Origin of the sequence: Klebsiella sp. H-Nf2, from assembly GCF_002806645.1 — a bacterium.
GTDB lineage: Bacteria > Pseudomonadota > Gammaproteobacteria > Enterobacterales > Enterobacteriaceae > Klebsiella > Klebsiella variicola.
Window position 1 is genome coordinate 56,423 of the sequence record NZ_PIBL01000005.1, and the last position, 111,918, is coordinate 168,340.

General features: G+C 56.2%; 119 protein-coding genes, 3 pseudogenes and 1 riboswitch (1 of these 123 running past the window's edge). Of the genes and pseudogenes, 47 read left to right on the forward strand and 75 right to left on the reverse strand.

The features are described from left to right. The 4 genes from CWM58_RS14160 to CWM58_RS14175 all read right to left on the reverse strand — a co-directional run. Positions 1-387: the beginning of a transglutaminase family protein gene (locus CWM58_RS14160; RefSeq protein WP_100681149.1), read on the reverse strand. Its footprint begins 429 nt before the window's first position; only the first 387 of its 816 coding nucleotides appear in the window; the start codon lies at positions 385-387; its stop codon lies off the left edge, out of view. Continuing rightward, positions 384-1,313, reverse strand: coding sequence for an alpha-E domain-containing protein (locus tag CWM58_RS14165; RefSeq protein ID WP_002910835.1), 930 nt, complete (start codon positions 1,311-1,313; stop codon positions 384-386). The genes CWM58_RS14160 and CWM58_RS14165 overlap by 4 nt, the downstream gene beginning before the upstream one ends. After that, positions 1,307-2,746 (reverse strand): circularly permuted type 2 ATP-grasp protein, encoded by a 1,440-nt coding sequence (locus CWM58_RS14170; protein WP_004180417.1) that lies wholly within the window; start codon positions 2,744-2,746, stop codon positions 1,307-1,309. Before CWM58_RS14170 ends, CWM58_RS14165 begins: the two co-directional genes overlap by 7 nt. 182 nt (positions 2,747-2,928) lie before the next feature. Further along, a complete protein-coding gene (locus tag CWM58_RS14175) occupies positions 2,929-3,843 on the reverse strand; it encodes an alpha/beta hydrolase (RefSeq protein ID WP_100681150.1) in 915 nt (304 codons plus the stop codon). Between the two features lie 197 nt (positions 3,844-4,040). On the opposite strand from CWM58_RS14175, the gene CWM58_RS14180 reads away from it, so the two are divergent. The 4 genes from CWM58_RS14180 to CWM58_RS14195 all read left to right on the forward strand — a co-directional run bounded on the left by CWM58_RS14180 (position 4,041) and on the right by CWM58_RS14195 (position 10,024). Next, a complete protein-coding gene (locus CWM58_RS14180; protein ID WP_100681151.1) occupies positions 4,041-5,774 on the forward strand; it encodes an alpha,alpha-trehalase in 1,734 nt (577 codons plus the stop codon). Between the two features lie 260 nt (positions 5,775-6,034). Then, the gene (locus CWM58_RS14185; protein WP_100681152.1) at positions 6,035-8,155 is read left to right on the forward strand and encodes a TonB-dependent siderophore receptor; all 2,121 of its coding nucleotides are present in this window, start codon (positions 6,035-6,037) and stop codon (positions 8,153-8,155) included. A gap of 180 nt (positions 8,156-8,335) precedes the next feature. Further along, complete coding sequence (locus CWM58_RS14190; RefSeq protein ID WP_100681153.1) at positions 8,336-9,187, forward strand: hypothetical protein; 852 nt, start codon at positions 8,336-8,338, stop codon at positions 9,185-9,187. 12 nt (positions 9,188-9,199) lie between these two features. Next, entirely contained in the window at positions 9,200-10,024 is an 825-nt protein-coding gene (locus tag CWM58_RS14195; protein WP_100681154.1) for a TIGR04222 domain-containing membrane protein, read from the forward strand. Positions 10,025-10,072: 48 nt separating this feature from the next. Here CWM58_RS14195 and emtA read toward each other — a convergent pair whose 3' ends face one another. Then, on the reverse strand, positions 10,073-10,684 hold the full coding sequence (emtA, locus tag CWM58_RS14200; protein WP_100681155.1) for a membrane-bound lytic murein transglycosylase EmtA: 612 nt from the start codon (positions 10,682-10,684) through the stop codon (positions 10,073-10,075). A 175-nt stretch (positions 10,685-10,859) separates the two neighbouring features. Here emtA and ldcA point away from each other — a divergent pair, with 175 nt between their 5' ends. The 3 genes from ldcA (at position 10,860) to CWM58_RS14215 (ending at position 14,153) form a co-directional block, all read left to right on the forward strand. Beyond that, positions 10,860-11,774, forward strand: a complete 915-nt coding sequence (gene ldcA, locus CWM58_RS14205; RefSeq protein WP_100681156.1) for a muramoyltetrapeptide carboxypeptidase — start codon at positions 10,860-10,862, stop codon at positions 11,772-11,774. Between the two features lie 92 nt (positions 11,775-11,866). Beyond that, complete coding sequence (locus tag CWM58_RS14210) at positions 11,867-13,600, forward strand: potassium/proton antiporter (RefSeq protein WP_008804311.1); 1,734 nt, start codon at positions 11,867-11,869, stop codon at positions 13,598-13,600. 166 nt (positions 13,601-13,766) lie between these two features. After that, a complete protein-coding gene (locus tag CWM58_RS14215) occupies positions 13,767-14,153 on the forward strand; it encodes a hypothetical protein (protein WP_100681157.1) in 387 nt (128 codons plus the stop codon). A 26-nt stretch (positions 14,154-14,179) separates the two neighbouring features. Here CWM58_RS14215 and CWM58_RS14220 read toward each other — a convergent pair whose 3' ends face one another. Both CWM58_RS14220 and CWM58_RS14225 read right to left on the reverse strand, forming a co-directional pair. After that, complete coding sequence (locus CWM58_RS14220; protein ID WP_100681158.1) at positions 14,180-14,428, reverse strand: ogr/Delta-like zinc finger family protein; 249 nt, start codon at positions 14,426-14,428, stop codon at positions 14,180-14,182. Between the two features lie 44 nt (positions 14,429-14,472). Further along, positions 14,473-15,627: a phage late control D family protein gene (locus tag CWM58_RS14225; protein WP_100681282.1), complete on the reverse strand. Its 1,155-nt coding sequence runs from the start codon at positions 15,625-15,627 to the stop codon at positions 14,473-14,475. A gap of 153 nt (positions 15,628-15,780) precedes the next feature. Here CWM58_RS14225 and CWM58_RS14230 point away from each other — a divergent pair, with 153 nt between their 5' ends. The 7 genes from CWM58_RS14230 to CWM58_RS14260 all read left to right on the forward strand — a co-directional run bounded on the left by CWM58_RS14230 (position 15,781) and on the right by CWM58_RS14260 (position 22,545). Then, positions 15,781-16,962 (forward strand): phage tail sheath subtilisin-like domain-containing protein, encoded by a 1,182-nt coding sequence (locus tag CWM58_RS14230; RefSeq protein WP_100681159.1) that lies wholly within the window; start codon positions 15,781-15,783, stop codon positions 16,960-16,962. Then, complete coding sequence (locus CWM58_RS14235) at positions 16,962-17,477, forward strand: phage major tail tube protein (RefSeq protein WP_023328126.1); 516 nt, start codon at positions 16,962-16,964, stop codon at positions 17,475-17,477. The genes CWM58_RS14230 and CWM58_RS14235 overlap by 1 nt, the downstream gene beginning before the upstream one ends. A 54-nt stretch (positions 17,478-17,531) precedes the next feature. Next, positions 17,532-17,831 (forward strand): phage tail protein, encoded by a 300-nt coding sequence (locus tag CWM58_RS14240; RefSeq protein ID WP_100681160.1) that lies wholly within the window; start codon positions 17,532-17,534, stop codon positions 17,829-17,831. Further along, positions 17,828-18,004, forward strand: coding sequence for a GpE family phage tail protein (locus CWM58_RS14245; protein WP_085287317.1), 177 nt, complete (start codon positions 17,828-17,830; stop codon positions 18,002-18,004). Before CWM58_RS14240 ends, CWM58_RS14245 begins: the two co-directional genes overlap by 4 nt. Further along, the gene (locus CWM58_RS14250; protein WP_165785803.1) at positions 17,994-20,915 is read left to right on the forward strand and encodes a phage tail tape measure protein; all 2,922 of its coding nucleotides are present in this window, start codon (positions 17,994-17,996) and stop codon (positions 20,913-20,915) included. Before CWM58_RS14245 ends, CWM58_RS14250 begins: the two co-directional genes overlap by 11 nt. A 9-nt stretch (positions 20,916-20,924) precedes the next feature. Continuing rightward, positions 20,925-21,413, forward strand: coding sequence for a phage tail protein (locus CWM58_RS14255; RefSeq protein WP_100681162.1), 489 nt, complete (start codon positions 20,925-20,927; stop codon positions 21,411-21,413). Between the two features lie 274 nt (positions 21,414-21,687). Next, on the forward strand, positions 21,688-22,545 hold the full coding sequence (locus tag CWM58_RS14260; RefSeq protein ID WP_100681163.1) for a hypothetical protein: 858 nt from the start codon (positions 21,688-21,690) through the stop codon (positions 22,543-22,545). Positions 22,546-22,641: 96 nt separating this feature from the next. On the opposite strand, the gene CWM58_RS14265 is transcribed toward CWM58_RS14260, so the two are convergent. The 18 genes from CWM58_RS14265 to CWM58_RS14345 form a co-directional block, all read right to left on the reverse strand. Then, entirely contained in the window at positions 22,642-23,820 is a 1,179-nt protein-coding gene (locus CWM58_RS14265) for a phage tail protein (RefSeq protein WP_100681164.1), read from the reverse strand. A gap of 42 nt (positions 23,821-23,862) precedes the next feature. Then, positions 23,863-24,072, reverse strand: a complete 210-nt coding sequence (locus tag CWM58_RS14270; RefSeq protein WP_094309386.1) for a hypothetical protein — start codon at positions 24,070-24,072, stop codon at positions 23,863-23,865. Beyond that, positions 24,072-26,489 (reverse strand): hypothetical protein, encoded by a 2,418-nt coding sequence (locus tag CWM58_RS14275; protein WP_100681165.1) that lies wholly within the window; start codon positions 26,487-26,489, stop codon positions 24,072-24,074. The genes CWM58_RS14270 and CWM58_RS14275 overlap by 1 nt, the downstream gene beginning before the upstream one ends. Before the next feature lie 6 nt (positions 26,490-26,495). Next, on the reverse strand, positions 26,496-27,092 hold the full coding sequence (locus tag CWM58_RS14280; RefSeq protein ID WP_100681166.1) for a phage tail protein I: 597 nt from the start codon (positions 27,090-27,092) through the stop codon (positions 26,496-26,498). Beyond that, on the reverse strand, positions 27,085-27,984 hold the full coding sequence (locus CWM58_RS14285) for a baseplate J/gp47 family protein (protein WP_100681167.1): 900 nt from the start codon (positions 27,982-27,984) through the stop codon (positions 27,085-27,087). The genes CWM58_RS14280 and CWM58_RS14285 overlap by 8 nt, the downstream gene beginning before the upstream one ends. Beyond that, positions 27,971-28,339, reverse strand: a complete 369-nt coding sequence (locus CWM58_RS14290) for a GPW/gp25 family protein (protein WP_100681168.1) — start codon at positions 28,337-28,339, stop codon at positions 27,971-27,973. Before CWM58_RS14290 ends, CWM58_RS14285 begins: the two co-directional genes overlap by 14 nt. After that, positions 28,336-28,920 carry a phage baseplate assembly protein V gene (locus tag CWM58_RS14295; protein ID WP_100681169.1) on the reverse strand — a complete coding sequence of 195 codons (585 nt, stop codon included), beginning with the start codon at positions 28,918-28,920 and terminating at the stop codon, positions 28,336-28,338. Before CWM58_RS14295 ends, CWM58_RS14290 begins: the two co-directional genes overlap by 4 nt. Continuing rightward, entirely contained in the window at positions 28,920-29,561 is a 642-nt protein-coding gene (locus tag CWM58_RS14300) for a phage virion morphogenesis protein (protein WP_100681170.1), read from the reverse strand. Before CWM58_RS14300 ends, CWM58_RS14295 begins: the two co-directional genes overlap by 1 nt. Further along, positions 29,558-30,016, reverse strand: coding sequence for a phage tail protein (locus CWM58_RS14305; RefSeq protein ID WP_100681171.1), 459 nt, complete (start codon positions 30,014-30,016; stop codon positions 29,558-29,560). Before CWM58_RS14305 ends, CWM58_RS14300 begins: the two co-directional genes overlap by 4 nt. After that, positions 30,013-30,135, reverse strand: a complete 123-nt coding sequence (locus CWM58_RS29405) for a hypothetical protein (protein WP_258316646.1) — start codon at positions 30,133-30,135, stop codon at positions 30,013-30,015. Before CWM58_RS29405 ends, CWM58_RS14305 begins: the two co-directional genes overlap by 4 nt. Before the next feature lie 25 nt (positions 30,136-30,160). Continuing rightward, positions 30,161-30,556: a DUF2570 domain-containing protein gene (locus CWM58_RS29290; RefSeq protein ID WP_227520710.1), complete on the reverse strand. Its 396-nt coding sequence runs from the start codon at positions 30,554-30,556 to the stop codon at positions 30,161-30,163. Continuing rightward, positions 30,553-31,104 (reverse strand): lysozyme, encoded by a 552-nt coding sequence (locus CWM58_RS14315; RefSeq protein ID WP_100681173.1) that lies wholly within the window; start codon positions 31,102-31,104, stop codon positions 30,553-30,555. Before CWM58_RS14315 ends, CWM58_RS29290 begins: the two co-directional genes overlap by 4 nt. Further along, the gene (locus CWM58_RS14320; protein ID WP_047662774.1) at positions 31,101-31,382 is read right to left on the reverse strand and encodes a hypothetical protein; all 282 of its coding nucleotides are present in this window, start codon (positions 31,380-31,382) and stop codon (positions 31,101-31,103) included. The genes CWM58_RS14315 and CWM58_RS14320 overlap by 4 nt, the downstream gene beginning before the upstream one ends. After that, positions 31,373-31,573: a tail protein X gene (locus tag CWM58_RS14325; RefSeq protein WP_100681174.1), complete on the reverse strand. Its 201-nt coding sequence runs from the start codon at positions 31,571-31,573 to the stop codon at positions 31,373-31,375. Before CWM58_RS14325 ends, CWM58_RS14320 begins: the two co-directional genes overlap by 10 nt. Further along, positions 31,573-32,070: a head completion/stabilization protein gene (locus CWM58_RS14330; protein ID WP_100681175.1), complete on the reverse strand. Its 498-nt coding sequence runs from the start codon at positions 32,068-32,070 to the stop codon at positions 31,573-31,575. Before CWM58_RS14330 ends, CWM58_RS14325 begins: the two co-directional genes overlap by 1 nt. Before the next feature lie 102 nt (positions 32,071-32,172). Beyond that, positions 32,173-33,108: a phage terminase small subunit gene (gene gpM, locus CWM58_RS14335; protein ID WP_100681176.1), complete on the reverse strand. Its 936-nt coding sequence runs from the start codon at positions 33,106-33,108 to the stop codon at positions 32,173-32,175. Between the two features lie 47 nt (positions 33,109-33,155). Beyond that, on the reverse strand, positions 33,156-34,205 hold the full coding sequence (locus tag CWM58_RS14340) for a phage major capsid protein, P2 family (protein ID WP_100681177.1): 1,050 nt from the start codon (positions 34,203-34,205) through the stop codon (positions 33,156-33,158). Between the two features lie 24 nt (positions 34,206-34,229). Next, positions 34,230-35,063 (reverse strand): GPO family capsid scaffolding protein, encoded by an 834-nt coding sequence (locus CWM58_RS14345; protein ID WP_100681178.1) that lies wholly within the window; start codon positions 35,061-35,063, stop codon positions 34,230-34,232. Between the two features lie 157 nt (positions 35,064-35,220). Here CWM58_RS14345 and CWM58_RS14350 point away from each other — a divergent pair, with 157 nt between their 5' ends. Then, the gene (locus CWM58_RS14350) at positions 35,221-36,942 is read left to right on the forward strand and encodes a terminase large subunit domain-containing protein (RefSeq protein ID WP_100681179.1); all 1,722 of its coding nucleotides are present in this window, start codon (positions 35,221-35,223) and stop codon (positions 36,940-36,942) included. After that, positions 36,942-37,994, forward strand: a complete 1,053-nt coding sequence (locus tag CWM58_RS14355) for a phage portal protein (protein ID WP_100681180.1) — start codon at positions 36,942-36,944, stop codon at positions 37,992-37,994. Before CWM58_RS14350 ends, CWM58_RS14355 begins: the two co-directional genes overlap by 1 nt. A gap of 368 nt (positions 37,995-38,362) precedes the next feature. Here the strand turns inward: CWM58_RS14355 and CWM58_RS28170 are convergent, their stop codons facing one another. The 15 genes from CWM58_RS28170 to CWM58_RS14420 all read right to left on the reverse strand — a co-directional run bounded on the left by CWM58_RS28170 (position 38,363) and on the right by CWM58_RS14420 (position 48,176). Next, positions 38,363-39,076 (reverse strand): hypothetical protein, encoded by a 714-nt coding sequence (locus CWM58_RS28170; protein WP_133122425.1) that lies wholly within the window; start codon positions 39,074-39,076, stop codon positions 38,363-38,365. A 1-nt stretch (position 39,077) separates the two neighbouring features. Beyond that, positions 39,078-40,451 carry an AAA family ATPase gene (locus CWM58_RS14365; RefSeq protein ID WP_100681182.1) on the reverse strand — a complete coding sequence of 458 codons (1,374 nt, stop codon included), beginning with the start codon at positions 40,449-40,451 and terminating at the stop codon, positions 39,078-39,080. A gap of 347 nt (positions 40,452-40,798) precedes the next feature. Next, positions 40,799-43,231, reverse strand: coding sequence for a replication endonuclease (locus CWM58_RS14370; protein WP_100681183.1), 2,433 nt, complete (start codon positions 43,229-43,231; stop codon positions 40,799-40,801). Further along, positions 43,224-44,240, reverse strand: coding sequence for a DNA cytosine methyltransferase (locus CWM58_RS14375; RefSeq protein ID WP_100681184.1), 1,017 nt, complete (start codon positions 44,238-44,240; stop codon positions 43,224-43,226). The genes CWM58_RS14370 and CWM58_RS14375 overlap by 8 nt, the downstream gene beginning before the upstream one ends. Next, positions 44,216-44,368: a hypothetical protein gene (locus CWM58_RS28615; RefSeq protein ID WP_165785794.1), complete on the reverse strand. Its 153-nt coding sequence runs from the start codon at positions 44,366-44,368 to the stop codon at positions 44,216-44,218. The genes CWM58_RS14375 and CWM58_RS28615 overlap by 25 nt, the downstream gene beginning before the upstream one ends. 10 nt (positions 44,369-44,378) lie before the next feature. Beyond that, positions 44,379-44,552 carry a hypothetical protein gene (locus CWM58_RS28620; RefSeq protein ID WP_165785795.1) on the reverse strand — a complete coding sequence of 58 codons (174 nt, stop codon included), beginning with the start codon at positions 44,550-44,552 and terminating at the stop codon, positions 44,379-44,381. A gap of 261 nt (positions 44,553-44,813) precedes the next feature. Next, positions 44,814-45,770: a DNA adenine methylase gene (locus tag CWM58_RS14380; protein ID WP_100681185.1), complete on the reverse strand. Its 957-nt coding sequence runs from the start codon at positions 45,768-45,770 to the stop codon at positions 44,814-44,816. Beyond that, positions 45,763-45,957, reverse strand: a complete 195-nt coding sequence (locus CWM58_RS14385) for a hypothetical protein (protein WP_100681186.1) — start codon at positions 45,955-45,957, stop codon at positions 45,763-45,765. The genes CWM58_RS14380 and CWM58_RS14385 overlap by 8 nt, the downstream gene beginning before the upstream one ends. Then, on the reverse strand, positions 45,954-46,181 hold the full coding sequence (locus CWM58_RS14390; protein WP_040205000.1) for a hypothetical protein: 228 nt from the start codon (positions 46,179-46,181) through the stop codon (positions 45,954-45,956). Before CWM58_RS14390 ends, CWM58_RS14385 begins: the two co-directional genes overlap by 4 nt. 8 nt (positions 46,182-46,189) lie before the next feature. Further along, entirely contained in the window at positions 46,190-46,759 is a 570-nt protein-coding gene (locus tag CWM58_RS14395) for a 3'-5' exonuclease (RefSeq protein ID WP_227540169.1), read from the reverse strand. A gap of 8 nt (positions 46,760-46,767) precedes the next feature. Beyond that, positions 46,768-46,992, reverse strand: a complete 225-nt coding sequence (locus tag CWM58_RS14400; protein WP_100681188.1) for a hypothetical protein — start codon at positions 46,990-46,992, stop codon at positions 46,768-46,770. A 68-nt stretch (positions 46,993-47,060) separates the two neighbouring features. Next, a complete protein-coding gene (locus CWM58_RS14405) occupies positions 47,061-47,333 on the reverse strand; it encodes a hypothetical protein (RefSeq protein ID WP_048272138.1) in 273 nt (90 codons plus the stop codon). A 12-nt stretch (positions 47,334-47,345) separates the two neighbouring features. Continuing rightward, on the reverse strand, positions 47,346-47,654 hold the full coding sequence (locus CWM58_RS14410) for a DUF4754 family protein (protein WP_227520711.1): 309 nt from the start codon (positions 47,652-47,654) through the stop codon (positions 47,346-47,348). Between the two features lie 14 nt (positions 47,655-47,668). After that, entirely contained in the window at positions 47,669-47,899 is a 231-nt protein-coding gene (locus tag CWM58_RS14415; protein WP_115667036.1) for a DUF4761 family protein, read from the reverse strand. A 10-nt stretch (positions 47,900-47,909) separates the two neighbouring features. Continuing rightward, complete coding sequence (locus tag CWM58_RS14420; protein ID WP_032737939.1) at positions 47,910-48,176, reverse strand: hypothetical protein; 267 nt, start codon at positions 48,174-48,176, stop codon at positions 47,910-47,912. A gap of 81 nt (positions 48,177-48,257) precedes the next feature. Here CWM58_RS14420 and CWM58_RS14425 point away from each other — a divergent pair, with 81 nt between their 5' ends. From CWM58_RS14425 to CWM58_RS14440, 4 genes are all read left to right on the forward strand, one after another. Beyond that, positions 48,258-48,557, forward strand: coding sequence for a helix-turn-helix transcriptional regulator (locus CWM58_RS14425; protein WP_032426921.1), 300 nt, complete (start codon positions 48,258-48,260; stop codon positions 48,555-48,557). A 103-nt stretch (positions 48,558-48,660) separates the two neighbouring features. Then, the gene (locus tag CWM58_RS14430) at positions 48,661-49,590 is read left to right on the forward strand and encodes a tyrosine-type recombinase/integrase (protein ID WP_206056641.1); all 930 of its coding nucleotides are present in this window, start codon (positions 48,661-48,663) and stop codon (positions 49,588-49,590) included. Between the two features lies 1 nt (position 49,591). Further along, positions 49,592-50,089 carry a hypothetical protein gene (locus CWM58_RS29040; protein ID WP_100681190.1) on the forward strand — a complete coding sequence of 166 codons (498 nt, stop codon included), beginning with the start codon at positions 49,592-49,594 and terminating at the stop codon, positions 50,087-50,089. Then, positions 50,082-50,522 (forward strand): DUF1640 domain-containing protein, encoded by a 441-nt coding sequence (locus CWM58_RS14440; RefSeq protein WP_100681191.1) that lies wholly within the window; start codon positions 50,082-50,084, stop codon positions 50,520-50,522. Before CWM58_RS29040 ends, CWM58_RS14440 begins: the two co-directional genes overlap by 8 nt. Before the next feature lie 141 nt (positions 50,523-50,663). On the opposite strand, the gene dadX is transcribed toward CWM58_RS14440, so the two are convergent. The 3 genes and pseudogenes from dadX to CWM58_RS28630 all read right to left on the reverse strand — a co-directional run. Continuing rightward, positions 50,664-51,734, reverse strand: a complete 1,071-nt coding sequence (dadX, locus tag CWM58_RS14445) for a catabolic alanine racemase DadX (protein WP_022065918.1) — start codon at positions 51,732-51,734, stop codon at positions 50,664-50,666. A 9-nt stretch (positions 51,735-51,743) separates the two neighbouring features. Next, positions 51,744-53,042: a D-amino acid dehydrogenase gene (locus CWM58_RS14450; RefSeq protein ID WP_100681192.1), complete on the reverse strand. Its 1,299-nt coding sequence runs from the start codon at positions 53,040-53,042 to the stop codon at positions 51,744-51,746. Between the two features lie 98 nt (positions 53,043-53,140). Beyond that, positions 53,141-53,275 (reverse strand): annotated as a pseudogene (locus tag CWM58_RS28630) (hypothetical protein); the annotation flags it as partial. A gap of 88 nt (positions 53,276-53,363) precedes the next feature. Here CWM58_RS28630 and CWM58_RS14455 point away from each other — a divergent pair. Further along, positions 53,364-54,896, forward strand: coding sequence for a SpoVR family protein (locus tag CWM58_RS14455; protein WP_004203310.1), 1,533 nt, complete (start codon positions 53,364-53,366; stop codon positions 54,894-54,896). Positions 54,897-54,970: 74 nt separating this feature from the next. On the opposite strand, the gene fadR is transcribed toward CWM58_RS14455, so the two are convergent. Further along, positions 54,971-55,690 carry a fatty acid metabolism transcriptional regulator FadR gene (fadR, locus tag CWM58_RS14460; RefSeq protein ID WP_012541278.1) on the reverse strand — a complete coding sequence of 240 codons (720 nt, stop codon included), beginning with the start codon at positions 55,688-55,690 and terminating at the stop codon, positions 54,971-54,973. Between the two features lie 248 nt (positions 55,691-55,938). On the opposite strand from fadR, the gene nhaB reads away from it, so the two are divergent. Then, on the forward strand, positions 55,939-57,489 hold the full coding sequence (nhaB, locus tag CWM58_RS14465; protein WP_100681193.1) for a sodium/proton antiporter NhaB: 1,551 nt from the start codon (positions 55,939-55,941) through the stop codon (positions 57,487-57,489). A gap of 128 nt (positions 57,490-57,617) precedes the next feature. Next, positions 57,618-58,148 (forward strand): disulfide bond formation protein DsbB, encoded by a 531-nt coding sequence (gene dsbB / locus CWM58_RS14470; protein WP_061154144.1) that lies wholly within the window; start codon positions 57,618-57,620, stop codon positions 58,146-58,148. Positions 58,149-58,293: 145 nt separating this feature from the next. On the opposite strand, the gene CWM58_RS14475 is transcribed toward dsbB, so the two are convergent. The 3 genes from CWM58_RS14475 to CWM58_RS14485 all read right to left on the reverse strand — a co-directional run bounded on the left by CWM58_RS14475 (position 58,294) and on the right by CWM58_RS14485 (position 59,792). Next, positions 58,294-58,740: a YcgN family cysteine cluster protein gene (locus CWM58_RS14475; protein WP_061154143.1), complete on the reverse strand. Its 447-nt coding sequence runs from the start codon at positions 58,738-58,740 to the stop codon at positions 58,294-58,296. Positions 58,741-58,834: 94 nt separating this feature from the next. After that, the gene (locus tag CWM58_RS14480; protein ID WP_012967776.1) at positions 58,835-59,494 is read right to left on the reverse strand and encodes a fumarylacetoacetate hydrolase family protein; all 660 of its coding nucleotides are present in this window, start codon (positions 59,492-59,494) and stop codon (positions 58,835-58,837) included. 16 nt (positions 59,495-59,510) lie between these two features. Then, positions 59,511-59,792: a YcgL domain-containing protein gene (locus CWM58_RS14485; RefSeq protein WP_004203320.1), complete on the reverse strand. Its 282-nt coding sequence runs from the start codon at positions 59,790-59,792 to the stop codon at positions 59,511-59,513. Positions 59,793-59,918: 126 nt separating this feature from the next. Between CWM58_RS14485 and minC the strand changes: the two genes are divergently transcribed. Genes minC through minE form a run of 3 tightly spaced genes read left to right on the forward strand, consistent with a single transcriptional unit; the run spans position 59,919 to position 61,729 of the window. Further along, positions 59,919-60,620 carry a septum site-determining protein MinC gene (minC, locus tag CWM58_RS14490; protein WP_100681194.1) on the forward strand — a complete coding sequence of 234 codons (702 nt, stop codon included), beginning with the start codon at positions 59,919-59,921 and terminating at the stop codon, positions 60,618-60,620. A 23-nt stretch (positions 60,621-60,643) separates the two neighbouring features. Further along, positions 60,644-61,456 carry a septum site-determining protein MinD gene (gene minD, locus CWM58_RS14495; RefSeq protein ID WP_008804300.1) on the forward strand — a complete coding sequence of 271 codons (813 nt, stop codon included), beginning with the start codon at positions 60,644-60,646 and terminating at the stop codon, positions 61,454-61,456. Positions 61,457-61,459: 3 nt separating this feature from the next. Beyond that, complete coding sequence (gene minE / locus CWM58_RS14500) at positions 61,460-61,729, forward strand: cell division topological specificity factor MinE (RefSeq protein ID WP_004103270.1); 270 nt, start codon at positions 61,460-61,462, stop codon at positions 61,727-61,729. Positions 61,730-61,806: 77 nt separating this feature from the next. On the opposite strand, the gene rnd is transcribed toward minE, so the two are convergent. The 5 genes from rnd to CWM58_RS14525 form a co-directional block, all read right to left on the reverse strand. After that, on the reverse strand, positions 61,807-62,922 hold the full coding sequence (gene rnd / locus CWM58_RS14505) for a ribonuclease D (protein ID WP_165785804.1): 1,116 nt from the start codon (positions 62,920-62,922) through the stop codon (positions 61,807-61,809). 81 nt (positions 62,923-63,003) lie between these two features. Continuing rightward, positions 63,004-64,689: a long-chain-fatty-acid--CoA ligase FadD gene (gene fadD / locus CWM58_RS14510; protein WP_100681284.1), complete on the reverse strand. Its 1,686-nt coding sequence runs from the start codon at positions 64,687-64,689 to the stop codon at positions 63,004-63,006. A 205-nt stretch (positions 64,690-64,894) separates the two neighbouring features. Then, positions 64,895-65,476 (reverse strand): Slp family lipoprotein, encoded by a 582-nt coding sequence (locus tag CWM58_RS14515; RefSeq protein WP_008804297.1) that lies wholly within the window; start codon positions 65,474-65,476, stop codon positions 64,895-64,897. A 38-nt stretch (positions 65,477-65,514) separates the two neighbouring features. Next, a complete protein-coding gene (gene tsaB, locus CWM58_RS14520; protein WP_008804296.1) occupies positions 65,515-66,210 on the reverse strand; it encodes a tRNA (adenosine(37)-N6)-threonylcarbamoyltransferase complex dimerization subunit type 1 TsaB in 696 nt (231 codons plus the stop codon). 145 nt (positions 66,211-66,355) lie between these two features. Beyond that, positions 66,356-68,266 (reverse strand): ATP-dependent DNA helicase, encoded by a 1,911-nt coding sequence (locus tag CWM58_RS14525; protein WP_100681196.1) that lies wholly within the window; start codon positions 68,264-68,266, stop codon positions 66,356-66,358. A 131-nt stretch (positions 68,267-68,397) separates the two neighbouring features. Between CWM58_RS14525 and CWM58_RS14530 the strand changes: the two genes are divergently transcribed. Continuing rightward, entirely contained in the window at positions 68,398-68,742 is a 345-nt protein-coding gene (locus tag CWM58_RS14530; RefSeq protein WP_100681285.1) for a RidA family protein, read from the forward strand. A 117-nt stretch (positions 68,743-68,859) separates the two neighbouring features. Here the strand turns inward: CWM58_RS14530 and CWM58_RS14535 are convergent, their stop codons facing one another. From CWM58_RS14535 to CWM58_RS14555, 5 genes are read right to left on the reverse strand one after another with little or no spacing between them, the layout of a single operon-like run. Further along, positions 68,860-70,002, reverse strand: coding sequence for an alginate lyase family protein (locus CWM58_RS14535; RefSeq protein ID WP_100681286.1), 1,143 nt, complete (start codon positions 70,000-70,002; stop codon positions 68,860-68,862). A gap of 7 nt (positions 70,003-70,009) precedes the next feature. Next, positions 70,010-71,104, reverse strand: a complete 1,095-nt coding sequence (locus CWM58_RS14540) for an ABC transporter ATP-binding protein (protein WP_100681197.1) — start codon at positions 71,102-71,104, stop codon at positions 70,010-70,012. Positions 71,105-71,114: 10 nt separating this feature from the next. Then, entirely contained in the window at positions 71,115-71,954 is an 840-nt protein-coding gene (locus CWM58_RS14545) for a carbohydrate ABC transporter permease (RefSeq protein WP_061154137.1), read from the reverse strand. A 9-nt stretch (positions 71,955-71,963) separates the two neighbouring features. Continuing rightward, entirely contained in the window at positions 71,964-72,875 is a 912-nt protein-coding gene (locus CWM58_RS14550) for a carbohydrate ABC transporter permease (protein WP_413773490.1), read from the reverse strand. A 41-nt stretch (positions 72,876-72,916) separates the two neighbouring features. Further along, the gene (locus tag CWM58_RS14555) at positions 72,917-74,206 is read right to left on the reverse strand and encodes an ABC transporter substrate-binding protein (RefSeq protein WP_100681198.1); all 1,290 of its coding nucleotides are present in this window, start codon (positions 74,204-74,206) and stop codon (positions 72,917-72,919) included. Between the two features lie 525 nt (positions 74,207-74,731). On the opposite strand from CWM58_RS14555, the gene CWM58_RS14560 reads away from it, so the two are divergent. After that, positions 74,732-75,970, forward strand: a complete 1,239-nt coding sequence (locus CWM58_RS14560) for an alginate lyase family protein (protein WP_100681199.1) — start codon at positions 74,732-74,734, stop codon at positions 75,968-75,970. Beyond that, positions 75,970-77,976, forward strand: a complete 2,007-nt coding sequence (locus tag CWM58_RS14565; protein WP_100681200.1) for a heparinase II/III family protein — start codon at positions 75,970-75,972, stop codon at positions 77,974-77,976. The genes CWM58_RS14560 and CWM58_RS14565 overlap by 1 nt, the downstream gene beginning before the upstream one ends. A 30-nt stretch (positions 77,977-78,006) precedes the next feature. Here CWM58_RS14565 and CWM58_RS14570 read toward each other — a convergent pair whose 3' ends face one another. After that, complete coding sequence (locus CWM58_RS14570) at positions 78,007-78,204, reverse strand: YoaH family protein (RefSeq protein ID WP_061154133.1); 198 nt, start codon at positions 78,202-78,204, stop codon at positions 78,007-78,009. A gap of 88 nt (positions 78,205-78,292) precedes the next feature. On the opposite strand from CWM58_RS14570, the gene pabB reads away from it, so the two are divergent. The 4 genes from pabB (at position 78,293) to CWM58_RS14590 (ending at position 83,511) form a co-directional block, all read left to right on the forward strand. Beyond that, positions 78,293-79,648: an aminodeoxychorismate synthase component 1 gene (gene pabB, locus CWM58_RS14575; protein ID WP_100681201.1), complete on the forward strand. Its 1,356-nt coding sequence runs from the start codon at positions 78,293-78,295 to the stop codon at positions 79,646-79,648. Between the two features lie 3 nt (positions 79,649-79,651). Then, a complete protein-coding gene (locus tag CWM58_RS14580; RefSeq protein ID WP_008804292.1) occupies positions 79,652-80,230 on the forward strand; it encodes a CoA pyrophosphatase in 579 nt (192 codons plus the stop codon). 162 nt (positions 80,231-80,392) lie between these two features. Then, positions 80,393-81,757, forward strand: a complete 1,365-nt coding sequence (gene sdaA / locus CWM58_RS14585) for an L-serine ammonia-lyase (RefSeq protein WP_061154131.1) — start codon at positions 80,393-80,395, stop codon at positions 81,755-81,757. A gap of 182 nt (positions 81,758-81,939) precedes the next feature. Further along, positions 81,940-83,511, forward strand: a complete 1,572-nt coding sequence (locus tag CWM58_RS14590; protein WP_100681202.1) for an EAL domain-containing protein — start codon at positions 81,940-81,942, stop codon at positions 83,509-83,511. A gap of 33 nt (positions 83,512-83,544) precedes the next feature. Here CWM58_RS14590 and yoaE read toward each other — a convergent pair whose 3' ends face one another. Beyond that, the gene (yoaE, locus tag CWM58_RS14595; protein WP_061154129.1) at positions 83,545-85,104 is read right to left on the reverse strand and encodes a CNNM family cation transport protein YoaE; all 1,560 of its coding nucleotides are present in this window, start codon (positions 85,102-85,104) and stop codon (positions 83,545-83,547) included. Between the two features lie 446 nt (positions 85,105-85,550). Between yoaE and manX the strand changes: the two genes are divergently transcribed. The 5 genes from manX (at position 85,551) to mntP (ending at position 89,750) form a co-directional block, all read left to right on the forward strand. Further along, a complete protein-coding gene (manX, locus tag CWM58_RS14600) occupies positions 85,551-86,522 on the forward strand; it encodes a PTS mannose transporter subunit IIAB (RefSeq protein WP_061154128.1) in 972 nt (323 codons plus the stop codon). A 56-nt stretch (positions 86,523-86,578) separates the two neighbouring features. Further along, on the forward strand, positions 86,579-87,379 hold the full coding sequence (locus CWM58_RS14605) for a PTS mannose/fructose/sorbose transporter subunit IIC (protein ID WP_100681203.1): 801 nt from the start codon (positions 86,579-86,581) through the stop codon (positions 87,377-87,379). A gap of 12 nt (positions 87,380-87,391) precedes the next feature. Continuing rightward, on the forward strand, positions 87,392-88,243 hold the full coding sequence (locus CWM58_RS14610) for a PTS mannose transporter subunit IID (RefSeq protein ID WP_061154127.1): 852 nt from the start codon (positions 87,392-87,394) through the stop codon (positions 88,241-88,243). A gap of 62 nt (positions 88,244-88,305) precedes the next feature. Next, positions 88,306-88,764, forward strand: a complete 459-nt coding sequence (locus CWM58_RS14615; RefSeq protein WP_100681204.1) for a DUF986 family protein — start codon at positions 88,306-88,308, stop codon at positions 88,762-88,764. Positions 88,765-88,963: 199 nt separating this feature from the next. Next, a riboswitch (yybP-ykoY riboswitch) is annotated at positions 88,964-89,066 on the forward strand. A gap of 117 nt (positions 89,067-89,183) precedes the next feature. Next, the gene (gene mntP / locus CWM58_RS14620; RefSeq protein ID WP_061154125.1) at positions 89,184-89,750 is read left to right on the forward strand and encodes a manganese efflux pump MntP; all 567 of its coding nucleotides are present in this window, start codon (positions 89,184-89,186) and stop codon (positions 89,748-89,750) included. Between the two features lie 3 nt (positions 89,751-89,753). On the opposite strand, the gene rlmA is transcribed toward mntP, so the two are convergent. From rlmA to mgrB, 7 genes and pseudogenes are all read right to left on the reverse strand, one after another. Further along, positions 89,754-90,548: a 23S rRNA (guanine(745)-N(1))-methyltransferase gene (gene rlmA, locus CWM58_RS14625; RefSeq protein WP_100681205.1), complete on the reverse strand. Its 795-nt coding sequence runs from the start codon at positions 90,546-90,548 to the stop codon at positions 89,754-89,756. A gap of 61 nt (positions 90,549-90,609) precedes the next feature. Beyond that, positions 90,610-92,358, reverse strand: coding sequence for a peptidoglycan glycosyltransferase FtsI (ftsI, locus tag CWM58_RS14630; RefSeq protein WP_061154123.1), 1,749 nt, complete (start codon positions 92,356-92,358; stop codon positions 90,610-90,612). 185 nt (positions 92,359-92,543) lie between these two features. Further along, positions 92,544-92,753 (reverse strand): transcription antiterminator/RNA stability regulator CspE, encoded by a 210-nt coding sequence (gene cspE, locus CWM58_RS14635; protein ID WP_001062678.1) that lies wholly within the window; start codon positions 92,751-92,753, stop codon positions 92,544-92,546. A gap of 85 nt (positions 92,754-92,838) precedes the next feature. Further along, positions 92,839-92,910: pseudogene (locus CWM58_RS14640) on the reverse strand (DUF2627 domain-containing protein); the annotation flags it as partial. Positions 92,911-93,007: 97 nt separating this feature from the next. After that, positions 93,008-93,217 (reverse strand): hypothetical protein, encoded by a 210-nt coding sequence (locus CWM58_RS28640; RefSeq protein ID WP_165785796.1) that lies wholly within the window; start codon positions 93,215-93,217, stop codon positions 93,008-93,010. A gap of 284 nt (positions 93,218-93,501) precedes the next feature. After that, positions 93,502-93,792: a YebO family protein gene (locus CWM58_RS14655; RefSeq protein WP_100675394.1), complete on the reverse strand. Its 291-nt coding sequence runs from the start codon at positions 93,790-93,792 to the stop codon at positions 93,502-93,504. Positions 93,793-93,866: 74 nt separating this feature from the next. Further along, positions 93,867-94,010, reverse strand: a complete 144-nt coding sequence (gene mgrB / locus CWM58_RS14660) for a PhoP/PhoQ regulator MgrB (protein WP_002911375.1) — start codon at positions 94,008-94,010, stop codon at positions 93,867-93,869. 159 nt (positions 94,011-94,169) lie between these two features. On the opposite strand from mgrB, the gene CWM58_RS14665 reads away from it, so the two are divergent. Continuing rightward, complete coding sequence (locus CWM58_RS14665) at positions 94,170-94,409, forward strand: YobH family protein (RefSeq protein WP_008804283.1); 240 nt, start codon at positions 94,170-94,172, stop codon at positions 94,407-94,409. A gap of 58 nt (positions 94,410-94,467) precedes the next feature. On the opposite strand, the gene kdgR is transcribed toward CWM58_RS14665, so the two are convergent. Then, positions 94,468-95,259 carry a DNA-binding transcriptional regulator KdgR gene (gene kdgR, locus CWM58_RS14670; RefSeq protein ID WP_061154121.1) on the reverse strand — a complete coding sequence of 264 codons (792 nt, stop codon included), beginning with the start codon at positions 95,257-95,259 and terminating at the stop codon, positions 94,468-94,470. A gap of 177 nt (positions 95,260-95,436) precedes the next feature. Here kdgR and CWM58_RS14680 point away from each other — a divergent pair, with 177 nt between their 5' ends. Next, complete coding sequence (locus tag CWM58_RS14680) at positions 95,437-96,807, forward strand: MFS transporter (RefSeq protein ID WP_061154120.1); 1,371 nt, start codon at positions 95,437-95,439, stop codon at positions 96,805-96,807. A 69-nt stretch (positions 96,808-96,876) separates the two neighbouring features. Here CWM58_RS14680 and htpX read toward each other — a convergent pair whose 3' ends face one another. The 4 genes and pseudogenes from htpX to CWM58_RS14700 all read right to left on the reverse strand — a co-directional run bounded on the left by htpX (position 96,877) and on the right by CWM58_RS14700 (position 101,336). Further along, positions 96,877-97,761 carry a protease HtpX gene (htpX, locus tag CWM58_RS14685; RefSeq protein ID WP_008804280.1) on the reverse strand — a complete coding sequence of 295 codons (885 nt, stop codon included), beginning with the start codon at positions 97,759-97,761 and terminating at the stop codon, positions 96,877-96,879. Between the two features lie 234 nt (positions 97,762-97,995). Continuing rightward, entirely contained in the window at positions 97,996-100,044 is a 2,049-nt protein-coding gene (prc, locus tag CWM58_RS14690; protein WP_074385467.1) for a carboxy terminal-processing peptidase, read from the reverse strand. Positions 100,045-100,063: 19 nt separating this feature from the next. Continuing rightward, positions 100,064-100,741 (reverse strand): RNA chaperone ProQ, encoded by a 678-nt coding sequence (gene proQ / locus CWM58_RS14695; RefSeq protein WP_008804278.1) that lies wholly within the window; start codon positions 100,739-100,741, stop codon positions 100,064-100,066. A gap of 81 nt (positions 100,742-100,822) precedes the next feature. Further along, positions 100,823-101,336 (reverse strand): annotated as a pseudogene (locus tag CWM58_RS14700) (GAF domain-containing protein). Positions 101,337-101,468: 132 nt separating this feature from the next. Between CWM58_RS14700 and yebS the strand changes: the two are divergent. From yebS to CWM58_RS14725, 5 genes are all read left to right on the forward strand, one after another. Next, complete coding sequence (gene yebS / locus CWM58_RS14705) at positions 101,469-102,752, forward strand: membrane integrity lipid transport subunit YebS (protein ID WP_074385466.1); 1,284 nt, start codon at positions 101,469-101,471, stop codon at positions 102,750-102,752. Further along, positions 102,721-105,354 (forward strand): PqiB family protein, encoded by a 2,634-nt coding sequence (locus CWM58_RS14710; protein WP_100681207.1) that lies wholly within the window; start codon positions 102,721-102,723, stop codon positions 105,352-105,354. The genes yebS and CWM58_RS14710 overlap by 32 nt, the downstream gene beginning before the upstream one ends. A 129-nt stretch (positions 105,355-105,483) precedes the next feature. Next, the gene (gene rsmF / locus CWM58_RS14715) at positions 105,484-106,917 is read left to right on the forward strand and encodes a 16S rRNA (cytosine(1407)-C(5))-methyltransferase RsmF (protein ID WP_100681208.1); all 1,434 of its coding nucleotides are present in this window, start codon (positions 105,484-105,486) and stop codon (positions 106,915-106,917) included. Positions 106,918-107,032: 115 nt separating this feature from the next. Next, a complete protein-coding gene (locus tag CWM58_RS14720; protein WP_002911393.1) occupies positions 107,033-107,272 on the forward strand; it encodes a YebV family protein in 240 nt (79 codons plus the stop codon). A 97-nt stretch (positions 107,273-107,369) separates the two neighbouring features. Beyond that, positions 107,370-107,561, forward strand: a complete 192-nt coding sequence (locus CWM58_RS14725) for a YebW family protein (RefSeq protein WP_100681209.1) — start codon at positions 107,370-107,372, stop codon at positions 107,559-107,561. On the opposite strand, the gene pphA is transcribed toward CWM58_RS14725, so the two are convergent. After that, positions 107,558-108,211 (reverse strand): protein-serine/threonine phosphatase, encoded by a 654-nt coding sequence (pphA, locus tag CWM58_RS14730; protein WP_100681210.1) that lies wholly within the window; start codon positions 108,209-108,211, stop codon positions 107,558-107,560. The genes CWM58_RS14725 and pphA overlap by 4 nt on opposite strands. 156 nt (positions 108,212-108,367) lie before the next feature. Between pphA and CWM58_RS14735 the strand changes: the two genes are divergently transcribed. Both CWM58_RS14735 and CWM58_RS28645 read left to right on the forward strand, forming a co-directional pair. Further along, positions 108,368-109,336, forward strand: coding sequence for a VirK/YbjX family protein (locus tag CWM58_RS14735; RefSeq protein WP_061154113.1), 969 nt, complete (start codon positions 108,368-108,370; stop codon positions 109,334-109,336). 103 nt (positions 109,337-109,439) lie between these two features. After that, complete coding sequence (locus CWM58_RS28645) at positions 109,440-109,583, forward strand: Ecr family regulatory small membrane protein (RefSeq protein ID WP_142667623.1); 144 nt, start codon at positions 109,440-109,442, stop codon at positions 109,581-109,583. A gap of 641 nt (positions 109,584-110,224) precedes the next feature. On the opposite strand, the gene CWM58_RS14745 is transcribed toward CWM58_RS28645, so the two are convergent. The 3 genes from CWM58_RS14745 to yobA are packed head-to-tail and all read right to left on the reverse strand — an operon-like array spanning position 110,225 to position 111,827. Continuing rightward, the gene (locus CWM58_RS14745) at positions 110,225-110,563 is read right to left on the reverse strand and encodes a YebY family protein (protein WP_008804271.1); all 339 of its coding nucleotides are present in this window, start codon (positions 110,561-110,563) and stop codon (positions 110,225-110,227) included. A 16-nt stretch (positions 110,564-110,579) separates the two neighbouring features. Continuing rightward, positions 110,580-111,449, reverse strand: coding sequence for a copper homeostasis membrane protein CopD (gene copD / locus CWM58_RS14750; RefSeq protein WP_100681211.1), 870 nt, complete (start codon positions 111,447-111,449; stop codon positions 110,580-110,582). Between the two features lie 3 nt (positions 111,450-111,452). Beyond that, the gene (yobA, locus tag CWM58_RS14755; RefSeq protein ID WP_100681212.1) at positions 111,453-111,827 is read right to left on the reverse strand and encodes a CopC domain-containing protein YobA; all 375 of its coding nucleotides are present in this window, start codon (positions 111,825-111,827) and stop codon (positions 111,453-111,455) included. Positions 111,828-111,918: the final 91 nt, after the last annotated feature.

Consider the following 111,918-nt stretch of genomic DNA (forward strand, 5'->3'; position numbering starts at 1 on the left):
TTCTTCCGCCGCATCGGGACGATAGAGGCGCTGGGCAAACTCACGGATCGGCGTATCGGCGCGGGTTAGCGGTGTACAGCGCAGAAAAACCAGCGGCGACAACAGCTCGGCCTCTTCATCACGCGTCTCTTCTCCTTCGTCGGCGATATCGACAATCCCGCTGGCGCGGATAGTGATCTCCTTGTGCGGGTTATCCAGCGTCAGCACATGCAGCACATTGCCCCAGCCGTCGGTGGTGGTCACCGCCGCCCCGTCCGGCAGGGTCAGCGTCCAGGCGGTGATGGTCTGCCGGCCGGTACTGCGCGGCGTCAGGCGCAGATACTGGGTGGAAAACTTCACTTCTTCATCGTAGCCATAGCGGGTGAGATGATCGATGACCAGTTTCATAAGGCCTCCAGATAGGTTTGTCTGATGCTGTCGGACAGCGCGTTAATTCTCGCCAGCAGGCCGTTAAGGGTGGTCTGCAGGTCCGCCTGCGCCAGGTCGTCGCGGGTGCTGAAGCGCAGGTCAACGTTGAGCTGATGGGCCAGGCGCAGCGGTTGATAGGAGCGATCGTTGGCGATTTTCTCCAGCTCGCCGACCAGATCGGCAATGCTGGCGCGCAGCGAACGCGGAATATCGTTACGCAGGATCAGCAGCTCCATCACCGTTTCACGACTGACCGGCTGGCGATAGAGGCTGTTGTAGGCTTCGCGGGCGCTGACCGCATTGAGCAAGGTATCCAGTCGATAGTATTCCCGCACCGGATCCGGGTCGTTGGTCAGTTGTTGATCCTTAATCAGCAGCAGCTGGGTGGTGGCAAACGCACGCTCTATCAGCGTGCCGATGCCGATAAAGCTCAGCGCGTCGTTGCGCAGCAGCGTGCCAATCACCGCCCCGCGAAACAGATGCACCCGCTCTTTCACCCACTCGAAAAAGCCGTCGCTGCCGAGTTCGCCCAGCCCCTGCTGGCGCAGGGTTCGCAGCTCGATTCGGGTGGCGTTGATGCTCTCCCACACCTCGGCCGACAGACTGCCGCGCACCGCGTGCGCATTGTTCCACGCCATCTCCACGCAGCTGTAAATACTGCAGGGGTTGTTGCCATCGAGGGCAAAAAAGTTGAGCAGGTTGCTCATGGTAAAGCGGGCATGGCGCGCCTGAAACAGCTCGTGGGTCATCGACAAATTCAGCGGCAGCGCCAGATCCCGCGACTGCTGGCTGTGCCGGGGGATCATCGATAATTTCCAGGTCACGTCCAGTACCCGGGCGTAGCTTTCCGCCCGCTCAAGATAGCGGGCCATCCAGAACAGTTCACTCGCCGTACGACTTAGCATGATGCGTCATCCTCCATCACCCAGGTATCCTTGGTTCCGCCGCCCTGCGACGAGTTGACCACCAGCGACCCTTCGGTCAGCGCCACGCGGGTCAGGCCGCCAGGTACCAGCCGCATCTCCTGCCCGGACAGCACGTAGGGCCGTAAATCGATATGTCGCGGCGACAGACCTTCATCAACGAAGGTGGGACAGGTCGACAGCGCGAGGGTGTCCTGGGCGATATAGTTGGCCGGATTGGCCAGCAGGCGCTGGCGGAAGGCCTCTCGCTCCTCTTTGGTCGAACGCGGGCCAACCAGCATGCCGTAGCCCCCGGCGCCATGGACCTCCTTGACCACCATCAGCTCGAGGTTACTCAGCACATAGCGCAGGTCCTCTGCTTTCCGGCACTGCCAGGTGGGGATATTACTGAGGATCGGCTGTTCGCCGAGGTAAAAGCGGATCATCTCCGGAACGTACGGATAGATTGATTTGTCGTCGGCGACGCCGGTGCCGATGGCGTTGGCCAGCACCACGCCGCCGGCGCGATAGACTGACAACAGCCCCGGTACGCCAAGCATCGAATCGGCGCGGAAGGCCAGCGGGTCGAGCCAGGCGTCATCGATGCGGCGATAAATCACATCCACCCGCCGCGGCCCCTCGGTGGTCCGCATATACACCGCGCCGTTCTTAATGAACAGGTCGGCGCTCTCCACCAGCTCGACCCCCATCTGCTGCGCCAGAAAACTGTGCTCGAAGTAGGCGCTGTTGAAGCGCCCCGGGGTCATCACCACGACGCAGGGGTCATCCACCAACGAGCTTTCGCGCAGGGTCTGCAGGAGGTAGCTCGGGTAGCGCTCCACCGGCGCAATGTGATGCTGTTCGAACATCTCCGGATAGAGGCGCATCATCATCTTACGGTTTTCGAGCATGTAGGAGACGCCGGATGGCGTACGCAGGTTATCCTCCAGCACGTAGTATTGACCGTCGTTATTGCGCACCATATCGACGCCGGTGATATGGGCATAGGTGTTGTTTGGCAGGTTGATGCCCTGCATGCATGGCTGATACTGCTCGTTGGCCAGCACCTGCTCGGCCGGGATCAGCCCCGCGCGCAGAATATTCTGCTCATGATAGATGTCATAGAGGAAGGCGTTGAGCGCTTTCACCCGCTGGCGAATGCCGCGGTCAATGCGCTGCCACTCCCCGGCGGGTATGATCCGCGGCACGCTATCAAACGGGATCAGCCGCTCGGTTCCCTCATCCTCGCCGTACACGTTAAAGGTGATGCCGATACGGTGAAAAAGCAGTTCCGCTTGCGCTTTTTTCTGCCGGATAGAGAATTGATCAGTGTTGCGAAACCATTGCCACCAGGCATTATAGTGCGGCCGCTGTTCACCCTGCGCGGTCAGCATCTCGTCATAATAATGCCCGTCAGGTAGCGTAATTTTAATCATGGCTATCCCCTCCGGTTGTACTCACTTTGTGGTAATCCCGGTAAGAGATAAGCATTAATTATGCCAGGTCCTCTGCCGCCGCGGCGTTGTGCAAATCTGTTCTGACTCGCCGTCTGGTTGTGCAAAAAATCGCCAGAACAGCCGCCTGCGCCCGGCTACGGTTGCACCGTCGTGAGGCAGCGCTACGGTTTTTGCGCCATCGTGGACGCCAGCGCCTTCAGCCAGGCGGCATAGGCCGTGGGCCAGGCGGTCGTCGGCGTTCCCGGGCGCCCCATACCAAAGCCATGGCCACCGCGGGTATAGCGGAAAAGCTGCACCGGAACCTGATGCTGGCGGCAGGCGTCAGCCATCAACAGCGTATTGTGCGGATCGGAAACCGGATCGTCCTGTGCCTGCACCAGGAAACAGGGCGGCGTGGCCGTTGTCACCCAGGTTTGTACCGACCAGACGCGGTCGGCCTCCTCGCTCGCCTGCGGCCCTACCAGCAGACGATGGGTCGCCGTATGGCTCCAGGGTGGCAGGAGCGTGATCACCGGATAGATCAGCGCGGCGCCGTCGGCGGCGGCGGGCTGGTGGTCCAGCGCATCCACCGGCGGGTAGCTGGCGAACGCCGGCCGACAGGCGGCCATCCCCAGCAGATGCCCCCCCGCCGAAAAACCGAGCACGCTGACCTGCGATTCCCGGGCGCGGATCAGTCGCAGAGCTCGCTGCGCATCCTGCAGCGGCGCTAGTGCACCGGCCTGCCAGCCCTCCCCCGGCAAGCGGTAGCTCAGGACATAGGCGGTATAGCCGTGCGCCGTCAGCCAGTGCGCCGCAGGCCAGGCCTCACTGCCCATCTCGATCCGCTGGTATCCGCCGCCGGCCGCCACCAGCACCCCGTGGCCAGTGGCCCGGGCGGGTTGCCAGACCGTCAGCACAGGACGAGCGATATGGCTCAGCGCGCCGCGGGCGGATAACCGAGACTCTCCCCCCGGCCCGCCTCCGCCCGGCGGTTGATCCGGCCACAGCGGCAGCGTCAGCGCCGGAGCAGTGGCCGCCGCGCCCCGCGCCGCAGACAGCGCGGCGGCGCTGAACAGCAGAAATTGACGTCGATTCATGACTGGCTCCCGGGCGCGTTGGCTTGCCTGTAAGCCTAACCGCTTTGCTGGCGGTTGTATCAGAAAACCTGACAGGTAAATCCTCTGTTTTCGCGCAAAATGTTACCCCTGACACGCGCAGCGGCAGATATTCGTCTAAGGTTTTTGGATGGCCAAACGTCGTGGCCCGCAGTCGATAATGATAAGGAGAACTCCCCATGACGAGTACTGATGCACATCGTCCCGCTGCTTTGCCCTGTTCCCTGCGCCTGGCGATCGGCGGCGCCCTGCTCGCTCTGATGAGCCTGAATGTCCAGGCGGAAGACGGCAAAACCGCGCCGCCCCCCTCGCCGGATATTCTGCTGGGCCCGTTGTTCAATGATGTCCAGAGCGCGAAGCTCTTTGCCGATCAAAAAACCTTCGCCGACGCGATCCCTAACAGCGATCCGCTGATGATCCTTGCCGATTACCGGATGCAGAAAAACCAGGCCAGCTTTGACCTGCGCCACTTCGTCGAGCTGAACTTCACGCTGCCGAAAGAAAATGACACCTATGTGCCGCCCAAAGGGCAAACCCTGCGTCAACATATCGATGGCCTGTGGCCGGTCCTGACCCGCAGCACTGTCGAGGTGGAAAAATGGGACTCGCTGCTGCCGCTGCCTAAGCCCTACGTGGTCCCTGGAGGACGCTTTCGCGAAGTCTATTACTGGGACAGCTATTTCACCATGCTGGGTCTTGCCGAAAGCGGTCACTGGGATAAAGTCGAAGATATGGTCGCCAACTTCGCCGCGGAAATTGACACCTGGGGCCATATCCCCAACGGCAACCGCACCTATTACCTCAGCCGTTCGCAGCCCCCCTTCTTCTCCTTTATGGTGAGCCTGCTGGCGACGCACGATGGCGACCAGGTGCTGAAAACCTACCAGCCGCAGCTGGAGAAGGAGTATCGCTACTGGATGGCCGGGGCGGACGCGCTGGCCCCCGGCAGCGCCGACAAACGGGCGGTGCGGATGGCGGATGGCGCGCTGCTCAACCGCTACTGGGACGATAACGACACTCCGCGCCCCGAGTCCTGGCTTGACGACGTCAAAACCGCCAAAAGCAACCCGAATCGTCCGGCAACCGAGATCTATCGCGACCTGCGCTCCGCCGCCGCCTCCGGCTGGGATTTCAGCTCCCGCTGGATGGATAATCCGCAGCAGCTCGCCACCATTCGCACCACCTCGATTGTCCCGGTCGATCTCAATGCCCTGATGTTCCATCTGGAGAAAACCCTCGCCCGCGCCAGCAAGGCATCCGGGGACAGCGCCGGCGCTATGCAATACGATGCGTTGGCTAACGCCCGCCAGCAGGCCATCGAGAAATATCTGTGGAATAATAAAGAGGGATGGTACGCCGATTACGATCTGAAAACCCACAAGGTGCGCAATCAGCTGACCGCGGCGGCGCTGTTCCCGCTGTACGTCAATGCGGCGTCACGCGAGCGGGCGACGAAAGTGGCAGCCGCCGCTGAGTCGCGGCTGCTCAAACCCGGCGGGCTGACCACCACCACCGTCAACAGCGGACAGCAGTGGGACGCCCCGAACGGCTGGGCGCCGCTGCAGTGGGTGGCAGTCGAGGGCCTGCAAAACTACGACCAACAAAAGATCGCCATGGAGGTCAGCTGGCGCTTCCTGAGCAACGTTCAGCATACCTATGACAGCAAGCAAAAGCTGGTGGAGAAGTATGACGTAAGCTCGACCGGCACCGGCGGCGGCGGAGGGGAATATCCGCTACAGGATGGCTTTGGCTGGACCAACGGCGTCACCCTGAAGATGCTGGATCTGATCTGCCCGCGGGAGAAACCCTGCGATGCCCTGCCCGCCACGCGCCCGGCGGCGGCCCCTTCCGCGCAGAGCAAGCCTGCCGCCAACGACCCCGCGCCGGCGGCAGCGCAAAAGACCGGCGCCTGACGCTTTTCCGGCCAGCCTCTCCCCCTACCAAAATCAGTAGGGGGAGTTATCTCCCTGCTGACAACGGCCCCGTGCAGCCCCGCTCTGCGGCCCGTGGGAAGCACGTCACTCCCCCCATCGCCCTGAACCGGTCACCTTTCGCTTGATCACATAAATACAAACAATAATAATTCGCATTACTTTTTAACGAACAATGACAGATTCGTTTTTCACGCGGCGGCGTACAGGAGTACCAGACCGCGTTGGTTCAGGATGATCTTATGAACGTGGCTATTTCCCGAAAACGCCCGAGGCTGCTGTACGCCCTCGTGGTCACCCTTCCCCTCACCGCGCAAGCCGAAGAGACGGTGGTGGTCACTGCCAGCCCGCCGGCGTCCGCCAGCGCGCCGACTGAAGGCTACAGCGCCAGCACTTCGCTCGGGGCAACGAAAACCGACCAGCCGTTAATCACCACCGCCCAGTCGGTATCGGTTGTCACCCGCCAGCAGATGGCGGACCAGGGGGCGAATACCATCAGCCAGGCGCTGGAATATACCCCGGGGGTCTACTCCAGCTTCGGCGGCGGCGCGACCCGGTTCGACGCTATCTCCCTGCGCGGCTACCACGGCGGCGACGTCGATAACCTGTTCCTCGACGGTATGCGCCTGATGAGCGACGGCGGCAGCCATAACGTTGTGCAAATCGACCCGTGGTTTATCGAACGCGTCGATGTGATCCGCGGCCCCTCCTCCGCGCTCTACGGGCAGAGCGTGCCGGGCGGCGTGGTCAACCTGACCTCCAAACGCCCGCAGTTCAGCCAGCAGGGCCACGTCCGCCTGACCGGCGGTACGCAAAATACCAAAGGCGCGGCCTTCGATTACACCGACGCCATCAACGAGCAGTGGGCATGGCGGCTGATCGGTATGACCCGCAGCAGCGACACGCAGTATGACCATACCCGCGAAGAGCGCTACGCCATTTCACCTTCCCTGCTGTGGCAGCCGGACAGCGACACCTCGCTGCTGCTGCGCGCCTATCTGCAAAAAGATCCATCCGGCGGCTACCACGGCTCTTTGCCGCTGGACGGCACCCGCTATGCGCACAATGGTCGTAAGCTCTCCCCCAGCACCAACGAGGGCGATCCGGGAGATGGCTATCAGCGCCGCCAGCAGATCTACAGCTATGAGTTTGACCACCAGTTCACCGACGTCTGGTCGGTCTATTCCGCCGGGAGCTACACCCATACCAACGTCTCCCTCGATCAGGTCTACCAGGTCGGCTGGATAGATGACAGCGACATGCTGGCCCGCGGCTACAGCGGTTCGCGCGGTTCGCTGGACGGCTGGTCGACCGATAACCGCCTGCGCGCCGATTTCAATACTGGCGACCTGGCGCATACCCTGATCCTCGGCGCCGAATATCATCGCTTCCGCAACGATCTGTGGACCGGCGCCGGCGGTGCGGCGCCGCTAAACCCGTTTAGCGGCTATACCGCGCAGACCGGGCATACCGTCACCTACAGCGATGACAATCATCGCCGCTACTACCAGACCGGGCTGTATCTGCAGGATGAGATGGTCTGGAACCGCTGGCATGTGGATGTTTCCGCACGCTACGACCGCATCGTTTCCCAGCAGGTCAGCGATACCTTCGGCACCTCAAACCGCCGTTCAGACGACCATATCAGCGGCCGCGCCTCGCTGTTGTACGCCCTGGATAATGGCCTTTCGCCTTATCTGAGCTACAGCCAGGCGATCACCCCGGCGATGCTGCCGGGCGCGGACGGCAAACCGCTGAAACCGACCACCGCCGAGCAGGTCGAAGCCGGTCTGAAGTTCCAGCCGCCGGGCAGCCGCGACCTCTATAGCATTGCAATTTACGACCTGACGCAAAAGGATGTCGCCACCCGCGACCCGAACATCGCCACCGCCACCTATATTCCGGCGGGTAAGGTCCATTCCCAGGGCGTTGAGCTGGAAGCACACCACCAGATCACCCCGCAGCTGAGTACTATCGCCTCGTATACCTGGAATCGTCTGCGCTTCCAGGACACCAGGGACGGTACCGACAACAACACGCCGCAGCTGACCCCGGATCAGATGGCCTCCTTCTGGGCGCGCTATCAGTTCCCGGCGGGGATCTCGGTGGGCGCTGGCGTCCGCTACATCGGCAAACAGTGGGCGGATGATGCCAACACCGCGCGGCTGCCGTCGGTCACGCTGATGGATGCCATGATGCGGGCCGACCTCGGCGTCTGGTCGCCAACGCTGAAAGGCGCTTATGTGCAGGTTAACGCCAACAATATCGGCGACCGCGAGTATATTTCCGGCTGCTACGGCACCGGCAACTGCTACTGGGGAGCAGAGCGCAGCGTCATGGCCACCGTGGGCTACGACTTTTAACTGACCGCAGCAATATAAGCCTCCGGCCATGACGGCGGAGGCTTTCATGAAGACTTTCCGTCTCGCTTTTATTGCTGAAATTAACTTAAAAATGCCCCCCCATTATTTCACTTGCCCCCCGCGGATGAGAAAGCTTACTATGCTGGCGCAAACCGGTTATAGCGCTCACAAGGAATAAAAGTGAACCCCGTCATTAGCTATATTGCCAATTTACATCCGTTATCATTTATGGGTTATTATGTATTATCCACCACAGTGATATATATTCTGCTGAATATAATTATTGCGAAGACCCGCCCTGCCGGAAATACCACCGCCGTTCCGGCGCCCTATTCTATCTCCCCCTCTTTTTTAGCCTGGCTACGTCATCGCGCCACCAGCGTTATTCAGCTTGCTATGTTCCGGCTGTTAAGAAAAAACTATGTCACTCTCATCTATTCTGCAGAAAATATTCAGCTCTGCGCCAATCAGCAGTATGCCGACTGCAAAATGACCTGTGTGGAAAAAATACTGTTTGAGCATTTCGCTACGCCAAAATCCAGTCACCAGGATCTGCCGCTTTCTCTGCACGTCGCTGAACAAAACCACTGGGCTACCGATCCCCACTGCAGCGGGCTGCGGCTAAGCCCAACGCACCAAACGTGGAACATGATAGTGATTGCCGCCCCCTCCCTGCTGTTAATCGCTGTGCTCGTCTGGAAAACGCTTTTTGATCATCAGGCGATAATTCACTCCAGCGTATTGAGCTGGCTGGTGATGTTTATGGTTTCCGGACTGTGGTGGCTGTGGCTATTATGCATCACCTTAAATGCCACCCGGCTCGACCGGGAGGGGATCGCTATTAATATTCTTCACCACTATATTGATACCCTGAAAGATACGCTTATTGCTGACGCAGATACCCTGACCGATGAAAACGCCGATTATTGCGTGGCGATTGGTACAACCACCCTGCTTCCCGAAAGATTTGCTGAATATGTAAAAATCATCAACCTTATTCAGTATCCCTTTTGTCTGCAGCGCCTGGATTAACGAGGGGACAGTATGTGGAATTTTATGATGCATCTGCATCCACTGCTGTTTCTCGGCGGATTTATGTTTATCGTCCCGGGTATCTATATTGCTATCGGTACGACGATCGTCCTGACACGGCCAGCGGCTCAGCCCCAGCCGCACGTGACGGAGGTCAGTCCATGGCTGCTGGCCTGGCTGACCGGAGAAGGGACCCGGGTGATTCAGCTGGCGATGTTTAGCTTACTCAGTAAAAAGTATCTGTGGATCCCGGAGGCCGGGCAGGTTTTGGCCAACGGACGCTATGCAAACCAGGAAATGAACGTCATTGAAAGAATATTGTTTGACCATTTTGAGGTGCGAAAGCCGTGTCATGAAGATCTGCCCTGCAGCCTGAGTATTGCCGGACATAACCTCTGGCAGGAACAGATAGATAGCGCGGGCTTAGCCTTAAGTCCGCTGCGCCGCGGGTGTAATATACTGGCCATCAGCATCCCTTCGCTCGCCCTCGGCGTTATCGTTGTCAGTAAGACCTTTATCTGGCTCGACCTCACCGCTTACAGCATCTTTAGTTGCCTGCTCATGCCCACGGGTTGCGTTCTGTGGGGCGGGTTATGGATAGAAGCCATTAGCAAAACCATTCGTCTCGATATCTGCGGCATCTCACATCATGACGCCCATGCCTGCATTGACGCGTTACGAGAAGCGATAGCGCTGAAAGGCGATCAGGGGGATGACGCGACAGGCATGCTCTGCGTGGCGGTGAACGGCCCAGGATCCCTTCCCGAGCGCTACCGGGACTATAAAACGCTCATTGCGCCGATGAGCGCTATCACGTCGCTGCGTACCGAGGATTAGGCGAGTGTGAAAAGCTCACCCCGCCAGGCCTGCGGGGTGAGCGTAGGACTACATGGCGTCCAGCGCTTTCTGCAGTTTCCAGATATAGCGCGGCGCCTGCGGTGCCGGGTGTTTCTTCACCACATGCTCGAAGAACTCATCGGCGTCGAGATCGTTAATCTCATCGATGGCGTCCTGGCGGTCCGACGAGAAGGTGCGCAGCAGGGCGCCGGCACCGTTGGCATAGGAGACCACCACCGCGTAGCGCATCACCTTCGGGTCTTTGATCCCCGCCAGCGGACCGTTCTCCAGAATGCTCAGGTAGGCGGCCCCCATCGAGATATTACGTTCCGGGTTTTTCAGCTCACTGACCGACGGCTCGCCGCGCCAGCCCATCCGCCGGTAGACATCGCGTCCGGAGGTCGACGGCTTGAGCTGCATCAGCCCGACGGCGCCGGATTTACTCACCACCGCTGGATTACCACCCGACTCGATGGCGATAATCGCTGTGATCAACTGCGGATCCACGCCCCAGGCAGCGCCGGCTTTTTCACTGATCGGCATCCACTGCATCGCCCGCTTCACCGGGACCTCGGGGTTCCACGGCGGATTGGTGTAATCATGTTTCGAACTACAACCGACCAGAAAAACGACTAAAATAAGCAACCATCTCAATTTCACACATCTATCCTTATCTACCCAAACGCCATCATGCTGCAGAACGACGGCAGCGGTACGTCCCCCGCCTGCCGACAACCTGAAGGATGACGGGTGCGGACTGAAGTTAGCCACCTGGAGATGACAATCGCCATTCCAGGCGGCATCATAACCCTTTCATTCATAGCAAGGAATTATCATGTCTCAGTTTTATCTGGTCGCGCCATCGGGTTATTGCATCAACCAGCAGGCGGCAGCCCGCGGCGTCGAGCGTCTGCAGCAGGCCGGACATGAGGTGGCCCACCAGCAGGTCATTCCCCGCCGGCAGCAGCGTTTCGCCGGGACTGAACATGAACGCCTGGCTGATATTAACCAGCTTACCCAGTTGCCCGGACGCAACCGTATCGTCCTCGCGGTGCGCGGCGGCTACGGCGCCAGCCGCCTGCTGCCGCATATCGACTGGCAGGGACTGATTGCCCGCCAGCAGCGCGACCCGCTGCTGATTTGCGGCCACAGCGATTTCACCGCTATCCAGTCGGGCCTGCTGGCTACGGGCAACGTCATCACCTTCAGCGGGCCAATGCTCGCGGGCAACTTCGGCGCGGAGACCCTCGATCCGTTTACCGAGCACCATTTCTGGCAGGCGCTACGCCAGGCGGAATTTACCCTCGAATGGCCAGGCGAAGGGCCGAACTGCCAGGTGGAAGGCACCCTGTGGGGGGGAAATCTGGCGATGCTGACCTCGCTTATCGGCACGCCGTGGCTACCGGCGATCCGCGACGGCATCCTGGTGGTGGAGGATATCAACGAGCACCCGTTCCGCGTCGAGCGCATGCTGCTTCAGCTGTTGCATAGCGGCGTGCTGGCGGCCCAGAAAGCGGTGATCTTTGGCAGCTTCACCGGCAGCGCGCCAAACGACTATGACGCGGGGTACGATTTGCCGCAGGTCTTTGATTACCTGCGCCAGCAGCTCTCCCTGCCGTTGATTAGCGGACTGGAGTTTGGCCACGAGCAGCGCACGGTGACCCTGCCGCTGGGCGCCCGCGCGCGACTGGTGAATCAGGCTGCTACCACCACTCTGACGATCAGCGGCCACCCGGTGCTGACAGAATAAATTTCCCGGACGCATAGGCGGATCCCCTGCGAATTGTTAAAATAGTGTCACTTTTAGCCATTCTTTCACGCCAGTCAGGGAGTACGTGAACATTGGACGCCGCTGCGGTCATTAGTCTGTTTATTCTGGGTTCTGTTTTAGTAACCTGCAGTATCTTATTGAGCTCCTTTTCTTCGCGCCTTGGCATCCCGATTCTGGTCATCTTTCTGGCCATCGGGATGCTGGCAGGCATTGACGGCATCGGTGGCATCCCCTTCGACAACTACCCCTTCGCCTATATGGTGAGTAACCTGGCGCTGGCGGTGATCCTGCTGGACGGCGGGATGCGCACCCAGGCCAGCTCCTTTCGCGTCGCACTGTGGCCCGCGCTATCGCTGGCGACGGTCGGGGTACTGATTACCTCGGCGCTGACCGGGATGATGGCGGCCTGGCTGTTCAAGCTGGATATGATCGAAGGCCTGCTGATCGGCGCTATTGTCGGCTCCACCGACGCCGCGGCGGTCTTCTCGCTGCTCGGCGGCAAGGGGCTCAACGAGCGCGTCGGCTCAACGCTGGAAATTGAGTCAGGCAGTAACGACCCGATGGCCGTCTTCCTGACCATCACCCTGATCGAAATGATCCAGCAGCACCAAACCGGCCTCAGCTGGATGTTCGCCGTGCATATCATTCAGCAGTTTGGCCTCGGGATCGCCATCGGCCTCGGCGGCGGCTACCTGCTGCTGCAGATGATTAACCGCATCGTGCTGCCCGCCGGGCTCTATCCGCTGCTGGCGTTGAGCGGCGGGATCATGATTTTTGCCGTCACCACCACCCTCGACGGCAGCGGTATCCTTGCCGTCTATCTCTGCGGCTTTCTGCTGGGCAACCGGCCGATCCGCAACCGACACGGCATCCTGCAGAACTTCGACGGCCTGGCGTGGCTGGCGCAGATCGCCATGTTCCTGGTGCTGGGCCTGCTGGTGACGCCCTCCGACCTGCTGCCTATCGCCATCCCGGCGCTGCTGCTGTCGATGTGGATGATTTTCATTGCCCGCCCGCTGTCAGTGTTTGCCGGTCTGCTGCCGTTTCGCGGCTTTAACCTGCGCGAACGGGTGTTTATCAGCTGGGTTGGCCTGCGCGGCGCGGTGCCCATTATTCTCGCGGTATTCCCGATGATGGCCGGACTGGACAACGCCCGTCTGTTCTTCAATGTCGCCTTCTTCGTGGTGCTGGTGTCGCTGCTGCTACAGGGCACCTCGCTGTCGTGGGCGGCGAAGAAAGCCAAAGTGGTGGTGCCGCCCATCAGCTGGCCCATCTCCCGCGTCGGGCTGGATATTCACCCGGAAAACCCGTGGGAGCAGTTTGTCTATCAGCTGGGCGCCGATAAGTGGTGCATCGGCGCGGCGCTGCGCGATCTGCATATGCCGCCGGAGACGCGGATTGCGGCGCTGTTTCGCAACAATGCCCTGCTGCACCCCACCGGCAGCACCCGCCTGCGGGAAGGCGATATCCTGTGCGTCATTGGCCGGGAGCACGACCTGCCGGCGCTGGGCAAAATGTTCAGCCAGTCGCCGCCGGTGGCGCTCGATCAGCGCTTTTTCGGCGACTTTATTCTTGATGCCGAGGCCCGCTTCGCCGATGTGGCGCAAATCTACGGTCTCGACGGCGGAGAGGAGTTCCGCGAGCATCAGCAGTCGCTCGGGGAAGTGGTGCAGCAGCTGTTGGGCGCCGCGCCGGTGGTGGGCGACCAGGTGGAGTTCGCCGGGATGGTGTGGACGGTGGCAGAAAAAGAGAACGATCACGTGCTGAAGGTCGGGGTGCGGGTCGCGGAAGACGAGGCGGAGTGATCCGCCTCAAATTACCACATAACTAATTGTTTTAATTAAAATTTAAAAAAACAAAGACCACAAAAAGACCCATTCTGGTTATTGGTTTATTTAAAAGATTGCGCCTTCAACTAAGCAGCAGCAAATAGTTGAGTGTTTTGTTATCAAACTCTGGATTAATTAAACAATGAAAAAATTCTTTCTCTTACTGCTGCTAGCCTCGGCTAGCGTTACGGCTCAGACATCTAACGAATCTGTCTTGCAAAAATCTCTTAAACCTTGGCGGCCCCTCTCGATAAACGACAATGGTGGCATCATCACTATGGTCACGAACGAAGACCGTGTTACACCTCAGGTTTACGAATCCATAATTCTTATGGGGGTTTGCCTGCCTTTTCTATCACAAAATGCCCATGTCTGGTATTTAAAGAATACCAGCGAAGTGCATGTGTTGAATCGCTTTGGGCGCAATGGATTTGCATTCGAATCCCCAAGGAAATCATGTAAAGAAGCCGCAAAATCCAAAGGTGATGATGCGGGATTGGTTATATCAACCTACACTCATAATCTATAGAACCAGCCCCGCAAAGCGGGGCTTTTTCATATAGCAAAACTAAGCTGATCGTTGCCGTAATGCGATGCGGGGAATGCATCAGAAGGGATAAAGCCTGACGGCAACTTTTCGCGATGGCCACGCTTAGTGACCAGTTTTTCAACGCTGTTTAGCGTGGTGAAAGTGATGCTGCACTCAAAGTTCTGGCACTGATGATAATGCCGAACGGTGGTATTACTTAATGGACGACTGGTGCGCGTTTTGGCAACGGCACCGCAAATGGGACACTTGAACATGATGGCCTCCCGGGCGGGAGTTGAACTCACTGTTATTATGGCTGCTATGACTCCGTTTCTGCAATCCATTCAGGTATTTTCGCTTCAAGCTCAAGCTGTGTTTTAAATCCGCCGTCATCGATCGAGTGTGTAGCCTTCACAATTATCCAGTCCTGATTATTAATATCCGCTTTAAAGCCTGATACCGTGCCGTGCATCTCCGGGTACAGATCTGCGCGGCCATAAGCGAGCGTCATATTAAATTCGGCAGCACCGCGTTTAAGCTGTTGCCACTTCGCCGCAGCGGCGCGTTGAGCAGCAGTCTCGCTGCTGTAGGTTGTCCGCAGCACAAAAACGTTGCCGTCTTCGCCCGCGATATAATCCCCTTCCCGGCTGCTGCTGCGCGGCTTCTTCTCGTTTTTTTTCTTGCGGGCTTTAATAGTGACTTTTTTCTTTTTGCCAAATTCCAGATCCAGCCAGTACGCCTGCACGCCGGTGTAAGCGTCACGGTCGGCGATGCGAAAGGAATGCCGGTCGCCGCTGGATCGGGTGATCTCAAACTCCGGCAGGGCTTTGCTGTTCGCGCTGATGCCACCACCCGGTAGGATAAACAGGAGACTGCCGTTTTTGACGGTGGCGATAGCCCCCAGAAGGTCGGCCATCCTCGTTAGAAATGACATATCGCTTTCCTGGGTCTGGTCAGCGTGATCAATCTCGGCGTTCATCAGCTGCTCAGAAATCACCGGCGTCAGTTTGTAACGCCTGGCGATGGCTGACACGATGCGCTCAACCGTCACGTCATGCCATGACACTTCGCGCTTGACGTTAAATTCGTCCCGAAAATCTGCACTGCGGGCGGTGATCTCCAGCCTGTCCGGCGGCCCCGAATGGGCGACCTCGTCAACGGTGTAAACCCCTTTGTAAAACAGTGGCTCGCCCTGCCAGCCCAGCGACACCGACAGCTCAGCACCCCGCGGCGGCAGTTCGATCAGTCCGTCGCTGTCGTCGATAGCAATGGTCAGCTCGTCGGCCTCAAATCCGCGGTTGTCGGTCAGCTCCAGTGAAATAATGCGCGGATCCAGCTGCGTCAGTGCTTTGCCGCCCATCAGGATACTGAAGGCCGGTACGCGCGAAAGTTCGGACTGATAGTCCTGGAATCGCTGCGCCCCTTCGTCCAGTAGCGCTTTTGCTTTGTCGATAGTGTCTGTCGTCAGTGCCATATGCATACCCCCGCCGATGATGGTTTCATGCGCGCGCGATACTGGCGATGGCTTTTTGTTGTGACAGACCGGTCACAACCCTGAAGGCACGACAGCGGTCCACCATCCCGGCGATGATGACCGCGAACTCACTCAACATGATGGCGGTAGAGTATGACCGACAACTTTTTTCACGGGGCGCGCGTCAGGGAAAACACCGACCTCCAGACCGCGATCAATGACATTGATTCAACGGTCATTGGTCTGGTTGCGGTAGCCGAAGACGCCGATCCTCTCACTTTTCCACTTAACACCCCGGTGCTGGTGACGCGTGTTATCAGCGTACTCGGCAAAGCAGGTAAAACAGGCTCGCTCTACAAATCGCTGAAGGCCATTTCCGACCAGGTCAGCACCCGCGTTATCGTTGTGCGCGTTGCTGAGGCTAAGAGCGGGGAGGATGAGCCGACGCAGTCGCAGCTGATTATCGGCGGCACACAGGCTGACAGCAGTTACACCGGTATGTTTGCCTTTCTGACGGCGGAGCAGAAAACCGGCTATCGCCCTCGCATTCTCGGCATTCCGGAGTACGACACCGCCGAAGTGACCGCGCAGCTGCGGGTTATCGCGAAGCAGCTCCGGGCGTTCTCATACAGCTACTGCGACGGCTGCGACACCATCGCGGAGGCGAAAACCTATCGCGAGACGTTTGCGGAACGCGAGGGAATGCTGATCTGGCCGAACTTCATCGCCTATAACCCGCTGACCGGTATGAATGAAGAATTCCCCGCCGTAGCTTATGCGCTGGGTCTGCGGGCGCTTATCGACAACGAGCAGGGCTGGCATAAATCACTGTCTAATGTGCCGGTCAAAAACGTACTGGGGATTGCGAAGGACGTGTTCTGGGCTCTACAGGCGGAGGATTCCGACGCCAACGAGCTGAACGCCAACGAGATCACCACGCTGATTAAGCGCGACGGCTTCCGCTTCTGGGGCAACCGCACCACCGACACCGAAGAATTCATTTTCGAGGTGTACACGCGAACCGCGCAGATTTTGGCAGACAGTATCGCAGAAGCGCAGTTCACCACCGTGGATACCCCGCTAACTCCGGCGAATGTGAAAGACATTGTGAGCGGGATTAACGCCAAACTTCAGGCGCTGGTCACGGCGGGCAAGCTGATTGGCGCAGCCTGCTGGTATGACGTCGTTGATAACCCGGTAACGGGCATCCGTCAGGGTAAGGCCATCGTGCGCTATAACTACAGCCCGGTGCCGCCGCTGGAAGATCTGACGATGATCCAGACATTCACCGATCAGTATTACGAATCCGCGTTTGCATCGCTGGGAGGTGAATAGTGGCTATTCCTAAAAAACTCCGACTGTTCACCGTCTTTGTGGACGGCGTGAACCATATCGGCAAGGTCCCCAGCGTGACGCTGCCGAAAGTGACCCGCAAGACCGAAGATTACCAGGGCGGCGGCATGCTCGGTTCGGTGGCTGTTGATCTGGGGCTGGATTCCGGCGCACTTGACGCATCAATGATTGTCGGTGGCGTGGTCGAAGAGCTGATCCTGAAATATGGCGGCGATATCGACGAAATGCGCCTGCGCTTTGTCGGCGAGTTTTACAGCGGCGGTACCAGTTCGTTACTGGAAGTTGAAATGCGCGGACGTATCACCGAAATCGATCCCGGTGATGCGAAACAGGGTGATGATACCAACCACACTTACGCCATCAAAAACACCTACTACAAGCTGTCAGTGGACGATAAGCCGCTGCTGGAAATCGACCTGCTGAACTTTATCTACAAGCGCAACGGGGAGAATCTCTACCCGGATCGCATTATGTCGGCGCTGGGCCTCGGCAGCTGATAACCCTTTTTACTCACCTTTAAGGCGGCCTGCTGGCCGCCCGGAGAAAATGCTATGTCAGTTATTCTCAGTAAGCCGGTTAAGCGCGGCGATCAGGAAATTTTCACCATCACTATCACTGACACCATCAAACAGGCGGGATCGCTGCGTGGTCTGCGTCTGGTTGACGTGCTGAACTTCGATTTTGATGCGGTCTCCACCCTGCTGACGCGCACCACCAGTCCGCAGCTGACCAGCACCGAAATTGCCGCACTGGCAACCGGTGACTTCACCGCACTCTGTGAAGAGATCACGCCTTTTTTGACGAAACCGGCGCCGTCCGCACCGAACGCGGCGGAGACGGGGAGCGAATAAGAGAGGCGGTATTTTCTGACGTCGACGATCTGATCGCCGACATTGCAGTTATTTTTCACTGGCCGCCCTCCGAGATGTACGGCATGGAGCTGCGCGAACTGATGGCCTGGCGCGAGAAGGCGGCCATTAGAAGCGGCAACAATGAACAGGAGGATGACGACGATGGATCTTAGTATTCGCGTTGCGTTCAGTGCTATTGATAAGCTCACCCGCCCGGTCAGTGCCGCCAGTAAAGCAATTGGCGGCCTTTCGGACTCCCTCAAAAAAACGCAGTCTTCCATCAAAGACCTGGAGAAAGGCGCAGCATCTTTCGACAGGCTACGCTCTCAGGCAAACGATACGGCGCAAAAACTCAGAAGCACCCAGCGCGCCTTTGACGGCCTCAACCAGAAGCAACGCGAAGGCGGCCAGCTCACCGAGGCTCAGGCGGCGCGTCTTGAAACGCTGCGCAACAAGCTCTCACGCCTGACAGATACCTACAACAAGCAGACCACCCAGCTACGCTCGGCCGGACAGGCGGTACGCCAGCATGGTGTTAACCTCACCTCCGGTAGCGGTGCGGTGCAGTCAGCTATCCGGCGAACAGAGCAATACAGCCAGGCGCTTGAGCGTGAACGGCAGCGCCTGGCCGCAGTCACGCACGCGCAGGCAAGTTATGAGAGGGCTAAGGAAACCGGCGCGAAACTTCGCGGCGGTGGCACGATGGCAATTGCTGGCGCAGTCGCTGCCGGATATGCGGGCTGGCGCTTCCTGGCCCCTGCCGTTGGCTTTGATGAGGAAATGTCCCGCGTTCAGGCACTGACGCGACTCGATAAGGATGACACGCAGCTTGCCGCTCTGCGCGCTCAGGCGAAAAAGCTCGGCGCGGAAACGGCATTTACCACCCGCGACGCGGCAAGCGGTCAGGCGTTCCTCGCGATGGCCGGCTTCACTCCGCAATCAATCCAGGCGGCATTACCTGGCGTGCTGAATATGGCGCTGGCCGGTGGGATGGAACTGGGCGAAAGTGCCGATATTGGCTCAAATATCCTTTCTCAATTTACCCTCCCTGCCGGTGAAATGGATCGCGTCAGTGACGTGCTGACGGCTGCTTTTACCCGCACTAATACCGACCTGAGAAGTCTTGGCGACACGATGAAATACGCCGGGCCCGTGGCGTCAAAGCTGGGTATCAGCCTGGAAGAGGCCGCCGGCATGGCGGGTATTCTGGCTAACAACGGGCTTCGCGGTAGCGATGCTGGTACAGCTATGCGAGCTTCGCTGGCCCGCCTTGCATCCCCTACAACCGGAGCGGTAAAAGCATTAAAACAGCTTGGCGTATCGGTGTCGGATACCAGGGGGAAAATGCGACCAGTTGAAACTATTCTCCTCGACCTCTACAAGGCAACTAAAAAATACGGACAAGTTGATCAGGTTGGATTCTTTAAAGACATTGCCGGGGAAGAGGCTTTTGTTGGGTTGCAAACACTGGTTGCAGGCGCGGGAAGCGGAGAACTGCAAAAGCTCGTAAGGGAACTAAAAGGCGCAGGAGGTGAGGCGTCTGCTGTCGCTAAAAAAATGGCTGACAACCTGAGTGGCGATCTGAAGAACCTCGACAGCGCCTGGGAAGGATTTCGCATTCAAATTGAAGAGACCGTTGATGGCCCTCTTCGCAAATTAACGCAAGGCTTAAGTGATGCGATCACGACTGCAAGTGAATGGGCAAAAGCCAATCCGCGCCTTGCACAAACATTGTTACTGGTGGCTGGCGGGGCTCTGGCGCTTACAGTTTCTGTTGGAGCCCTCTCGCTTGCTGTCGGTATTCTGATCGGACCGCTGGCAAAACTACAGCTCGGCTTCGCGGTGCTAACCGGTGGTCGCGGCATTCTCGGCACTATTGCCGCATTCCGCACCCTGGGTACTGCCGCTGGCCCGGTGATGGCAAGCATGCGCGGTTGGCCCGTCGTTATAACTGGTATCGCATCCGGTTTTGGGAGGATCTCCGCCATCATGCCCGCGATTCGGGCTGGGTTCATGGGTGCGTTTCTGGCTCCCGGCGCTGCGTTGACCTCCCTGGGTAAAAACCTGGCCATGCTGATACTCAGGCTTACCGGCCTCCCTGCGTTGTGGGGGATGATTACCGGTGCGGTATCTGTGCTGGGTGGCGCACTGTCTTTCCTGTTAAGCCCGATCGGGCTAATTGGTGCGGCGTTTGTTGCGGCGGGGCTGCTCATCTGGCGCTATTGGGAGCCTATCAAAGCCTTTTTCTCTGGTTTCTTTACTGGTGTGTGGCAGGCGTTAACACCTGTCAGAGCTGCTTTTTCTGAACTGGCACCTGATTTCTCCGCGCTGGGTAATGGCATCAAGGTTATCTGGGAGTGGTTCAAAAACCTGCTGACCCCGATGCAGTCCAGTAAAGACACGCTGGATAAGTGCGCGTCGGCGGGTGAAACCTTTGGGCGGGTAATGGGTACCGCGCTTAGTGTTCTGTTATGGCCGCTCCAGCAGTTAATGAACGGCGTCAGCTGGTTGCTTGAAAAACTGGATCTTATTCCCGACGGTATCGAAAGAGCCAGGCAGCAAGCAGATAAGGCACAGAGTGCGCTGGAGGCATCAGCAGCCGCGCTGGCCGGTCATCAGTTGCCACTAGGACAGGCTACCGTGTCCGGAGCTGGCGGCGGCAAGCCGCCTGTTATTACTGGCGATAATGGCACGCTGAGGCGCCTGAATAACATCGCTGATAACACGAAAGCAACGGCCAACAACACGAAGAAAATCGGCCCCGGCGATATTGTCTTTAAAAACCTGCCGCGTGCGCTGGCGCTGCGCGGGCCTTACCAGGAAGCGCGAGTTATTCCTCAACCTGTACCGCGCGTGTCTGCGGCTGCGGCCGGCGGCGTTCTGTCAGTACCGACGGCGACGCAAGGGGCGACTTCTGTGCCGGTCGCTGCCGCATCGGGGGCGGCGCCGTTCTTCCAGCTGGTCTTTAACGACGTCGGCAAACGTTCGGATCAGGAGCTTGAAAAAATGGTGCGCAACGCCGTGCGCGATGCAATGGCCAGCAACCGCAAAAATAACCGTGGTTCATTCCGCGATCGGGAGTAAGGAGGTTTTATGATGATGGTATTCGGGATGTTTGTTTTTACGCTGCGCACTGTGCCGTATCAGCAGCTGCGGCACTCGCAGGAGTGGCGTCACGTTAAGAATGACCGGGTTAATCAGTCAGCGGCCTGGCAGTATATCGGGCCGGGGGACGATACGATCACCCTTGACGGTGTGCTCTATCCGGAAATCACCGGCGGGCGGTGGTCACTGTCGGCACTGGAGACAATCGGCTTTGCCGGTCGCCCCTGGCCGCTGATTGAAGGTGACGGGCTGATTTACGGGATGTACGTCATGACGCGTCTGGAGCGGGGAAAAACGGAGTTTGACCGCTACGGCAACCCCAAAAAGATTGAGTTCACTATCAGTTTGAGTCGAGCGGATGCGGATTTTCGCGAGAAGCTACAGACTTCATCAGTCAGTGATGTACTGAATAATCTGAAGATCAGCGCGACCAAAGCTGTTAACTCTGTGTCAAACTCCCTCAGTAGCCTGTTCTAATCTGCAAAAGCCCCTCCGAAGGGGCTTATCTTTTAAAACAATCACCATTTGATTATTACGTATATCTGCTATTTCCTTTCTCTAAGACAGGTAAAAAAATTGCGATCACCAATCAAAAAAGACAAATAAAATTATTTTAACAAAAATCCACGCCGCAATAAAATGAGTGCTAATTCTTATTTACTGGCTGAATGCCAGATAGTTCACCAAAAATTAATGATCACACTATCATTTCGAATCTATCTTCCCTAGACTACACATCTCTGGAGGCCGTATGAAAAAGAAAGCTGCCTTAATAACCATTCATGGAATGGGAAAAACAGACCCCACATATGCGGATTCTTTTCTAGAAAAAATAAATAGAAAACTTGGAAGCCGCTCTGAAAACCTACATACAGATAAAATTTATTATCAGGGAATATTACAAAAAAATGAGGATAAAGTTTGGGGAAGAGTGGCGGATAGCGTCAGATGGTTGGATCTGAGGCAATTTGTACTTTTCGGGTTTGGTGATGCAGCTGGACTGGAAGCAAAAAAGGATGACCCGGGAAGTGTTTATACTCAGGCTCAGGCTGAAATAGGTAAAGTACTTCTTGATACCTACAGCAAGATTGAACCTGATGCTCCCGTTTTTATCCTTGCACAATCGCTCGGTTGTCAGGTCACATCCTGTTACTTCTGGGATGCACAGGAACATCAGAAGAACAAACCTGTTAGCGCCGGGATATGGAAGAGTAACAGCGATCTGAATTTATATGTGAATAACGGAAAAGAATTAAGCCCTGCACAAATATCTTTTCTGGCAGGAGAGAGATTTAAGTATTTTTATACAACTGGCTGCAATATTCCGATCTTCGTTGCGGCGCATGCCACAAAATATATTTTACCAATAAAACCCAACGACAATTTTGTCTGGAAAAATTACTATGATAAAGATGATATTCTTGGATGGCCTCTCGAAAAACTTTCTGATGAATATGGTTCCGTAGTGAAAGACTATCCGATCAATGCCGGAGATGGCCCTTTTGGGTGGATTGGCAAAAGCTGGAATCCAATGTCCCACACCCAGTACTGGGAAGATGATGATGTATTTGAACCACTGGTTGAAAATTTAAAGAATTATCTCCCATAGCAACCAGGCCCCTGCATTCAGGGGCTTCTTTCTAACGGTAGATACCACCATTTCTGAGTGTAGTGTAGCACCGTTAATTTTGACATTACTCGATACTCACACAACCCGCGCCCAGCACATCAGCAGGATGTGTGCTTCAACAACACTAATCGCCTGACTGTTGCCAAGATTATCCGTTTTTCCGCTGATCTGGTGGCTATGAGGCGGCTCATCAACAATATGAGTGTGATCGTCAGCTTCGCTTGTGAAATTACGAGTGCGGTGACTGTCATTATCTGAACCAACAACATAATCCCCGTCCCACGCCTCACCCGGTGCCGCCATCCCGCCCTGATGTTTATGCCTGCCTGCCGCTCTGGCCGACAGTTCTCTCGCTGGTTGCTCACTAGTTTCTCCAGTAACATTAATCTGCACCGCTGGCAGGTTAACCTGCTGGAGTGTAACGGTATCGCTGCCGCCAGTGGTGCCTACGTTTGAGCCGTCCGCCTTCGCAATACGGATGGTTTTGTTTTCTCCCGTATACACCCACTCTGACCACGGCCAGTTTTCATTCGGATTAATATTCTGATTAAAAAACCTCACCGTGCCGACAGGGTTATCCAGCTCCCAGGCGGCCTGGGTCGCTGCCTTGATGGCTGCCGTCACCGCCGCTTTTACCGCCGAGGGTGTGGCAGCTTTGTCCTGATCGGCACTATCGATGCTGTTGCTTAATGTCGTAAACCCCTTCTGCGTCAGGGTAGCATCAGGATGATCGCGAGATTCGGCATGATCGCTAACCTGTTTGTCTGCATAATCCTTCGCGCTGTTTCCGATATTTATCACATCCTCAACGGTCGCCAGAACGATACCTGGATCAACCTGCAACACAATATTGTCTGTGCTTTCGACCGCAATCCAGATCCGGATAATGGTAAAACGCCCTGAGCCTTCGGCGAGCAACGGCTTATAGGTTTCCGGGACGCTGGCTACGGCCATACATACGCCATCTTCATCAAACAACGCCGCCTCACGGATGGTGAATCCTCCCACCTCCGGAGGAATTATCATTTCCGCCGCGATGACATTCTTTGCACTGTCGACGATTTTCAGGCTGTTAAGTTGAGTGCGAAAGCGCTCATTAACCAGTGTTTCCTGATCTTCTCCTGGTTGTGGGATACTGCCGTTTCCGTCACCCACCGCCATCTGTGCAAAATTAATGTGTTCGCCTGTCACGACGGCATCTGCAATTCTTTCCCGTCCTTTTCTGGTGATCAGAGATTTAAATTTTACTAGCATTATTTTCCGCCCCCGATGACTACCCGATTACGTGTCGGGAGATTAATCAGCCATAAATATCACTGAGTTTTTAGTGTTAATACCCGCATCATTTATCGCCGGCAGCGCATAGGCAGCCGCCAGCGATATGCTGTCACAGTCAAAGAAAGCCACAGCTGTGTCGGTTTTATCATCGCCTCTTCGGGTTGACGTCACCTCAAACGCAGGCTGATGCTCAACCCGCTGCCATGACTCATAAATATAAAATCGCATCAGTAGCCTCCGTTTTCAGTTTCAGTCCAGTACGACGGCGCTTTCAGTATCAGCACGCCAACACCGCCTGTTATGAGAAATCCCGGCACAAAGAAGTCAGCACCCTGCCAGTAGCCGAGTACGGTAGAGGATGGCATTGCCTGGAATTTCTCTGTCCGGTTGGCTTTTGCCTTCATAGCAATCATATCCGTCGGGTAGCCCTGCGTGATTGCCGCCAGCTTGGGTTTTACCTGGTATTTCGTCGGTATGACGTTTGTGTTTACCTCAACCTCGCTCCCAAGATAGTTTGCCATTATCGGTGTCAGATTGGCCTGTCCTGTCATCCCTTCCACGTTCACCGAGCACGAAGCCCATAGCGGATTACGTCCAGATACCACGCGGCAGCGGTTACACAGAAACAGTTGCACGGTATCCGTGGCTGCGCTCAGGGTGATTTTGATTGTGCGAATGCTGTCGTTCTGATCGGATGCAGCGCCGTACTCCACAACAGCACCACCTGTTTTAATGGCAGCGAACAGTGAGCCGGTACTCAGTGGGTCAGCAGAGGTAACCGGATTACCAACGTCAACCTCAGCGGGCTGAATGGTGGCATGAAGGAGTTTCGAGCCTGGCCCGTAGGTATTCAGATACCGCGAGCCCGGCGCTCGCTGCTGTTTCATCCTCAAATCGAATCCGGTATTGACCGGCGACCCTGCATAACAGGGGTATTCAGCGTTCGGTGCCACACCGTCAAATGCGCTGATGTGAGCGTTGAAATCAATGAACAGGCCAATCCCATATTCCGGCTTAGCCGGGTTAACCGGTGCGCTGAACATTTGCGTAATACCACGATAATCGTTCGCCCCCCGGCGAGGGTCATACTTCACCGACTCAGAAATATAGACGCTGGCTTTCGAATAGCTCGTAGGTGCTTCTTTTGACGCAATATAGCGCTGCACACCTTCAATATGGCCTGACTGGAATACAAATCGGCATGCGCTGTTCGACCCGTTGTAAAACAGGTCTTTCCCGACAAAGTCTACGCTACAGTTATACAGCGTATGCTCTCCCGCCGATTTTCCTACAAAAGCATGCCTGGCCACATTCGCGAACGTGACATTGTCATACCACATACGCTCGCCGGAGTTGCTGATACCATCGGGGATCGTTACCGCATCATAGACGCGGGAAAAATAAACATTACGCAGACCACAGATAAACGTGTTGTAGGTTCCCCAGACGAGGGGTTTGTTAAAACCAATGACAGAGACGTTTTGCACAACGACGTCACGGCAATCCAGATCGCAGGGGGCCATATTCCCGATGGAGAGCCCGGTAGTATCCAGGGTGGGGTTGCCGTCAGGATCGAAAATAGGGTCGCCATCGACAGGAGTATATTCTAATGCGTACCCCGGACCGCGAATAGTGAGCACTCCCCCCACGCAATCCAGTATCACTCGCGCCGACGCCTGGTTAAGGTATTTACGCGTAGCCCCCTGCCAGCCTGAATCAGCCTGAAACATCGCCTTGGTCAGCTTGTTGGTAAATTGGGAATTATCCCCACATACAACCGGCTGAAAATGCATCCCCTCCTTCGGCTCAATATAAACATTACCCAGCGCAGTCAGTGTAATGATGCTGGGATAAACCAGAGGGCGATCAATTTTGTAATTGGTAACAAAGCTAACGCTGGGGATCATGATTTTGCACAGAATATTATTAACCCGGCCATTCGCAGCAATCCGGTTAATAATGGAATCTCGCACCCGATCAAAACAATCTGCCAGGTTGGACAGGTCTCTTTTCAACCCTGCAAGTGCAACGTTATAGCCGTGTGTCAGGTCGGGTTTCCAGCGTGCGCCGCCCGGTGTGACAAATACAGAAAAGCCATCATCGGGAGAGAAAATATCATAGGGGTCGTGATGCAACTGGACATTGAGCAGCACCCCTTCGGCGTCGCATTTTTCGAGGATGATTGACTGCCCGCTATACGAAGGTTCGATAGTCCTGAGTGTGGAAATGTTCGGGCATTTACCTACCATTTTAAGCCCGTCAGCCATTCTCATTTCTTTTCTGACAATGGCGTCAGAGGTGTAGGCCCACTTCCCGGCCCCTACCCCTCCGGTATTTGTGGGCGTGGAGCCTGGCGGTACTTCTTTTGGGAAATCGCCCGTCCAGACAAGACGGTAGTTATCGTAGAGGATCTCGTCTCGTGGCGATTCCAGCGTGGCGCCGTCGGTAAAATTATAAATAGCAGCAACTTTTCCTTTGATATCAGCCAGCGCAAGGCTCATTTGCTCTCTCAGAAATTGCGTGCGGTTTACCAGGTGTTTTAATGGCCGGTTGGCGACGCCGTCCTGTCCGCCTGAGACACGTTCGCCGCGTTCAATGAGCCCGATCTTCTCTTCCCACGACGGAGATTCAATAAAATTAGTCATGACTGATTACCTGTAATTTACGTTTCCATCGTGAAAAACCACGCCGTTATAAAGCAGGCTGTCTTCTGCCTCGTAGCCATCCGGATAAATACTGATCACTTCGCCGCAATATAAAACAGCAGCGGTACAGGCATTACCGCTTACCTTCACTGCGATATTCATTTGTGACGGGTGACGACTGACAGGTTTTGCATCGTCAATCAGCCGGTTTAACTCACTCAGCGTCTTTTGCGTCAGTCCGACTTCATTCACATCCACTTCAAGCCGGAACGTCCCCGGCTCGTCGCCGATCTCGAACCATTCGACAAACGCCGCTGAAAATCCCATATCCTCGATCACCCGACGCACCGCCGCGCGCGTACCCTTGCGCCGGTGTAGCCAGTACGATTTTTGGATGGCGGCAATTTTTCGCTCTGCCGGCCAGTTCTTATCCCACCGGTCTACCGACAACGCCCAGGCCAGATAGGGCAGCAAATCCACCGGGCAGGCTGTCGGTGTCCACAGCGTGCGGAGCGCAACCGTTATCGCCGACAGTCTGGCCGTGCCCGCCTCGGTGTAGCGAAGCCAGGCCCCGGAAGATGGTGGCAGAAGAGAGTTACTCATCCGTCCCGCCGTTTTCCACGCTGTATCCTGTGTTGCGCGCGACCTGCGTGTTATCAATTTGCAGATCGCTTGCCGGAGAGTTGATCACCACACGCTGCACCCCCTGAACATGCAGAGCTGCCGAAATAGCGGAGCGCACCACATCGCGGCCGATTTTTTTATCGGCATTCGCCAGAAAGGTTTGCAGCGAGGCCAGGGCGGCGTTAATGATGGGTTCCGATTCCGGCCCCGGATACAGGTACAGGGTGGCATCAATCGCATATTCAATGAGTTCGGCGCCCTGCACCGTCACACGATCGCCCAACGGGCGCGTATCTTCATCGTTGACCGCCGCCTGCACCGTCGCGATCAGTTCGGCTGATGGCGTGCCGTCACCGTCACTGGACAGGATGGCGATCACCACCTCTGCCGGCGACGGACTGGTTGCGCGGACGGCGGCGACCTTACCGCTGGCGCTGCGGGCGAAATACTCATAGGCCGCCGACGGCCCGGCAACGCTCATCCCCTCAAATGCGGCCTGCGCGCGCAGGCGCAGCGCCTCATCACCTTCCATTACTGCGTCGGCGGTGTCGGTCGCCGCCGTGATGGTGAGGCGTTCTGTATCCAGATTGGCCGCGATATTGTCCAGATCATCACTGGTCGCATGACTCAGCATGCAGGCCGCCGCCCCTTCGTTGATGCGCTGGCGCAACAGCAGTTCTCGGTATGCCATAGCCTGAGCGATGATGTTTAGCGGTTCCGACTCCAGACCCAGCGCAGCGGCAACGGCTGACTGCTGATCGGCGGGAAATACCGCCACCATGACCGCTTTGACCTCGGCGAGAATGGTCTCGAAGTCGAGCTCCTCAATAATTGTCGGCTTCGGCAGCTGAGAGAGGTCAATTGTCGGCATCAGTCGTACTCCTTAATGTCACCGCGCGAGTGCTCTTTTCCATCGTTTCGGTCAGCATGCCGGACATCTCAGCGGTCACGGCACCACTGTCGGAGTACGTCACATTGATCGTATCCAGCACAATGCGCGGCTCCCACGCCGCCAGTGCGATGACAGCCGCGCTCATCAGTTGTAGTCGTGTGACGTCGTTTTTCGGGCTGTCGATAAGATCCGGACACAACGACCCGTAATTGCGGCGCATCAGGCGACTGCCGACCGGCGTCAGCAGAATGTCATTAACCGACTGCCACACATGATCCTCGTCGGTCAGGGTGCCGGTGCCTGCGGCATTCATACCGCGATAGCGTTCTGTCATTTTGTGCCCACCGTCCAGTCACCACCGCGCTCAACCTCGCCGTGATTGTGGTCATCCACCTGTACCCCATTAGAGGTGAATGCTCCGCCGCTATGGGTGATATCGCCATGCATCTCACCGCCTTCGGTGACGTTCAGATTTTTAGTGGTCAGCAGGTTGGTGCACTCCACCTTCGGCGTGTCCAGCGTGATTTTGACTGACGCCTCAACCACGGCGGATTGAATGCCCTTCACCTGCAATGCACCCGCCTCCGCGTCATAGCGGAACGTCGCACCGTCCGGTGCCGTTACCACCATCTCGTTACGCGATGCGCCTGGTGCCGGGTTGTCGGCGCTGTAAAGGCTCCCGCCGATAAACGCGACGTCGGTATTGCCGCCCAGGCACAGGAACCAGACCTGCTCGCCGACGGATGGCGGCACCCAGACTTTAAACGCCCCGGCCCGCTGCGCCGTCCAGCGCAGCCAGGTGGTATCCAGTCCCCCGCTCTGCACGCGAACGCGCCATTTTTTCTCGTCGATCTCCGTCACTGTTCCGGTACGCGCGACGTTCTCCAGCAGGCGGATCAGCCCGGCAATCTCCATCAGCGCACCCCCAGCGAGTCGATTACCCGGCGGGCTATCACCATGCGGTCTGCCTTACTCAGGCCCAGCAGCTCGCGACGGGGATAGGTCGCCATTGCGCCGCTGCTGTTGACTTTGTCACGCAGGCCGAACTGATGGACGCGGGCGATACGGGCGGCCGCGCCGGAAAAACCCACCTCTGCGCCTTCAGACGTGGCGCTGGTTTTGAGAAAGCGAGCAGTACGCAGGCGGCGAAACATCTGCTCTCGCTTTGTTGTGTTTCGGTTTGCTGGCCTGAAACTGATATCGAGGTAGCGCTCAATGTCTTCGCGATAAAACGAGCGCATATCCCCTCTGTCAATATCAAAGCCGGTCAGCATGCGCCCGTGGCGTCCGCGAGTGGCTCGCCAGTTGCGCAGCTGGCGGGTTTCCCCTTGCCAGATAAAACGCATGCCTGCCTGTGCGCGCAGTATCCGCTGCTTGCGTTGCGGGTACTTCGCCCCGTCCGGCGCCTCTTGTCTGCCGATACGCTGGCTTTGGCTCCGGCGCAACATAGTACCGACGCTGCGGGCAGTACGCTGCCGCCCTGCCGGAGACATGCCCGACAGGATGGACACAAATACCTCGTCAAGCTGGCTGAAAAGTGCGTTGTTATTACTCATACCAGCGATCCCCCGGATTCCGGATCAAAGACCATTTCCCACTCACCGCCGTTAAAGCGGGGGCGCTGCTCGGCCAGATGCTCCGCCTTCGGCCCGCCATTGCTGTTTGTTACCATGACGCGCTCCCAGACCGGTACCTTAAACAAAATGTCGGCAACGTCGTCATTGACGATATCTGCGTCAAATTCCACCTTGCGGTTATTGCCGGGATTTAGCAGCAGGTCGGGCTGCTGCTGCCAGACCCACGCCAGTAGCGGCAGCATCAGATCGTCGATCTGTCCGGGGAAATCCATTGCCAGCACCTGAATGGTGTAGTGGTACATGAACGACGCCTCGCCGGTCGCCTCGATCTGGATATGGCCCTTCTCTACCCAGACGGTGATCAGTTCCGGGTTGGCCTTGCACCAGGTGTTACCGGCGATAAGCGCAGCGCGCAGCAGTTCGGCTTTTTTCACTTTATCCCCCTGGCGATACGCCTTAGTTCCAGCTCACGGATCCCCGCCTTATCGGCGTTGCAGGTATCCAGCGCGTCGAGTAATGAATCCGTCCAGGCGGCCAGGCCGCCCCACGTCATCGGCCTGGCCGGTGGCGGCGGGACGTCAGTTTTTGCCGTCAGGCTTTCGGGTAAGGGTTCCTGAATAATCTGCGGTACTGACTTCTTCGGCTCGCTGGTACAGGCCGTCAGCGACAGCAGCGCGCACAGGACCAGTAGCGCAGGGGTCACCGACCAGTGCGGTTTTGATGTTTTCACGTCGGTGCTCTCCCGTTGTGTTGCGCTGCTGGTTGAGTTTCTTCAGTCCGGCTTCCACCTGACTGACGTCCTGGCGTAGCGCCCTGACCTCTGCCAGCACGTCGCCGGTCTGTTTCAGTTCTTTGCGGGTACCGGTCAGTGATTTCTCGGCCTGTTCGCGCTTATGGCTTTGCCAGGCAAGACCACTGGCGGCGGCAATCAGCAGAACAAACATCACGATGGCAAGAATGGCTGTCGCTTTCATTTCGCCCCCTTCAGTGCGGGGTCGGATAAGCACCAGGCCTTAAACTCCTCCCGGCGGTTAACTAGCCCCTGCGAACGTTTACCGGCGGAATTGACAAAGTCCGTCAGTCGCTCGCAGACGCCCTTCCAGTTGCCTGCCTGTGCATGGCGCCAGAGAGTAGTTCTCACCTTCTGACCATCTTTGGTGGTGTACCAACCGAGCCCGGTACAGCCCACGTTAAAGTTGCCGTCGGTCATGCTTTCGAAAACCTTCTGCGGTGCAGCAGCGCCGTTAAACTCGCGGTTCGTGCACTTTTCTGCGCGCATTAAATCGTTAACCCAGCGCCCGGCAATCTCACCCTCGGCGTACTGGCGATTTTCCACTTTCGACGTGGAGCCGATCCCAACCGTCAGCACGCCCGCCGGGCAGTAGTACGGGGTCTTACGACAGTTCTCGTACTTCGCCATTTTCTGCTGTGCTTCCGGGCTGGTTCGCAGCGCCTGCGGCCATAGCGTGGCGGCCAGCGAGATAATCGCGGCGGTTGAGCAGGCAATAATGCGCTTTTTCATCGCGGTGCCTCCCGGATGGTGCGGATCAGCTCTTTAACGTCCTGGCGGTTCTCGGTGTCGTCGCGGATGGCGTCGATCAGTTCGTTCAGCAGCGTGTTATTGGTCTCCTGAATGCGCGCCATCCGGCGGCGGTGCATCTCGCCCAGCGCAGCGGCGGCGATACCAATCAGGATGCCGGCGGCGGTGAGCCAGTCCTTTTGCGTCATGACGCCAACGCCCGTCAGAAACGTTGACCAGGAGTACGTCACGCCATTCCAGATACGATTAATCAGCTCCATAGCTGCACGGTCTCCTGTGTCGCGGTGCTGCTGATTTCCGGCAGTTCCACCACCAGGCCGGCGTCGAGAAAGATCTGACCGGCCAGCGCTTTGTTAGCGGCGAGGACTACCTCAGTCACGCCCTGCGTGGTGCCGTAGTGCCGCTGGCACAGCAAATCCACGGTATCGCCCTGCAATGCTTTCACTTTCATCAGAACGCCTCCGCAGTATTGCGCACGGTGCCGCGAATGTCGGATATCGCCCAGCGCGCATCGCGCCACATATCGTCGGCCTGTGAAGCCAGCGCGACGGCGCGTTTCTCGCCCGCATCACCGGTGGTATCCACGTCCCGGTTAGTGCCGAGGATATGCGCACGGGCGATGCTGAATACCGCGCGGCGGTAGCGATGAACCTTCACGCTCTCGTTGTTCACTCTGACCGCCGGGACGTCGGCCAGTTGGGTGTAACCCGCTGCCAGCTGAGCGGCCTGCCAGTCAGCGAGCTGATCGAGGGTGTGGGATACCCCTTCAATAACGGCTTGCTTCAGGCGCGAGGTCGTCACCGCGCCATTGATGCGCATCTCCTTGCGCACATCGCTCAGGGCGATTTCCGGCCAGAACGTCCCGGCGGTGACTTTCTCGCCACCGTCGTCAGTGTCCGGCACATCCTCCGAAGAGGGAGTAACAGTGCGACCGGCTACAAGGCTCATCGCGTCGTCTCCTGAATAGGTGGCGGTGAGCGGACGGAGAAAAGTAAACGCAATGCGTTGCCGATCTCCGCCCGCGCCGCCAGCGCACGGGGCGCAAGTCGGTTATTTTTTTGAGGCAGGCGCTTTTTTCGCTGTTGTTTTGCGCGCTGCCGGCTTACGGGTTGTGCTTTTGCGGGCGGTTTTGGTCGCTGTGGCGCTGGCCACTACCACCGGATCTGACGATGCTGCAGCTTCGCCTGCGCCGTCCGCTGTGGAGTCACCGCCAGCATCGCCGGTGCCTTCTGCGCCGTTACCACCATCTGAACCATCAGAACTATCGCCACCATCGGTGCTATCGGCGCCATCGTCACCGCCGCCGCCCGCCACTGCGGCGGCTTTTTTCACCACGCGAGCCAGTCGCTCAATCTCTTTTTTCACCCCGGCGCCTGCATCCAGCGTCAGTGCCTGGCGCAGCAGCGCCAGCGCGGTGGTCTGCTCTTCGGTTGTGCCGTTTCGCAGCGCAAAAGCGCGTGCTTTGCAGAGCTTGGCGCGAACCACGTCGGGCATATCACTGCCGGCGGTAAAGTCCGCCACCTCATCGAGCACCGCCAGATAGGACGTGACGTCGGTGGTATCGTCGGCCTTGACCTGCACCAGAATGGGATCGCAAATCTCATCGACCAGGACAGTTGCGGCGGTACGGTTGAAGCGGTCGGGCATCAGCAGGCCATGTGTAACGACATAACGGCCAATGCGGGCGGCCAGTGCGTAATCGCCGGCATCGATCGCCCACACCATCAGGGTGACAATCACCTCATCCTGTCGGCCGCTGTCGCCATCGAGCGTGCCCTCGATCCAGCCCTCGTAATGGGGCAGTAGCTGGCGTTTCATCGCCGCTTTCGCCTGGTCAGACTGCACTCGCTTTAATGCACTCTGATCCATGCGCAGCCGGTGCATGATCTGCTCGTGCGCTGTGCGCGCCGTATCCGACTGCTCATCGGTTTTGCCATGACGTTCAGCCATGACGCGTTGAAAATGTCGTTGTGCCGGTGTCAGCATTTCCTCATCCCCGAATAACGGCGGGCCGGAGCCCGCCCTGTGCGTGATTACTGCCCGCCTGCCGGCGCTTCAGCAAAGGTGATGCCGTCAATAAAGGCCACCGCGCCGTAGTCTTCAACAATGAAGTCATCGTTAGAGGACTGGTACGTTGCCACGCGGTTGTATTCCGGTTCCTCTTTGATCGTCCGGCGCAGGCCGCCGCGCTGGTAGTAGATCGAGAGGTTTTTAAACGGCGTGATAAGGATCGCGTTACCCGGCATGTAAGGCGCGATAAATGTCGGCATGTTGCCTACGCGTTCCTGTGCGACAATCAGCTGACCGGCCAGCATTTCGGTGTTCGGGTTGGTCTGGCTCATGGCGTTGATGGTCGGGAAATTGCTGGTTGTCAGCAGATCGCCGGACAAAATCACCACGTTGTCAGGATTGCGTTTGTGCCATTCGTCCATGAGGCTGTTTTTGGCGTCATAGACCGCAGCCGCTACGTTGCCGTAGGTGCCCTCGGCGACAATGGCGTTGTTCTGATTGCGGGAGGTGATCGTCACACCGGTAATACGACGGTGCGCCGCTTCATTGCGGATTTTTTGCAGCCAGCCGACGCCGCAGTCCTGCAACAGCGGGTTCGCTACGCGGTTTGACGGGTCGGCGTAGCTGGCACCGTTAAAGCCAATCATGATGCGGTCGAGCGACATCTGACGGGCCATCGCCGAGCTAATCAGCGGCTGGAAGTTCGGCTGATGCGCCCACGCATCCATCTGCGCGTAGCTGACGGCGTAGTCATAGTTGGTTTTGCGGCACAGATAGTTGTACGGATCCATCTGGTCGTTAGCGCCAGGATTGCGGCGGTTGGTGGTGCTGTTGTTGACGCCCGCCAGCGGGCCTTTGCTGCCGATCAGAATTTTCTGGCCGATCTGCTCTTCAACGCCAAAGACGTTGATCAGTTTCAGGAAAGCATCATCCTGCTGCGCGGCCGCTTCAAGGCGCTGCTGCACGGTCGGATCAACGCTGAATTGCGCCGCGACGGCGGCGGCGGTGACGCCGTTCAGCTGCGCCTGACGGGCAACATAACCGTCAAAGTGCCTGCGGGTGGAGTTTCTCATGTGCGATTTCTCTCGTTATGGATATCAGTAGTCAGCGAGCTGCGCGTTCGCGCCGCCGTTCGCTGGCTGGCGCTGGCTGAAATTGCCGTCCGTCCCTTCAAGCTGCTGACGCAGCGCGGCAAGGTCGGTGGTCAGCTTCTGGATGATGACCTTGTCCTGCTGGCGTTCCTGTTCGGCAGTACTGAACTGCTCGCCAAGATCAACCTGAGATTGCGCCACCGCTTCAACAGCCTGATGCACCTGACCGAAGCGCTGATCGTCGGTTTTCTGGCCTTTGCCGAGAATGCCCATCACGCGGGAAAACCACTCTTTCCCGGAGTCATTGCGACTCTGGTTTTCCTGTACCAGTTCCGCCTCAAAAGACGAGGTGAACATGGTGACTTCTGCATCCTGCGAACTGAAGCGCATAATCTCTGCGCGTTTTTCAGCGGTGAACTTCAGCTTGTCGGTGCCCAGGCTTGCCGGGGTATCCGTCATTGCCAGCCCCGTGAGGTACGGGCCTTTCGTTAGTGGGAAGCTGGGGTGCATTTCAATACTGGAGTAGATCTTTTTGCCATCAGCAATCATGTCCTTCATGCGCTGAGCGGGTTCGATCTCCGCGAAAAGGTGTGCTTCACCAGCCAGCGGACCTTCGTTGATATCCTCAGCGGACAGAGCGACAACATCCCCCATAGCACTGAACACACTGTCAGGGAACGGAGAAAGATAGTGCTCGATGTTCACACGGGCGCCATAGACTGCCGGGTTATACGCTGCCGCCATCGCATGAAGCTGGGCGCGGGTAACATTGCGGCCATCGACCGTTGTTCCGGACGTCATGACCTTGAATTTTTTGCGGGTGGTTGCCTGATTAGCCATGTTCTTTTGCTCATCTGGTTGAGTTCCCGGTGATGATGGCAGGGGCTGGCGCACGCGCTCAACGCGTTGTTGTTGTGAGGGGATTGCCACAACCAAAAGCGGGCGAAAGGGCACGCGTGCGCGGGTTAATCTCCCCGGCAGGAAGCGAGGAGGATTAATGGCGACTGAAGAAGCATTCATCATGCTGCGGGCACGGCAGCTCTACTGGCAGGGGTACCCCCCGGCGGAGATCGCGCGCCTGATGGGTATCAATCAGAATACGATTTACTCATGGAAAAAACGTGACGAATGGGACACCACGCCACCAATTCAGCGCGTTACGACGTCCATTGATGCACGACTGATCCAGCTCACCAGTAAAGACACAAAAACTGGTGGCGACTTCAAGGAAATTGATCTGCTGATGCGACAGCTCAAGAAGCTGGACAACGGAACGCCAGCGACGCAACCGAAGAAGAAGATCCGCAAGAAACAGAACTTCTTCTCAGAGGCGCAGATCTCCGCGCTGCGAGCCAACATTATCGACTCGCTGCACTGGCATCAAAAAACCTGGTATGAGAATCATCACCACCGTAACCGGGCCATTCTGAAGAGCCGGCAGGTCGGCGCGACCTGGTATTTTGCCCGTGAGGCGCTGCTGCGCGCGCTAACGGGTGACGTGAAATATAAGCACCAGCTCAACCAAATATTTCTGTCGGCCAGCCGTCGCCAGGCGTACCAGTTTCGCAGCTTTATTCGCGCCGCTGCCGCTGAGGTTGATGTTGAGCTAAAGGGCGGCGACATGATCCAGTTGTTCAACGGCGCGGAGCTGCACTTTCTCGGCACGTCAGCTGCAACTGCGCAGTCGTACACCGGCAACCTGTACTTTGACGAATTTTTCTGGGTTGGGCAGTTTGCCAATCTGAAGAAAGTGGCCGGCGCAATGGCGACCCTGAAGGGATTGACGCGTACCTACTTCTCGACGCCGTCAGCAGAGAGTCACGAGGCGTACCCTTTTTGGTCGGGTGAAGCCTTCAACAAGGGCCGCAGCCACGGTAAGCGCGTGGAGTTCGACACGTCCTGGAAGACGCTTAACAGTGGGTTGATGTGCCCGGACAAAATCTGGCGCCAGATCGTCACGTTGCAGGATGCGGTCGATAACGGCTGGGATCTGACTGACATTGACGAAATCCGCGAGGAAAACAGCCCGGAAGAGTACGACAACCTCTACGCCTGCACCTTCATCAAGAACGGTGAGACCGCCTTTGACTACAACATGCTGCTGAGCTGCGGCGCGGACGGCTATGACGAGTGGCCAGACTGGAAGCCCTACGCCATGCGCCCGATGGCCGATCGCCCGGTATGGATTGGCTACGACCCCAACGGCTCCAGCGGCAAAGGCGACAGCGGGGCCATCTCTGTTAACGCGGCGCCACTGATCCCCGGCGGCAAGTTCCGAACGATTGAAACCATTCGCGTACGCGGCATGGAGTTTGAGGCGCAGGCCGCCATGATCATTAACATGCTCACGCGCTACAACGTGCAGCACATCGGCATCGACGGCAGCGGCATTGGCGAGGCGGTGTACCAGCTCGTGAAGAAGCGTTTTCCGGCGGCGGTGTGCTACCAGTTCTCACCAGCCAGCAAGCGCATGTTGGTACTAAAGATGCTGCAACTGATTCGCGCCGGCCGCTGGGAGTATGACCGCGGTGAATATGACCTGATCACCGCTTTCTGCTCCGTGCGCAAGGTGGTCACGCCCGGCGGCGTCATCACCTACGACACCGACCGTGCCCGTGGTGTGAGTCACGGCGATCTCGCCTGGGCGACCATGCTCGCCACCGTTAACGAGCCGCTGGGTCAGGAAGGCGGCAACACTATGACTGTTATGGAGTACTGATGAGCAGACAAAAATCCTCGCGCGGCAGGCAGTATGCCAGAGAGCAGGCAGACCTCGCCGACGCACTGAAGTCAACCCCCGGCCTGAGCGCGTTCACGTTCGACGGCCCGTGGCCGGTAACCGGTGCTCATGACCTGCTGGATAACATGTACTGCGCCAACAATGGCCGGTACTACGAGACACCGATCAGCTGGTACGGACTGGCCCGCCAGTTCGGTTACGCGAGCTGGCACCAGTCGGCGCTGTTCTTCAAGCGTAACGTGCTGGCCGGATGCTTTATCCCGCACAAGCTGCTATCGCGACAGGCGTTCAGCGCCTTTGCGCTCGACTGGTTTGTGTTCGGCAATGCGTACCTTGAGATGCGCCGTAACCGCCTGAATGGGCCAATGGGCTTTCGTAACTCGCTGGCGAAGTACACCCGGCGAGGTTCTGACCTCAACACCTACTGGTTTATTCAGTCCGGGCTTGACGATCACCAGTTCGAGACCGGCTCGGTGTGCCATGTGATCAACCCCGACATTCACCAAGAGATCTACGGCATGCCGGAGTATTTCGCCGGCCTGCTGTCGGCCAACCTGGCCCACTCTGCCGACAAGTTCCGCAAGCTGTACTACGACAACGGGTCGCATGCCGGATGTATTGTCTACGTCAGCAGCGCAGTGGCTGACGGGGAAAGCCTGGAGAACCTGAAGAAGACATTGACCGATACCCGCCGCGGCGGGGCATTTAAAAACATCCTGCTGAGTGCGCCCGGTGTCGGCAAAGACGCAGTGCAGATCCTGCCGTTCAGCCAGATATCGGCAAAGGATGAGTTTGTGGGCGTGAAGTCCTCCACGCGTGATGACATGCTCGCGGCTCACCGCGTGCCGCCGCAGCTGATGGGTGCCATCCCGGAAGGCAACGGATCGTTCGGCGACGTCGAGAAGGCGGCGAGGGTATTCGCGGTCAACGAACTGACGCCGGTGATGGAAGCGATGAAGCATGTTAACGACTGGCTCGGCGAAGAGGTGATCCGCTTCAACCCTTACGCCCTGCTGGAAGCCTCGAAGTAATCTGAAGGTAGCGCACTGCCATTCCCGGCGGTGTGGTACTGACCTGCAGCACCGCCATTCCCGGCCATGCCGGACAACCCGCAACACCTCAATGTCATATCACCAACCAGACGCAGCCAGCGCCATTCTGGCTGGCTTTTGCCTGCCCGCTCGCCGGATGCACCGCGAATGTGCGCGCCCGGCATGCGGCTTTTGGCGAGGTATGCCGACCCCTTCCCTACCCCCAAAGCGCGCGCTTGCTCCCCCGCCTCGCCTGCGCGCTAAACATGTCTCTTTTTGTGCAGCTTGAGCATACCGCTCAAGCCGCGTCAGTGCTGGGGTGGCATTGCAAAAATTATATTTCAGAAATTGTGCAATTTTGTGCATTATTATTCAGCATTACCCCTATCTTCCTTGAAACTGGTATCAATCGCTATTCGGAGAGGCTCATTCGACACGCTATCATGCAGGGTTTTAATATCTTCATGACTTATAGATGTCCTTCCGCATTCATTTAACTCAAGAATTCTATTCATTACCGAATCAGCAATATTAGCATCAGTTATATTATGCGTCCTATATACTGCATATCTTGATAATTTACACATTCTATAAGTATTAAGCCCTTTTCCTTTTGATGGATGAAATATTATTTTATCGCCATGCCTTTCAAGTCTCATATGTTCCTGATAACAATCAAAATGAGGATGAATTATTGTAAAACAATCTCCATTTGATGGGTACTGTTTTGAAACATCCACTTTAGATGTGTCGAGGACTTTTTTTTTGTTTTTTGCCGTATTACAGTCTTTACAAGAAAGAGATAAATTTCTTGGCTCAAACAAAAATTGAGGAAATTCCCCTTGCGGGGCAATATGTTCAACATCCCATGACCAGCCATGGTTTTGAGGGTTGTCAATCCTGCAATAGGAACAGCAACCTAACTGCTCGGCCTTATAGTGCTCACGAAGCTCTTCTCTTATCTTTTTTATCTCGGGAGCACTACCACTCCATATAGCATTATTTTTAAGGTCATATTCACTTATATATTTGGCAGACTGTTCTGAAAACTTAATCGGCGTCAAGTAAGTTTTAATGCTCATATTATCCCCTTACCGCATTAACCAAAGCTATTGCCTGAAGAGTTACAGCTTTTGCATCGTCATCATCCATAGAACTGAGAGATTTTTCAGCGCTGGCAATAAAATCGTTATCATCTTCATTAAGATCCATAGAGTTATCTATTTTAGCAATTATAGTTATTGATCTTCTTTTAATATACTCATTAGATCCCCCAGCATAATTTAATGTATTAAACAACTGAAAATCAGATGATTGCCCACGAACCCCTCGCCCATGCAGCAATGTATACCCATCATCAAGTAATAGCACACTGGAATTATCCTCAGGGATGCCAGCAACAACTTGTGGCGAGTGAGTGGCTATTATAAAATGACACCCTTTGAATATAGAGAAACAACGCTCAAGAGAAGGAATGATTTCTTTTTGCCAAGCAGGATGTAAACTTACCTCCGGCTCATCCATTAAAATAACTGAATTCTCTTCTATTTCAGAATTAATTTTTAATATAGATAGTAAAACACTTAACTCACCAGAACTTAACTCTTTCATGCCAATAGCATGGTCATGCTTTATAAAGGAAATATTATTTACCGTGATTAATCTATATTTATTTAAAACGAGCAGGGATTTTTTAAACCTGTCAGAAAAATGATTAGAGATTGGATTACCATCACCATAGTCAAAATTAAAATTAATGGAGTGCTTTCCAAGCCTCATAATATTTTCAGCAGTTTGATCATCAGGATGATAGGGCATTGTCCTATTCCTATCCCGCTTGAGGATATCCATATAACCAGACTCTTCAAAAAAGACAACTAAATTTTCATATATAAATTCCTTTTCCTCCATGGATACTTTCTCTCTATAACCAGAATGAGAAATATTCACATCTAATGTGTCGGGATCAAATATGAATTCATTTTTTTTAAACAGTCCAACTTTACTATACAATGAAATATCGATCTCTACCCTACTACACATGATAAAATCGTGAAAAATTTGAAGCGTATTTTTCAACTTCTCATCATTATCGAAGAGAGATTGAATTATTTCGTTATTAAAGACATTTGCGAATGTGTCAGACAATGTAAAGTGTCCATCCAAAGATTCGGACAAACACTTATTCCTGTATCCTTTATCATGCATTTTCCAAAAAGCAGGAATGTCACGATGGGAGATAAATTTGTGAAAAAGTGTATTGGATAAACATATTGTTTTACTCACACTTTCCGTCATGCATTGTTCTATTGAAATAGAGCTAAGCAGCCTGCTTTTCCCGGAACCATTTCTTCCAACGATGACTGAAAAATAATTCTCCAGCCTCTCCTTCTCAAATGCCAAATCAATAACCCTTCCATCCAACTCACACTGTTTAACTAGAGTATATTTATTCATTTCAACTCCACATGATTTTAATTAGCCTAAACGCCAAGACAGGTAAAACCCAAAACAAACAATTCAAATTACATAAGTTCACATATAAATACGAAATAACATTTAGACATAAAAATAAATTACTAATAACATATTCACATAAATAAATAACTTTAATTAAATTTACTTCAGCATGCTTTTTGATGATACATGAAGAATTTAACACTTCAAATCCCCAGTGAGCCTCGATATTTTAGATACAATAGAAATAGTTACTTAAACCATCAAAATAACAGCACAACAAACAAATAAATATCATATACTTACAACCACCATTTAAATTTTCAGAATGAACTTCATGATAATTTTTATCGCTTGGGATATGCGACCAACCTTAGAAAAAAATCATAAGTTGGCTCTTTACGACTGTATATCCGTCCATCTCCGTGCGAATAGTACCTTCGGCCATTTATAGATAACTCACCACCAGCGGCAAGACGACGAGCCAATAATGTAAGATTGAGTTCATCCCAGCCCAGCGACTGCGCGAAGTCGTATAGTTCCGCCACTGTCGGGCTGTTTTCCGGTGCGAAGACTGGCTTTTTCACCCTTAGAGGCACGGTTAATTCTTCGTGGATACGGCGGAAAAGTGCCTGCCGTTCCTTCATGCGTAATTTGCTCGGGTCGAGTGGCCCTGTTTCGTCATCTGGCTCCGCCCCTTCTGCCGGTGGGGTGGCAATCCCCGTTTCTTTTTTTGTTATTTTTTGTCCTGGGGGACAGTTATTGCCACGAGTCCAAGGGGCGACGGGGTCGCCCTGGGCGGCGCTTTCAGCGCCTAAGTTAGCGGGAGCCTTCTTCACCATCTTCCAAGTGTGGACGTGGGTGCAGATTTTGTTTTCTTTCCCGGTGAGCGGCGACCATACGCCGTAAATGCGGATGCCATGATCGCCGTAGGTTCCTGGCTCTACTGTCGGCTCGTAGGCGGTATGGATGAGGTAATTTTTACGGGGTACAAGTACTCCGCCCTGTTTGGTGATGTAGGTGGCAAAACACCCGACGTCAGCAGCGGCAAGAACAGCGTCAAGTTTTGGATCCTGAAGTACCGGCGCACCGGGTTTGGCGTCCTTCATTGAGCGTACTGCCTGTGATGCGAACAGGCGTAGCTCACGATAAGCCTGGCGGCCCGGAATGCCAAAGAAGCGGAACTGCTGAACGCGGTGCAGAGAAGCCCAGGCGGTAACATGCTCGGCACTGTCACGCAGCGTCTTGCCCGTCTCTTTGCTGATCGTGTCACCCAGCCCGCGCCCATCGATGTTTTTACTAACGTACTTTGCGATATAGCTGGCCGGAGTCCCTTTACGTGGGTCGATAAGCTTTGACTTGAATCGCGCGCCGGTATCGTTGCCAAGTTCTGTCCGGTCTTCACGTACAGCAAACCGGCGCAATAATTCGGTAATAGTGCGGCGGTGTTTTTTACGCATAAAGCACAGCATGTGCCAGTGAACCGTGCCGTCATGATGCGGCTCCGCCACTCGTACGCCATACCAGCGCAACTCTTTCTTATGCATAGCCTTGCGGAAAGCGGCGAACATATCAACCAGGTAATCACTGCTCTTTCTGACCGTAGAATGATCCCATGTCGGATTGGGTTTCCCGTTCATCAACGTGGCGTGGTATTTCGAGGGGCAAGTGATGGTATAGAACACTGCGCAATCACCGCGCATTTCGGCGATCAGCTCCAGTCCTTTAACGCACGCCATCATCTCATTACGACGATGTGCCGGATTGCTGGCGCTGGCAAGCACTACGTCTTCCATGTTGAGCGTGTCACCATCCTCATTAACGAGGTCGTAATTACGGAAAAAGTCCATTGCCTTACGGCGCTGCTCGCGCTTCTGCAACAGAATGTCGTGGCTGACATAAGGGGATGCATGACGATGAACAAGACATGCGGCGCGCAGCAGCTCTTCTCGCCATTCATTACGAAGTTGCCACAGCTTACGCTGCCACCAGTCGGCACAGCGCATACGCGCCAGCGCGCCCGGTATCAAATCGTAATTAATAGGGTTGCGGCGATTATGTTTGCTGCGCAGCGCTTCATAGGCTGGCGGGAGAACATCGAGGCGTAGCACCTCAGTTGCCAAATGACGATAAAGATCCAGAATGAGGACTGGCGAAGCCAGTTCATCGGTCAGTATCTCGTCGTAAAGCTGAATAAAAATCACATCAATGTGCGCCGCGACCAGCGTCGAGAGTCGCTTGACCTCACGCTGATTGAGTTCCGGCAACCGGAGAAGCTGATCAAGGCTGTCCCTGCCAGCCATGGCGCGAAACGACAGCGACATTTGGTTAGCGCGGACAGCATCAATCCTTGTCAAAGATGGGGCGACTACCTCATTCAGATATACAGGCAAATGGCGCTGATCTTCTGATTTTTCTAAATACTTAATCCTTGATTCCAGCGGTTTGCGCAGGAAATCTGGCAGGTTGGCGACGTCATCACGAATCAAGGTGAGATGATCGGCGCGATGGAGTTCTGCGTGTCGCTTCGCCTTCTCAATTAGCGCATTATTCAGCTCGTCGCGGAGCCAGGGATCGCAGCCTGCAATAGAAAATAGGTGCTCTTCCGCTGCGCGACTCAATGCCTCAGCCTGTTCACGTTGCTCGCTTTCGTCCTGTGCGTAAAGCGCAAGCCAGACGGCCAGCGCAGAGGGTTTCTGTGCTGGCTCGTCCGTTGTGCTGGGGTTCACTGGCTGCCGTTTGGCGTTCCAGCTCCATGCTAAAGCGGCGGAATCAGACATGATCCACCGCTGCCATATAGGACTTTATGAACGCTGCCGCCGCTTCAATGTTGATAGCGTTTCCGTAGGTGCGCACTCTTCCCACTCTGGCGGGAACCCCATCAGCCAGCGGGAATGATCCGGGTCTAACTGGCCTCCACAATCCATCCCGGCCGTGGAGCAAATCAGCATCTCGCCAGAAGCCGTTAACCGGGCCGGGCCGCATAACGCAGCTACATCCTGAAGCCGCTTCTGAATCTTTGTTCCATTGTCGCGATACGTCCGCATGGCCTCTTGCGGACATGGCGAGCGGTCGTTGCTCGTGGTCGGCGTCGGCCAGCCCGCTAATTGCGCAGCCACGTCCAGCCTGTCCACTGATAGCCTTCCGTTGCGGATCCGTCCGCCCTGATAACCGCCCTTCCCGTCCGTTGCCGTCGGTGTGGGCCAGCCCGCTAATAACGCTGCTGTCTGAAGGTTTACCCCCCCCTGTCGGTTGAAATTCCCCGCGCCCCTCCCATTGCTGGCAATCGGCGTCGGCCACCCAATAAGCACGGTCTCTTTGGTGCGGCGCACCGACGCTCGCAGACGGAAACGCAACCGCCCCGAAGACATAGCCCATGGCTTCCACGTCAGCTTGTACAAGGTCGATCCAGTCGCTCGCGTCAGCGCTGCCAGATTGCTCGCCAAAGACCACGACAGGGCGGCGCTGGCCGACAAGCCAATGTGCGGAGGGCCATAAGTGCCGCTCGTCAGCAAACCCAAGTCCTTTGCCTGCCGCGCTGAAAGGCTGGCAGGGGCATGATGCTGTCCATGCCGGTCGGCTGTCGGGCCATCCTGCGCGACGCAGCGCGAGCGACCACCCGCCGATCCCGGCGAAGAAATGGCACTGATTGAATCCGGTAAGGTCATTGGGCGTTACATCCTCAATTGAGCGGGTATCAACGACGCCCGGCGCAATATGGCCAGCGTCGATAAGGTTGCGCAGGTGCTGTGCTGCGTGAAGGTCTATTTCGTTGTAATAAGCGACCACAGCGCCTCCCACACCACTGAGAAAACACGAAAGGCGAGATAGCCCATCGGGAGCCAGAACAACAGCGAGCAGAGCGCGCAGCAGATCACAAGGTTTCGCCAGAACCGGCGGTAATTGGTTTCGTTCATTTGTTGGTCCTCAGATCGTCACCGTGTCGCCGGACTTAACCTGGCGGGCTTCTTTTTCGCTATCGCGGATGATGGTCGTGTTGCCGTATCGGCCCCAGCTCAACACTTCCACCTCGACGATCCAGAAATGGCGATATGGACGAACGTCCAGAACGCGCGTTACAACGGCATCAATCGTGTTCATCGGAATGGCAACTCCTCATCAGGTCGGAAGGAAGCTGTAGCCGCACGAGTCCACCTTTTCTGATGCCCTGTTCCGCGTAGCCTGTACCGGATACGCATGACCTGGAGACCGGTACGCTCGCATCAAGGATGAATGCCCTAAAATCAATCAGGGTGAAGGAGTGGCACTGCTGACTACCGGTTATGCGGTAAACCAGTGCTGACATGATGGTGCAATCCCCTGATTCATCGGCGGGAGCTACTGCTAACCAGACTGGCTCACTCATCGCAATCCCTCCGCCCCGTCGAATGCACCCGCCGCAGCCATTGCGCCGTAACTGGAAGCACCCATCACTGGCCCACAGTCCGGGCAGTTACCACCGCCAGAGCGGCCGCAGCCATCGCATACGCGAAGTACGCCAATAACCTCGTCGGCCATATCGCGGCTTTTGGCGCTGACAGAGCGGCGGACGCTGAAGGCGTGGAGATTGAAAGCGGTGTAGATCTCGCGGGTTTCCGGGGTGTCGCTGTTTGATATCACCGAGCGGGTGCCGTGCTGGCGATGAGCATCGAGAAGGGTTGCAACCAGAGTACGATGATCGTCCAGGGTAAACGGCTTGCCGTAGGCGGTAAAGTTGGCGGTTTCGCTGACCGGGATATAGGGGGGGTCGCAGTAAATAACTGAGTCCGGGCGATTCTTTGCGATGTACGGAATGGAAGTGCGAAAATCATTGCAAAGAAAGAGCGCCTTAGTATCCCGCGCCTTTTCGGCGAATAAGCGCATTTCAGCTTCAGGGAAATAGGGTTGCTTATAGCGGCCAAATGGCACATTAAAACCACCATCTGCATTCGTGCGATAAAGACCGTTAAAGCAATGGCGGTTCAGGTATAAAAATGACGCCGCCCAGCGCACAACATATTCATCTGTACACTCATCATCCCACGACAAGTGGTTGAACAACTTGCGCTCTTCGTAATAGCTATCTGCATTATTGCCATTTCTGAACTGGTTCTTAGCGATCGCTATCAATCGTTCTGTGTCATCTCTGAGCGCGAGAAAGAAGTTGATCAGCGCGCGATTGCTGTCGCAAAGCACATAGCGACGGTATTCCGTGTTCATGAATACGGTGCCGCTGCCAACAAATGGCTCAATCAGGCAATCAGCTTTCGGCAGGTGCTTCAGCAGCTGCGGCATAACGCGGGTTTTACCGCCCGCCCACTTGATAGGTGACTTAATCACTTTTCACCTCCATTGCGTTGCATTTCTGGACTAGTGGGTCAAGCACCACATTCATCAAGGCAATGAGGGTCTTAGCGGCCGCCGGACCCTCCAGCACGCCGAGCGCTGTCGCATTTGCGAGATTGAGTGTTTTGGCTTCGTGCAGGGCGGCCAATGCACCCTGGACGTATTCAGGTGATCGGTTCATTTGCGGTATTCCTGGTTGTAGGTTTCGTGGGTCATCAGCCGCCACTGCTGGCCGCCGTTCTTACTGAGCAAGCGCCAGCGGCGACCAATACGGATCACGAGATAGGCATGCGGCTTGACGCGGGAAAAATTACGCTGACCGCGGGCGAAGCATTTCAGGGCAGCAAGCGCCCTGGTGCAGACCGGCAGCGGAGCGCTGCAAATGACGGAGAGACGCGGATACATGGCGGCCCTCACAGCGATTCGATGTGTGGGGAGGTCAGGCGCTGCCAGATCTCGCAAACCTGCTCGGCCTGATAGATAGCGTCGGTTAAAGCGTTGTGTGCAACTGAGCGTCGCGGATGGGGGGCATAGCCGATAACACCGGCAACCGTGAGAAGCGAACGGAAGCAGCACTCATTCCAGAAATTCCAGGGAAGCATGGAAACACCTTCAAGTGATGAGCGCTCAAAGGCAGACTTAAGGATCGGAAAATCAAATGAGCCGCCCTTGCACCATACCTTAAGATTTTTTTTCGTGGTCTCCCCGGGGAATGCGCCTTCAATGAATCTGGCGAAATCCAGCATCACTTCAATTTCGTGCGACTTTGCGCTTACCAGCTCGCTGATGGGTTCTTTGTCCTGCTTAAGCCACCACATCACCGTGTCGGCGCTGATATGGGCGCCGCGATTCTGAGAGGTGCGCGGATCAATGGTCTGATAGAACGACGGACCGGTTTTGCCGGTTGATGGTTCGAAGAAAACCGCGCCAATCGCGCAAATCACTGCATTCGGCTGGGTGCTGAGTGTTTCAATGTCTATCATTAAATGGTTCATTGCTTGTTACCCTCACTGATTGAAATTTCGCGGGCATCGGCCCACTGTTCGATTGATGAATAAATCTCTTCCGGGGTGGCGCTTTCCTTTTTCAGCTGACCGACATAAATACGCAGCAGGACCAGCAGGTGAGCGCGTTCGTGTTTTCGTGCATTGGTGCTTATTTCCACAAACTCCGGATCGCTTATTCCGCCATCCAGCTTGATTGACTTAATCCCCATGCGACCTCCTGAAAAAGGCAAAACGAATCCCCGGCAAAATGAATGCCGTTATTTTTAACGCTGGTTAATTAGGGGTTGTGGCGCGGTTTTCTTTTAGCCAGCTTGAATAACCTTTCATGCCAGTAATACATAAAATCTATAAACGTCAGGCGGTCACGTTCATAATCTCCGCGAATTGATTTTTCTAGACCGTGAATAATTAAGTCAATTGATGAATCATTCGCAGGCACGGTAATACGGGCACCGTTTTTAAGCTGTACCGTGAAGCCCTGCCTCGCGTTCTCCACCGCCTCACGGATCAGCATTTCCTGTGCCCATGATTTTCTTTCTTCATTGAACATGGTAAGCCTCGCTTATCGGCTGTAGAGGGATAAGGTCTTTAAGCTTGCGGGGATGCTTGCCATCTCCTGTTTTTGCTGCTCATCGTCGATTGACGACAGGTCGTATGGTTTAGGTATCTCGCCATTCATGATGGCGCTGACCAATGGGCGAAGTTCACAAAGTGTGTCATCGTCATTCAGGCAGAATGCAGCGCCGTAGACGTGCTGGATCCCGCTAGCCAGAACGCCATAATGTGACTCGCGGCCCTGAGGGTTGTTTTCCAGATTGAAATAATAATCTTCCAGCATTTTATTAATCTGTTCAGCATAAAGGCGTTTCATTTTCCCCTGCTCCTTTAATGAATAATAAAACGGTTATTATTAATAAGCCGGTCTATCGTTCTGCGTGCTTCCGATAAAGCGAAGTCAATTCCAAATGAATCATCATCTTTCATAATTTGATAGCGTTTCTTGCCTACCCTGCGCGGTAATACGCGAATGGTGAAGCCGCAACAAATTCCGGCGTGCTTATTTATCCAGATGATCTTGGGTAAGTTATCGCGCGTAATTCCGTTCCCTTTCTGCATGACATCCCCTTTAGTTCATTGACTCAACAAAGCGCTCGGCTTTGTAGCGGGCGTTCATGTAGATGGCGAGCAGGTTCACTTCCCGCTTTGCTCGTGGGCGCGCCTGGATGATCGGTAAGCGGCCATCATCTGCGCGGTGCTGAACTGCCTTCAGTGTTAAGCCGGTGCGTTTTGCATAGTCGGCCAGGGACTCAGAAACACGATCGCCGAATGGGTAATCCCCCGGCAAATCCCTGATTTCAGGTGGCGTGGTGGCTCTTCTTGCGTTTCTTGCCATGTGTTATCCTGCCTTGTTTGGGTAGTTTGGGGCTTTATTGGTTCATTAACATGAACCAACTTTAGATCATAGGAATGAACCATGTCAAGCGAGCTAAGCGAGAAACTAAAGCTGATTAGGGAAGCTGAAAATTTAAGCCAGGCAAAATTTGCCGATTTAACAGGTATTTCCATAAGCACAATTAAGAAATATGAGGTTGGGATAATGGAGCCTGGCGGGGTAACACTGAGAAAAATCACAACTCACGAGGTCTTCAAAAAGTACACCTTGTGGCTAATGAGCGATGAAACCAATGAAGCATCCGGTCAGATAGCTCCGGCTCTCTCCCCTGATGGGCAAAACGGAACATTGAGCCGCCGAAGCGCGAAGAAGGTTGGCTAACTGCTTTAAATATAATGGAAAGATGGGGTAAGGGTGGGATCTGTCATGAGAGGGGGATTTTCTGGTGAGCATTAAATCTCTTAAAGATGGCTACATGGTTGATATGCGACCGCAGGGTCGCGAAGGTCGTCGTATACGAAAAAAATTCGCCACTAAATCCGAAGCCCAGCAGTATGAACGGTGGATCTTGTCTTCACAGCACAATAAGGGCTGGCTGGATAAAGCGCCGGACAAGCGGCCGTTCTCCGACCTTATCGATCTATGGTGGCGGCTCAAGGGCCAAACGATGAAGTCCGGCGAAAGTACACGCCGTAAGCTTGAGCGCGTTGATGAAGCTATGGGCTTTCCTACCACCGACAAGGTGAACAAAAACACCTGGGCTGATTATCGTGCTGGCCGGTACGCTGCCGGCATTAAGGCTAAGACGCTCAACCGCGAACAGGAAACGCTCTCTTCTCTGTTCGGTACTCTTATTGAAACTGGGAATTATCACCACGAAAACCCCTTTAAAGGTGTCTCGCCACTTAAAGTACACGCGCATGAAATGGGTTATCTGCTGAAGTCGCAGATTAACCAGCTATTGACTACCCTGCCCGAGCCGGAAAACCTCGCGGCGCGATTAAGTCTGGCGACCGGTGCCCGCTGGGGTGAGGTCGTTAAACTAAGGCGAACACATCTTGCTCATTCAAAAGCGATGTTCATTAACACCAAGAACAGCAAAAACAGAACCGTGCCCGTCAGCAATAAGCTGTTTGGTGAGCTGTGCGAGCGGGGAACGGGCGATATTTTTGCGGACGTGGATTACGAGCTGCTGCGCCGGACTATCAAGCAGGTAGCTCCGGATCTGCCGGACGGCCAAGGAGTTCACGTTCTGCGACATACCTTCGCCAGCCATTTCATGATGAACGGCGGCAATATTCTAACTCTGCAAAAAATACTCGGCCATTCGAACATACAGCAAACAATGGTATACGCGCATCTTGCGCCAGATTACCTACAGGATGCCGTGCGATTTAACCCTCTGGAGAACTAAAATGGATATGAAAGAACCAACAGAGAAAGAATTGCGAGATTTTCTTCTAAAACAATTTTATGAAGAAAAACTCAAGTCCAAAATCGACCTTCTTAACGGTGATGAACAAGATGTAACAGATAAGTATCGTAGTCGTCTTAGAACTATAGATGCAGAGATGTTATTTAAGTATCTTTCAGAAAAAAGAATTTCTGGGCATTGTCTGGCTTGCGGTTCAGATAAATTATCTGTTCCACAGACTGGTTACATAAAAACCGATAGTTTTCCCGAAAACTTTGAATCTCTTGGAGAAGCTGAGCGAGGCATGATTGAAGATGCTCAATCAGTACAATATGTCCAATATGTTGCATTTGGTAACCTGAATACGATCGCTGGACTTAGAAAAAGCTATTACATGGTGAATTGCCTCAATTGCGGTCATTTGAGCTTATATCGTGCCAGTGCTGTCCTTAAGTGGTTTGAAGATCAAAACCCTGAAGGAGCACAAAACGATGAGTAGTGTTTCTGAGTTACGCCGCTCCAATAGCACAAATGATGTACCATGGAAGAAAGACGGGGATGGAGGTGATGGCATGTCTGACAATCTTGAAAAACGAGTGGAAAAACTTGAAGACGGCATTTCTGCAGTCAAACTCGACCTTGTTCGGCTGACAGAGCGTTCAGAGCAGTTTGTCACAAAGGCAGATTTGTCAGAGCTTAAAGGTGAACTGAAGGCAGAAATGTTGGGCCTGAAATCCGAAATGTCTAATACGAAGAGCGAACTTAAATTAGATATTGTTAATGTTAAAAGCGAGTTTATCGAAGCGCTGGATAAACGCTTTGACAAGCTTGAGGATAAGGCTCGCTGGAAATGGGGTAGTGTTGTGGTGCCTGTTGCTGTCGGCATTCTTTCAGCACTCATCACCTTTTTAGTGGCAAAATTTGGCTCCTGATAGAGATCCACAAAGTGTCCACACTCGCCGAGTTAGGGCGGGTTTTGGCGGGTAGTTTGAGGTTATCTAAATGCCAGTATTTCAGTAACTTATTGAAATACTGGCATATGTGATCGGCGGAGTGATCCGCCCCGGAATAGGTTACAGGGTCACAACCGGCACCCGCGGCGCCAGGGCGCACATCAGCTCATAGCCGACGGTGCCGCTGCTGGCCGCCACGTCGTCGATTTTAATCTCTTTGCCCCACAGCTCGACCGGCGCGCCGATCCCGGCCTGCGGACAAGGCGTTAAATCGACCGCCAGCATATCCATCGATACGCGTCCAACGGTAGTGGTGCGTACGCCATCCACCAGCACCGGCGTGCCGCTCGGCGCCACCCGCGGATAGCCATCGGCATAGCCGCAGGCGACGATGCCGATCCGCTGCTCCTGGGTGGTGCGGTACAGGCCGCCATAGCCAATCGCCTCGCCGGGGCGCAGGTTCTGCACGCCGATGATTTCGCTGCGCAGCGTCATGACCGGCTTCAGCCCGGTGTTCGCGATGTCCTGCCACTGCCCGGAAGGCGACGCGCCATACAGCACGATGCCCGGACGCACCCAGTCAAAATGCGCTTCCGGATGCCAGAGGGTCGCCGCCGAGTTGGCCAGCGAGCGCGGGCAATCCAGCCCCTCCGCCGCCTGTTCGATACGGCGCATCGGCTCGACAATCCCCTGCGGGTTCTCCGCCTCCGCGAAGTGCGACATCAGCGTCATCTCGCCGACGTTGCTTATCGCCCGCAACTGCTGCCAGACGGTATGCACCCGCTCAGGCATAAAGCCCAGCCGGTTCATGCCGCTGTTCACCTTGAGATAGATATCCAGCGGCGCACGCAGCTTCGCCTGCTGCAGCGCCTTAATCTGCCAGTTGCTGTGGACGCTGGTGGTTAAGCGATATTGATCGAGCACCGCCAGTTCATCGGCATGGAAGAAGCCCTCCAGCAGCAGGATCGGACCTTTCCAGCCCTGCTCGCGCAGCAGGATCGCCTCTTCCAGGTTGAGCAAGGCGAAACCATCCGCCCCGCTTAACGCACTCCATACGCGCGCCACGCCGTGGCCATAGGCATTGGCTTTGACCACCGCCCACAGGCGCGACCCGGGGGCCGCGCGACGCACTATCTGTAAATTCTGCCGCAAGGCCAGCAGGTCGATGCTGGCCACTACCGGACGGGTCATGCAAGCTCCTTAGTTGTGTGCGCCATGCAGATGCTGCGGGCGCGCCGGGGTGAAGCCGGGGCTATAGCGGGCGACCGCCAGATCGTCGTAAGGGATCGCCGGCGTGCGCCCGGAGATCAGATCGCTGATAAGCTGCCCGGAGCCGCAGGCCATGGTCCAGCCAAGCGTGCCGTGGCCGGTGTTGAGCCACAAATTTTTATACGCCGTGCGTCCGACCACCGGCGTGCCGTCCGGCGTCATCGGCCGCAGGCCGGTCCAGAACGTCGCCTGTTCCACGTGGCCGCCGCGCGGGAACAGGTCGCGCACCACCATCTCCAGGGTTTCGCGACGCGGCTGCAGCAGCGCTTTGTTAAAACCGACGATCTCGGCCATGCCGCCGACGCGAATGCGCTGATCGAAACGGGTAATAGCGATTTTGTATGTCTCATCAAGGATAGTGGAAACCGGCGCCCCGTCCTCCTGGGCAATCGGAATGGTCAATGAGTACCCTTTCAGGGGATAGACCGGTATATCCACCAGCCCTTTAAGCATCGCCGTTGAGTAGGAGCCGAAGGCCATCACATAGGCGTCGCCCTTGATGATCTCATCGCCGCATTTCACCCCGACAATGCGATCGCCCTCCTGCAACAGGGCGTCCACTGCGGTGTTGAAGCGGAAGGTGACCCCGGCCTGTTCCGCCATCGCCGCCAGACGGGTGGTAAACAGTTGGCAGTCACCGGTTTCATCATTGGGCAGGCGCAGGCCGCCGGTCAGTTTATGGCTGACTTCCGCCAGCGCCGGCTCCACCTCCGCCAGCCGCTTCGCTTCCAGCAGCTGGTACGGCACGCCGGCGTCTTCCAGCACCGCGATGTCGCGGGTGGCATTTTCATACTGTTTGGCGGTCCGGAACAGCTGCAGCGTCCCGCCCTGACGTCCTTCATACTGAATGCCGGTGGTGTCGCGGAGCGCTTTCAGGCAGTCGCGGCTGTACTCCGCCAGGCGCACCATACGGCCTTTGTTCTCCATATAGTGGCGGGTGTCGCAGTTGCGCAGCATCTGCCACATCCACTTCAGCTGGAACGACGTGCCGTCAAGGCCGATCGCCAGCGGCGCATGGCGCTGAAACATCCATTTGATCGCCTTCAGCGGCACCCCTGGCGCCGCCCAGGGCGCCGCATAGCCGGGAGAAATCTGCCCGGCGTTGGCCGCGCTGGTCTCCTCTGCCGGGCCAGGCTGACGGTCGATAATCGTCACCTCATGACCCGCCTGACTCAAATACCACGCGCTGGCTACCCCAACCACCCCACTTCCCAGTATGACGACACGCATAGCGACTCCGTAACAGTTAAAGAACAATCATCTAATTACAAATTGATAACTCAGTTGAAAATATTATTCAACATACGCTTTATTTATGGTGACTTAACTCACAGCAAACCGCACCAGCCCTGCGCTGCGAGATTTACGATCTCATGCTGCGCTTTATTTTTACTCAGCATTAAATTCTGCAAATAAGCGCAAAAAACGGCTTTGAGATGGGGAAATCGCGAAGAAAAGAAATTGTCTGACGATACAGTTTGCCATCCGGTGTTCTATGCTTGTTTAGAGGTTTTCCGTTCAGAGAAAACCAACAACAACGAGGGCGCGCTAATGGCTACGATTGACTCCATGAACAGGGACACCACCCGTTTAAGCGATGGACCCGACTGGACGTTCGAGTTACTGGAGACCTACCTGGCCGAAGTGGACCGGGTCGCCAAGCTCTATCGTCTTGACACCTACCCGCACCAGATCGAAGTCATTACTTCCGAGCAGATGATGGACGCCTACTCCAGCGTCGGCATGCCCATCAACTATCCTCACTGGTCGTTCGGCAAAAAATTCATTGAGACCGAGCAGGCCTATAAGCACGGTCAGCAGGGCCTGGCGTATGAGATAGTCATCAACTCTAATCCTTGTATCGCCTATCTGATGGAAGAAAACACCATCACCATGCAGGCGCTGGTCATGGCGCACGCCTGCTATGGGCATAACTCGTTCTTTAAAAATAACTATCTGTTTCGCAGCTGGACCGACGCCAGCTCGATCATCGACTACCTGATCTTCGCCCGCAAATACATTACCGAGTGCGAAGAGCGCTATGGCGTCGACGAAGTGGAAAAACTGCTCGACTCCTGCCACGCGCTGATGAACTACGGCGTCGACCGCTATAAACGTCCGCAAAAAATCTCTCTGCAGGAGGAGAAAGCGCGGCAGAAAAGCCGGGAGGAGTATCTGCAAAGCCAGGTGAATATGCTGTGGCGCACCCTGCCGAAGCGCGAGGAAGAAAAAGCGATTGAGTCCGCCCGTCGCTACCCCTCCGAACCGCAGGAGAACCTGCTGTACTTTATGGAGAAGAACGCCCCACTGCTCGAATCGTGGCAGCGCGAGATCCTGCGCATCGTGCGTAAAGTCAGCCAGTATTTCTATCCGCAGAAACAGACCCAGGTGATGAACGAGGGATGGGCGACCTTCTGGCACTACACCATCCTCAACCATCTCTATGATGAAGGGAAAGTGACGGAGCGCTTTATGCTGGAGTTTCTCCACAGTCACACTAACGTGGTGTTCCAGCCGCCGTACAACAGTCCGTGGTATAGCGGGATTAACCCCTACGCGCTGGGCTTCGCCATGTTCCAGGACATCAAGCGCATCTGTCAGTCGCCCACGGAAGAGGACAAGTACTGGTTCCCGGATATCGCCGGTTCTGACTGGCTGGAAACGTTGCATTTCGCGATGCGTGATTTTAAGGACGAGAGCTTTATCAGCCAGTTCCTGTCGCCGAAGATCATGCGCGATTTCCGCTTCTTCACCGTGCTCGACGACGATCACAACAATTATCTTGAGATCTCGGCGATCCACAACGAAGAGGGCTATCGCGAGATCCGCAACAAGCTCTCGGCGCAGTATAACCTCAGCAATCTTGAGCCGAATATCCAGGTGTGGAACGTTGACCTGCGCGGCGACCGCTCGCTGACCTTGCGCTATGTGCCGCACAACCGCGTCCCACTGGACAAAGGCCGGCGCGAAGTGCTGAAACATGTGCATCGTCTGTGGGGATTCGATGTGCTGCTGGAGCAGCAGAACGCCGACGGCAGCATTGAGCTGCTGGACCGCTGCCCGGCGCGCCCGAACGCGCTATAGCATTGCGGGACGATGAAAACGACGAAGGGGGCCATTGGCCCCCTTATGTTGTTTATCGATCGCTAATATCCGGCTTAACGCATATTCATGGCTAAATCGCCGGGCAGCGATTTCTGCATCCGATGCCAGATCTCCCCGCTGTCATGGCCGTAGCGACGGACCAGCTCGTACACCTGATCGTGCAGGCCGCCTTCGCACACCTTCGCCAGCTGATGATAAAAGCCCAGCGCCAGGCTGCGCGCTTCCGGGCTGGAGAAATAGTGGCGGCCGATGCGGGTATACAGCCCCTTCATGCCGTTGAGGATCAGGCCGTAAATCGGGTTGCCGGAGGCAAACGCCAGACCACGGAAGATGTTGTAATCGAGGTCGGCAAAGGCGTCGGCGTGATCTTCCACTTCCCGGGCGCTGTCCAGTACCGCCAGCGCTTTATCCGGATGCTGACGGAACGCGGTGCGAATAAAAATCGTGGAAATATTGGTGCGCACGGAGAGCAGGTTATCAATCAGCTGCGGCACGCTGTCGTGATCGAGGCGCGCCAGCGTTTCGAGAATATTCAGCCCGGAGGTCTCCCAGAAGTTATTCACTTTGGTGGGCTTGCCATGCTGAATGGTCAACCAGCCGTCACGCGCCAGACGCTGCAACACTTCGCGCAGAGTGGTGCGGGTGACACCGATCAGCTCAGAAAGCTCGCGTTCAGCGGGGAGAATCGATCCAGGTGGGAAGCGGTTATTCCAGATGCTCTCAATGATATACTCTTCCGCGAAACCCGCAGGGCTCTGCGCCTTAATGACCATAATAATATTTCCATTACACATTGTTGCAATTGCACTCATCATACCAGAGCCGCTATAGCGCAGATAGCATCGCAAGTGAATTAAAAAGGGATCGCTGTTTCATTTTCCGTTTTTACTTTGCGCTTTTCCTTATCTCCCCTCACCGCCGCCGCGGTGCGAAGAAAGTTGCTTCTCATTTTGCTCAACTGATACTCTTGCCAATAGTTACGCACAAAATCATGTACTAATTGACGGGGAAGGATTCTGTCGTGGAAATTTCATATGGCCGCGCGCTGTGGCGCAATTTTCTTGGCCAGTCGCCGGACTGGTACAAGCTGGCATTAATCATTTTCTTAATCGTAAACCCGCTGGTGTTTGCCGTGGCGCCGTTTGTCGCCGGCTGGCTGCTGGTGGTTGAGTTTATCTTTACCCTCGCCATGGCGCTGAAGTGCTACCCGCTGCTGCCGGGCGGCCTGTTGGCGATTGAAGCGCTGCTGATCGGCATGACCAGCCCGGCGCATGTGCGGGAAGAGATCGCCGGCAACCTTGAAGTGCTGCTCCTGCTGATCTTCATGGTCGCGGGCATCTACTTCATGAAACAACTGCTGCTGTTCGTCTTCACGCGCCTGCTGCTGGGGATCCGCAGCAAGATGCTGCTGTCGCTGGCCTTCTGCCTGGCGGCCGCTTTCCTCTCCGCCTTTCTCGATGCGCTTACCGTGGTGGCGGTGGTGATTAGCGTCGCCGTTGGGTTCTACGGCATCTACCACCGCGTCGCTTCAGCTCGCCCTGATGATAACGATCTGCTGGACGACAGCCATATCGAGCAGCACTACCGCGAGGTGCTGGAGCAATTCCGCGGCTTTCTGCGCAGCCTGATGATGCACGCCGGCGTCGGGACCGCCCTCGGCGGAGTCATGACCATGGTTGGCGAACCGCAAAACCTGATTATCGCCAAAGCGGCGGGCTGGCATTTTGGCGAGTTCTTTATCCGCATGGCACCCGTCACCGTGCCGGTGATGGTGTGTGGGCTGTTGACCTGCCTGCTGGTCGAAAAGTATCGCCTGTTTGGCTACGGCGAACCGCTGCCGCCCGCGGTGCGGAAGGTACTGCAGGACTTTGACGACCGCAGCCGCGCCCAGCGCAGCCGTCAGGAGCAGTTGCGGCTGATTGCCCAGGCGGTGATTGGTGTCTGGCTGATCGTCGCCCTCGCCTTTCATCTGGCCGAAGTCGGGCTCATTGGTCTGTCGGTGATCATCCTCGCCACCACGTTTTCCGGGGTGACTGATGAGCACGCCATTGGCAAGGCGTTCACCGAGGCGCTGCCCTTCACCGCGCTGCTGACGGTGTTCTTTGCCATTGTGGCGGTGATCATCGACCAGCAGCTGTTCACCCCGGTCATTGAGTTTGTGCTGCAGGCCTCGCCGCACGCACAGCTGTCGTTGTTTTATCTGTTTAACGGCCTGCTGTCGTCCATTTCGGATAACGTTTTTGTCGGCACGGTCTACATTAACGAAGCAAAAACGGCCCTCGAACATGGCGTTATCAGCCTGCCACAGTTTGAGATGCTGGCAGTGGCGATCAACACCGGTACCAACCTGCCGTCGGTCGCCACCCCCAACGGCCAGGCGGCATTCCTGTTCCTGCTGACCTCCGCGCTGGCGCCGCTGATCCGACTCTCCTATGGCCGCATGGTGTGGATGGCGCTACCCTACACCATCGTACTGACGCTGGTCGGCCTGCTGTGCGTCGAGTTCACCTTGATGCCGGTCGCCAACTGGCTGCTGGCGCACGGCTGGGTGACCACGCCCACGCTGCCCTGACCCGATCCTGGCCCGGATCCATCCGGGCCATTCAATAACCCGTTACGTAATATTTTCTGCCGGGCCGCTGGCGTCGGTTCGGTTTTCGTTTACACTGCCATGATTTAGCATCTTCCAGGGAAATGATTATGTTGCAATATTTAAACCAGTGCTCAAGGGGACGCGGTGCCTGGCTCCTGATGGCATTGACCGCTTTTATTCTCGAACTCGTTGCGCTGTGGTTCCAGCATGTGATGCTGCTGCAGCCGTGTGTGATGTGTATTTACGAACGCTGTGCCCTGCTCGGCATCATGGGCGCGGGGCTGGTGGGCGCCATCGCGCCTAAAACGCCGCTGCGCTATGTCGCGCTGCTGATCTGGCTATACAGCGCGATTCGCGGGCTGCAGCTGGCGTGGGAGCATACGATGATCCAGCTGCACCCTTCGCCGTTCCAGACCTGTGATTTCGCCGCCCGCTTCCCGACCTGGCTGCCGCTGGATAAATGGCTGCCGCAGATGTTTGTTGCCTCCGGCGACTGTTCGGTACGTCAGTGGCAATTTCTGTCGCTGGAGATGCCGCAATGGCTGGTCGGTATTTTTGCTGCCTATCTGGTGGTCGCCATCCTGGTGATCATTGCTCAGCCGGTCAAAATCAAAAAACGCGATCTGTTTGGCCGCTAAGTCGCTGTGTGTACAGCACAAGATGAAACGCCCTGCGGGGCGTTTTTTTATGCCAGCAGCCGGTCGCGGAATCATATCCTGCCAGTCTCAAGGCGCACATGATGTCACCTGGGCTGTTTCATGCGAAGAAAGCGTAATCTGGCGTTTACAGCGCCCTGTCAGGCAGATTGAGGATATGGTCCTGCCAGTCGACGACGGTAGACTCGGGCACCGCAATATGGCGAACGGAGATGCGTTCACCGTGCATTGCCGCTTTTGAACCGGTCAACAGCGGATGCCAGGCCGGCAGCGGTTTGCCCTCCGCCAGCAGGCGATAGGCGCAGGTCGGCGGCAGCCATTCGAAGGTTGGCAGGTTTTCGCGGGTAAGCTTGATGCAGTCCGGCTCGTACTCGAAGCGACGCTCGTAGTTACGGCACTGGCAGGTTTTGATATTGAGCTGACGGCAGGCAACGTTGGTGAAGTAGATTTCATCGGTGTCTTCATCCATCAGCTTGTGCAGGCAGCACTGGCCGCAACCGTCACACAGCGATTCCCACTCCGCGTCGGTCATTGCATCCAGTGTTTTTTGTTGCCAGAAAGGTTGTTCGCTCATCGGAGTGTCCGTCGTTGCCAGTTAAGGGTGCACCTTATAACCAGTCTGGCACGCCGATGCAAGTTTTGCCGCCCCAAAAGGCGGCAAGCAGCGCTTACAGCACGCGGGTGGTGAGCGACAGGCCGTTGAAACCCACTTCCAGCTCGTCACCACTGTGCAACGGCCCCACCCCTTCCGGGGTGCCGGTGAGGATCACATCCCCGGCTTTGAGGGTAAAGAAGCGCGACATGTAGGCGATCAGCGGCACAATCTTATGGATCATGTCGGCAGTGGTTCCCTGCTGGCGCACTTCGCCATTAATCTTCAGGCTTAACGGCGTATTCTGCGGGTCGCCGTGGAACTCAGCGGCCGGGATAAAGCCGGAGATCGGGCTGGCGTTATCGAAGCCTTTCGCCTTCTCCCACGGCTGCCCGGCCTTTTTCATCTTAGCCTGCAGGTCGCGCAGGGTGAGATCCAGCGCGACGCCATAGCCGGCGATCCCTTTCTGCACATGCTCTTCCGTCGCCTGACGCAGCGTACTGCCAATCAGCACCGCCAGCTCGACTTCGTGGTGCACAGAGCCCAGCCCTTCAGGAAGCACCAACGGCTGACGGAGATCGCACAGCGCGGTCTCAGGTTTAATAAACAGCACCGGCTCTTCCGGCGTCGCACTGCCCATTTCCTTGATGTGTTTCGCATAATTACTGCCGACGCAAACCACTTTGCTCACTGGATAATCCAGAAGCGCACCCTGCCAGTTATGATGTTGGTACATTATTTTCCCTCGTGGGTTAATCGGATTGTTTCCCCTGTTCCGCCAGGTGTTTCTTTAGTAGATTTTCAGATGGCGGGGGAAGTTGCAGGTAATAGCCCTGCTCGCTCAACGCCTGTTTCACTTTTTCCAGGTCGGCGTTAACCAGTTTTTTGCGCCCATCCAGCGGCAGCAGCATCGCCATTTGCGGCGTGCCGAAGCCGCGCATTAGCTCGTCAGGAACGCGTGAGAAATCGTCCTTTTTTTCGACATATAAATAGGTTTGTTCACGTTTAGTACTTCGATAGATCACACAAAACATAGTTTTACTCGGAATTAGACCCGTGGTCACTTGCCTCAATATATGAGTGACTATAACATGCCTTTTAGTCTTCGGAATATCACCGCACTTCTGCGGTTGATAAACAGCAAATTGAGTAAGGCCAGGATGTCAAATACGCCAATCGAACTTAAAGGCAGTAGCTTCACGTTATCTGTCGTTCATTTGCACGATGCAAATCCCGAGGTTATTCGTCAGGCGTTAGAAGACAAAATCGCCCAGGCTCCCGCCTTTTTACGCCATGCTCCGGTGGTGGTGAATATCGCCAGCGTTGAGGAGAAGGTCGAATGGCGCGCCATTAACGAGGCCATCGCCGCGACCGGTTTACGCATTATGGGCGTCAGCGGATGCAAAATCCCGCGCCTGAAAACCGAAATCGATCGCGCCGGGATCCCGTTATTAACCGAAGGGAAAGAGAAAGCCCCTCGTCCGGCACCGTCCGAACCCACCCCTCCGCCGCCGCCAGTTGCTAACCAGATCACAAAAACGCGTTTGATTGATCAGCCGGTACGTTCCGGTCAGCGCATTTATGCGCCACACTGTGATCTTATTGTTACAAATCATGTGAGTGCCGGTGCGGAACTTATCGCTGACGGCAATATCCATGTATATGGCATGATGCGAGGACGCGCGCTGGCAGGCGCCGGTGGCGACAGAGACGCCCAGATATTTTGTACCCACCTTGCGGCGGAGCTGGTCTCCATCGCCGGGGAATATTGGCTGAGCGATAACATCCCGGCCGAATTTTATGGCAAAGCGGCACGCCTGCGTTTAGGTGAAAGCGCTTTGACAGTTCAACCGTTGAATTAATCCCTTTTTAACAAGGAATTTCTATGGCACGCATTATTGTTGTGACTTCGGGTAAAGGGGGCGTTGGCAAGACCACCTCCAGCGCGGCCATCGCTACAGGTTTGGCCCAGAAGGGAAAGAAAACCGTCGTTATCGACTTCGACATCGGCCTGCGTAACCTCGATCTGATTATGGGCTGCGAACGTCGCGTCGTTTATGATTTCGTCAACGTCATCCAGGGCGATGCCACGTTGAACCAGGCGCTGATCAAAGATAAGCGCACGGAAAATCTCTACATTCTCCCGGCCTCTCAGACCCGGGATAAAGACGCCCTGACCCGCGAAGGCGTCGACAAAGTTCTCGAAGAACTGAAGAAAATGGACTTCGATTTCATTGTCTGTGATTCACCGGCAGGTATCGAAACCGGTGCGCTGATGGCCCTCTACTTTGCTGATGAAGCCATTATCACCACCAACCCGGAAGTCTCCTCCGTTCGCGACTCCGACCGTATCCTTGGCATTCTCGCGTCGAAATCCCGTCGTGCGGAAAATGGCGAAGAGCCGATCAAAGAGCACTTACTGCTGACCCGCTACAATCCAGGCCGCGTCAATAAAGGCGATATGCTGAGCATGGAAGACGTGCTGGAAATTCTGCGCATTAATCTGGTGGGCGTGATCCCGGAAGACCAGTCAGTTCTGCGCGCATCCAACCAGGGTGAGCCCGTGATTCTGGATGCCGCGTCGGACGCAGGCAAAGCCTATGCCGATACCGTTGAACGTCTGCTCGGAGAAGAACGCCCTTTCCGCTTCATTGAAGAAGAGAAGAAAGGATTCCTCAAACGCCTGTTCGGAGGATAAATTATGGCTTTACTCGACTTTTTTCTCTCGCGAAAAAAGAACACGGCTAATATTGCGAAAGAACGCCTGCAAATCATCGTCGCCGAGCGTCGCCGCGGCGACGCGGAACCGCACTACCTGCCGCAGTTGCGCAAAGATATTCTGGAAGTGATCTGTAAATACGTGCAGATCGACCCGGAGATGGTCAGCGTGCAGCTGGAGCAGCGGGATGGTGATATTTCGATTCTTGAGCTGAACGTGACCCTACCCGAAACGGAAGAGTCGAAACCCTGACCCTGTTGTTCCGCCCCGAAAAAAAACCGGCAACGCCCTGCGCTGCCGGTTTTTTATTGCCTGGAACTGGCCGTTCGTTAACGCGGATAGTCGTTTAACAGCGACTTCAGCCGCTCGGCCATCAGTTCGCCGCGCCAGCCGGAAATCAGCTCAGGCTCACCGGCTTGCGTTTTCAACTGCCAGTGCCAGTTCAGCAGCTGGTTGATCTGCCGACGCGAGGCCAGCAGTTCCGCGCTCACGCCCTTGTCGGCACTCACTTCCTGCACCAGCGCTTTAATATCTTTAAAGGCTTTGCGGTAACCCGGCATGTCAATGAGGTTCTGCAGCGGCGCCGACAGGGCCGATTCCGGCAGGGCCTGGGCTTTCTCGACCAGGCTAATCAACGTTTTGCCGTGGAAGCGAATTTCACTGCCGGACAACCCGAGGCTGTCGAGCTCGCCGAGGCTGGTGGGCATATAGCGCGCCACGCTCCACAGATGCTCTTCCCGCACCACAAAGTTCACCGCCAGGTCGCGCTCACGCGCTTTGCGCAGACGCCACTCTGCCAGCAGCTGCAGGCAGCCCAGCTGACGGGTACGCAGCTGCCAGGCGTTGCCGATGTCGCGCCAGGCCTCGGCCGGGTCGACCACCTCCTGACGGCGCTGCTGCATCAGACGACATTCGTCCAGCGCCGCCGATAGCCAGCCTGCGCGGTCGGTCTCCGCCATTAATTGGCTGGCGATCGGCAACAGGTACCAGACGTCAGCTGCGGCGTATTCACACTGACGCTCGGTCAGCGGGCGAGCCAGCCAGTCGGTGCGGGATTCACTTTTATCCAGCGCCACTCCGGAATACTCTTCCACCATGGAGGCAAAGCCCCAGGACATCGGGCGGCCGCAGAACGCCGCCAGGATCTGGGTGTCGATCAGCGGCTGCGGCATCAGGTTGAACGCATTGAGGAAGACTTCTAAATCCTCGCTACCGGCATGCAGATATTTAGTCACATCCTGGTTGAGCAGCAGCTCACGCATCGGCGCCCAGTCGCTAATCGTCAAGGGGTCGATCAGAGAGACCTGAGTGCCGTCGAACAGCTGCAGCAGGCCCAGCTGCGGATAGTAGGTGCGAGTGCGGACAAATTCCGTATCCAGAGCAACGGTGGAGGCCGCGCTTGCCGCTTCGCAGACAGCGCGCAGGCCATCGTCGGTGGTGATCATCTGATAGTTCAAAGCATACTCTCTTAACTTGCGCCCATAAAAAACGCCGGCGTAGCCGGCGTCAGGCGACTCATTCGTTACTTAGCCTTTATTGTCCACTTTAGCGCGCGCTTCGTCACGCAGTTCTCGCCGCAAAATTTTCCCGACGTTGGATTTCGGCAGTTCGTCACGGAATTCCACCAGCTTCGGCACTTTGTAGCCGGTGAGATGGCGGCGGCAGAACGTAATCAGCGCTTCTTCGGTTAACGCGGCATCTTTCTTGACCACGAAAATCTTCACCGCTTCACCGCTGCTGCCGGACGGCACGCCGATGGCCGCCACTTCGAGGACGCCGCTGTGCTGCATGACCACATCTTCGATTTCATTCGGATAGACGTTAAATCCCGACACCAGGATCATATCTTTTTTCCGGTCAACGATGCGCAGGAATCCCTCTTCATCCATCACCGCGATATCCCCGGTGTGCAACCAGCCGTCTTTGATAATCTCATCCGTCGCGTCAGGACGCTGCCAGTAGCCCAGCATCACCTGCGGCCCCTTGATACAGAGCTCGCCCGGCTGACCCGGCGCCACTTCGTTATCGTCGTCGTCCACCAGTTTGGCTTCAGTGGAAGGCACCGGCAGGCCAATACTGCCGCTGTGGTAGTCGATGTCGTGCGGGTTGACGCTGACCAGCGGCGAACATTCGGTCAGGCCGTAGCCCTCCAGCAGATATTGTCCGGTCAGTTTTACCCAGCGCTCGGCCACCGCCTGCTGCACCGGCATCCCACCGCCGGCGGACAGGTGCAGCGAGGAGAAATCAAGCTGCTGGAACTCTTTGTTGTTCAGCAAGGCGTTGAACAGGGTATTGACCCCGGTCATGGCGGTAAAGGGATATTTCGCCAGCTCCTTCACCAACCCGGGAATGTCGCGTGGGTTGGTGATCAGCAAATTTTGCCCGCCCAGTTCGATAAACAGCAGGCAGTTCATGGTCAGGGCGAAAATGTGATACAGCGGCAGCGCGGTCACCACGAACTCTTTGCCACGATGCAGCAGTGGGCCGTAGGTGGCATTGACCTGCTCGAGGTTAGCCAGCATGTTGCGGTGGGTCAGCATCGCCCCTTTGGCCACGCCGGTGGTGCCCCCGGTGTACTGCAGAAACGCCAGATCTTCTGCAACGATCTCCGGCTTCACGTACTGCATGCGGTAGCCATGCTGCAGCGCGCTGCGAAACGAGATGGCATCCGGCAGGTGATACTTCGGCACCAGGCGCTTGATGTACTTGACCACAAAGTTCACCAGCGTGCCTTTGGCGGTGGAGAGCTGGTCGCCCATTCGCGTCAGGATCACGTGCTTAACCTGAGTTTTCGCCACCACTTTTTCCAGGGTATGGGCAAAGTTGGAGACGATGACGATCGCCGCCGCGCCGCTGTCGTTGAGCTGATGCTCCAGTTCACGCGGGGTATACAAGGGGTTGACGTTGACCACGATCATCCCGGCGCGCAGGATGCCGAACAGGGCCACCGGATACTGCAGCAGGTTAGGCATCATCAAGGCCACGCGATCGCCCTTCTGTAATCCTAACCCCTCCTGAAGGTAAGCGGCGAAGGCGCGACTACGCTCTTCCAGCTTACGGTAGGTCATCACTTCACCCATATTGATAAACGCCGGTTGGTCGGCGTAGCGGGTGGTGCCATGTTCAAACAGTTCAACCAGGGATTGATAGCGGTCAGGGTTTATCTCCGCAGGAACATCTGCGGGATAACGGTTTAGCCAAACCTTTTTCACTGCATCACCTCTGAAATAGTTATTCGTCGTCATCACAGCCCCTGGCAAATACATTTTGTTAACATTATATTAACTCAGCGTACCAGTTTATTAATTAGGCAATGAGCAGGTTGCGAAGCGCGTCACTATTTTTTTTCTTATTCGACTGAAAACAAAGAAACAGCGGACCGGCCGCTGTTTCTTTGAACTAACATAAACAACAAAATCATTCAGTTACGACGTTTCTCACCTCAGCAGGGCCGGGGTTGTACCAGCCCCAGCCGCCATAGCCGTAACCCCAGGGGCGCGGACCCAGCATCCACGGATCGATGGGCTGCGGGGGCATCACCACCTGCTGCACCACGTTCCAGCGTTTGTAGCCGATGGCGTTCATCAGCATAAATTTATACGGCGTGCTGCCCACTTTGCCGTCGACCACCCCGGCAATCGGCCCGACCACGGTCACCAGCTGGCCGCGGTAGTCGACCGGATCGAGGAAGCCATTAACGTCGGCATAGATCCGCCCACGTGACGGTTCGCCGAGCACAGGCCGTGCGCCGCTGTCCAGCGGCACGGTGGCGATTTCCAGGCGGGTTTTACCCTGCTGGTTCTGCACATTGACCACTTTGCCGCCAAAGCGTGCTTCCTGGCCAACGTACAGCTGCGGCGCGTTCATCACCCGCACTAAATCCTGCTGCGGCGTAGGGCTGGTGCCTTTGATGGCATCCGGCACTGACACGCAGCCGCTTAGCGCAACGGCAACCGCCGCGGCTAACAGCCAGCGAACGCCCTGTTTTTGACCCGCCATGATGCGACTCCTTTTCTCAGTCTTCTTGTTACTGAGATTCACTCGCGGCCTGGAAGTTTCTTCCACGCCACCTCGTTTCGCAAATAAACCGGCTCCGCTTTCTCCACGGCCACGGTTTTCCCCGCCGCCAGCAGGTAACAGGCTAACGGCAGCATATCCTCCGCCGCCGGCAATTCAATTTCGCCGCTGCTTAAGGTCAGTCCGCTCGCTTTCGCCAGATCCGGCCACGCCTGCCAGCCGGTGCCGACGGTGGCCCATTCGCCGGAAAGCTGTGCCAGCCGTTCGGCTACCGCTTCCGGTTTGAGCACCGCTTCCGTCTCTTCGCCATGCCACACGCCCTGCTCGTCGCGCTGGTACTCGGCCCAGTAGACTTCGCCCATCCGCGCGTCAATAGCCGCCAGCACGCGGGTGGCGCCAGTTTTGCGCCAGGCGCCCTGCGCCATGGTGGCCAGCGTGGAAACGCCGATCATTGGCAGCTCAGCGCCCAGCGCCAGCCCCTGAGCGATACCGATGCCGATGCGCACGCCGGTAAAGCTACCCGGACCGCGGCCAAAGGCCAGCGCGTCCAGCTCGGTCAGCGTGGCGCCGCTCTCGGTGAGGACCTCCTGCACCAGCGGCAGGATACGTTGGGTATGTTCGCGGGGACAAATTTCGAAATGAGCACTAAGGGTGCCATCATTCCACAGCGCCGCGGAGCAGGCCTCTGTGGCGGTATCGATAGCCAAAATTCGCATGGGTGGTCACGCTCTCGTTACATAGTTCAGGCCTTCAGGCAGCCTGTTTTCCGGCAAACGGCCAACCCGCCGCCATGCCGCCCGAAGTCTATTGGGAACCGCTAATTAACAAAATGGCGCGCAGCTTAACACATTTTAGTGCGGATTACCTTGCCGGCGGCACGGCGAGGAAGCGCACCGCCCGGCGGATATCGCGGGTCCGCGGCGCAGGAGGCAAGCTGGCCAGGAACACCGCGCCGTAGGGGCGCATCACCAGCCGGTTGTCGCAGATCACCAGCACCCCGCGATCGTCGATATCGCGGATCAGGCGTCCCACCCCCTGTTTGAGGGTGATGACGGCTTCCGGCAACTGCACTTCATCGAACGGATCGCCGCCGCGCAGCCGGCAATCTTCCATGCGCGCTTTTAGCAGCGGGTCGTCCGGCGAAGTAAACGGCAGCTTATCGATGATCACCAGCGACAGCGCATCGCCGCGCACGTCGACCCCTTCCCAGAAGCTGCTGGTGGCCACCAGCAGGGCGTTGCCGGCGCTGACAAACTGCTGCAACAGCTGGCCTTTGCTGGTCTCCCCCTGCAGCAGCACCGGTAGCGTCATGGTGGCACGGAACTGCTCCGCCAGATCGCGCATCATGGCGTGCGAGGTACACAGCATGAAGCAGCGACCGTCGTTGGCCTCGATCAGCGGCTTGAGCATCGCCGCCAGGTGGCGCGCCGCGCCAGGCTGATTCGGCAGCGGCAGATTGCGCGGCACGCAAAGCAGCGCCTGATGTTGATAATCAAAGGGGCTTGGCAGCAGCAGGGACTGCGCCTCGTCGATCCCCAGCCGGGCGGTGAAGTGGTGCAGATCGTCGTTCACTGACAGCGTCGCTGAGGTAAAGATCCAGCTCCCCGACTTCTGCGTCATCACCTCTTTAAACTTCTCGGCCACGGTCAACGGCGTCAGGGCGAGAGTAAAGTGGCGCGAGGTGCACTCATACCAGTAGCTGTAGCCCGGCTGGTTAATCTCTTTCAGCCGCTTTAAGCGCCCGCGATAGAGGGTGGCGCGCTCAAAAGCGGCGTCGAGCAGCGCCGAACGGCCCAGCGAAAGTTTGGCGACGTCATAGCATAGCTCGAGCGCGTCATCGAGCAGCAGCAGCGCGCGCTGAATGTGGCTATCCGCCAGCAGTTCGCGCAGGTTGCCGCGATAGCCGGGATCCCCCAGTTGCAGGCGGAAATCCTGCGCGCTTTGCGCCAGGCGGTCGGCGCATTTTTGCAACTGCTGGGTGTCTTTCAGTTCGGTGCGGTAGGCAATGGTGATGTCTTTCGCCAGATCCAGCAGCTGGCGGCTGGAGAGCGACTGACCAAAGTACTGACTGGCGATATCCGGCAGCTGATGGGCTTCATCGAAGATCATCACTTCCGCCTCGGGGATCAGCTCGGCAAAGCCGCTCTCTTTGACCACCATATCGGCAAGAAAAAGATGATGGTTGACCACCACCACGTCGGCGTCCATCGCTTTTTTACGCGCCTTCACCACGAAGCAATCTTTATACAGTGGGCAGTCGCTCCCGAGACAGTTATCGTTGGTGCTGGTGACCAGCGGCCAGGCCTGGGAGTCTTCCGCCACGCTGGCGCAGGTGCTGATATCGCCATCCTGGGTTTGGTTCGACCAGGAGCGCAGGAGGATCACATCGCTGAGGGTTTGTACCGGCAGATCGCCGCCCGCCAGCGCCTGCTGCTCAAGACGTTCGAGGCACAGGTAGTTGGAGCGCCCTTTGAGCAGCGCCAGTTTGCCGGTGAATTTGAGCGCTTTGGCGACGGTGGGCAGATCGCGGCTGTAGAGCTGATCCTGCAGCGCTTTCGAGCCGGTGGAGATAATCACCTTTTTTTTCGCCCGCAGCGCAGGCGCCAGGTAAGCGTAGGTTTTACCGGTTCCGGTCCCCGCTTCCACCACCAGCGGACGGGAGGCCTCAATCGCTTCGCTAACGGCTATCGCCATCTGGCGCTGCGGCTCGCGCGGCTTAAATCCCGGTATGGCTTTGGCTAGCTGGCCGTCTGCTGCAAAATCGTCGATCACATTGCCCCCTGGTTATTTGGACAGTGATTATGTCAGGGAGGACGGCGTTTCGCCAGTCCGGGTAGTGACGCGAGCGGAACATTATGGCAGTCTTGCCGCTGCCGAATGGAATGCTCAAAGAGGAAAAAGACATGACAATTACGCGTATTGATGCCGAAGCCCGTTGGTCAGACGTGGTGATCCACAACCAGACCCTGTACTACACCGGCGTGCCGACAAATCTCGATGCCGACGCCTTCGAGCAGACCGCCAACACCCTGGCGCAGATTGACGCGGTGCTGGAAAAACAGGGCAGCGACAAGTCGCGTATTCTTGACGCCACCCTCTTCCTCGCCGACGGCGCAGACTTTGCGGCAATGAATCAGGCCTGGGATGCATGGGTCGTCGCCGGTCACGCGCCGGTACGCTGTACGGTACAGGCGAAACTGATGAACCCAAAATATAAGGTTGAGATTAAGATTATCGCCGCGGTGTAACTCGTTATACCGTGCCTCCCGAGATCGGCGAGACACGGTATCTGTAGGCCGGATAAGGCGGCACGCCGCCATCCGGCAACGTGCACCTAATGCCTGATGGCGCTGCGCTTATCAGGCCTACAAACCCGGACACCACATCAGTTGTTCCTTCAACTGCAGCGTCTCCTGCGGCAGGCATTTCAGCACATCGCGATAGCTGGCGGATTGTTTTGCATAACCACGGGCTGACTGCAGCAGCACCCGCAGCGCGCTATCCCACACTATCCCCTGCAGGTCACTGTACGGCCAGAGATCGGGTTCACGGATAAACGGCACCAGGTAATCTATCCCCTGCTTCACTCCTCGCCCGTCGCGGATGGTGTTCCAGCGATCGAATTCGACATGCTCGGCATAGCGATTCAGCAGCAGATGCGCCTCCAGATTAAACAGCGAGTAATGGAACGGAATGGTGCGCTCAAGCTCCATGGTCTGCTTGCCATCCTGGTCAATCTGCGCCGCCATTCGCTGGGTGATCCCCTGCGCAATGATCCGCGCCGCCAGCCCTTTATCGCCGTAGAATAGCGCGTTAACCGTCCGCTGGGCGTCGTACCAGGTGCCGTGGTTGTTGTGCCAGACATACTCTGAATGGCCGATTTCGCTGTAGTACATCCAGTGGTTAAAATCCCGGAACCACTGATGCAGGCCGATAATATCGTCGGTATCCAGCACGTTCGCCGGGCTAATCAAGCCGATGGTATCGACCACCATCCACATTAAGCGAGTGTCTATTAGCCCGGTGCCGCGACCGGAGACAATCCCCGGAATTGCCTGGCCATAGTTCAGATGCGGATTCATTCGCGTCTCTGAATCCAGGAACCAGCAGCGGATCTGCATGGCCGCCGCCTGGGCGTAGTGGCGCTGACCGGTGAAATACCACGCCAGCCCCAGAGTCAGACAGCGTTCGCACATGCGGATAATGCGCGAGGTGTCGGTATCGTTATTTTCACACTGCGGATTGATATGCCCGTCGCGGCGAATATACGGCAGCCCGTTGGGGCGCCGTGGGTTCGGCCACCAGTAGGTGCCCAGGCTGTAGTAATCGTGCGCGTCGCCGCTCGCCGGCCGCAGTTTTTTTTGCACAACGCTTTCCGGCGCTTCACGACGCAGAATATCGGCCTGCGAAACCAGCTTGCTCAGCGCCAGCTGCAGCGGCGAGAACGGCTGTTTTAATCCCGCACGCGCGTTTTCCAGACAGCTTTCGTCAAGGGTGTACAGCTTCATCGCCACGTCAGACGCCCTCCCGGCAGGCTATACGTTGACCGCTTTGCGCATCGAACAGATGCACGCCAGAAAGCTTCGGCTGCAGCCAGATGCTGTCGCCTTCTTTCACCGCCAGTCGCTGTTTAAATACCGAAGTAAACGCCCCGCCGCCGGTATCGCAGAACAACTGCATATCCGAACCGGTGTTCTCTACCGCTGTGACCTTCGCCGCCAGCGCATCATCGCGGGGCTCATGCACCACGTTGACCTGCTCAGGGCGAATGGCATACACCACCTGTTGACCATTGGTGACCGCTAACCCCGCAGGTAATGCCAGAAGCGAACCATCTTTCAGCCGCAGGCTGGTCGCATCTCCGTTCAATTCGACCTCACCGGGCAGCTGGTTAATCTCCGGCGAACCAATAAACCCGGCAACGAACAGATTCGCCGGCTGGTCGTACAGCTCCAGTGGGGTACCCGCCTGCTCGATGCGCCCATCGCGCAGGACCACAATCATCTGCCCCATGGTCATGGCTTCGATCTGATCGTGGGTGACGTATACCGAGGTGGTTTTCAGCCGGCGATGCAGTTCGCGGATCTCACCCCGCACCTGGGTACGCAGCTTAGCGTCGAGGTTTGACAGCGGTTCATCAAACAAAAACACCTGCGGTTTACGCACGATGGCACGTCCCATCGCCACGCGCTGCCGCTGGCCGCCGGAGAGATCCTTTGGTAAGCGCTCCAGCAGGGGATCCAGCCCCAGCAGTGCAGCGGCTTCATTCACCTTCTGGTTAATCTCCGCTTTCGGCAACTTAGCCATCTTTAGCGCAAAGCCCATATTTTCCCGCACCGTCATCTGCGGATAGAGGGCGTAGCTCTGGAACACCATGGCAATGTCGCGCAGCTTCGGCTCGACGTCGGTAACATTGCGTTCATTGATATGCACTTCCCCGCCGGAAATCTCCTCCAGGCCGGCAATCATGCGCAGCAGCGTCGACTTGCCGCAGCCGCTGGGCCCGACAAGCACGCAGAACTCGCCGTCCGGAATGGTCAGCGACACATCCTTTATCACGTGCGCATCACCATACGATTTACGTACGCTATTCAGTACAACAGATCCCATGGGTAACTCCTTATCCTTTGACCGCGCCGGACATAATCCCGCGATTGAAATGTTTTTGCAGACCGAGATAGACGATGATGCTGGGCAGCATCGCCAGCAGCGTAATGGCGATAAAAATGTTTGGCGTGATGCTCTCGTCGGTACGCAGCGTACCGAGGATCACCGGAATGGTGTTCAGACTGTCGTGGTTGACCACAATCAGCGGCAGCAGGTACTGGTCCCAAATCATAATGAAGCCGAAGGTGACTACCGTGCCAAGCGCCGGTTTCACCAGCGGCAGGATCACGTGAAAGAAAATCTGCCATTCGTTGGCGCCATCAATGCGCGCCGCCTCTTCCAGCTCTTTTGGGATCGCCGACATAAATTCCGTGAGCACAAAGATGGAAAACGCCCAGCCAACGACCGGCAGTATCATCCCGAGATAGCTGTTGTAGAGTGAGGCATCGATCAGCGGCAGCCGCCAGTTGATGATCATGTACAGCGGGATCGCAATCACCTCTTCCGGTAGCATCATGGTCGACAAAATCACCAGACTCACCAGCGCCACGCCGCGGAACTGCTTACGGGCCAGGGCATACGCCGCCAGCGCGCTGACCGACACCTGCAAAACGGTGCCGAAGAACACCACCAGGATGGAGTTCAACAGATACTGCCAGACACCGATATCCCGCCAGGCGAAGATGAAATTTTCAAACGAGAATTGATTCGGCCAGGCCAGCAGCTCACCCGGTTTCACCGGCGCACCGCTGAATGCCGTGGCGACGATGCCCCAGAACGGTCCGACAAAAACGATCAGCAGCAGCGCATAGATGCACCAGCGCCCTGCAGTATCCCAACGTTGACTTAACATCGCGGCTCCTTAGTAACGTGCAATACGTTTTTTCAGCGTCAGATGACAAATGGTTAAGAAAACCGTGAAGGCGAACAGCAGGAACGACACTGCCGACGCGTAGCCATAGTCAAACTGCTCAAACCCCAGTTTGTAGATGTGGGTCATGACCATTTCCGTCGCATTAGATGGCCCGCCGCCGGTGGTGGCATACACCTCGGCAAACACGCGGAAACCGCGGATAAAGGAGAGCATCAGCACCACCGAAAGCGCCGGGATCATGCCGGGCAGCGTGACGTAGCGCAGACGGTTCCACCAGTTAGCGCCGTCGACGTTCGCCGCATCGTATAAATCGCGGCTGATCCCCGCCAGACCGGCAATAAAGATCACCATGTTGTAAGGCACCGCTTTCCAGATGTGCAGCAGCATGATGACCCCCAGCGCCTGGTCGGAACTGGCAAGAAAGCCCTGATCGGCGACGCCAAACCAGCTGAGAATGTGGTTAACCACGCCGTTGGGCGTCGGGTTGAATAAAATACGCCACATTTCGGCGACGATCGCCGCGCTGGTGACGGCGGGTAAAAAGATGGCGGTGCGAATAAAACGCAGGTGGCGCGCCGGGCCTTCCAGCAGCATCGCGAGGAAGAACGCCAGGATAGCCGCAGCGAACATCGTGACTACCACATACAGCAGCGTATTCACCACCGCCGCGTGCAGCTCGACGTCGGCAAAAGCACGGGTAAAGTTATCGAGTCCTACCCACTCGTTCGGCTGATTAAAGTTGACCTTGTAAAAGCTCATCACCAGACCCTGAATCATCGGGATGAACTTAAACCAGCTAAAAATAATGAGCGCAGGCGCTAAAAACAGCCACGGGATCAGCGCCCGCTTACGCTTTGCGCTCAGCCATCCGATCGAGTCAGGCGACGCGGCCTGCTTCATCGGCGAGGACTTCGTCTCATGCAGCGTCATCGCGGTTGTCCTCAGTTAGCCAGCACATTTTGTTTTTTCAGCTCAGCGTTCACCTTGCCGTCGATACTCTCCAGCTCGCCGGCGATCGGGCTGTTGCAGTCGGCAAAAATACGGTTAAAGCCCTCGGCGGCCACCTGACGCACCGGCGTCCAGTTGGGTATTTGCGGCACATAGCGTCCCTGTTGATTGTAAAGCCTAGCGAAAGTCTCCCAGCGGGCGTCCTGATAGACGGCTTTGACGTCGACGTTCTTATTCACCGGCAGGCGCACCACCGGAATATGCTGGCTACCTTTACCCATGCCGATTTCCTGACCTTCCGCCGAGATCATAAATTCGATAAATTTACGCGCGGCGTCTTTTTGTTTGCTGCTCTTCATCATAAAGACCGTGGTGCCCTCCGCGAGCGTGGCCTCGCCTGTTGGCCCTGCTACCGGAACCACTTCAAAATTGTCTTTACCCGGGTCTTTATCAAACAGCGCGATATGGTACGGGCCGCTAAAGAACATGCCGCTTTGCCCGGAGCGGAAAGACGGGATGACGTCGGCGGTGGTGGCGTTAATCGCCCCCGGCTGGGTGACTTTTTCGCACATCATGGTGCGTATAAAGGTCATCGCCTGAACCACTTCTGGCGTATTGAGTGAGGCGCGGAATTTGCCGCCCTCTTCTTTGACGAAATCCCCTCCCGCCTGCCAGATAAAGCTGCTCATAAACCAGCTGGCGTAGCCGCGCGTCGTGGAGGCGGGGACGATAAAGCCGTAGGTATCGTTTTTGCCGTTACCGTCAGGATCCTCGGTGGTAAAGGCTTTCGCCAGGGTCTGAATATCTTCCCAGCTTTTAGGCTGCGGCAGCCCCAGCTTTTCCCGCCAGTCTTTGCGTACAAACAGGGCGAACGTTTGGGCGGAGGTCGGCACACCGTAGTACTTACCGTCGATATAGCGGGTACTCTTCCAGGCGGTAGGGAAGAGCTGGTCGCCGCCGGCGATCGACTGCGGATCTATTTCCTCAGCAATACCCAACTGGATAAACTGCCCCAGCGAAGCCGCGTCGTTAAAAATCAGATCGGGCAAAGCGTTACCCGCCGTGGCGCGCGCCAGGCGCTGTTCAAAGTCAGTAGTGGCGTTGAAATACTCAATTTTGATACCGGTTTTTGCTTCAAATTTCTCCGCCTCTTGCTTGTATATATTTTTCGAGTCGTTGCTGGCGCGGATCCAGACGTTGAGAGTCGTGGCGGCATAGCTTTGGCTCACGCCGAGTCCAAGCGCGGTGAGTAGTAATAATGAGCGGAATTTATTCGCAGACATGATTGCATATCCTTTATTGTTGGACACAAAGGTAATTAAATTCTCAATTAATACGCAGGAATTAATTTGAATATCGCTCAGGCGTTAAAACAGCTGACGCAAGAAATATTTCCATTCATTAGATAGAAACACACCCATCAATACAACCACAGTAAAAAGAAATTGCGTTTCAAAAACAAAAAAGTTGAATCAGATCACATAGAAAAGTGACATTGAAAGTTACATACAAAAAATATATATTAAAATCAATTAATTATAAATTTACCATTTTTGTTAAAATAATCAAAAAATATAGAAAAACGCTAAATTTCGTGATACACATAACATTAAAAAGGTCATTATCCATCGATAGCGATAAATTTGATGAGCGTCACACAAAAAATAACTTTGTCTTTTACACTGCTCGCCACTGTATATTCAAATATATTGTTTTTAATTAAACCGCCTGTTTTATGTGTTATTTAAATACGCGACAGGCTTAAATCCGTTGTTATCTTTTCTCACACTTGCAGAAGGGTTATCACCATGAACGCAATACCTCGCCGAGGTTGGTTATGCGTTGCGCTATTTTGTTCCAGCGTTAGCGCTTCTCTGCATGCCGCCGAGCCGTACACGCTGGACGAAAAGGATTTAGCCTTTAGCCGCCAGCAGATTGCCGCCAAAGATCCGTTGTTTGTTCTGGCGCAGGCGGCCTTGCTAAAAAAAGCCGATCTGGCGCTCACGCATCCGCTGCGCTCAGTGATGGACAAAACGCTGGTCGCTGCCAGCGGCAACAAACACGACTACTATAGTTTCCCCCCTTACTGGTGGCCGAATCCCGATACCAAAGACGGGCTGCCGTATATCCGCAAAGATGGGCAAACCAACCCGGACGCCAATAGCGATGCCACCGATAAAAACCGCCTGGTGAAGATGAGTCAGGATGTATCAACCCTGGCGCTGGCGTGGTACTTCTCCCACGACGATCGCTACGCGCAAAAAGCGGCAGCCCAGTTGAAGGCCTGGTTTCTCGACCCACAGACGCGTATGAACCCCAATCTGCAATACGCCCAGGCCATTCCCGGCATTAACAACGGGCGCGGTATCGGCATTATTGATAGCCGGGCGCTGGTTGAGGTGGTGGACGCTATCGCCCTGCTGCAATCCTCTGCGGCGCTTAGCGAGAAGGACGTGAGTGCGTTGAAGCAGTGGTTTGGCGAGTATTATCACTGGATGACCACCAGCCAGAACGGTTTCGAAGAAGATAACTGGCACAACAACCACGGCAGCTATTTTGACATGCAGGCCGTCACCTTCGCCCTGTTTAGCGGAAAAACCGACGAGGCAAAACAGCGCCTGTATCTCACCCAACTACGGCGCATTGCCGGTCAATTTGATATCGAAGGCCGTCAGATGGCCGAGCTGGAGCGTACGCGGCCCTGGCACTACAGTAATTTCAACCTTGAAGCCTACAACCGCCTCGGGCGACTGGGCGAGAAAGCGGGCGTCGATATCTGGAACTTCACCCTTGATGACCATAGTCTGCGCAAAGGCTATCAGTACATCGCCGGATTTATTAACAGCGATACCCCATGGCCATGGAAAGACATTGATAACATGGATGACCAAAAAGCGCTGCGCAATATCGCCACTGCCGCCCACGCCTGGCCGGAAGATCCGCTGTTTCGCAACAAAGCGCAGTGGCTGCGGGCGAAATATCCCGACGATATCACCACCCTTATTGCCCCGCTTTTACCATCCTCAGAGGTCAGGGATAACCGCTAATGAAACAATTTACTGGGCTCTGGCCCGACATTGTCGAACGTGCCGCCGCCCATAGCGGGCTGCTCGAACGGCTCGTGAAGGATGCACAGCCGGTACTTCATGCCGCATTACGCATTCCGCAGACCGGGATTGCCAGCTGGAATCTTTACTACTTTTGCCCGCACCACGGCGTACGATTAACGTGGCGAGCGGACATGCCCCACCAGCATGCCTGCCCGGTCGATGGCGAGATTTTTCGCGGCGAACCGTGGGACGGCGCGTGGTGGCGCGAAATGAACGGACGTAATGCCAGCGCATGCCAGCGGCTCGGCCTGTTATGGCAGTTAACCGGTGAGAGAGCCTGGCGCGATAAAGTACGCGCCATATTGATGGGCTATGCGGATGTCTATCCGGGCTATGAAGTCCACGGCGATATTCCCAACAACGGGCCGGGCAAAATGAACGCCCAGACCCTGTGCGAAGCCAACTGCATTTTGGACATGGCGTTGGGTTATGACTTTATTGGCGACAGCCTGACGCCTGGTGAACAGCAGCATATCAGGGAAAATCTGTTGCGCTGTGCGGCCACGTTTTTGCGGCAACATCGCACGCCGCAGATCCATAACCACGAAGTCAAAATCAATGCGGCGCTGGCTGTACTTGGCTTCATCCTCGAAGATGAGGATCTACTGGAGTTTGCCGTTTTTCAGCCGTACGGCTTGCGCTGGCAGCTGGAAAATGGCCTGCTGGCAGAGGGGCTATGGTTTGAGGGTTCGATTCACTACCACTACTACGCGCTGCAGGGCTTTTTCGCCTTTGAGAAGCTGGCGCGCGGCACCCGCTGGAGCCTGCTGGATGGCCCCTGGTATCAGCCGATGCTGAAATTCCCGCTGTCGCTGCTGCTGCCGGATGGCACATTCCCGCGGCTGAATGACTGTCTTGCCGGGCAGGAAAAGCTGCAGCACCGGGATCTGTACGAGTTCGCCTGGTTTATCTGGCGCGATCCGCTGTATGCCGCCGTGCTGCAATTCACCGAAACGGAGCCTGACGAGGGTGAGACGTTGCTGTGGCGCCATCATCCGCTGCCTGAGTCACCGCTGACGCCGATCCCCCAGCAATCCTTTTTTGCACCTGGCGCGGGGTTGACCCTGTGGCGACGTCCGAAGCAACAGCTGGCGGTGCTGATTAAACACAGTCCCTGGGGAGGGGAACACGACCACTACGACAGACAAAGCCTGATGCTATGGCAGCGCGACGGCTGGCTGTTGCCGGATCCTGGCACCACCGGCTACGGGGCGGAAATGCATTATGACTATTATAAAAACAGCGCCACGCATAATACGCTGTCAGTTAACCAGAGCAATCAACCCCCTGCCATCCCGACGCTACTGGGCTGGCATATAGCTGACGACGTTTACTGGCTGGATTGTGAGACCGACTGGGGTAAACCGCCGCCAGCGCTCGACAGTCATAGTCGAGTCGAATGGGACCGGGAGTCCTGGCGTGACGTACGCTTTCGCCGCCGCCTGCTGTGGCTTGAAGACGTTCTCATCGATCTCTCAACGGTGGAAAACCCCCATCGCCAGCAGCTCGACTGGACGCTGCATCTGGCTGCCAGGGCGCTGGATCAGAACGGCACACCGCAGCCTTTTTCGCTCAGCGGACCGCTTCGGCATATGAAGAAGGCAACGATGACGCCACTGAATGGCTGTCAGCCACGCCACTTTGTGCGGGACGGGAGCACCATCGCGCTGTGGCTGGCGGGCGACGGCGAGCTATGGCAAGGGCTGGCGCCTGATAACCCGGCGATAACCGACCTTAGCTATCTGGTTATCCGCAATCATCTTCCACAGGCGCGTTTTGTCGGTGTGTGGGATCTGGCCAACGGCTCCCCGCTCACCGAAGCGCATGTGGATCCCACGCCAAAGGGAACCCGAGTGACCTTCTGGCGCAGTCATCACATGACGCAGGTAACGCTCTATGACGAACCCGGACGAGTCCCTGATGTGATCCTGTCGAGGAGGTAAGGTTTCGGACCTGAGCAAGACGAAACTGAATTACTCGTCTTCATCCTGATCGTCGTCTTCATCTTCAAAGCGCGCTACGATCCGCTCGCCGGTATGATTAGCGCGCAGCTCTTCCGCCACCAGGGCAATCGCCTGGCCGCTGCTCATCCCCTGGGCCATCAGTTCATGGATACGTTCGACCGCTTTTTGCTGTTGCTCGTGGCTCAGCGAAGGTAAACCTGCAAACATCTTTTACTCCTGCTACATTGTGGGGCGTAATTATTTCACGCCGTCCCCGCCTACGCCAGAGGGATGGCAACGTTCAGGATCGAGAAAGATGTTGTCCCCCGCGATTATTACCCTGCCCTGGCGCCCGGATGCGGCCGAACACTATTTTGCGCCGTTAAGCGCCCTGCCCTGGTCGATGCTGCTGCATTCCGGCTTTGCCGACCATCCCCATAACCGCTTTGATATTCTGGTGGCTGCCCCGCGCGCCACGCTGTTGACGCGCGGTGAACAGACGTGGGTCGATGACGGCGAAACCGTTTTGGTCTCCACGGAAGATCCGCTGCAACTGCTCCAACAGCAGTTGGATCGTCAACCGTTCACGCCACAGCCCGATGACGATCTGCCGTTTCTTGGCGGCGCACTGGGGCTATTCGGATACGATCTGGGCCGCCGCTTTGAGCGACTTCCGGACTATGCGCAGGCCGATATCGCGCTGCCGGATATGGCGGTGGGGATCTATGACTGGGCGCTGATTGTCGACCATCAGCGCCAGCAAATTTCGCTGCTCAGCTATGACGATCCGCAGCAGCGCCTGCAGTGGCTGCAGGCGCAATCACGTCCGGCGAGGGACCCCTTCACCCTGACCTCTGCCTGGCAGTCAAATATGAGCCGCCAGCAGTACGGCGAGAAATTTCGCCAGGTGCAGGCCTATCTGCACAGCGGCGACTGCTATCAGGTCAACCTCGCCCAGCGTTTTCAGGCCAACTATGTCGGTGATGAATGGCAGGCCTTCCGCCAGCTGAACGTTGCCAACCGCGCGCCCTTTAGCGCCTTTATTCGCCTTGAGGAAGGGGCGATTTTAAGCCTGTCGCCGGAGCGCTTTATTCAGCTGCGCCAGGGGGCGATCCAGACGCGCCCGATAAAAGGTACTCTGCCGCGGCTCGATTCGCCGCAGGAAGATGCGCGGCAGGCTGAGAAGCTGGCGAATTCGCCGAAAGACCGCGCCGAGAATTTAATGATTGTCGACCTGATGCGCAACGACATCGGCCGCGTCGCCGTGCCGGGCAGCGTGCGGGTACCCGAGCTGTTCGTGGTGGAGCCGTTCCCGGCGGTCCATCATCTGGTCAGCACCATCACCGCCCGCTTACCGGCGACGCTGCATGCCAGCGATCTGCTGCGCGCCGCCTTCCCCGGGGGATCTATCACTGGCGCCCCGAAGGTCCGGGCGATGGAGATTATTGATGAACTGGAACCTCAGCGACGTAACGCCTGGTGCGGGAGCATCGGCTACCTGAGCTATTGCGGCAATATGGATACCAGCATCACCATTCGCACCCTGACGGCCTGGCAGGGGCAGCTGTATTGCTCCGCCGGGGGCGGTATCGTCGCGGACAGCGAGGAAGATGCGGAATATCAGGAAACTTTTGATAAAGTTAATCGTATCCTGCACCAACTGGAGAACTAGACCATGGCGGACCACGCCCTCAATCTTGATGATTTTCTGTCCCGCTTCCAGCTGCTGCGCCCCCAGCCTTCGCGCCATGCGCTCAATCAGCGGCAGGCGGCGGTGCTGGTGCCGATCGTGCGCCGCCCGCAGCCCGGCCTGCTGCTGACCCAGCGTTCGCCGCTGCTGCGCAAGCACGCCGGTCAGGTCGCCTTTCCCGGCGGCGCGGTAGATAATACCGATGCGACGCTTATCGCTGCTGCTTTGCGCGAAGCCCAGGAAGAGGTCGCGATCCCGCCGGAAGCCGTCGAGGTGATCGGCGTTCTGCCGCCGGTGGACAGCGTTACCGGTTTTCAGGTGACGCCAGTGGTGGGCATTATTCCCCCCAATCTGCACTATCACGCCAGTCAGGACGAAGTCTCAGCGGTATTCGAAATGCCGCTCGCCGAAGCCCTGCGCCTGGGGCGCTACCATCCGCTCGACATCCACCGTCGGGGTAACGACCACCGCGTCTGGCTCTCCTGGTACCAGCATTATTTTGTCTGGGGAATGACCGCCGGGATCATTCGCGAACTGGCGCTGCAAATTGGCGCTCGACCTTAGCTATACTGTTTATGAGAGAGCGCTCTCACTATTAGTAAAATCGCGGTTATCCATTAGTTTAATTCATGTGAATAGTTCAACTGGCAGCGCGCTTCCCTCTTACACTATGCGCAGTTATTACATCGTTACCGCACCCGCGGTAACCCTGTCAGGAGTATTATCGTGATTAGTCTATTCGACATGTTCAAGGTGGGGATTGGTCCCTCATCTTCCCACACTGTTGGCCCGATGAAGGCCGGTAAACAGTTCGTCGATGACCTGGTCGAAAAAGGATTGCTTAATGCGGTGACCCGTGTGGCGGTTGACGTCTACGGTTCACTGTCATTAACCGGCAAAGGCCACCATACGGACATCGCTATTATCATGGGACTGGCGGGCAATCAGCCCGATACGGTCGATATTGACGCGATCCCGGCATTTATCCGTGACGTCGAGGCGCGCGGCCGACTGCTGCTGGCCAACGGGCAGCACGAAGTCGACTTCCCGGCCGATGACGGCATGCGTTTTCGCAGTGACAATCTGCCGCTGCACGAAAACGGCATGACCATTCATGCCTGGGCCGGCGAGAAAGAGATCTACAGCAAAACGTACTACTCGATTGGCGGCGGCTTTATCGTCGACGAAGAGCACTTCGGCAAAGAAGACGCCAACGAATTGCAGGTTCCCTACCCGTTTAAATCGGCACAGGAAATGCTGGCGTACTGTAAAGAGACCGGCCTGTCGCTCTCCGGCATGGTGATGCAGAACGAACTGGCGCTGCACAGCAAAAAAGAGATCGAGGACTATTTCGCCAACGTCTGGCAGACCATGCGCGCCTGTATCGACCGCGGGATGAACACCGAGGGCGTGCTGCCGGGTCCGCTTCGCGTGCCGCGTCGCGCCTCGGCGCTGCGTCGTCTGCTGGTGGCCAGCGATAAGCTCTCCAGCGATCCAATGAACGTCGTTGACTGGGTCAATATGTTCGCGCTGGCGGTCAATGAAGAAAACGCCGCCGGTGGCCGCGTAGTGACCGCGCCGACCAACGGCGCCTGCGGCATCGTTCCGGCCGTACTCGCCTATTACGATCACTTTATCGAGTCCGTCAGTCCGGAGATCTATATTCGCTACTTTATGGCCTGCGGAGCGATCGGCGCGCTGTACAAGATGAATGCGTCCATTTCCGGCGCGGAAGTCGGTTGTCAGGGTGAAGTGGGCGTTGCCTGCTCGATGGCGGCGGCAGGTCTGGCTGAACTGCTCGGCGCCAGCCCGGAACAGGTTTGCGTGGCGGCGGAGATCGGCATGGAACACAACCTCGGCCTGACCTGCGACCCGGTCGCTGGCCAGGTGCAAGTGCCATGCATTGAACGTAACGCCATTGCCTCTGTCAAGGCGATCAATGCCGCGCGAATGGCGATGCGCCGTACCAGCGAACCGCGCGTCTCGCTCGACAAAGTGATCGAGACCATGTACGAAACCGGCAAAGACATGAACGCCAAGTATCGCGAAACCTCACGCGGCGGCCTGGCGATTAAAGTTCAGTGTGACTAAACTGTTCGCCTTCCCCTGCGCCCGCAAAGCGCGCAGGGGGATAACATGGGTTACTGACAGCTCCCTGATGCGCCTTCACCGGCGCATTTTCTTTTTTCTATACCTGGCGATATTCTGCCACTACAATTGCTCTATTAAATAAGCCACGCTTAACCACTCGTCCTGTCGACAGGGTGTCGCACATGCAGACTGCACAAAAAGTCATTACGGCCTATCGTCGCAAACGCATTATTGTCTGCCTGCTGGTAGCCTTGCTAACCCTGGGTACCACCTTAGCTATCCGATTTATTTCGCAGCGTAGCGTAAATGAAGAGTATATTCGTACTGCCGCCAGCCAGCGGGTCACGGCGCTGAATAATATCCTGCGTCCGCTGAGTGCAGAGCGAGCGACGCTACTCTCCCTGGTCGACAAACCCTGCATGGATATTCATCTCACGCTGCGCAAAATGGCGGCCTCGCTGCAGACGGTCCGCTCCGTCGCGCTGGTGGCGTCAGGGATGATCTACTGTTCCAGTATCTTTGGGCAACGGCAGGCAGATCTGCACCAGCTGCAGCCCGCCCTTCCGGCTCACCACCCCTTACTGCTCTTTTCTACCGACAACTCACTGCTCAAAGGCACGCCGGTGCTGATCCAGTGGTATCCTGCCTCGGAAAGCGGCCTCGACGGCGTGATGTTAATTGTCAATATCGAGCTGCTGGGAACCTTAATTCTCAAGGAAAAATCGCCCCTGATCAGCGACGTCAGCCTGCAGGTTGGCGACCATTATTTTATCAGCGGGCTCGGCCTGATTGACAAAGCGCACGCCCCGCAGGCGTCGGTGATTTATCGCCAGCGCTCCACAGAATTTCCCTTTACCATCAACATTAACGGTCCGGGCGCCTCGACTATCGCGCTGGAGGAGCTGCCTGGTGAGCTGCCGCTGGCCCTTATCTTCAGCCTGTTAATGACCGGCATCGCCTGGCTGGCCACCGCCGGCAGGATGAGTTTCTCGCGAGAGATAAGTCTCGGCATCTCTGCCCGGGAGTTTACGCTCTGGTGCCAGCCGCTGCAGGATGCGCGCAGCGGGCGCTGCTGCGGGGTGGAAATCCTGCTGCGCTGGAACAACCCCCGCCGCGGGGCGATTTCGCCAGAAGTGTTTATTCCCATCGCCGAAGGGGACAATCTGATCATTCCCCTCACCCGCTACGTGATTGCCGAAACCGCCCGCCGCCTGGACGCTTTCCCCAGCGACCGCCATTTTCATATTGCGATTAATGTCGCCGCCCGTCACTTTGCCAATGGTTTACTGCTCCGCGACCTGCACAATTACTGGTTTAGCGTCAACCCGGTACAGCAGCTGGTGGTCGAGCTCACCGAGCGCGATGTCCTGCAGGATGGCGACCAGCACATGGCTGAACATCTGCACTTCAAAGGGGTTCAGCTGGCGATAGATGATTTTGGCACCGGTAACAGCTCGCTCTCGTGGCTGGAAAAACTGCGTCCGGACGTGCTGAAGATTGACCGCTCGTTTACCAGTTCAGTCGGGATAGACAGCGTCAATGCCACGGTGACGGATATTATTATTGCCCTCGCCGATCGTCTGAATATCGTTACCGTTGCCGAAGGGGTGGAGACGCTGGAGCAGGAAAGCTACCTCAGAGGCCACGGCGTCGATGTACTGCAGGGATTTTATTACGCCCGGCCGATGCCTGTTGAGGCGTTTCCGGCGTGGCTGGCAGACAGAGAGGGACAGAAAACCGAGTGGGCAGAATAGCTCGCCGACCCCAGGGGCCGACGAGCAGGGCAATTACTCTTCTTCGTCGCTCAGTGGACGGGTGACCACCGCGCGGACCAGGTCGACCCGGTAATCATTCGCTTCGACCACGGTAAACTGCAGCGGCGGTAGCGACACGGTGTCGCCAATGCGCGGGATATGGCCATTGACGGCGATCACCAACCCGGCCACCGTGGCAATATCCTCATCTTCATTGACCAGCGCATCCAGTCCAAGCGCCTGCTGCAGCGCATGCAGGTCGGTCGACCCTTTGATCAACCAGCCATCGCCGTCAATGACGATCTCCGGCGTCTCATCGGCATCCGGGAATTCACCGGCGATGGCTTCAAGGACGTCCAGCGGCGTCACCAGCCCCTGTACCATGCCAAACTCGTTGGTCACGATAACAAAGCTGCCGCGCGCACGGCGCAGAACCCCGAGCAGATTGATCGGGTCCAGCGTTTCCGGGACGACAATTGCCGGAGAGGCAGAGGCCAGCGCCGCAATGTTCTCACCCGCCTCCAGGGCCACCAGCAACTCTTTCGCCCGCACGATACCGATGATTTCATCCAGTTCTCCGCGGCAGACCGGAAACAGACTGTGCGGCGACGAGAGCAGCTGACGACGAATTTCATCGTCACTCTGTTCAGCGTCAACCCAGCTGATTTCCCCGCGCGGGGTCATAATACCGCGCAGAGAGCGTTGGGCCAGCGTCAGCACGCCGTTAATCATGTAACGCTCTTCTTCGGCAAACGCCCCTTCCGGGACCGGTATGGCTGCCGGGCTGTCGGCGTCATGGCTAGCAGAGGCTTGTTTCCGGCCCCCCATCAGACGCAGGATCGCATCCGCGGTACGGGCACGCAGCGGCAGCGTCGACTGATGTCGTACAAAGTTGCGCCGCGCCACCTGGTTAAAGAACTCGATGATGATCGAGAAACCGATCGCTGCGTACAGATACCCTTTCGGAATATGGAAGCCAAACCCTTCCGCCACCAGGCTCAGGCCGATCATCAACAGGAAGCTCAGACAGAGCACCACCACCGTCGGGTGCTGGTTGACAAAGCGCGTCAACGGCTTCGACGCCAGCAGCATCATGATCATGGCGATCACCACCGCCGCCATCATCACCGGCAGATGGTTAACCATCCCGACCGCCGTGATCACCGCATCCAGAGAGAAGACGGCGTCCAGCACCACGATCTGCAGTACCACCACCCAGAAACTGGCATACCCTTTACCGTGACCGGCATCGTGCTGGCGGTTTTCCAGCCGCTCATGCAGTTCGGTCGTCGCCTTAAACAGCAAGAAGATCCCGCCGAGCAGCATGATGAGGTCGCGCCCGGAAAAAGAGAAATCGGCGATGGTAATCAGCGGCTTCGTCAGGGTCACCATCCAGGAGATCACCGACAGCAGCCCCAGGCGCATCACCAGCGCCAGCGACAGGCCGATCAGTCGGGCCTTGTCACGCTGCTTCGGCGGCAGTTTATCCGCCAGGATGGCAATAAACACCAGGTTGTCGATACCGAGCACAATCTCCAGAACGATAAGCGTCAACAGGCCGGCCCAGATTGAGGGATCCATTAACAATTCCATGTACGACTCCGGTTAGCGGCAAGCTGAGTCATCGCCATGTCATGCATGGGCGCGACAATAGGTGCTGAGAGAAAAGCGTGATGCGTGGAGGTGGCAACCTGGTGCCAGAAAGTGAAAAGACGTCGATGACGGTCCATACTGCGGGCTATGCCCTATACTCCTGAGTAATTAAACGGAAGTTAAACATAGCAAAATATAGATCGAAATTGGAAAAAATTTACCTGAATTTGCAATAACTAAGGCTATTTTTTGCGCTGCAAAATTATTACCAGGCGATGCCTGATTAACGGATCTTCATCACATTAATTATTTTTTCACTGTCTAAAATAATTCGCGGTAGTAACTATTTTCTATCTTACACCCTAACTGAATCGATTTTGTCCTCAAGAGTGATTCAGGATGTATCAAAGCAGATGATGCATTCACGATAATAAAGGAGGTAGCAAGTGACGATTGCTATTGTAATAGGCACACATGGTTGGGCTGCAGAACAGCTGCTGAAAACAGCAGAGATGCTGTTGGGCGAGCAGGAAAACGTTGGCTGGATCGATTTCGTTCCGGGTGAAAACGCCGAAACGCTGATCGAGAAATACAATGCCCAGTTGGCAAAACTGGATACCAGTAAAGGCGTGCTATTTCTCGTCGATACATGGGGAGGCAGCCCGTTCAACGCTGCGAGCCGCATTGTCGTCGATAAAGAGCATTACGAAGTTATCGCTGGCGTCAACATCCCGATGCTGGTGGAAACCTTCATGGCCCGCGATGACGACCCTTCGTTTGATGAACTGGTCGCCTTAGCGGTAGAGACCGGTAGCGAAGGCGTGAAAGCGCTGAAGGCCAAACCGGTAGAAAAAGCGGCTCCCGCGCCAGCCCCTGCCGCGGCCCCAAAAGCCGCCGCGCCGGCCAAACCGATGGGCCCGAACGACTATATGGTGATTGGCCTCGCGCGCATTGACGACCGTCTGATCCATGGTCAGGTCGCCACCCGCTGGACCAAAGAGACCAACGTCACCCGCATCATCGTCGTCAGCGACGAAGTCGCCGCGGATACCGTGCGCAAAACCCTGCTGACTCAGGTTGCGCCGCCAGGCGTCACCGCCCACGTCGTGGATGTGGCTAAAATGATCCGCGTCTACAACAACCCGAAGTATGCCGGACAGCGCGTTATGCTGCTGTTTACTAACCCGACTGACGTTGAGCGTATCGTCGAGGGCGGCGTGAAAATCACCAGCGTCAACATCGGTGGTATGGCGTTCCGCCAGGGCAAAACCCAGGTTAACAACGCGATTTCCGTCGATGCTAAAGATATTGAGGCGTTTAAAAAACTGAACGCACGCGGTATCGAGCTGGAGGCACGTAAAGTGTCCACCGACCCGAAACTGAAAATGATGGATCTGATCGCTAAGGCTGATAAATAACCTTGCCGATCGCGCCCCAGTTTTCACTTTAAGACTTAATCAACAGGAGAAGTACAATGGAGATTACCCTTCTTCAGATTGTGCTGGTGTTCATCATCGCGTGTATTGCGGGTATGGAGTCGGTACTTGATGAATTTCAGTTCCACCGTCCTCTGGTCGCCTGTACGCTGATCGGTGCCGTTCTCGGCGATATGAAAACCGGGATTATCATCGGCGGTACGCTGGAAATGATCGCCCTGGGTTGGATGAACATCGGTGCGGCGGTTGCCCCTGATGCCGCGCTGGCGTCTATTATTTCCACCGTTCTGGTTATTGCCGGCCATCAGAGCATCGGTGCCGGTATCGCGCTGGCTATCCCGCTGGCGGCGGCAGGCCAGGTGCTGACCATTATCGTTCGTACTATCACCGTAGCCTTCCAGCACGCGGCGGATAAAGCGGCGGAGAATGGCAACCTGACCGCCCTGTCGTGGTTGCACGTCTCGTCCCTGTTCCTGCAGGCGATGCGTATCGCTATCCCGGCCGTCATCGTGGCGATTTCCGTCGGTACCAGCGAAGTCCAGGGCCTGCTGAACGCGATCCCTGAAGTGGTCACCAGCGGTCTGAACATCGCCGGCGGTATGATCGTGGTTGTCGGTTATGCGATGGTCATCAACATGATGCGCGCAGGCTACCTGATGCCGTTCTTCTACCTCGGCTTCGTCACCGCCGCCTTCACCAACTTCAACCTGGTGGCTCTGGGTGTGATTGGTGCGGTCATGGCTATCCTCTACATCCAGCTGAGCCCGAAATATAACCGCGTCGCCGGTGCGCCGGCTCAGGCGGCTGGTAACAACGATCTCGATAACGAACTGGACTAACAGGTGAGCGAAATGGTTGATATGACTAAAAATACCACCGAGAAAAAACTCACTCAGAGTGATATTCGTGGCGTGTTCATTCGTTCTAACCTGTTCCAGGGTTCATGGAACTTCGAACGTATGCAGGCGCTGGGCTTCTGCTTCTCTATGGTTCCGGCGATCCGTCGCCTGTACCCGGAGAACAACGATGCGCGTAAGCAGGCGATTAAGCGTCACCTTGAGTTCTTCAACACCCATCCTTACGTTGCCGCTCCGGTACTGGGCGTAACGCTGGCAATGGAAGAGCAGCGCGCCAATGGCGCAGAGATTGACGATGGCGCCATCAACGGCATCAAAGTCGGTCTGATGGGGCCGCTGGCCGGCGTCGGCGACCCGATCTTCTGGGGTACTGTGCGTCCCGTGTTCGCGGCCTTAGGCGCTGGGATCGCGATGAGCGGTAGCCTGCTCGGGCCTCTGCTGTTCTTTATCCTGTTCAACGCGGTGCGTCTGCTGACCCGTTACTACGGCGTTGCCTACGGTTATCGTAAAGGCGTGGACATCGTGAAGGACATGGGCGGCGGTTTCCTGCAGAAACTGACTGAGGGGGCGTCAATCCTCGGCCTGTTTGTGATGGGGGCACTGGTTAACAAGTGGACGCACGTGAACATTCCGTTGGTGGTGTCAAAAATCACCGGTTCTGACGGACAGGTTCACGTCACCACGGTGCAAACCATCCTCGACCAGCTGATGCCGGGCCTGGTGCCGCTGCTGTTGACCTTCGCGTGTATGTGGCTGCTGCGCAAGAAAGTTAACCCGCTGTGGATCATCGTTGGCTTCTTCGTCATCGGTATCGCGGGCTACGCGGTCGGCCTGCTGGGTCTGTAATTTTCAAGCTGTACGCCGGGGGCTTGCCCCCGGCTTTTTTTTATCAGGAGGAACGCAAAGCAATGACATTCACGGACCTGGTGATCTTTCTGTTTATCCTTGCGCTACTGGCCTACGCGGTGTACGACCAGTTCATTATGCCGAGGCGGAACGGCCCGGTGCTGCTGGCCATCCCCCTGCTTCGCCGCAGCCGTGTTGACGGCCTGATCTTTGTCGGCCTCACCGCCATTCTGATCTATAACAACATCACCCAGAACGGCACCGCGATCACCACCTGGTTATTATCTGCCCTGGCGCTGATGGGTCTCTATTTATTCTGGATGCGCACACCGAAAATCATTTTTAAATCGCGCGGCTTTTTCTTCGCCAACGTGTGGATAGAATATCAGCGAATTAAAGAGATGAATTTATCCGAAGACGGCGTGCTGGTGATGCAATTAGAGCAACGGCGGCTGCTTATTCGCGTACGAAATATCGACGATCTGGAGAAGATATACAAACTCCTCCTTTCAACTCAATGAGTTAAGAATATAGCCAGCGCTATATCTTTCCAGCGTTCGTCTGGAAAAACATATAGCCATGGCTATATTTCCCCGTCTCCTCTCCCCTTTTTTATTAACTATTTATTTACTTATAAATTCAAATGAAAATCGTTATCATTTGGTTATTAAAATAGCCGTCTTCTGTTATTGTTTTATATTCTAAAAATATGTTAAGGTTGCGCCCGTCGTTGGGGAGTAGCCGATTTCCTGTTTGCCAGGAAATGTACGTGTCAACATACTCGTTGCAAAACGTGGCACGTACGGGTTGAAGTGATTCAATCAGGCGAGACCATAGATACATCACTGCTGTACGTATTGCTCAGCCATTGAGCGGCTCCGCGTATATTTACTGGGGGCAGCGATGTGTCATATGGATTATCCCCGGTCAGGACACGCACATGAATTTATCCGCTACCATTCTTCTTGCCTTCGGCATGTCTATGGACGCCTTCGCGGCCTCTATCGGCAAGGGTGCCACCCTGCACAAACCTAAATTCTCAGAAGCCATCCGTACCGGGCTGATTTTTGGCGCCATCGAAACCCTGACCCCGCTGGTCGGCTGGGGACTCGGCATGCTGGCCAGCCAGTTTGTCCTCGAGTGGAACCACTGGATTGCCTTTATTCTGCTGGTGTTTCTCGGCGGGCGAATGATCGTGGAAGGTTTTCGCGGCGACAGCGACGAGGTGTGTGAAGCACCTCGCCGTCATGGTTTCTGGCTGCTGGTCACCACCGCCTTCGCCACCAGCCTTGACGCAATGGCCGTTGGTGTGGGTCTGGCCTTCCTGCAGGTCAGCATTGTGACCACCGCGCTGGCGATCGGTTGCGCGACGTTTCTTATGTCGACGCTGGGGATCATGGTCGGTCGCTTTATCGGCCCGCTGTTGGGCAAACGGGCCGAAATTCTCGGCGGTATTGTGCTGATTGGTATCGGCAGCGAAATCCTCTGGAGCCATTTCGCCGGCTAAGCCTTATGCCTCTCGCTGCCAGCAATGGATCATGAAATCGGTCTGGCAGCCAAATGTCGCCTGCTGACGCAGCGCGGCGTGCACTTCGGGTTTTGCCCGCCACGCGAACGGCGTCATCTGCAGCAGCGCCTGCGCTTCATCACCGGTCAGCGTCATCGGATAGGCCAGCTGCTGCTGAGCATCCAGGCGGAACCCCGGCATCGCTTCCGTCTTCAGCTCATGAAGACGAACTTCATCGTAAATCAGCCCTTTCAGCTCCAGTAAATGGCGTGGACCCGGCGTGGCAGTGATTACCCATCCGCCAGGACGCACCACCCGCGCCAGCTCTTCGGCGTTGCAGGGCGCGTAAATGCGCACCACTGCATCGAAACTGGCGTCGGAGAACGGCAGGCGCTGGCTGGAGGCCACGCAAAAACTGACCTCAGGATAGCGTTTTGCCGCCGCGCGAATCGCCGGCTTCGACACGTCCAGCCCCCAGCTGCGGCTGGCGATGGCGGCAAACGCGTGGGTGTAATACCCTTCGCCACAGCCGATATCCAGTAAGTCCGCTGGGGCGTAGTGCTGCAGCCGCTCGGCGATCGCCTCCCGTAGCGGCTGATAATGACCCGCATCCAGAAACGCCCGCCGGGCCTGCATCATCTCTGCGCTATCGCCAGGATCGCGTGACCGTTTGAACTGCACCGGTAGCAGATTGACGTATCCCTCTTTCGCCAGATCGAACTGATGCCGCTGCGGGCAGGAATAGTGGTTGTCGCTGCGGCATAGCGGCGCGTGGCAAAGGGGGCAACTGTATGACATGACGGCTCCGGTGTCGCTGAAAGGGCGAAAGTGTAGCGCTATTCGCCCCCGCAGACCACTGTTACAGCGCCGGTGCCAGCGGATGGCTGTCGTGCATCACGATCAGATTCTCCGCCCCTTGCGGCATACCGTCCGGCATCACATTTTCCAGCCGCAGGACATCGCCCATGATCTGGCTGAAGACCGGCGCGGACACCGCCCCGCCGTAATAGGAACCATTGCTCGGATCGTTCATCACCACCACCAGGGCAAACTGCGGGCGACTGGCGGGCGCCACACCGGCGGTATAGGCCACATACTTGTCGATATATTTTCCGTCCGGGCCGATTTTCTTCGCGGTCCCGGTTTTTACCGCCACCCGATAGTCGCGCACCGCCGCTTTGGTCCCGCCCCCGCCCGGGAGCGCCACGCTCTCCATCATATGCTCCACGCTGTGAACAATGTTCTCCGGCATCACCCGTGTGCCTATCACCGGCGGATCGATGCGGGTGATCGACAACGGTCGTTCAATACCGAAACCGCCGATAGTCGCGTAGACGTGCGCCAGCTGGAGCGGCGTCACCATTAATCCATAGCCGAACGCGAAGGTGGCGCGATCCAGTTGCCCCCAGTAGCGACGATGCGGCATCAGCCCGGCGCTTTCGCCGGTCAACCCCAATCCGGTCGGCTCGCCGAAACCGAATGCCTGATAGGTATCAAGCAGATGCTGCACCGGCATAGCGAGCGAGAGATGCGACACGCCGGTATCACTGGATTTTTGCAGGATCCCGGTCAGACTCAGCTCCGGATAATAGCCAACATCACGGATACGGTGGCCGTCGAGGACAAACGGATGGGTGTCTACCACGCTGTCCGGCTGGACAATCCCCTGCTGGAGCGCGGTCATGATCACCAGCGGTTTAACGGTCGACCCGGGTTCGAAGGTGTCACTGATGGCGCGGTTGCGGAAATCATCCAGCGTCGCGGTATCGCGATTGTTCGGATTGAAGTCCGGGTAGCTGGCCATCGCCAGAATCTCGCCGGTATCAATTTTGATCAACACCGCCGCCCCGGATTCCGCCTTATTCCAGCGAACAGCATTGTCGAGGGCATCTTCGGTCACTGTCTGCAGGCGTTCATCAATACTCAGTTGCAGGTTGTGCGCCGGGACTGGCGGCACTTCGGTAATATTTTCAATAACATTGCCATGTTTATCTTTGCGCACCAGACGTCGGCCGGGTTTGCCGGTCAGCTGGGCATTAAAGCTTTTCTCCACCCCTTCGATGCCCTGATTATCGACGTTGGTAAAGCCCAGCAGATTGGCAGCCACATGTCCTGCCGGATAGAAACGTCGCGATTCATCGCGCAGATAGACGCCCGGGAGATGCAGTTTATCAATCCACTCCGCCTGCTCCGGATTGATCTGACGCGCCAGATAGAGAAAACGGGCGTGCGGATGGCTCTGTACCCGCTGGGCCAGCTCCCCGAGGTTGAGATGTAGTGCTTCGGCCATTGCCTGCCAGCGAGGACCATAGCCAACCCCACCCTTCTCCATGGTAGTCTGCGGGTCGATCCAGATAGCGCTGACCGGTACGCTCACCGCCAGCGGCCGGCCTTCACGGTCGCTAATCATGCCGCGCTCTACCGCCACAGGCTCTTCGCGCAGAGAACGCATATCTTCTTGTTTTACCAGATTATCGGGAGAGATAATTTGCAGCCAGCCCACGCGGGCCAGCAGCAGTCCCAGACAACCAAGAATGGCCACACACAGTAACCCGAAGCGAATCGGGGTAAAGCTGGCGGAGGACTTCATTTTTTTCTTTAGCACCATAGCTCCGGCATTATTTTGCAACCATCTGATTTAACAGAAAATTAGCAAAACAGACTGCTACACAATGCTAATAAAGTTGAGTATTTGCAACAAGACGCGACAGGAGGGGGTAAAATGACATGCTTTGCAATAAACGCAAAAGCCCCGCGCAGGCGAGGCTTTTATACAAGAAGAGTGGTCTTGTATCAGATAGCAGTTACGTTAACTGCAGCCGGACCTTTCTGGCCGTCCTGAATTTCGAACTCAACGTTCTGGCCTTCAGCCAGAGTTTTGAAGCCGTTACCCTGGATAGCGGAGAAGTGTACGAACACGTCTTTGCTGCCATCAGCCGGAGTAATGAAACCAAAACCTTTAGACTCGTTGAACCACTTAACTTGACCTTTAATCTTTGCCATTTGCAAAATTCCTTAGACTGTTTTCTTCGCCTGCTGGCGTTTACATAGATAAAACTGACACATAACTGCATGAGGCACTAATTTAAGGTTCGGCAGAGAAGCGGTATTCAACGACAACGTGTTTACTCAGGACTTCTTTACTGAAAATGCCACACATAAACAGAACTGTACCTCGTTTAACCCGAAACGTGTTATCACATACTACGTAAATAATGGCAAGCCATTTTTAAACGTGTCACGATCGTTCGCACAAATTATAAGGTAATCATTTGATCGCCTGCACATTTATGCGTCTTTGCCGCCCCTGGCAAGGCACTATAGCGTTCGCTAATATCACCTGGTTGCTGCCTCATTACTGCAACTTTTTTACCATAGCTCAACAACTTCGCTTCGTCCAGGTATGTACGTATACGAACCGCCATACTGACGGCGGCACGCTGAAGGTGATGAATATTGATGCGCATATTTAGTCATAACAGCAGACGAAAAATCGCTAAAGCCGCGCCAGTGTAGTGATAATAAAACCTGTTAGTCGCCACGCTAAAAATAGTGCTAATTCTGCACCTTAATAATGAAAAAATGATGACAGTGTCACATTCCATAGCAATAAACGTGGCGGGGATGACTTTATTTACAGCGTGTAATAAAGAGAATATTGCGCTGAGAAAGGAATAATGGAATAAGAATAAGATATTACTGCCAGCTATCATGCAGGTGCGCACCTTATGATGCACACCTGTCGAGGTACTTAGCGCTCTGCCACCAGGCGGATAAACTCATCCTCCCCTTTCGCCTTACCCGCGACGGTTGGCTCAGCCACGTCCTCTTTTTCCGGCACATTGGCCTCACAGAGGCGACGTAACAGCGCATTCTGCCGCTTTTGCTGATCCAGCAGCGCTTGCAGCAGTTCTATCTGCTCGTTCGCCCGCGAACTGGCGCGGTTGACGAAGAACCATAACAACAGACCGACAAGCAGCAACGCGACGGACACGGCCAGCGATGCCAGATTTAAGATCCCAGGATTTAGTAACTCACTCATTTCACCACCTCAAAGAGAAGGCGTTCATTCTACCACCCACACCGCAGAAGGAAATCAGTCGTCAGAAAAATGTCTTACCACGGGATGAATTTATTGATAGTGCAAATGCCGCTGAAAAACTGAACATCCTGGTCGCACATTACGTTAAGCATCTGAGTCCACAGCAACAGGCAGCCTGCTATGATGACTATCAGTAAAACCCACCGTAATTTTTTCACTCCACTCTCCGCTTTAGTACTTTATGTCGCCAGGATAACACGGCCTTCTTAAACCGCGGCTAACTGTAATACGAAAGGCAAGTTTAGGAATCATCGACTTGTTTCAAAACGTGTTCGTGTCAAAATCACGGCAAGGATCATACAAATAATGAGGCATCAATGCGATTAATCATTCGTACTATTGTCGTCGTGGCTATCTTATGGATTGGCGTATTATTAAGCGGCTATGGCGTATTATTCCACAGTGAAGAAAACGTCGGTGGTCTGGGTCTTAAGTGTCAGTATCTCACCGCCCGCGGGGTCAGTACCGCACTTTATGTGCATTCCAACAGCGGTGTGATCGGCGTCAGTAACTGTCCCATTCTGCGCAAAAGCGCAACCGTGGTTGATAACGGTTAAAATTGGTCCGGCGAGCGCGACAATAGCACCGCGCTCACCGGATGTTTCAGCTACCGCGTCAGAACGGGTAGTCGTTGTATCCCATTTGCTCAGAAATCTTACGCGCCGCCTGGTGCAGCATCGCCACGTATTCATGCAGACGTTCTTCTGAGAAACGTAGCGTCGGGAAAGAGATGCTCAGTCCGGCGATAACCACGCCGAAACGGTCGAACACCGGGACTCCGATGCAGCGCAGCCCCTCTTCCTGCTCTTCGTTATCTTCGCCATATCCCTGCTCGCGCACGCCATCCAGTACCTTAAGCAGCTCCTCCGTGCTGGTGATCGTCCGCTCGGTGCTGCGCTTATACTCCACGCCCTCGAGGATCTGCTCAACTTCACTGCGATCGCGCCAGGCCAACAGCACCTTGCCGATCGCGGTGCTGTACAGCGGGTTGCGGCGGCCAATGCGTGAGTACATCCGCAGGTTGTACATTGAGTCAATCTTGTGGATGTAGACAATACTGTCTTCATCCAGCGCGCCGAGGTGAATAGTCTCTTTCGTCAGTCGCGAGAGTTCGCGCATCTGAATATCCGCGCTGCGCACCAGGTCGACGTTCTGCAGCGCACGTGCGCCCAGCTCGAACAGCTTGAGCGTGAGGGAGTATTTCTCTGACTCCCCTTCCTGTGCCACATAGCCCAGTGATTTCATGGTCTGTAAAAAGCGATAAACGGTGCTTTTCGACATCATGACGCGCTGGGACAGTTCGGTAATGCCAATTTCACGCTCTTCACCCAGCGCCTGTAGGATGCCAAAAACCTTCAATACCGAAGAGACAGAATCTGGCTGTTTATCCAAATCTGCACCTGCCATTTATCACCTCGTCGTAACTGTTTTATAAAATTTAGAACCGGTTTTTATTATAAATTCGCCGCCTCTGCGCCGCAATCATTCTTCTGCCACTTCGTTACAAATCTGCGACATACTGCGGATTAATCAATGCTAAACTCATCATTCAAAAACCCGTTTCATTTAAGACTTATATTCACCATGGATAAAAATTCTTCCGATGGCGTGCCGCTGCCGCAACGCTATGGCGCCATTCTGACCATCGTGCTTGGGCTGACCATGGCCGTGCTCGACGGGGCTATCGCCAACGTCGCGCTCCCGACCATCGCCAGCGATCTTAACGCCTCGCCGGCGTCGTCAATCTGGATCGTCAACGCCTACCAAATCGCCATTGTTATCGCCCTGCTGCCGCTCTCCTTCCTCGGCGATATGGTCGGCTATCGCCGCATCTATAAGATAGGCCTGGTGGTGTTTATCTTTACCTCGCTGGCCTGCGCGCTGTCGCGTAGCCTCGAAATGCTGACCTTCGCCCGCGTCGCTCAGGGGCTGGGCGGCGCCGCGCTGATGAGCGTGAACACCGCGCTGATCCGCCTGATTTATCCGCAGCGCTTTCTCGGACGCGGCATGGGCATTAACTCCTTTGTCGTCGCGGTCTCATCAGCGGCAGGCCCGACTATCGCCGCGGCGATCCTTTCCCTCGCCTCATGGCAATGGCTGTTTTTAATTAACGTGCCTCTGGGGATCGTCGCGTTTGTTCTGGCCATGCGCTTTCTGCCGCCCAACAGCGCACGCAGCAAAATCATCCGCTTCGATCTGCCAAGCGCCATCATGAACGCCCTCACCTTCGGGCTGCTGATCACTGCGCTCAGCGGGTTCGCCCAGGGACAGTCTCTTCAACTGGTGCTGGCTGAAGTGGCCGCCATGCTGGTGGTGGGCTTCTTCTTTGTTCGCCGCCAGCTCAGCATGCCCGTCCCCCTGCTGCCGGTCGACCTGCTGCGCATCCCACTCTTCTCGCTTTCTATTTGCACCTCCATCTGCTCCTTCTGCGCGCAGATGCTGGCGATGGTTTCCCTGCCCTTCTTTCTGCAGTCAATGATGGGACGCAGCGAAGTGGAGACCGGCCTGCTGCTGACACCGTGGCCGCTGGCGACCATGGTGATGGCGCCGCTGGCTGGCTATTTGATTGAGAAATGCCATGCGGGGCTGCTGGGGGCCATCGGTCTGCTTATTATGGCCTGCGGCCTGTTCGGCCTGGCGCTACTGCCCGAGTCGCCGTCCGATCTGGATATCATCTGGCGCATGGCGCTGTGTGGCGCCGGTTTCGGGCTGTTCCAGTCACCGAATAACCATACGATTGTCGCCTCGGCCCCGAGTCATCGCAGCGGTGGCGCCAGCGGGATGCTGGGCACCGCCCGCCTGCTCGGTCAGAGCACCGGCGCGGCGCTGGTCGCCCTGCTGTTCAACCTGCTCGGCAACAGCGGCACCCATACTGCCCTGCTGCTGGCTGGTATTCTGGCGACCGTTGCCGCATTGATTAGCGGTCTGCGCGTCACCCAGCCGCGCGCAGCCTGATAAACGGCGGCAAAAAAAATCCGCAGCTTTCGGGCTGCGGATTTTTATTTTTAGCGTCGGACCGACGAATTACTTCAGATACTCACCGCTACGCAGGGCTTCAATACGCTTATCCAGCGGCGGGTGAGTCATAAACAGCTCGCTCATGGATTTCGCTTTACCATTGATGCAGAACGCCATCATGCTGCTGGCTTCCTGCGGCTCATAGCTGGTTTTCAGTCGCTGCAGGGCTGCAATCATCTTCTCGCGGCCCACCAGTCGCGCCGAGCCGGCGTCAGCGTGGAACTCGCGATGACGAGAGAACCACATGGTGATAATGCTGGCCAGAATACCGAACACCAGCTCCAGCACCGTGGCAACGGCAAAATAAATCAACGGGTTGCCATTGCTGCTCTCCCCTTCGTCTTCCCGGTTGCCGCCGAGGAAACCGGCCGCAATCTGGGCAATTACACGGGAGATAAAGATAACGAAGGTGTTCACTACCCCCTGGATCAGCGTCATGGTGACCATGTCGCCATTAGCGATGTGGCTGATTTCATGGGCAATGACTGCTTCCGCTTCATCACGACTCATGTTTTGTAACAGCCCGGTGCTGACGGCGACCAGCGAGGCGTCGCGACGCGCGCCTGTGGCAAAGGCGTTGATATCAGGCGCGTGGTAAATAGCCACCTGCGGCATGGCAATGCCCGCCTGCTGCGCCTGCTGGGCGACGGTGTGCATCAGCCAACGTTCCGTTTCGTTGCGCGGCTGCTCGATCACTTCCCCACCCACAGACTTCAGCGCCATCCATTTCGACATCATCAGTGAAACGATAGAACCACCGAAGCCGAACAGCAGGGCCATAATCAACAGACCGGTCATGCTGCTGGATTGGATCCCCGTGAGGCTTAACACCAGCCCGAACACGACCATCACTGCCAGGTTCGTCAGCAGGAAAAGCGCGATTCGCATCATAATTTTCTTTTTACCTCAATTTAACAAAACGCACTATGCGATTACCCACATCGTATGGGTCAGACTGCAATTTTCAACCATCAGCCCCCGCTAAGTCACGATAAAAACACAACTTTACATTTTGTAGCATCTTGCTGACAGCGACCGGGCAGGTTGACATTTTGTTAGTTGAGCTGAACGGGAATGACAAAAGCACAAAAAAAACGGGCACCTTCAGAGGTGCCCGTTTGCTGTTTATTTACTGGCTGGCGGTTCCACCGCCGGGCGCGCTTTTTCAAGATGCGCCAGGTCTACCGCGATATGGACCGTTTCATCAAGATACGGATCCGGCTCCTGGTAATCCTTCGCCAGGTCATCCAGTTTTTTCAGCGGCGGCTTGCCTTCGCGTTTCAGGCGATCGTTAATCCGCGCCAGACGAATCGCATCATCCTCTTCGTTCTCTTTCTCACGCTGGGCGTAGTTCAGAGAGACGATGTTACGCTTGTCCTTCATCGCGTTATAACGGGCAATATCCTTCATGATGTACTGGAACTCGGGATCCTGCGCGATACGCTCATCATGGCGCTTGAGCAGTTCCGGTCCAAACGGGGTCAGGTCCCCGGACTTCACATAGGTGGCCGCATTGATGCTGTCCCACGGCAGGGCGTTGTCTTCATACTGCTCGCCGGTTTCGCGATCTTCATTACCGGTTGGCATCATGATATCCGGCGTCACGCCTTTACGCTGCGTACTGCCGCCGTTAATGCGGTAGAACTTCTGGATGGTGTACTGGACGGAACCTAAGGCTGGCCAGTCCGGACGCAGCATCTGATCGTAGATACGATTCAACGAGCGATACTGCTGTACCGTCCCTTTACCGAAGGTCGGCTCGCCAACGATCAGCGCGCGGCCATAATCCTGCATCGCCGCGGCAAAGATCTCAGACGCCGAGGCGCTAAAGCGGTCAACCAGCACCACCAGCGGTCCTTTGTAATAGACCACGCCATCGTTGTCGCTGTCTTCGCGGACCTTGCCATTGTTATCCCGCACCTGCACCACCGGGCCGGACGGAATAAACAGACCCGAGAGCGATACCGCCTCGGTCAGCGCCCCGCCGCCGTTGCTGCGCAGATCAATGACGATACTGCTGACGTTCTGTTTTTCCAGCTTCTGCAACTGCACTTTCACGTCATCGGTCAGGCCAACGTAAAAGCCCGGAATATCCAGCACGCCGACTTTTTCTTTACCGACGGTTTTCACCGACATCTTCACCGCGCGGTCTTCCAGACGGATCCGCTCGCGGGTCAGAGTCACGATACGCGTCTTGGCTCCTTTGCCGGCCGGCAGGATCTCAAGGCGCACTTTGCTGCCCTTCGGCCCTTTAATCAGCGCGACAACATCATCCAGACGCCAGCCGATGACATCAACCATCGGCTTCCCGGTCTGGCCAACGCCAACGATGCGGTCGCCGACACTGATCGCTTTGCTCTTCGCGGCCGGACCGCCCGCCACCAGCGAATTGATGACGGTGTAGTCATCATCCATCTGCAGGACAGCGCCGATCCCCTCGAGAGAGAGGCTCATCTCAGTGTTGAACTGCTCGGTATTACGTGGAGACAGATAGTTGGTGTGCGGGTCGATTTCGCGAGCGAAGGCAGTCATCGCCAGCGAGAAAACATCTTCGCTGTTGGTTTGCGCCAGACGACGGATCGCGAACTTATAGCGACGGGTTAAGGTGTCGCGGATCTCTTTATCGTCTTTACCCGCCAGCTTCAGGCTTAACTGGTCAAACTTAACCTTGGCGTCCCACAGCTTGTTCAGCTCGGCCTCATCTTTTGGCCACGGTGCTTTGGAGCGATCAAGGTTGAAATTATCGTTGCCGGTAAAGTCCATCGGACGTTCCAGCACCTTCAGCGCATACTGATAGCGCTCAAAGCGACGCTGCTGCGCCAGGTTGTAGAGGTCGTAGAAGACGTCCAGTTTCCCGGTGCGCAGTTCGTCGCCGATTTGGTCTTTTTTGGCCGCAAACTTCGCCACATCGCTGGCCAGCAGCACATTATGGCTGTAGTCCAGCAGGTTCAGATAACGGTCAAAAATCTTTGCCGAGAAGGCGTTGTCGAGATCAAACTGACGGTAGTGAGAGCGGGTAAAGCGCGACGTCACGCGCTCGCTCACCGTCGCGTGCTGCGGCTCTTCTTTCAGCACGGGAATTTGATCTGCTCGGGTTATTTCATCAACAGCGAAAGCATGGCCTGCTATTGCCAGCAGGCCCGCAAGCGCGGTGATTTTAAAAAATGTGTTCATGCCTGGCCCGGCCTCCGTTTCAGAACACCAGGTGTTCTGCGCGTACAATCATTGACATACCAGAAGTCAGCTGTACACGAACGCCATCTTTGGTGATTTCCAGAACGGTGGCGTCCATTGCGTTATTGCCTGCTTTTACCTTCAGCGCCTGGCCGACGGTCAGAACGGAAACATCCGATACCGGAGTATGACGCTCTTCACGCGGGGCTTTGGCCGCAACAGGACGCGGTTTACGCTGTTCAGCGCCTTCTTTACGACGCGGCTGCTGAGGACGCGGTTTACGCTCGCGGCGAACCCCTTCATCCTGCTGGCCTGCGGCGGCGGCGGCTTCGCGTTTTTTCGCCTGCTGGGCAGCGCGCTGCGTCTGAACGCGAGCTTTTGCTTCTTCCAGCTGCTGACGCGCATGGGCGATGTGCTGTTCTTCCAGTTCGCCACACGGGTTGCCGTCCAGGTCAACGCGGATAGCGCCGGCTTTCACGCCGTACAGATAACGCCAGCTAGACGTGTAGAGACGTAATGCAGCGCGAAGCTGGGTTTTGCTGAGATTCATCTCACCACCCACTCGCTCAACGAGATCCTGAAAAATACCAATTTTCAGGGGGCGCGCTTCGCCTTCAGCGCTAAAGCACTGAGGGAAACGTTCGGCCAGAAAGGCGATAACTTCTTTACTGCTATTCAACTTAGGTTGATTTTCCATGAAATTTCCTGATTACAACGGACGTAGCCAACAAGCCGCAGGCATGAACAGGCGACATTATAATGACGTCCTCGCTAAATGCTACGTTATCCGTTGATTATCCCACGACACGGGTAAAGATTTTTTGATAATCAGTGGCCGCGATACGTTTTTCGAGTTGCTCGACCAGCGTGCGCAACCCCTGCTCATCTTCAGCGGTGAAGCGGCCGTATGCCGGGCTGTCGATATCCAGCACGCCGATAATCTGGTCGTTCACGCGCAGGGGAAAGACGATTTCCGAATTACTGGCCGCATCGCAGGCAATATGACCATCAAACGCATGCACGTCCTCAACGCGCTGGACCTGGGCTTGCGCCACCGCGGCGCCGCACACGCCGCGACCGACCGGAATGCGCACACAGGCCAGTTTGCCCTGGAACGGCCCCAATACCAGGGTATCGCCTTCCAGAAGATAGAAACCGGCCCAGTTGACTTCGCTCAGCCGCTCGAACAGCAACGCGCTGGTATTGGCGATCATCGCCAGAAAACTGGTTTCACCTGCCATTAATGCCTGGAAATCGCGGTTTAGATCCGCGTAAAATTCTGTTTTGCTCATTATATCTTCACTTGGTTGTCTTACTGCCTGATACGTACAGCCTACTAAAATAAGCATTAAATGCGCTTAGGCTCAAGATGAATTCATTCATAGGTTAAGATAGTGGGATACATTCATTCCTGTACGTAATAAATGCCGATAAAAACACCAACGATCAAACCTGCGAAGAAGATGGTCGTGCATGCCGTCAGCACGCCGCTTCCCTATGCGCATTATCAGCGCTGTACGCAGTGTGACATGCTCTTTCGCTTACCGGTGCTTAAACGCTACCAAAGCGCCTGGTGTCCACGCTGTAACGCGAAGGTGCGTGATGGGCGCGACTGGTCGCTGACGCGTCTGGGCAGCATGGCTGTTGCGATGCTGCTGTTAATGCCTTTTGCCTGGTCTGAACCTCTGCTGCGCCTGCATCTGTTGGGCGTACGCATCGACGCCAACGTCCTGCAGGGGATCTGGCAGATGACCGCACAGGGTGACCCGCTTACCGCCGCCATGGTGCTGTTTTGCGCGGTGGTCGCCCCGGTGCTGCTGGTGGTCTCGATTAGCTATCTTTGGCTGGGCAACGTCCTGGGGATGAACCTGCGCCCGGTGCTGCTGATGCTCGGCAAGCTCAAAGAGTGGGTGATGCTGGATATCTATCTGGTGGGTATTGGCGTCGCCTCCATCAAGGTGCAGGATTACGCCTTTCTGCAGCCCGGCATCGGCCTGGTGGCGTTTATCTCGCTGACGCTGCTGAGCATCCTGACGCTTATTCACATGAACGTCGAAGAGCTGTGGGAGCGTTTCTACCCTGAACGGCCGGCGACCCGCGCCGATAATAATCTGCAGGTGTGCACCAGTTGCCACTACACCGGCTACCGCGACGCGCGTGGCCGCTGCCGACGCTGCCACACCCCGCTGCATCATCGCCGGCCCCAGAGCCTGCAGCGCAGCTGGGCGGCGCTGGTCGCTTCGATGATTTTCCTCTTACCGGCCAACCTGCTGCCGATCTCGATCATCTATGTCAATGGTGCGCGCCAGGACGATACGATCCTCTCCGGGATAATCTCCCTTGCCAACAGCAATATCGCCATCGCCGGGGTGGTGTTTATCGCCAGTATTTTGGTGCCATTCACCAAAGTTATAGTGTTATTTACCCTCCTGGTCAGCATACAATTCAAGTGTGAGCAGGGGTTGCGCACCCGCATCCTGCTGCTGCGGCTGATAACCTGGATTGGCCGCTGGTCGATGTTGGATCTGTTTGTTATCTCACTCACCATGTCGCTAATAAATCGCGATCAGCTCCTCGCCTTCACCATGGGGCCGGCGGCGGTTTACTTCGGCGGTGCAGTAATTTTAACTATTCTTGCAGTTGAATGGCTGGACAGCCGCTTACTTTGGGACGCACATGAGTCAGGAATCGCCCGCTTCGCAGACTGAAGCCAGAATAAAAACTAAACGCCGCATCTCGCCATTCTGGCTGTTGCCGGTCATCGCGCTACTGATTGCCGCCTGGCTCATCTGGACCAGCTTTGACGACCGCGGATCGACGATTACCATCGATTTCCAGTCCGCTAACGGCATCGTCCCGGGGCGGACGCCTATCCGCTATCAGGGGGTGGAAGTCGGCACCGTCCAGGATATTAGCCTCAGTAAAGACCTGAGCAAGATTGAGGTTTCCGCCAGCATCAAACGCGATATGAAAGATGCACTGCGTAAAGAGACCCAGTTCTGGCTGGTCACGCCGAAAGCCTCTCTGGCCGGGGTCTCCGGGCTGGATGCGCTGGTGGGCGGGAACTACATTGGCATGATGCCAGGCAAAGGCGATCCCGAAGATCACTTCGTGGCCCTCGACACTCAGCCGAAATACCGCATCAACAACGGCGAGCTGATGATCCACCTGCAGGCGCCTGACCTTGGCTCCCTGAGCAGCGGCTCGCTGGTCTATTTCCGCAAGATCCCGGTCGGACGCGTGTATGACTTCACCCTGAATGCCAATAATCAGGGAGTCACCATCGATGTCCTGATCGAACGCCGGTTTACCAACCTGGTGAAAAAAGGCAGCCGATTCTGGAACGTCTCCGGGATCAAAGCCGACGTCGGCCTGAGTGGGGCAAAAGTGCAGCTGGAGAACCTTTCTGCACTGGTGAACGGCGCTATCGCCTTTGACTCCCCCGCCGATTCGCAGGTTGCGGCGCAAAACGATGACTATCATCTGTACGAAGATCTGGCGCATAGCCAGCGTGGTGTGCTGGTCACCCTCGACCTGCCCGACGGCGATGGGCTGAAAGCAGGCTCGACGCCGCTGATGTATCAGGGGCTGGAAGTGGGCCAGTTAAGTAAGCTGAATCTTAACCCCGGCGGCAAGGTGACCGGCGAGATGACCGTCGACCCGAGCGTGGTGACGCTGCTGCGTGAGAAAACGCTGATTCAGATGAAGAAGCCGAAGATCTCCCTCGACAACCCCAGCGTCAGCGCCCTGCTCACCGGCAATACCTTTGAACTGGTACCCGGGGAAGGCGAGCCGCGCAATCACTTCTCGGTCATGCCAGCAGATAAAGCATTGCTGGAGGAACCCAACGTCGCCACCGTCACGCTCTCCGCGCCGGAAAGTTACGGGATTGACGGCGGCCAGCCGCTGGTGCTGCACGGAGTAAAAGTCGGCCAGGTGCTGGAGCGCAAACTGACGGCTAAAGGTGTCACCTTCCAGGTCGCCATTGCGCCGGAATACCGCGATCTCATTCGCGGCGACAGCAAGTTTGTGGTTAACAGCCGTCTGGATGTCAAAGTCGGACTCGATGGCGTGCAGGTGCTGGGAGCCAGCGCCAGCGAGTGGGTCAATGGCGGGATCCGGGTCATTCCGGGAGAAAAAGGCGAAATGCAGAGCAGCTACCCGCTGTACGCCAACCTCGAAAAGGCCCAGGAAAACAGCCTGAGTGAAGTGCCGACCACCACCTTAAGCCTCTCAGCGGAGACCCTGCCTGACGTTCAGGCCGGCTCGGTTGTGCTGTATCGTAAATTCGCCGTCGGCGAAATCATCTCCGTCAAACCGCGCAGCGACGTGTTCGATATCGATCTGCATATCAAGCCGGAGTACCGCTACCTGCTGACCAACAACAGCGTCTTCTGGGCCGAAGGAGGTGCGAAGGTCAAACTTGACGGCAACGGGCTCACCGTCCAGGCCTCGCCGCTGGCGCGTGCCATTAAAGGGGCGATCAGTTTCGATAACCTCAACGGCAGTAGCGCCAACGCGCGGCTGAATAACAAACGTATCCTTTATGCTTCTGAAACGGCGGCACGCGCCGTGGGCGGCCAGATCACCCTGCACGCGTTTGACGCCGGGAAGATGGCGGCCGGGATGCCGATTCGTTATCTCGGCATCGATATCGGTCAGATCCAGTCGCTGGAGCTGATCACCGCCAAAAACGAAGTGCAGGCGAAAGCGGTGCTCTACCCGGAATACGTCGGCACCTTCGCCCGGGCCGGGACCCGCTTCTCGGTGATCACCCCGCAAATCTCCGCCGCGGGAGTCGAGCATCTGGACACCCTGTTCCAGTCGTATATCAACGTTGAGCCCGGACGCGGCCCGGCGCGCCGCGACTTTGAGATCCAGGATACGACGATCAGCGACTCACGCTATATCGACGGCCTGAACATTGTGGTGGAAGCGCCGGAGGCGGGGTCGCTTGGCATCGGTACGCCGGTCCTGTTCCGCGGCCTTGAAGTGGGGACGGTCACCGGCCTGTCGCTGGGGTCGATGTCCGATCGGGTGATGGTGAAACTGCGTATCAGCAAGCGCTACCAGTATCTGGTACGCAATAACTCGGTGTTCTGGCTGGCCTCAGGTTACAGCCTCGACTTCGGCCTGATTGGCGGCGTGGTGAAAACCGGGACCTTCAATCAGTTTATCCGCGGTGGGATCGCGTTTGCCACGCCGCCGGGTACGCCGCTGGCGCCAAAGGCTCAGGATGGCAAGCACTTCCTGCTGCAGGAGAGCGAGCCGAAAGAGTGGCGGGAATGGGGCACCGCCCTGCCACAGTAACCCTCACGACCCCTTCTCCCGCCCCCGGCCAACGCCGGGGCGGGAAGATAACCAACCGCACGCCCCGGTGTCCTGCACCGGGGCGTTTGTGCTAAACTGCGCACCCTTTTTTTCTGTGGTGCGCTGCCTGTGGCTGAAAATACTGTCTATTTCCCTGAAGCGTTTCTCGCTCAAATGCGTGCGGCAATGCCCGCGCACCTCTCCTTCGACGACTTTATCGCCGCCTGCCAGCGCCCGCTACGCCGCAGTATTCGCGTCAACACGCTGAAGATTAGCGTTGATGATTTCCTCTCTCTGGTCGCCCCGTATGGCTGGCAGCTGACGCCGGTCCCCTGGTGCGAAGAGGGATTCTGGATCGAGCGGGACAACGACGATGCGCTGCCGCTGGGCAGTACCGCCGAACATCTCAGCGGGCTGTTCTATATTCAGGAAGCAAGCTCGATGCTACCGGTCGCCGCCCTGTTCGCTGATAACCCGCAGCCTGAACGAGTGATGGACGTTGCCGCTGCGCCGGGGTCAAAGACCACCCAGATCGCCGCCCGAATGGGTAACGCGGGCGGTATCCTGGCCAATGAGTTCTCCGCCAGCCGGGTGAAGGTGCTGCATGCCAACATCAGCCGCTGCGGCATCAGTAACGTCGCCCTGACCCACTTCGATGGCCGGGTTTTCGGCGCGGCGCTACCTGAAGCTTTCGACGCCATCCTGCTTGATGCTCCCTGTTCGGGCGAAGGCGTGGTGCGTAAAGATGCTGACGCGCTGAAAAACTGGTCGCCGGAGAGCAACCTCGACATTGCCGCCACCCAGCGCGAACTTATCGACAGCGCCTTCCATGCCCTGCGTCCTGGCGGGACGCTGGTGTATTCGACCTGCACCCTGAATCGCGAGGAAAATCAGGCGGTCGTTCAGTGGCTGCTGTCCCGTTATCCGCAGGCAGTGGAGATCCTGCCGCTGGGAGATCTGTTTTCCGGCGCGGCCGATGCCTTAACCGCTGAAGGGTTTCTGCACGTGTTCCCGCAGATCTACGATTGCGAAGGCTTCTTCGTTGCTCGTCTGCGCAAGACTGCGGCGATCGATCCGCTCCCGGCGCCAGGCTATAAGGTCGGCAAATTCCCGTTTGTTCCGCTGAAGGGCCGGGAAGCCGCCGCGGTAACCGCCGCCGCCAACGCTATTGGCCTCGAGTGGGACGCGGGCCATACGCTGTGGCAGCGGGATAAAGAGCTGTGGCTGTTCCCGCAGGCTATGGAGCCCCTGTTTGGCAAGGTGCGTTTTTCACGCATCGGCGTACGCCTGGCGGAGGTGCACAACAAGGGTTACCGCTGGCAGCATGAGGCGGTTATCGCCTTTGCCGCGCCGCAGCGCGCCTTCGAGCTGACGCAGGAGGAAGCGGAGGAGTGGTATCGCGGACGCGACGTCTATCCGCAGACCGCGCCGCAGCAGGATGAAGCCATCGTGACCTTCCAGGGTGTCCCGCTGGGCCTGGCCAAGCGCGTCGGCTCCCGCCTGAAGAACAGCTACCCGCGTGAACTGGTGCGCGATGGGAAACTTTTTGCCGGCAAGGTGTGACGTCGTGCAAAAAATACGCATTTTTTGACTGGCGATTTTCACCCCATTGACTACGCTGAAAAATGACGACCTCAACTGGTCGTACCACAACTCAGCTGAAAAATGGGGTGAAGCGATGAGTAAAACCAATGTCCGCATCGGCGCGTTTGAGATAGACGATGCCGAACTGCACGGTGAACATCAGGGAGAGCGAACGTTAAGTATTCCCTGCAAATCCGATCCAGATTTATGTATGCAGCTTGACGCCTGGGATGCCGATACCAGCGTGCCCGCCATTCTCAATGGCGAACATTCCGTTCTCTACCGTAAACATTACGACCGCCAGTCTGATGCTTGGGTCATGCGCCTTGCCTGACTCAAATGAACCCGTCGCCAGAGACGGGTTATTTATTTCCCCGTCCCGCTGTCATCCCCTACACTAAATAGTATGTGAACCCGAACATGAGGCCAGGATGTTTGCCTTGGTGTTGTTTATTTGCTATCTGGATGGCGGCTGTGAGGACATTGTGGTTAACGTCTACCGCGAGGAAACGCAGTGTTTAGTGGCGATGGAGGATCAGCGGATCCGCCACGGCGGCTGCTATCCGATAGAAGATTTTATTGACGGCTTCTGGCAACCCGCCAGCGAATACAGCGACTTTTAACCTGCCGACTGCAGCGCCACCAGCGTCAGCGCCCCGCCAAACACAGCGCCCGTATCAATATAGTGTTGATTATCGCGTTCGTAAGGCGCGCGAAGCGGCGTATGACCAAACCAGAAATGGTCTGCTCCGGCGATGGCGCCATGACGTCCCGCCAGATGTTCGCTCAGGCGATGACGGCTCCATAATACCCGCTGGGGATCCACCGGCTGCTGCCAGCGATAGACTGACGCCGGATAATCGGCATGGGCGATAACATGCCGGGCATCTGCACACCCAACTTCAATAATCAACGGTAGCCGCTGGCAACGCGCTAACAACCGGTCGGCTTCGGCCTGCTGCTGCCCGGTGCCCCGGACATACCAGTCGCCGCCGTTCATCTGCCAGAGTGCCATATCCCCGCTCTCCAGCGCCTCCAGCGCCATCTGTTCATGATTCCCACGCACCGACCTGAACCAGCGGCAGCGCAGCAGGGCGAGGCAGTCAGCGCTCTGCGGACCGCGATCGATCAGATCGCCAACGGAGATCAGCAGATCGGCCCAGGGATCAAAGCGCAACTGGCGCAGTCGGCCCATCAGTAGCGCAAAGCAACCATGCAGATCGCCCATCAGCCAGATATTACGCCAGTCGCTACCATTAATACGTTGATACATATAATTACCTCTCTGCTGTAATTATAGGTAATTGCGCCGGATCCCCGGTGATTTTTATTTACACCTCAATCGATTTTAAACAAACGGGAAATATAGTCGGCCAGAGGATTAAGCTTATCAGAGGCTCGCTTTAAAATAGGAGGAAATAACAACGAGGTGTTTATCGTGACAGACAATAGCCTGCATTCAACCAGCGTACTTGCGCCGCGCTCGCATCTTATTGCCGATCTGGTGATGGGCAGACTAATACCTGCACCTATCTGGCGGCAGAGAAATTTTCGCCTTAAATTTCTGCTGCGTACGGCGTTATTTTATAGCCCCACCAAAGCGATGCTTGAGGCGCTTAGCGCCCGCGATGATTTTAACCAGCTTCTGGCCGCGCAGGCGACCTTGCCGGGGAAAGTGCACCGTCAGTACCTGACGCGCGATCTTAACGCCTGGCAGCGGGCGATGGCGGTGATAAGTCATTATCGCTACATCGATACCCTGCAGGGGTCGCTGCTGGCGCATGCCATGACCGCGGTGAGCGAGGTCCCGCTGCTGACGCTGAACGGAAAAGACGACAGCCCGTTCACGCTCTCCGCCTCGTCTGCCGGGAAGGCTGAGCGTGAGGGCGAAACCACGCTGTGGCTACGTGACAACAACAACACCCTGTTGGCCAGCGCAACCTTTAGCGTGACCTGGGACGGTGAAGCCTGGCAGCTGGTCATTGGCGGCCTACAGGGGCCACGGCGCCACGTTTCCCATGAGGTGATTAAGCAGGCCACTCGCGCCTGCTTCGGCCTGTTCCCGAAGCGCCTGCTGCTGGAGTTCATCTGGCTGCTGGCTGCTCGCAGCGCTATCGAGTCGATTTATGGCGTCAGCGATAATGGCCATGTGTTCCGTGCCCTGCGCTATCGCCTGAGCAAGGGCCGCCATTTCCACGCCAGTTACGACGAGTTCTGGCAGTCCATCGACGGTAAGCCGGAAAGCGCCTGGCGCTGGCGGCTGCCGCAGCGTCTGGAACGCAAACCACTGGAGAGTATCGCCAGTAAAAAACGGGCTGAATACCGGCGTCGGTTCCAGCTGCTGGATCAGCTGGCTGAGCAGGTGGACATCCTGACGCAACCGCGCCATGGCACGTAAATTTCGCTGCCGGTAACGCCGCGCTGACACGCGGCGTTTGCTTATTCGGTACTTATTTCGCTACTATCATGGCCCCAGGCGCCATTGGATAGTGGTTGGCATGATGAGTAAAACCGAAATTTTCCTGCTAATTATTCTTGCGGTCATTCTGCTGGGCTGCGTATGGTTTATTTTTAGCGATGAAATTTGGCTTTTGCTCTGCTATCTCGAAAGTAAGATATACCCCACCTTTAGCGTTCCTGAATAATTTCAACCGCCACACATAGCGCATTTGCTTATTATTTTTAGCGATACGGTCGTTCGATGATAGCTAATCGCATGAATTGCCAAATCTATTAGACTTTGCTCATTTTATTTATCATACAAATATGTATACTAGCAGACTTCCGATGTTGGCCCGCCTGTTAACCTGCACGCCGGGCCTGGTTAGGTGCAGGTTTTTTCTTTTCTCTTTCCACCTCAGTTTCAGATCTCTCCTTCCCGACGCAACCCTTCCTCAGGATGCGATTTGTGTGTAAATGGATTGTGTATGCTAAAAACGGTGTGCTATAACGGGACATCCAGAGGCCAGCCTGGGGTTTGACTGACATGATGTCGCTGGCTATTGCGAAAGCAAAAAGTGACAGATAAAAAGAGACCGAATACGATTCCTGTATTCGGTCCAGGGAAATGGCTCTTGGGAGAGAGCCGTGCGCTAAAAGTTGGCATTAATGCAGGCTAAGTCGCCTTGCACTATAAGAATAGTTTAACGCGTCAGCTTTTCCAGTCCGCGGCCAATGTGGTCGTATAATTCCTGGTAAACGGCTGTCAGCCAGTAAAAAACCGCCACTGCCGTTATCCGGCAAGGGCGGTTTTTTTTATGCTATTACAGTAAGATAACGCGGAACGCTAGCAGAGCTTCTGCGCTCGCTCGATAAATGGCGCGAGGCTCATTTTTTGTCCCGGATGCTGCGGATCGTCGATCTGGATCACAGAGATCGGCTGCGCGGTCGTCTTGCCGGCTTTAACCTGCTGTTCCGCTACGTCATTGAGCGGATACTGGACCAGCGTACTTGGGTTGATGGCGTAAAGCGCGTTACCCGGACGGCAGGTCAACATCACCTCTTCACGGTTGAACGCCCAGCTCTCCTTCCCCACTTCAAAGCGGCTCACGGTGATAATTTGCGGCGCCGCCAGAGCAGCCCCGGAGCTTGCCAGTAACAACATGGTCAGAACAATTTTTTTCATGATTTTGCCAGTTAATTCAATAAGGTTCCCAGGTGGCAAACAGACTGACGGCCAGCAGCGCCAGCGCGCCCAGCCCTATCTCAGCCTGCGTGGTCCGCAGGATCAGGCTTTCCGCCCGCGAACCGCTTGCCGACATGCGCGGTACCAGAACATACCTGTTCACTAAGGCAATTACCACCATCCCGGCGACCAGCGCACATTTGATCAACAGCATGCGCCCCCAGGGCGAGGTTCCGATCACCGCGCCCTGGATCAACAGCGCATTGACTACGCCGCTGGCAAGGGTGCCGGCCACTGCCAGATGTCCGTAACGCGAAAAGCGCGCCATGGTATAGATTGCAGCCTGACGCCAGCGCCCCTGCGCCAGGCGCAGGCAGTAGATGAAGGGCAACAGGCCGCCGAACCAGCTGGCGACGCAGAAGAGGTGGACGGCATGATTAGTCCGCTGCAGGGCGCCAAGTAAGCCATCGTGCATGGCGGCATGTCCTACCCCGGCGGAAAGCAACAGCTGGGCTGCCAGCAGGGCCATCAGTTGCCTGGCGCCGTGATGGGGACGGATCCACACCACGGCGAAAGCAGTCAACGCCAGCAGGATCTGCCAGATCCACACCCCGCCGAAGCGGGTACCCGCTACCGCCTGCCAAACGGCGGGCTGCCAGACATCCGCCCAGCCGTCGCCCATTATCCCCCCCTGCAGCAGATACAGCGCCACGGTTGAGAGCGCGCCGATCAACATCAGGGGGCGCAATAGCGGATAAAAGCGGTGCATCAGCACGCGCCTCAGCGGTACTGGCGCCCACCAGGCGCCGTACAGCACGCAGCCAAAAGCCAACATCAGGGTGATAAAGTGCCCAAAACGCAGCGTGATATAGAGCCCGGTCAACATCGATCACTTCACGCTAAAAGTGTATTGCCCTTTGGTTTTATGGCCGTCAACCGAGACCACATGCCATGCTACGGTGTACTCCCCCGGAGGCAACGTTTCCGCCAGGGGTAAGGTGACCTGAGCGGGGTTGTCAGCGCTGCGGGTCAGTTTTCCGGTGGCTACCGCGTGCTGCTGCGGACCGGTGACGACCACGCCGCTGAAGGCCGGTTCGATCCCTTCGGAGAAACTGAGCGTCAGCGTCTGAGGGGGAGCGGTCAGCTGTGCACCCGCGGCGGGGATCTGCTGTTGCAGGTGAGCGTGGGCGAAGGCGCCTGCCGCGGTTAACATACCGGCAAACGCAACCGAGAGGCGCAACGCGCGTCCAGCGAGGAGTCGCATATTCGTCATTCCCTTTTGTTATGTCTGTAGGACAGAGAATAACCCTGTATAATGGCAGAGTCGAGCTAAGCGTCAGCGCCTCGACCGGGTT

Bases quoted from the DNA above. Each gene is read 5' to 3' on its own strand.
- rlmA (WP_100681205.1), bottom strand. From the start codon at position 90,548: ATGTCATACAGTTGCCCCCTTTGCCACGCGCCGCTATGCCGCAGCGAC.
- CWM58_RS14215 (WP_100681157.1), top strand. From the start codon at position 13,767: ATGAAAAAATTCTTTCTCTTACTGCTGCTAGCCTCGGCTAGCGTTACG.
- CWM58_RS14340 (WP_100681177.1), bottom strand. From the start codon at position 34,205: ATGAGAAACTCCACCCGCAGGCACTTTGACGGTTATGTTGCCCGTCAG.
- CWM58_RS14480 (WP_012967776.1), bottom strand. From the start codon at position 59,494: ATGTACCAACATCATAACTGGCAGGGTGCGCTTCTGGATTATCCAGTG.
- minD (WP_008804300.1), top strand. From the start codon at position 60,644: ATGGCACGCATTATTGTTGTGACTTCGGGTAAAGGGGGCGTTGGCAAG.
- CWM58_RS14295 (WP_100681169.1), bottom strand. From the start codon at position 28,920: ATGGAGATTGCCGGGCTGATCCGCCTGCTGGAGAACGTCGCGCGTACC.
- CWM58_RS28170 (WP_133122425.1), bottom strand. From the start codon at position 39,076: ATGAGCATTAAAACTTACTTGACGCCGATTAAGTTTTCAGAACAGTCT.
- pphA (WP_100681210.1), bottom strand. From the start codon at position 108,211: ATGTATCAACGTATTAATGGTAGCGACTGGCGTAATATCTGGCTGATG.
- CWM58_RS14255 (WP_100681162.1), top strand. From the start codon at position 20,925: ATGATGATGGTATTCGGGATGTTTGTTTTTACGCTGCGCACTGTGCCG.
- CWM58_RS14530 (WP_100681285.1), top strand. From the start codon at position 68,398: ATGACAATTACGCGTATTGATGCCGAAGCCCGTTGGTCAGACGTGGTG.
- CWM58_RS14175 (WP_100681150.1), bottom strand. From the start codon at position 3,843: ATGAATCGACGTCAATTTCTGCTGTTCAGCGCCGCCGCGCTGTCTGCG.
- CWM58_RS14395 (WP_227540169.1), bottom strand. From the start codon at position 46,759: ATGATAGACATTGAAACACTCAGCACCCAGCCGAATGCAGTGATTTGC.
- CWM58_RS28645 (WP_142667623.1), top strand. From the start codon at position 109,440: ATGAGTAAAACCGAAATTTTCCTGCTAATTATTCTTGCGGTCATTCTG.
- CWM58_RS14285 (WP_100681167.1), bottom strand. From the start codon at position 27,984: ATGCCGACAATTGACCTCTCTCAGCTGCCGAAGCCGACAATTATTGAG.
- CWM58_RS14680 (WP_061154120.1), top strand. From the start codon at position 95,437: ATGGATAAAAATTCTTCCGATGGCGTGCCGCTGCCGCAACGCTATGGC.
- rnd (WP_165785804.1), bottom strand. From the start codon at position 62,922: ATGATCACCACCGACGATGGCCTGCGCGCTGTCTGCGAAGCGGCAAGC.
- CWM58_RS14560 (WP_100681199.1), top strand. From the start codon at position 74,732: ATGAACGCAATACCTCGCCGAGGTTGGTTATGCGTTGCGCTATTTTGT.
- CWM58_RS14250 (WP_165785803.1), top strand. From the start codon at position 17,994: ATGGATCTTAGTATTCGCGTTGCGTTCAGTGCTATTGATAAGCTCACC.
- CWM58_RS14550 (WP_413773490.1), bottom strand. From the start codon at position 72,875: ATGAAGCAGGCCGCGTCGCCTGACTCGATCGGATGGCTGAGCGCAAAG.
- CWM58_RS14450 (WP_100681192.1), bottom strand. From the start codon at position 53,042: ATGCGTGTCGTCATACTGGGAAGTGGGGTGGTTGGGGTAGCCAGCGCG.
- tsaB (WP_008804296.1), bottom strand. From the start codon at position 66,210: ATGCGAATTTTGGCTATCGATACCGCCACAGAGGCCTGCTCCGCGGCG.
- CWM58_RS14315 (WP_100681173.1), bottom strand. From the start codon at position 31,104: ATGAAAAAGCGCATTATTGCCTGCTCAACCGCCGCGATTATCTCGCTG.
- prc (WP_074385467.1), bottom strand. From the start codon at position 100,044: ATGAACACATTTTTTAAAATCACCGCGCTTGCGGGCCTGCTGGCAATA.
- CWM58_RS14565 (WP_100681200.1), top strand. From the start codon at position 75,970: ATGAAACAATTTACTGGGCTCTGGCCCGACATTGTCGAACGTGCCGCC.
- CWM58_RS14170 (WP_004180417.1), bottom strand. From the start codon at position 2,746: ATGATTAAAATTACGCTACCTGACGGGCATTATTATGACGAGATGCTG.
- CWM58_RS14355 (WP_100681180.1), top strand. From the start codon at position 36,942: ATGAGCAGACAAAAATCCTCGCGCGGCAGGCAGTATGCCAGAGAGCAG.
- CWM58_RS14195 (WP_100681154.1), top strand. From the start codon at position 9,200: ATGTGGAATTTTATGATGCATCTGCATCCACTGCTGTTTCTCGGCGGA.
- yebS (WP_074385466.1), top strand. From the start codon at position 101,469: ATGCCGATAAAAACACCAACGATCAAACCTGCGAAGAAGATGGTCGTG.
- CWM58_RS14515 (WP_008804297.1), bottom strand. From the start codon at position 65,476: ATGGCGGGTCAAAAACAGGGCGTTCGCTGGCTGTTAGCCGCGGCGGTT.
- CWM58_RS14580 (WP_008804292.1), top strand. From the start codon at position 79,652: ATGGCGGACCACGCCCTCAATCTTGATGATTTTCTGTCCCGCTTCCAG.
- CWM58_RS14180 (WP_100681151.1), top strand. From the start codon at position 4,041: ATGACGAGTACTGATGCACATCGTCCCGCTGCTTTGCCCTGTTCCCTG.
- dadX (WP_022065918.1), bottom strand. From the start codon at position 51,734: ATGACCCGTCCGGTAGTGGCCAGCATCGACCTGCTGGCCTTGCGGCAG.
- CWM58_RS14325 (WP_100681174.1), bottom strand. From the start codon at position 31,573: ATGAAAGTGAAAGCATTGCAGGGCGATACCGTGGATTTGCTGTGCCAG.
- CWM58_RS14185 (WP_100681152.1), top strand. From the start codon at position 6,035: ATGAACGTGGCTATTTCCCGAAAACGCCCGAGGCTGCTGTACGCCCTC.
- minE (WP_004103270.1), top strand. From the start codon at position 61,460: ATGGCTTTACTCGACTTTTTTCTCTCGCGAAAAAAGAACACGGCTAAT.
- copD (WP_100681211.1), bottom strand. From the start codon at position 111,449: ATGTTGACCGGGCTCTATATCACGCTGCGTTTTGGGCACTTTATCACC.
- CWM58_RS14615 (WP_100681204.1), top strand. From the start codon at position 88,306: ATGACATTCACGGACCTGGTGATCTTTCTGTTTATCCTTGCGCTACTG.
- CWM58_RS14330 (WP_100681175.1), bottom strand. From the start codon at position 32,070: ATGAGCCTTGTAGCCGGTCGCACTGTTACTCCCTCTTCGGAGGATGTG.
- CWM58_RS14745 (WP_008804271.1), bottom strand. From the start codon at position 110,563: ATGAAAAAAATTGTTCTGACCATGTTGTTACTGGCAAGCTCCGGGGCT.
- dsbB (WP_061154144.1), top strand. From the start codon at position 57,618: ATGTTGCAATATTTAAACCAGTGCTCAAGGGGACGCGGTGCCTGGCTC.
- fadR (WP_012541278.1), bottom strand. From the start codon at position 55,690: ATGGTCATTAAGGCGCAGAGCCCTGCGGGTTTCGCGGAAGAGTATATC.
- CWM58_RS14710 (WP_100681207.1), top strand. From the start codon at position 102,721: ATGAGTCAGGAATCGCCCGCTTCGCAGACTGAAGCCAGAATAAAAACT.
- minC (WP_100681194.1), top strand. From the start codon at position 59,919: ATGTCAAATACGCCAATCGAACTTAAAGGCAGTAGCTTCACGTTATCT.
- CWM58_RS14570 (WP_061154133.1), bottom strand. From the start codon at position 78,204: ATGTTTGCAGGTTTACCTTCGCTGAGCCACGAGCAACAGCAAAAAGCG.
- CWM58_RS14605 (WP_100681203.1), top strand. From the start codon at position 86,579: ATGGAGATTACCCTTCTTCAGATTGTGCTGGTGTTCATCATCGCGTGT.
- CWM58_RS14275 (WP_100681165.1), bottom strand. From the start codon at position 26,489: ATGACTAATTTTATTGAATCTCCGTCGTGGGAAGAGAAGATCGGGCTC.
- kdgR (WP_061154121.1), bottom strand. From the start codon at position 95,259: ATGGCAGGTGCAGATTTGGATAAACAGCCAGATTCTGTCTCTTCGGTA.
- CWM58_RS14410 (WP_227520711.1), bottom strand. From the start codon at position 47,654: ATGAAACGCCTTTATGCTGAACAGATTAATAAAATGCTGGAAGATTAT.
- CWM58_RS14540 (WP_100681197.1), bottom strand. From the start codon at position 71,104: ATGGGATCTGTTGTACTGAATAGCGTACGTAAATCGTATGGTGATGCG.
- CWM58_RS14370 (WP_100681183.1), bottom strand. From the start codon at position 43,231: ATGTCTGATTCCGCCGCTTTAGCATGGAGCTGGAACGCCAAACGGCAG.
- CWM58_RS14240 (WP_100681160.1), top strand. From the start codon at position 17,532: ATGTCAGTTATTCTCAGTAAGCCGGTTAAGCGCGGCGATCAGGAAATT.
- proQ (WP_008804278.1), bottom strand. From the start codon at position 100,741: ATGGAAAATCAACCTAAGTTGAATAGCAGTAAAGAAGTTATCGCCTTT.
- yoaE (WP_061154129.1), bottom strand. From the start codon at position 85,104: ATGGAATTGTTAATGGATCCCTCAATCTGGGCCGGCCTGTTGACGCTT.
- CWM58_RS14535 (WP_100681286.1), bottom strand. From the start codon at position 70,002: ATGAAGCTGTACACCCTTGACGAAAGCTGTCTGGAAAACGCGCGTGCG.
- ldcA (WP_100681156.1), top strand. From the start codon at position 10,860: ATGTCTCAGTTTTATCTGGTCGCGCCATCGGGTTATTGCATCAACCAG.
- CWM58_RS14280 (WP_100681166.1), bottom strand. From the start codon at position 27,092: ATGAGTAACTCTCTTCTGCCACCATCTTCCGGGGCCTGGCTTCGCTAC.
- CWM58_RS14270 (WP_094309386.1), bottom strand. From the start codon at position 24,072: ATGCGATTTTATATTTATGAGTCATGGCAGCGGGTTGAGCATCAGCCT.
- CWM58_RS14350 (WP_100681179.1), top strand. From the start codon at position 35,221: ATGGCGACTGAAGAAGCATTCATCATGCTGCGGGCACGGCAGCTCTAC.
- CWM58_RS28640 (WP_165785796.1), bottom strand. From the start codon at position 93,217: ATGCGCATCAATATTCATCACCTTCAGCGTGCCGCCGTCAGTATGGCG.
- CWM58_RS14440 (WP_100681191.1), top strand. From the start codon at position 50,082: ATGAGTAGTGTTTCTGAGTTACGCCGCTCCAATAGCACAAATGATGTA.
- CWM58_RS14725 (WP_100681209.1), top strand. From the start codon at position 107,370: ATGTTTGCCTTGGTGTTGTTTATTTGCTATCTGGATGGCGGCTGTGAG.
- CWM58_RS14300 (WP_100681170.1), bottom strand. From the start codon at position 29,561: ATGAGTAATAACAACGCACTTTTCAGCCAGCTTGACGAGGTATTTGTG.
- CWM58_RS14320 (WP_047662774.1), bottom strand. From the start codon at position 31,382: ATGGAGCTGATTAATCGTATCTGGAATGGCGTGACGTACTCCTGGTCA.
- CWM58_RS14365 (WP_100681182.1), bottom strand. From the start codon at position 40,451: ATGAATAAATATACTCTAGTTAAACAGTGTGAGTTGGATGGAAGGGTT.
- CWM58_RS14455 (WP_004203310.1), top strand. From the start codon at position 53,364: ATGGCTACGATTGACTCCATGAACAGGGACACCACCCGTTTAAGCGAT.
- CWM58_RS14225 (WP_100681282.1), bottom strand. From the start codon at position 15,627: ATGGCACTGACGACAGACACTATCGACAAAGCAAAAGCGCTACTGGAC.
- CWM58_RS14610 (WP_061154127.1), top strand. From the start codon at position 87,392: ATGGTTGATATGACTAAAAATACCACCGAGAAAAAACTCACTCAGAGT.
- CWM58_RS14230 (WP_100681159.1), top strand. From the start codon at position 15,781: ATGACCGACAACTTTTTTCACGGGGCGCGCGTCAGGGAAAACACCGAC.
- CWM58_RS14545 (WP_061154137.1), bottom strand. From the start codon at position 71,954: ATGTTAAGTCAACGTTGGGATACTGCAGGGCGCTGGTGCATCTATGCG.
- CWM58_RS14390 (WP_040205000.1), bottom strand. From the start codon at position 46,181: ATGTATCCGCGTCTCTCCGTCATTTGCAGCGCTCCGCTGCCGGTCTGC.
- CWM58_RS14655 (WP_100675394.1), bottom strand. From the start codon at position 93,792: ATGAGTGAGTTACTAAATCCTGGGATCTTAAATCTGGCATCGCTGGCC.
- CWM58_RS14385 (WP_100681186.1), bottom strand. From the start codon at position 45,957: ATGAACCGATCACCTGAATACGTCCAGGGTGCATTGGCCGCCCTGCAC.
- CWM58_RS14400 (WP_100681188.1), bottom strand. From the start codon at position 46,992: ATGGGGATTAAGTCAATCAAGCTGGATGGCGGAATAAGCGATCCGGAG.
- mntP (WP_061154125.1), top strand. From the start codon at position 89,184: ATGAATTTATCCGCTACCATTCTTCTTGCCTTCGGCATGTCTATGGAC.
- CWM58_RS14345 (WP_100681178.1), bottom strand. From the start codon at position 35,063: ATGGCTAATCAGGCAACCACCCGCAAAAAATTCAAGGTCATGACGTCC.
- CWM58_RS29405 (WP_258316646.1), bottom strand. From the start codon at position 30,135: ATGACGTGGGGCGGCCTGGCCGCCTGGACGGATTCATTACTCGACGCG.
- CWM58_RS14430 (WP_206056641.1), top strand. From the start codon at position 48,661: ATGCGACCGCAGGGTCGCGAAGGTCGTCGTATACGAAAAAAATTCGCC.
- CWM58_RS14290 (WP_100681168.1), bottom strand. From the start codon at position 28,339: ATGACAGAACGCTATCGCGGTATGAATGCCGCAGGCACCGGCACCCTG.
- CWM58_RS29040 (WP_100681190.1), top strand. From the start codon at position 49,592: ATGGATATGAAAGAACCAACAGAGAAAGAATTGCGAGATTTTCTTCTA.
- CWM58_RS14425 (WP_032426921.1), top strand. From the start codon at position 48,258: ATGTCAAGCGAGCTAAGCGAGAAACTAAAGCTGATTAGGGAAGCTGAA.
- ftsI (WP_061154123.1), bottom strand. From the start codon at position 92,358: ATGGTGCTAAAGAAAAAAATGAAGTCCTCCGCCAGCTTTACCCCGATT.
- pabB (WP_100681201.1), top strand. From the start codon at position 78,293: ATGTTGTCCCCCGCGATTATTACCCTGCCCTGGCGCCCGGATGCGGCC.
- CWM58_RS14220 (WP_100681158.1), bottom strand. From the start codon at position 14,428: ATGTTCAAGTGTCCCATTTGCGGTGCCGTTGCCAAAACGCGCACCAGT.
- yobA (WP_100681212.1), bottom strand. From the start codon at position 111,827: ATGCGACTCCTCGCTGGACGCGCGTTGCGCCTCTCGGTTGCGTTTGCC.
- gpM (WP_100681176.1), bottom strand. From the start codon at position 33,108: ATGCTGACACCGGCACAACGACATTTTCAACGCGTCATGGCTGAACGT.
- CWM58_RS14265 (WP_100681164.1), bottom strand. From the start codon at position 23,820: ATGCTAGTAAAATTTAAATCTCTGATCACCAGAAAAGGACGGGAAAGA.
- CWM58_RS14165 (WP_002910835.1), bottom strand. From the start codon at position 1,313: ATGCTAAGTCGTACGGCGAGTGAACTGTTCTGGATGGCCCGCTATCTT.
- CWM58_RS29290 (WP_227520710.1), bottom strand. From the start codon at position 30,556: ATGAAAGCGACAGCCATTCTTGCCATCGTGATGTTTGTTCTGCTGATT.
- CWM58_RS28615 (WP_165785794.1), bottom strand. From the start codon at position 44,368: ATGAACGAAACCAATTACCGCCGGTTCTGGCGAAACCTTGTGATCTGC.
- CWM58_RS14665 (WP_008804283.1), top strand. From the start codon at position 94,170: ATGCGATTAATCATTCGTACTATTGTCGTCGTGGCTATCTTATGGATT.
- CWM58_RS14485 (WP_004203320.1), bottom strand. From the start codon at position 59,792: ATGTTTTGTGTGATCTATCGAAGTACTAAACGTGAACAAACCTATTTA.
- CWM58_RS14555 (WP_100681198.1), bottom strand. From the start codon at position 74,206: ATGTCTGCGAATAAATTCCGCTCATTATTACTACTCACCGCGCTTGGA.
- cspE (WP_001062678.1), bottom strand. From the start codon at position 92,753: ATGGCAAAGATTAAAGGTCAAGTTAAGTGGTTCAACGAGTCTAAAGGT.
- CWM58_RS14420 (WP_032737939.1), bottom strand. From the start codon at position 48,176: ATGGCAAGAAACGCAAGAAGAGCCACCACGCCACCTGAAATCAGGGAT.
- CWM58_RS14590 (WP_100681202.1), top strand. From the start codon at position 81,940: ATGCAGACTGCACAAAAAGTCATTACGGCCTATCGTCGCAAACGCATT.
- CWM58_RS14405 (WP_048272138.1), bottom strand. From the start codon at position 47,333: ATGTTCAATGAAGAAAGAAAATCATGGGCACAGGAAATGCTGATCCGT.
- CWM58_RS14260 (WP_100681163.1), top strand. From the start codon at position 21,688: ATGAAAAAGAAAGCTGCCTTAATAACCATTCATGGAATGGGAAAAACA.
- CWM58_RS14720 (WP_002911393.1), top strand. From the start codon at position 107,033: ATGAGTAAAACCAATGTCCGCATCGGCGCGTTTGAGATAGACGATGCC.
- htpX (WP_008804280.1), bottom strand. From the start codon at position 97,761: ATGATGCGAATCGCGCTTTTCCTGCTGACGAACCTGGCAGTGATGGTC.
- CWM58_RS14415 (WP_115667036.1), bottom strand. From the start codon at position 47,899: ATGCAGAAAGGGAACGGAATTACGCGCGATAACTTACCCAAGATCATC.
- CWM58_RS14475 (WP_061154143.1), bottom strand. From the start codon at position 58,740: ATGAGCGAACAACCTTTCTGGCAACAAAAAACACTGGATGCAATGACC.
- CWM58_RS28620 (WP_165785795.1), bottom strand. From the start codon at position 44,552: ATGAACACGATTGATGCCGTTGTAACGCGCGTTCTGGACGTTCGTCCA.